At 74.2% G+C, this 115343-nt stretch carries 70 protein-coding genes and 1 pseudogene; 24 read left to right on the top strand and 47 right to left on the bottom strand.

What is annotated here, in order from left to right:
* Positions 1-6 precede the first annotated feature (6 nt).
* Both HNR12_RS24615 and HNR12_RS24610 read left to right on the top strand, forming a co-directional pair.
* Complete coding sequence (locus HNR12_RS24615; RefSeq protein ID WP_179769776.1) at positions 7-438, top strand: DUF2203 domain-containing protein; 432 nt, start codon at positions 7-9, stop codon at positions 436-438.
* Positions 439-549: 111 nt separating this feature from the next.
* Positions 550-984 (top strand): DUF5709 domain-containing protein, encoded by a 435-nt coding sequence (locus HNR12_RS24610; protein ID WP_179769775.1) that lies wholly within the window; start codon positions 550-552, stop codon positions 982-984.
* A 115-nt stretch (positions 985-1099) separates the two neighbouring features.
* Here HNR12_RS24610 and HNR12_RS24605 read toward each other — a convergent pair whose 3' ends face one another.
* From HNR12_RS24605 to HNR12_RS24580, 6 genes are all read right to left on the bottom strand, one after another.
* Entirely contained in the window at positions 1100-1750 is a 651-nt protein-coding gene (locus tag HNR12_RS24605; RefSeq protein WP_179769774.1) for an MBL fold metallo-hydrolase, read from the bottom strand.
* 8 nt (positions 1751-1758) lie between these two features.
* Positions 1759-2619: an enoyl-CoA hydratase-related protein gene (locus HNR12_RS24600; RefSeq protein WP_179769773.1), complete on the bottom strand. Its 861-nt coding sequence runs from the start codon at positions 2617-2619 to the stop codon at positions 1759-1761.
* A 100-nt stretch (positions 2620-2719) separates the two neighbouring features.
* A complete protein-coding gene (locus HNR12_RS24595) occupies positions 2720-3199 on the bottom strand; it encodes a peroxiredoxin (protein ID WP_179769772.1) in 480 nt (159 codons plus the stop codon).
* A 9-nt stretch (positions 3200-3208) separates the two neighbouring features.
* Positions 3209-4357, bottom strand: a complete 1149-nt coding sequence (locus HNR12_RS24590) for an alkaline phosphatase family protein (RefSeq protein WP_372451074.1) — start codon at positions 4355-4357, stop codon at positions 3209-3211.
* 151 nt (positions 4358-4508) lie between these two features.
* Positions 4509-5102, bottom strand: a complete 594-nt coding sequence (locus HNR12_RS24585; RefSeq protein WP_218902042.1) for a DUF5998 family protein — start codon at positions 5100-5102, stop codon at positions 4509-4511.
* 413 nt (positions 5103-5515) lie between these two features.
* A complete protein-coding gene (locus tag HNR12_RS24580) occupies positions 5516-8251 on the bottom strand; it encodes a bifunctional acetate--CoA ligase family protein/GNAT family N-acetyltransferase (protein WP_179769771.1) in 2736 nt (911 codons plus the stop codon).
* A gap of 225 nt (positions 8252-8476) precedes the next feature.
* Between HNR12_RS24580 and HNR12_RS24575 the strand changes: the two genes are divergently transcribed.
* On the top strand, positions 8477-9367 hold the full coding sequence (locus tag HNR12_RS24575) for a sugar kinase (protein ID WP_179770885.1): 891 nt from the start codon (positions 8477-8479) through the stop codon (positions 9365-9367).
* A 113-nt stretch (positions 9368-9480) separates the two neighbouring features.
* Here the strand turns inward: HNR12_RS24575 and HNR12_RS24570 are convergent, their stop codons facing one another.
* A complete protein-coding gene (locus HNR12_RS24570) occupies positions 9481-11658 on the bottom strand; it encodes a RecQ family ATP-dependent DNA helicase (RefSeq protein WP_179769770.1) in 2178 nt (725 codons plus the stop codon).
* A gap of 165 nt (positions 11659-11823) precedes the next feature.
* Between HNR12_RS24570 and HNR12_RS24565 the strand changes: the two genes are divergently transcribed.
* Positions 11824-12288 (top strand): hypothetical protein, encoded by a 465-nt coding sequence (locus HNR12_RS24565; RefSeq protein WP_179769769.1) that lies wholly within the window; start codon positions 11824-11826, stop codon positions 12286-12288.
* Positions 12289-12301: 13 nt separating this feature from the next.
* Here the strand turns inward: HNR12_RS24565 and mnhG are convergent, their stop codons facing one another.
* Genes mnhG through mbhE form a run of 7 tightly spaced genes read right to left on the bottom strand, consistent with a single transcriptional unit; the run spans position 12302 to position 18740 of the window.
* Positions 12302-12682: a monovalent cation/H(+) antiporter subunit G gene (gene mnhG, locus HNR12_RS24560; protein ID WP_179769768.1), complete on the bottom strand. Its 381-nt coding sequence runs from the start codon at positions 12680-12682 to the stop codon at positions 12302-12304.
* The gene (locus tag HNR12_RS24555) at positions 12669-12947 is read right to left on the bottom strand and encodes a monovalent cation/H+ antiporter complex subunit F (protein ID WP_179769767.1); all 279 of its coding nucleotides are present in this window, start codon (positions 12945-12947) and stop codon (positions 12669-12671) included. Before HNR12_RS24555 ends, mnhG begins: the two co-directional genes overlap by 14 nt.
* On the bottom strand, positions 12944-13627 hold the full coding sequence (locus HNR12_RS24550; RefSeq protein ID WP_308118649.1) for a Na+/H+ antiporter subunit E: 684 nt from the start codon (positions 13625-13627) through the stop codon (positions 12944-12946). Before HNR12_RS24550 ends, HNR12_RS24555 begins: the two co-directional genes overlap by 4 nt.
* Entirely contained in the window at positions 13624-15150 is a 1527-nt protein-coding gene (locus HNR12_RS24545) for a Na+/H+ antiporter subunit D (RefSeq protein ID WP_179769766.1), read from the bottom strand. Before HNR12_RS24545 ends, HNR12_RS24550 begins: the two co-directional genes overlap by 4 nt.
* Positions 15147-15521, bottom strand: coding sequence for a sodium:proton antiporter (locus HNR12_RS24540; protein WP_179769765.1), 375 nt, complete (start codon positions 15519-15521; stop codon positions 15147-15149). Before HNR12_RS24540 ends, HNR12_RS24545 begins: the two co-directional genes overlap by 4 nt.
* Positions 15518-16129, bottom strand: coding sequence for an MnhB domain-containing protein (locus HNR12_RS24535; RefSeq protein ID WP_179769764.1), 612 nt, complete (start codon positions 16127-16129; stop codon positions 15518-15520). Before HNR12_RS24535 ends, HNR12_RS24540 begins: the two co-directional genes overlap by 4 nt.
* The gene (gene mbhE, locus HNR12_RS24530) at positions 16116-18740 is read right to left on the bottom strand and encodes a hydrogen gas-evolving membrane-bound hydrogenase subunit E (protein ID WP_246425168.1); all 2625 of its coding nucleotides are present in this window, start codon (positions 18738-18740) and stop codon (positions 16116-16118) included. Before mbhE ends, HNR12_RS24535 begins: the two co-directional genes overlap by 14 nt.
* Before the next feature lie 485 nt (positions 18741-19225).
* Here mbhE and HNR12_RS24525 point away from each other — a divergent pair, with 485 nt between their 5' ends.
* The 4 genes and pseudogenes from HNR12_RS24525 (at position 19226) to HNR12_RS24510 (ending at position 24057) form a co-directional block, all read left to right on the top strand.
* Positions 19226-21715 carry a DNA gyrase/topoisomerase IV subunit A gene (locus tag HNR12_RS24525; protein WP_179769763.1) on the top strand — a complete coding sequence of 830 codons (2490 nt, stop codon included), beginning with the start codon at positions 19226-19228 and terminating at the stop codon, positions 21713-21715.
* A 144-nt stretch (positions 21716-21859) separates the two neighbouring features.
* A pseudogene (locus HNR12_RS24520) lies at positions 21860-22360 on the top strand (beta-class carbonic anhydrase); the annotation flags it as partial.
* Positions 22361-22443: 83 nt separating this feature from the next.
* The gene (locus HNR12_RS24515) at positions 22444-22770 is read left to right on the top strand and encodes a tetratricopeptide repeat protein (RefSeq protein ID WP_179769762.1); all 327 of its coding nucleotides are present in this window, start codon (positions 22444-22446) and stop codon (positions 22768-22770) included.
* Between the two features lie 147 nt (positions 22771-22917).
* Positions 22918-24057: a PLP-dependent cysteine synthase family protein gene (locus HNR12_RS24510; protein ID WP_179769761.1), complete on the top strand. Its 1140-nt coding sequence runs from the start codon at positions 22918-22920 to the stop codon at positions 24055-24057.
* Positions 24058-24212: 155 nt separating this feature from the next.
* Here the strand turns inward: HNR12_RS24510 and HNR12_RS24505 are convergent, their stop codons facing one another.
* A complete protein-coding gene (locus tag HNR12_RS24505) occupies positions 24213-26318 on the bottom strand; it encodes a DNA gyrase/topoisomerase IV subunit B (RefSeq protein ID WP_179769760.1) in 2106 nt (701 codons plus the stop codon).
* A 754-nt stretch (positions 26319-27072) separates the two neighbouring features.
* Here HNR12_RS24505 and HNR12_RS24500 point away from each other — a divergent pair.
* Positions 27073-27303: a DUF7455 domain-containing protein gene (locus HNR12_RS24500; protein ID WP_179769759.1), complete on the top strand. Its 231-nt coding sequence runs from the start codon at positions 27073-27075 to the stop codon at positions 27301-27303.
* A 1029-nt stretch (positions 27304-28332) separates the two neighbouring features.
* On the opposite strand, the gene HNR12_RS24495 is transcribed toward HNR12_RS24500, so the two are convergent.
* Positions 28333-29154, bottom strand: coding sequence for a GNAT family N-acetyltransferase, cg3035/Rv0428c family (locus HNR12_RS24495; protein WP_246425167.1), 822 nt, complete (start codon positions 29152-29154; stop codon positions 28333-28335).
* A 374-nt stretch (positions 29155-29528) separates the two neighbouring features.
* Between HNR12_RS24495 and yaaA the strand changes: the two genes are divergently transcribed.
* Positions 29529-30359, top strand: a complete 831-nt coding sequence (gene yaaA / locus HNR12_RS24490; protein WP_179769758.1) for a peroxide stress protein YaaA — start codon at positions 29529-29531, stop codon at positions 30357-30359.
* A 734-nt stretch (positions 30360-31093) separates the two neighbouring features.
* Here yaaA and HNR12_RS24485 read toward each other — a convergent pair.
* Complete coding sequence (locus HNR12_RS24485; RefSeq protein ID WP_179769757.1) at positions 31094-32863, bottom strand: RNA polymerase sigma factor; 1770 nt, start codon at positions 32861-32863, stop codon at positions 31094-31096.
* A gap of 304 nt (positions 32864-33167) precedes the next feature.
* The gene (locus tag HNR12_RS24480) at positions 33168-35225 is read right to left on the bottom strand and encodes a SpoIIE family protein phosphatase (protein WP_179770881.1); all 2058 of its coding nucleotides are present in this window, start codon (positions 35223-35225) and stop codon (positions 33168-33170) included.
* Positions 35226-35932: 707 nt separating this feature from the next.
* Between HNR12_RS24480 and HNR12_RS24475 the strand changes: the two genes are divergently transcribed.
* Together HNR12_RS24475 and HNR12_RS24470 are read left to right on the top strand one after the other, a co-directional pair.
* Entirely contained in the window at positions 35933-36163 is a 231-nt protein-coding gene (locus HNR12_RS24475) for a hypothetical protein (protein WP_179769756.1), read from the top strand.
* A 293-nt stretch (positions 36164-36456) separates the two neighbouring features.
* Entirely contained in the window at positions 36457-38022 is a 1566-nt protein-coding gene (locus HNR12_RS24470; protein ID WP_179770880.1) for a hypothetical protein, read from the top strand.
* A gap of 13 nt (positions 38023-38035) precedes the next feature.
* Here HNR12_RS24470 and HNR12_RS24465 read toward each other — a convergent pair whose 3' ends face one another.
* The 4 genes from HNR12_RS24465 to HNR12_RS24450 all read right to left on the bottom strand — a co-directional run bounded on the left by HNR12_RS24465 (position 38036) and on the right by HNR12_RS24450 (position 43011).
* Positions 38036-38818 carry a tyrosine-protein phosphatase gene (locus HNR12_RS24465; RefSeq protein WP_179769755.1) on the bottom strand — a complete coding sequence of 261 codons (783 nt, stop codon included), beginning with the start codon at positions 38816-38818 and terminating at the stop codon, positions 38036-38038.
* 119 nt (positions 38819-38937) lie between these two features.
* Positions 38938-39666: a nucleotidyltransferase family protein gene (locus tag HNR12_RS24460; RefSeq protein ID WP_179769754.1), complete on the bottom strand. Its 729-nt coding sequence runs from the start codon at positions 39664-39666 to the stop codon at positions 38938-38940.
* Between the two features lie 87 nt (positions 39667-39753).
* Positions 39754-42195 (bottom strand): AAA family ATPase, encoded by a 2442-nt coding sequence (locus HNR12_RS24455; RefSeq protein WP_179769753.1) that lies wholly within the window; start codon positions 42193-42195, stop codon positions 39754-39756.
* Positions 42196-42300: 105 nt separating this feature from the next.
* Entirely contained in the window at positions 42301-43011 is a 711-nt protein-coding gene (locus HNR12_RS24450) for a ribonuclease HII (protein ID WP_179769752.1), read from the bottom strand.
* A gap of 156 nt (positions 43012-43167) precedes the next feature.
* Here HNR12_RS24450 and HNR12_RS24445 point away from each other — a divergent pair, with 156 nt between their 5' ends.
* The 3 genes from HNR12_RS24445 (at position 43168) to HNR12_RS24435 (ending at position 44756) form a co-directional block, all read left to right on the top strand.
* Positions 43168-43674, top strand: a complete 507-nt coding sequence (locus tag HNR12_RS24445; protein WP_179769751.1) for a histidine kinase — start codon at positions 43168-43170, stop codon at positions 43672-43674.
* Between the two features lie 65 nt (positions 43675-43739).
* A complete protein-coding gene (locus HNR12_RS24440; protein WP_179769750.1) occupies positions 43740-44381 on the top strand; it encodes a hypothetical protein in 642 nt (213 codons plus the stop codon).
* 183 nt (positions 44382-44564) lie between these two features.
* Positions 44565-44756, top strand: coding sequence for a hypothetical protein (locus tag HNR12_RS24435; protein ID WP_179769749.1), 192 nt, complete (start codon positions 44565-44567; stop codon positions 44754-44756).
* A gap of 91 nt (positions 44757-44847) precedes the next feature.
* On the opposite strand, the gene HNR12_RS24430 is transcribed toward HNR12_RS24435, so the two are convergent.
* The 3 genes from HNR12_RS24430 to HNR12_RS24420 all read right to left on the bottom strand — a co-directional run bounded on the left by HNR12_RS24430 (position 44848) and on the right by HNR12_RS24420 (position 49138).
* The gene (locus tag HNR12_RS24430) at positions 44848-46311 is read right to left on the bottom strand and encodes an SPFH domain-containing protein (protein WP_179769748.1); all 1464 of its coding nucleotides are present in this window, start codon (positions 46309-46311) and stop codon (positions 44848-44850) included.
* Positions 46308-48050 (bottom strand): SPFH domain-containing protein, encoded by a 1743-nt coding sequence (locus HNR12_RS24425; RefSeq protein ID WP_179769747.1) that lies wholly within the window; start codon positions 48048-48050, stop codon positions 46308-46310. Before HNR12_RS24425 ends, HNR12_RS24430 begins: the two co-directional genes overlap by 4 nt.
* Before the next feature lie 200 nt (positions 48051-48250).
* Positions 48251-49138 carry a LysR family transcriptional regulator gene (locus HNR12_RS24420; RefSeq protein ID WP_179769746.1) on the bottom strand — a complete coding sequence of 296 codons (888 nt, stop codon included), beginning with the start codon at positions 49136-49138 and terminating at the stop codon, positions 48251-48253.
* A gap of 79 nt (positions 49139-49217) precedes the next feature.
* Between HNR12_RS24420 and HNR12_RS24415 the strand changes: the two genes are divergently transcribed.
* The 3 genes from HNR12_RS24415 (at position 49218) to HNR12_RS24405 (ending at position 51964) form a co-directional block, all read left to right on the top strand.
* Positions 49218-50453, top strand: coding sequence for an MFS transporter (locus tag HNR12_RS24415; RefSeq protein ID WP_217781765.1), 1236 nt, complete (start codon positions 49218-49220; stop codon positions 50451-50453).
* Between the two features lie 277 nt (positions 50454-50730).
* Positions 50731-51366, top strand: coding sequence for an NAD(P)-dependent oxidoreductase (locus tag HNR12_RS24410; RefSeq protein WP_179769745.1), 636 nt, complete (start codon positions 50731-50733; stop codon positions 51364-51366).
* A gap of 286 nt (positions 51367-51652) precedes the next feature.
* On the top strand, positions 51653-51964 hold the full coding sequence (locus tag HNR12_RS24405) for a hypothetical protein (protein ID WP_179769744.1): 312 nt from the start codon (positions 51653-51655) through the stop codon (positions 51962-51964).
* 96 nt (positions 51965-52060) lie between these two features.
* Here HNR12_RS24405 and HNR12_RS24400 read toward each other — a convergent pair whose 3' ends face one another.
* From HNR12_RS24400 to HNR12_RS24300, 21 genes are all read right to left on the bottom strand, one after another.
* Positions 52061-52489, bottom strand: a complete 429-nt coding sequence (locus HNR12_RS24400) for a CBS domain-containing protein (RefSeq protein WP_179769743.1) — start codon at positions 52487-52489, stop codon at positions 52061-52063.
* A gap of 315 nt (positions 52490-52804) precedes the next feature.
* Positions 52805-53983, bottom strand: a complete 1179-nt coding sequence (locus tag HNR12_RS24395) for a glycoside hydrolase family 64 protein (RefSeq protein ID WP_179769742.1) — start codon at positions 53981-53983, stop codon at positions 52805-52807.
* Positions 53984-54872: 889 nt separating this feature from the next.
* Complete coding sequence (locus tag HNR12_RS24390) at positions 54873-57719, bottom strand: vitamin B12-dependent ribonucleotide reductase (protein ID WP_179769741.1); 2847 nt, start codon at positions 57717-57719, stop codon at positions 54873-54875.
* Positions 57720-57815: 96 nt separating this feature from the next.
* The gene (nrdR, locus tag HNR12_RS24385; protein WP_179769740.1) at positions 57816-58283 is read right to left on the bottom strand and encodes a transcriptional regulator NrdR; all 468 of its coding nucleotides are present in this window, start codon (positions 58281-58283) and stop codon (positions 57816-57818) included.
* Positions 58284-59224: 941 nt separating this feature from the next.
* Positions 59225-62350, bottom strand: coding sequence for an OmpA family protein (locus HNR12_RS24380; RefSeq protein WP_179769739.1), 3126 nt, complete (start codon positions 62348-62350; stop codon positions 59225-59227).
* 23 nt (positions 62351-62373) lie between these two features.
* A complete protein-coding gene (locus tag HNR12_RS24375; protein WP_308118700.1) occupies positions 62374-62835 on the bottom strand; it encodes a hypothetical protein in 462 nt (153 codons plus the stop codon).
* On the bottom strand, positions 62832-63284 hold the full coding sequence (locus tag HNR12_RS24370) for a TadE/TadG family type IV pilus assembly protein (RefSeq protein ID WP_308118699.1): 453 nt from the start codon (positions 63282-63284) through the stop codon (positions 62832-62834). Before HNR12_RS24370 ends, HNR12_RS24375 begins: the two co-directional genes overlap by 4 nt.
* Positions 63281-63721 carry a TadE/TadG family type IV pilus assembly protein gene (locus HNR12_RS24365; protein ID WP_179769738.1) on the bottom strand — a complete coding sequence of 147 codons (441 nt, stop codon included), beginning with the start codon at positions 63719-63721 and terminating at the stop codon, positions 63281-63283. The genes HNR12_RS24370 and HNR12_RS24365 overlap by 4 nt, the downstream gene beginning before the upstream one ends.
* Complete coding sequence (locus tag HNR12_RS24360) at positions 63721-63894, bottom strand: hypothetical protein (protein WP_179769737.1); 174 nt, start codon at positions 63892-63894, stop codon at positions 63721-63723. Before HNR12_RS24360 ends, HNR12_RS24365 begins: the two co-directional genes overlap by 1 nt.
* 61 nt (positions 63895-63955) lie before the next feature.
* Positions 63956-64855, bottom strand: coding sequence for a type II secretion system F family protein (locus tag HNR12_RS24355; RefSeq protein ID WP_218902037.1), 900 nt, complete (start codon positions 64853-64855; stop codon positions 63956-63958).
* Positions 64852-65754, bottom strand: coding sequence for a type II secretion system F family protein (locus HNR12_RS24350; protein WP_179769736.1), 903 nt, complete (start codon positions 65752-65754; stop codon positions 64852-64854). Before HNR12_RS24350 ends, HNR12_RS24355 begins: the two co-directional genes overlap by 4 nt.
* Entirely contained in the window at positions 65751-67112 is a 1362-nt protein-coding gene (locus HNR12_RS24345; RefSeq protein WP_179769735.1) for a CpaF family protein, read from the bottom strand. The genes HNR12_RS24350 and HNR12_RS24345 overlap by 4 nt, the downstream gene beginning before the upstream one ends.
* Positions 67113-67128: 16 nt before the next feature.
* Positions 67129-67974: a hypothetical protein gene (locus HNR12_RS24340; RefSeq protein WP_179769734.1), complete on the bottom strand. Its 846-nt coding sequence runs from the start codon at positions 67972-67974 to the stop codon at positions 67129-67131.
* Positions 67974-68693 (bottom strand): SAF domain-containing protein, encoded by a 720-nt coding sequence (locus HNR12_RS24335; protein ID WP_179770875.1) that lies wholly within the window; start codon positions 68691-68693, stop codon positions 67974-67976. Before HNR12_RS24335 ends, HNR12_RS24340 begins: the two co-directional genes overlap by 1 nt.
* Positions 68694-68772: 79 nt before the next feature.
* Positions 68773-69654 (bottom strand): hypothetical protein, encoded by an 882-nt coding sequence (locus HNR12_RS24330; protein WP_179769733.1) that lies wholly within the window; start codon positions 69652-69654, stop codon positions 68773-68775.
* The gene (locus HNR12_RS24325; RefSeq protein WP_179769732.1) at positions 69648-70202 is read right to left on the bottom strand and encodes a hypothetical protein; all 555 of its coding nucleotides are present in this window, start codon (positions 70200-70202) and stop codon (positions 69648-69650) included. Before HNR12_RS24325 ends, HNR12_RS24330 begins: the two co-directional genes overlap by 7 nt.
* Positions 70203-70591: 389 nt before the next feature.
* Positions 70592-71632: a zinc-dependent dehydrogenase gene (locus HNR12_RS24320; protein WP_179769731.1), complete on the bottom strand. Its 1041-nt coding sequence runs from the start codon at positions 71630-71632 to the stop codon at positions 70592-70594.
* Between the two features lie 70 nt (positions 71633-71702).
* Positions 71703-72155, bottom strand: a complete 453-nt coding sequence (locus HNR12_RS24315) for a PTS sugar transporter subunit IIA (RefSeq protein ID WP_179769730.1) — start codon at positions 72153-72155, stop codon at positions 71703-71705.
* A complete protein-coding gene (locus tag HNR12_RS24310) occupies positions 72145-72453 on the bottom strand; it encodes a PTS lactose transporter subunit IIB (protein ID WP_179769729.1) in 309 nt (102 codons plus the stop codon). The genes HNR12_RS24315 and HNR12_RS24310 overlap by 11 nt, the downstream gene beginning before the upstream one ends.
* Positions 72454-73554 carry a PTS mannitol transporter subunit IICB gene (mtlA, locus tag HNR12_RS24305; RefSeq protein WP_179769728.1) on the bottom strand — a complete coding sequence of 367 codons (1101 nt, stop codon included), beginning with the start codon at positions 73552-73554 and terminating at the stop codon, positions 72454-72456. It abuts the gene before it with no gap.
* 272 nt (positions 73555-73826) lie between these two features.
* Positions 73827-74582 carry a DeoR/GlpR family DNA-binding transcription regulator gene (locus tag HNR12_RS24300; protein WP_179769727.1) on the bottom strand — a complete coding sequence of 252 codons (756 nt, stop codon included), beginning with the start codon at positions 74580-74582 and terminating at the stop codon, positions 73827-73829.
* Between the two features lie 743 nt (positions 74583-75325).
* Between HNR12_RS24300 and HNR12_RS24295 the strand changes: the two genes are divergently transcribed.
* The 3 genes from HNR12_RS24295 to HNR12_RS24285 are packed head-to-tail and all read left to right on the top strand — an operon-like array spanning position 75326 to position 86573.
* Entirely contained in the window at positions 75326-85633 is a 10308-nt protein-coding gene (locus HNR12_RS24295; RefSeq protein ID WP_179769726.1) for a hypothetical protein, read from the top strand.
* A 26-nt stretch (positions 85634-85659) separates the two neighbouring features.
* A complete protein-coding gene (locus HNR12_RS24290; RefSeq protein ID WP_179769725.1) occupies positions 85660-86214 on the top strand; it encodes a YwqJ-related putative deaminase in 555 nt (184 codons plus the stop codon).
* Positions 86214-86573, top strand: a complete 360-nt coding sequence (locus HNR12_RS24285; protein WP_179769724.1) for a toxin-antitoxin system YwqK family antitoxin — start codon at positions 86214-86216, stop codon at positions 86571-86573. Before HNR12_RS24290 ends, HNR12_RS24285 begins: the two co-directional genes overlap by 1 nt.
* Before the next feature lie 68 nt (positions 86574-86641).
* Here HNR12_RS24285 and HNR12_RS24280 read toward each other — a convergent pair whose 3' ends face one another.
* Positions 86642-87301 (bottom strand): DeoR family transcriptional regulator, encoded by a 660-nt coding sequence (locus HNR12_RS24280; RefSeq protein ID WP_179769723.1) that lies wholly within the window; start codon positions 87299-87301, stop codon positions 86642-86644.
* Positions 87302-87812: 511 nt separating this feature from the next.
* On the opposite strand from HNR12_RS24280, the gene HNR12_RS24275 reads away from it, so the two are divergent.
* From HNR12_RS24275 to HNR12_RS24265, 3 genes are all read left to right on the top strand, one after another.
* Positions 87813-89507, top strand: coding sequence for an AMP-binding protein (locus HNR12_RS24275; RefSeq protein ID WP_179769722.1), 1695 nt, complete (start codon positions 87813-87815; stop codon positions 89505-89507).
* 319 nt (positions 89508-89826) lie between these two features.
* On the top strand, positions 89827-114930 hold the full coding sequence (locus HNR12_RS24270) for an ADP-ribosyltransferase (protein WP_179769721.1): 25104 nt from the start codon (positions 89827-89829) through the stop codon (positions 114928-114930).
* Positions 114927-115289, top strand: a complete 363-nt coding sequence (locus HNR12_RS24265) for a toxin-antitoxin system YwqK family antitoxin (protein ID WP_179769720.1) — start codon at positions 114927-114929, stop codon at positions 115287-115289. The genes HNR12_RS24270 and HNR12_RS24265 overlap by 4 nt, the downstream gene beginning before the upstream one ends.
* Positions 115290-115343: the final 54 nt, after the last annotated feature.

The following is a 115343-nucleotide window of genomic DNA, read 5'->3' as shown; positions in this document are numbered from 1 at the left end:
GCCGGTATGGACGACGCCGCACCCCCGCCCGCCGACCCGTTCGCCGACGGCTACCCCGAGCCCCGCGTGTTCACGCCGGCCCAGGCGCGCGACCTGATGCCCGAGGTGCACCGGCACGCCGCCGAACTGGTGACGCTGCGGGCCGACCTCGCCGAGATGGCCGCCGACCTCGGCTCCGCCGGAGGCTCGGCCCTGGGCGGCCGCGCGGAGCTGAAGGCCGCCGAGGCCCGCATCGGCGAACTGCGGAACTGGTTCCTGGACCAGGGCATCGAACTGAAGGGGGTCGCGCCCCTGCTGATCGACTTCCCCGCGCTGCTGGACGGGGTGTCGGTGCGGCTGTGCTGGCTGGAGGGCGAGTCCGAACTCGCCTGGTACCACCGCACCGACCTGGGGTTCGTGGGCCGCCGCCCGCTGCCGCGGGACACCTTCCCCTTCTAGGCCCCCTCCCACCCCGCGCCCGTCGCTCCCGCGCGCCGCAAACCCCACCCGGCGCGGGCCGCCCGCCCCGCGCCCGTGATTATCCGCTGCCTCAGCGGATAGTGACGGGGCATGACTGAGAACCACCCGGAGGAGCACCCGGCCGACCCCATCAACGAGGACGCCGCTGACTGGGAGGAGGCCGGGCTGCCCGCGCAGGAGGACAGCACCGAGGACCTGATCCTGCCCGCCGAGGAGCCCGTGGCGATGGACGAGGTGGGATCGACCGGGACGGAGAAGGAGGCCGGGGAACCCCTGGACGAGGCGCTGGCCCGCGACGAGCCCGACGTTCCGGGCGCACTGGGCAGCACGGCGCAGCCGGCCGACCAGCTGCCCAACCGCGGCCCCGAGGAGGACCCCGAGGGCGTGCGCCTCGTGGAGTCCGACGAGGGCGTGCGCGAGGACAGCGAGGACACCATGGTGGCGCGCGAGGCCGGGGTGGACCGGGCGGCCTACAGCGCCGAGGAGGCCGCCGTGCGCGAGGAGGAGGAGTCCGACCTCCCCTGACGCCCCCGATCCGGCCCGGCACCCGGCCACGGACCCCGCGCGGCCGCGCCGGCGGGCGCCGCCCCCTTCGGCGCGGCCGCGCCCGGGGCGCCCCCGCGGGGCCCGAGGGCCCGCGCTACCAGCCCCGGGCGCGCCACTCCCCCAGGTGCGGGCGCTCGGCGCCCAGCGTGGTGTCGCGGCCGTGGCCGGGGTAGACCCAGGTGTCGTCGTCCATCGCCGCGAACACCCGCTGCTCGACGTCGTCGATCAGCGAGGCGAAGTCGGCGGGGCTGTGGGTCTTGCCGACCCCGCCCGGGAACAGGCTGTCGCCGGTGAACAGGTGGGTGTGCCCGGCGGGGTCGTCGTAGCGCAGCGCGATGGAGCCGGGCGTGTGCCCGCGCAGGTGGACGACCTCCAGCCGGGACTCCCCCACGGCGATGTGCGCGCCGTGCTCGACCGGCTCGTCCACCGACACGGGCAGGTCCGCGCTGTCGGCGGGGTGGGCCACCGTGCGCGCGCCCGTGGTGCCCACGACCTCGGCCAGGGCGCCCCAGTGGTCGGGGTGGCGGTGGGTCGTGACGACGCGGGCCAGGCCCTGGTCGCCGATCAGCTCCAGGATGCGGTAGGCGTCGGCGGCGTCGATGAGCACGCCCTCGCCGGTGCGGCGGCACCGCAGCAGGTAGGCGTTGTTGTCCATCGGCCCGACCGCCAGCTTGCTGATGCGCAGGCCGGGCAGTTCGCGTACGTCGGCGGGTCCGCCGACCCGCGTATCGCCTGAGTAAGTCACGTCGTCCATTACAGCACCCACTTCGGTGTGCGCTTCCGCAGGAAGGCGGCCCTGCCTTCGGCCGCGTCGGCGCTCGCGAAGTACTCCGCCGACACCCCGGCCAGCCGCGCGAGCTCGGCCGCGCGCTCATCGGGGGGCACCGCGCCGATCCCGGCGAGAAGCTCCTTGGTGGCGCGCAGCGCCCGGGGCGCGGCGGCGCGCAGGCCGTCCAGGACGGACTCCGTGGCGGTGTCGAGGTCGGCACGCGGCACGGCGGCGGTGACCAGCCCCGCCGCGGCGGCGGTGGCGGCGTCGAAGGTCTCGCCGGTGAGGAAGTAGCGGGCGAGCTGGCGGTTGTGCATGCGCAGCGCCACGGGCAGCGAGATGATCGCGGGCACCACGCCGATGCGGACCTCGGTGAAGGCGAAGGTGACGTCGTCGGGCGCGACCGCGATGTCGGCGGCCGCCACGAGCCCGATCCCGCCGGCCCGCGCGGGGCCGTTGAGGCGGGCCACCACGGGCTTGGGCGCCTCCAGCAGGGCGCCGAACAGCTCGTGCATGCCGGGCGCCGCGACGGCGGGCGGGTGCCCGGCGCGTTCGGCCTCGATCTCCTTGAGGTCGGCTCCGGCGCAGAACGCGGGTCCGGCGCCGGTCAGCAGCACGGCGCGCACGGAGTCGTCGGCCATGGCCGCGGCCAGGCCGGCGGCGAGGTCGGCGCGCAGCCGCGCCGACAGGGCGTTGCGGTTGGCCGGGGAGTCGAGGGTGAGGACGGCGATCCCGCGGCGGGTGTCGCGGCGCACCAGGGGCGCGCCGCCGCCGGGGCCGGCGGTGGGTGCGGTGCTGGCGGCCCGGTCGGCCTGGGCCGGGGGGTGGTCGGCTTCCTCCGCCATGGGTGCGGCGGCCCCTTTCCTGGGTCGTGGTCGTGGTCGGTGGCGGTTGCCCGCCGGCGCGGGCGGCCGTGTGGTGCGGTGCGGCGGACCCGGCGGGGTGCTACCCGGTGCCGCCGGTGCCGCGCAGGGCGCGCAGCGCCGTGAGGGCGCCGTCGGCGTGGGCCTGCATGCGCAGCTCGCTCCTGACGATGTGGACTACCCGCTGATCGGTGCCGATCACGAAGGTGGTGCGGCGGGTGGGCGAGAGCGCGCCCAGCGGCCCGGAGCGGCGCACGCCGAAGGCGGAGGCCACGGCGCCGTCGGGGTCGGACAACAGCGGGTAGTCAAACCCGTGGGTGTCGGCGAAGGTGCGCTGCCGGTCGACGGTGTCGGCGCTGATGCCCACCCGCTGGGCGCCGAGTTCGGCGAACTCGGCGGCGAGGTCGCGGAAGTGGCAGCTCTCGGCGGTGCAGCCGGGGGTCATGGCGGCGGGGTAGAAGAACAGCACGACGGGCCCCTCGGCCAGCAGCGCGCTGAGGCGGCGCGGCGTACCGTTCTGGTCGGGCTGCTCGAAGTCGGGGGCGGGGTCTCCGATGTCCACTCGGCCACCCTAGGCCACGGTGGTGACACGCAACAGGGGCACGTTCAGCTCGGCGGTGGTCAGCGAGCCGTGGTGGCCGACGAACCGGCTGGGTCCGGGCTCCAGCTCGGGTGCCAGCAGCACGGTGGTGCCGCGCGCCACCGCCAGGACGTCGCCGATGCGCGGGCCGACCCGATCCTCCACGCCCCCGAACAGCCCCTCGGCCACGGCCTCCTCGCGCAGCAGGACCCGGGCGCGGTCGCCCAGCAGCTCGCCCCAGGCGGCGGCGGTGTCCTCGGCGGCGCCCTCGCGGGTGTAGACCTGGCGCACGCGGGCCTCGCCGGCCAGCACCCGCACCCCGGCGCGGAACCCGGCCGGGGTCTCGACGTCGACGCGGTCGGCCTCGCCGACGTCGACCATGCCGTGGTCGGCGGTGATGTAGAGCGCGGAGTCGGGCGGCAGCGCGGCGGCGACCTGCTCGGCGAGCCGGTCGACCTGGCCGAGTTCGGCGCGCCAGTAGGCCGAGCCGATCCCGTACCGGTGCCCGTAGCCGTCGAGGAGGGGGTGGTACACCAGCACCAGCGCGCGGTCGTGGGCGGCGAGGGACGCGCCGGCGCGCACGGCCAGCTCGGTGATGGTGGCGGCGGGGACGTAGGTGCTGCCGCGCGCGAGCGCCACGCTCAGGCCGCTGCCCTCGTAGGAGCCGTCGGCGACGTAGGCGGTGCGCACCCCGGCGCGCTCGGCCCGCTCGTAGACGGTGGCGTGCGGCTGCCACACGAGGGGGTCGACCTCGTCGCGCCAGAGCAGGTGGTTGAACAGGCGGTCGGTGCCGGGCAGCGCCACCTGGTAGCCGACGACGCCGTGGTGCCCCGGCGCCAGCCCGGTGCCCAGCGAGGTGAGGCTGGTGGCCGTGGTGGTGGGGAACCCGGCGGTGATGGGCGCGGCGGAGTCGAGCAGGTCGGACAGGAAGGGCGCGTGGGCGCGGTGGGCCAGCAGCGGCTCCCAGCCCATGCCGTCGACGACCAGCACGCAGGCGCGGCGCACCGGCGGCAGGTCCAGCGGGTTGGGCTCGCCGGGCACCCCGAGCGACGCCAGGACCGAGGGCATGAGCGCCGACAGGGAGCCGGCGGTGTAGTCGGGGCCGGCCAGGTCGGGGGCGGGCGCGCTGCGGTCGTTCACGGGTGCTCCTCGCGGGTGGACGGCACCGGAGGTCCGGCGGCTCGGGCGCGGCCGCCCGGCCCCTGGTGTCTCCCCCGTGGGCGGAGGGCCGACACCCGCGGGCCGCGGCGGCCGCGCCGTGCGCCGGAGGACGCGCGGCGGCCGGCCGGGGTCAGCGGCCGGTGGCGGCGCTGAGGGCGCTGGTGAAGTGCAGCAGGTTGGCCACCGACTCCGCGCCGTCGGCGGCCTGGCTGACGCGCACGGTCAGGGGTTCGGCGGTGATGGCGCCGGTGTAGCCGTGGTCCAGCTCGCAGGAGTCGTCGGAGCACGAGGCGGGTTCGAGGTCGATGTTGGCCATGGAGCCCCAGTTGACGCTGAGGCCGATGGTCAGGACCGCCTCGCTGGGCAGCGTGCCGGGCGCGTAGTTGGCGGGGTCGGACACCACGCGGGTGAGCGCCACCGACTGGATGTTGCCGAGCTGGTTGGCGTCGGTGGTGGTGGAGGCGTGCGGCCGGCCGCCGGGCTCGTCGGCGGGGTGGTCGTCGGTATGGCAGACGATGAGCCGTGTCGCGGTCAGCAGCAGCACGGTGATGTGCCGCCGCATCTCCATGGCGGGGTCGAAGGTGGCCTCGTGGTGGACGACGAACGCCTCGGCGGACTCGTCGCCCAGAGCCGACGCCACGGCGTCGATCACCAGTCCCGGGTAGTAGCCGCTGCGCTCGATCTCCTGGCGCCAGTCGGTGGACACGGCACGCGTTTTCCTCATGCCCCCATCCTGCCCTCTCCGCGCGACAGATCGCACCCGCTCTTGCGAGCCGGTCCGCTCGGCGGGCGGGTAACGGCCGCGTCGCGGGGTAGAGCCGATGGCATGTACGCAACCGTGCCTCCAGTACCGGCGCCACCGGAGCCCGGTGGCCCGCCGTTGCCCGACCCCGGACCGCTGCCGCCCGATCCGCTGCCCACCCCGCCCGAGCCGGGGCCCGAACCCGGTCCCGGACCCGGGCCGGGACCGCTGCCGCCCGATCCGGAGCCGCAGCCCGACCCCGTCTGACCCGGACGGGTCGCGACGGGCGCCGACCGGCTTCAGCCGGCATCGAGCGGCACCGCGGCCGCGCCGCCCCGAGGGGGAGGCGCGGCCGCGTCGCGCGGGCGGCGGCGGGCGCGGGCGGGCGGGCGGGGCTAGAAGACCACCCCGCGCAGCCGCCGGGGGCCGGCGTCGGGGCGGCGGTCCGGCGGCTCGCGCAGCCAGACGTGGGCGCCCAGCACGTGGGCGCCCTCGGCGTTGACGATCACCGGGTCCAACTCCACGTGCGCGACCTCGGGGAACGCGTCGACCAGCCGCGACACCCGCACCAGGACCCGCTGGAGGTCCTCGACGTCGGGCTGCTCGGCGAGCGTGGTGGCCCCGGCGGGCAGCCCGAACAGCAGCGGGGCGGCGCGCACGGCGTGCACCAGGTCGGCGGCGTCGGAGTCGGTGAGGGGGGCCAGCCGGAACGCGCGGTCGTCGAGGAGTTCGGCGGTGGCGTCGGCCAGGCCGAAGCCCACCACCGACCCGAACGACGGGTTCTCCCCCGCCCGGATGACCACGGGCACCCCCGGCACCACCATGGTCTGCACCACCAGCTGGGCCTCGGCGCCCAGGCGGTCGTCCAGCGCGGTGAACGCGCCGCGCACGTCGTTGGCCGAGCGCAGGTCGGCGCGGATTCCGCTGCCGCCGGCGCGCAGCCGCAGGTCGGGGGCGTTGGCCTTGACGACCACGGGATAGCCCAGCTTCTCGGCGGCGGCCACCGCCTCCTCGGCGGTGGCCACGGGGATGTAGGGGTGGGCGGTGATCCCGTAGCAGGCCAGCAGGTCGTGGGTGGTCTGCTGGTCGGCGGCGGACTCCTCGCGGCGCACCGGCTCGCTGGTGAACCACACCGTGCCCTGCTCGGCGGACCGCTCGTCGGCCTCGGCGGCCGAGGCCAGGGCGGCGTCGATGATGGCGCGGGCGCGGGCGCCGTCGATGTCGGCGAGTTCGGGGTGGCGCCCGGCGGGCCGCTCGCGCCACAGCGCGTAGCGGGTGGCGTGGGCCAGGGCGCGCACCGCGTCCTCGGGGGCGGGGTAGGAGGGGATGGAGCCGAAGGCGGTCTCGCCGTTCTCGCCGATGCGGCGCAGCTCTGCGGGCAGGCCCTGGTAGCCCAGGTAGGTCGTGACGATCGGCTTGGCGGCGGTGGCGGCCTTGGCGCGCATGACCTCGGCGACGTCGTCGGAGATGGGGGTCAGGGCGGGGATGAACACCACGACCACGGCGTGCACGTCGTCGTCGGCCAGCGCGGCGGTGAGGGCGGCGTCGAAGTCGGCGGCCGTGGCGTTGGGGCCCAGCGCGACCGGCTCGTGCGGCTTGAGGCCCGAGCGCACGCAGGCGTCCTTGACCAGCAGGCCCAGGGAGTCGGAGTTGCCGACGATGGCCACGCGGGGGCCGGCGGGCAGCGGCTGGTAGGCGAAGAGCTGGGCGGCGTCGAACATCTGGGTGATGTCGTCGACCCGCACCACCCCGGCCTGCTCGAACAGCGAGGTCACCGCGTAGTCGGGCAGGGACAGCGCGCCGACGGCGTGGCCGCTGGGCACGCCCTGGGAGGAGCCGCCGCTGCGCACGGCCACGACGGGCTTGTGCTGGGCCAGGCGGCGGGCCAGCCGGGTGAACTTGCGCGGGTTGCCCAGCGACTCCAGGTACTGGAGCACGACCTTGGTGGCGGGGTCCTCCTGCCAGTACTGGATGAGGTCGTTGCCCGAGACGTCGGCGCGGTTGCCGGCCGAGACGAACGTCGACAGGCCCATGCCGCGCTCGGCGACGCGCTGGAGGATGGCCCGGCCCAGGGCGCCGGACTGGGAGAAGAACCCGATGGGGCCGCGCGGCGGCACGTAGGGGGCCAGGGTGGCGTTGAGCGAGACGGCGGGGTCGGTGTTGGCGATGCCCAGGCAGTTGGGCCCGATGACCCGCATGCCGGCGGCCCGCGCGGTGGCGACCAGGCGCTCCTGGCGGGCCAGGCCCTCGGGGCCGGTCTCGGCGAACCCGGAGCTGACCACGACCAGGCCGTGGACGCCCTTCTGCGCGCACTCGTCCACCACGTCGAGCACCATGTCGGCGCGCACCGCGACCACCGCGAGGTCGACGGGCCCGGGAACGTCGAGCACGCTGGGGTAGGCGCGCACCCCGGCCACGGCGGTGGCGGTGGGGTGCACGGGGTAGACGGGCCCCTGGAAGTCGCCGGCGAGCAGGTTGCGCAGCGCGGTCTGGCCGATGGTGTGGGCGGTGCGGCTGGCGCCGATGACGGCCACCGACGTGGGGAAGAGCAGCCGGGCGATGGAGCGCGACTCCGCGCGCTGCTCGCGGGCGCGCATGACCTCCTGGGCGCTGGCGGTGGGCTGGAGGTCCAGGGTCAGCCGGATGACGCCCTCGTCGAAGGACTGCTGCGCGGTGTACCCGGCCTCGCGGAAGACGTTGATCATCCGCCGGTTCTCGGGGAGCACGTCGGCGATGAAGCGGCGCACGCCGCGTTCGAGCGCGGCGGCGGCGATGTGCTCCAGCAGCACCGAGGCGATCCCGCGGCCCTGGTGGGCGTCCTCGACCACGAAGGCGACCTCGGCCTCGTCCGGGGCGACCTTGTCGTAGCGCACCACGGCGACCATGGAGTCGGCGATGGTGGCGATCAGCGCGACGCGGCTGTCGTAGTCGACGGTGGTGAAGCGCCGCACGTCGCGGTCGGAGAGCCGGGGGTAGGGCGCGAAGAAGCGGTAGTAGATCGTCTCGGGGGACAACCGCTCGTGGAAGGCGCGCAGCAGGTCGGCGTCGTCGGGCGTGATGGGCCGCAGGTGCGCGGTGCCGCCGTCGGTCAGGACGACGTCGGCTTCCCAGTGGTTCGGGTATGACTGCACGGTTTGAGCCTATTCGAGTCGCGGACGGACGTGGCGGACCTCACCTCGGCGCGCGGTTGCTGGCAACGCCGTGGAACGGCCGGGTATCACTCAGCTCTGCCACTTCGTTACCCGACGTCCCCCTCTAACCTGTTAACGTCTTTCAGCACACAGGCTCTTCGGGCACGATCGCACACAGGCCCTGAGAGACAGGGCCGCGAGGTGGTGGGTGACGGTATGGCACGAGTGGTCGTGATCGGCGATCTCATGACCGACAGCGTGGCGCGGGCGTTCTACCCGCTTGCCCGCGGCAGCGACACCCCGGCCTCCGTCATGACCTACGGCGGCGGCTCCGGCGCCAACGTGGCGGCGTGGCTGGCGATGGAGGGCACCGACACCACGTTCGTGGGCCGCCGGGGCTCCGACATCACCGGGCGCACCCGCGAGATGGAGCTGATGGGCTACGGGGTGGACTCCCGGCTGGTCATGGACCCCGAGCGCCCCACCGGCACCTGCGTCGTGATGATCACCCACCGGGGCGACCGCACGATGCTCAGCGACCCCGGCGCCAACGCCCGCCTGCAGCCCGAGGACCTCCCCCGCGACGTGTTCGGGCCCGACGGCCACCTGCACGTGTCGGGCTACACCCTGATCAACGCCGACTCCCGCCGCGCGGCCCGGATGGCGCTGCGCATGGCCCGCGAGACCGGCATGTCGATCTCGGTGGACGGCGGCTCCCACGCCCCGCTGGAGCGCGCGGGCGCCGAGAACTTCCTCGACTGGACCACCGGCACCCGGCTGCTGTTCGCCAACACCGACCAGGCCCAGGTGCTCACCGGCCGCGAGGAGCCCGAGGCCGCCGCCAAGGTCCTCACGGCGTGGTACCCCAACGTCGTCATCAAACTCGGCGACGCCGGCGCCCTGTGGGCGTCCAAGACCCGCGACGACCTGGTCACGGTGCCCGCCGAGCCGGTGGAGCCCTCGCCGGGCTCGATCGGCGCCGGCGACGCGTTCATCGCGGGCTTCCTGCCGCCGTGGCTGGCGGGCAAGCACCCCAAGGACGCGCTGGCCCGGGCCCAGGCGCTGGCCGCCCGCGCCCTGCACCAGCCCGGTGCCCGCCCCGACCTGGGCGACTGACCCCCCCACCCTCCTACGGTGCACCGCCGGCCCCTGCGGGGCCGGCGGTTCCGCCGTGCCACGGCCGGCCGCGCCGTCAGACCCCGGACGCCGCCGAGCGGGCCGGGTGAGCGCTAGTTGCGCACCGCCAGGACCAGGGGCAGGACGGCCCGGGCGCCTGCGGCTCTGAGGTGGTGGGCGGCGGCGGCGAGGGTCCAGCCGGTGTCGGTGTGGTCGTCGACCAGCAGCACGGGGCCGGCGAGCCCGGCCAGGGCCTCGCGCACGGGGTCGGGCACGGTGAGGGCGTCGGCGACCTGGGCCAGGCGCTGGGCGCTGTTGTGGCGGCGCGGGCCGATTCCCTGGGGGGTGGTGTAGGCGAGGCCGCCCACCGGCGCGAGGCGGCCCACCTGGCACAGGCGGCGGGCGAGGTCGGTGATGAGGGCCGGCCGGGTGGCCGAGGGCATGGCCACCACGCCGACCGGGCGCTCCGCCCACGGCCAGGCCGCCAGGACCTCGACCACGCCGTTGAAGACGCGGTCGCTCACGGGTTGGTCGGGGGCGTCGGGGGCCAGCACGCGGCGGAGTTCGGTGCCCCAGCCGATGTCGGTGAGGCGGGCCAGGGCGCGGCCTTCGTCGGCCTGGCGGTCGGGCGGGATCTTGCCGGAGAGGTCGACGCCGAGGGCGGCCATGCCGGTGGGCCACTGCCGGCGCGGCGCCACGGCCACGCCGGGGCGGTCCAGCCGGCGCGCGGCCCGGGCCTGGTGCTCGGGGTCGACCTCAGCGCTGAAGGGCGCCCCCGCGCAGTTGTCGCACCGCCCGCAGGGCGCGGCGTCGGGGTCGTCCAGTTGGCGCTGGAGGAACTCCATGCGGCAGGAGTCGGTGGCGATGTAGTCGAGCATGGCGCGCTGCTCGCGCTCGCGCGCCGCCGTGACGGCGGCGTAGCGCTTGGAGTCGTAGGACCAGGGCTCGCCGGTGGCGGTCCAGCCGCCGCGCACGCGGCGGACCGCGCCGTCGACGTCGAGGACCTTGAGCATCTGCTCCAGGCGGGTGCGGCCGAGGTCGACGCGGGTCTCCAGGCGCGGCAGCGACACCGGCCCCTCGGACTCGGCCAGCGCGGCCAGGGCCGCCCGGACGGTGTCCTCGGGCGGGAAGGCCAGCGAGGCGAAGTAGGACCATATCTCGCGGTCCTCGCGGCCGGGCAGCAGCACCGCCTCGGCGCGGTCCAGGCCGCGCCCGGCGCGGCCGACCTGCTGGTAGTAGGAGATGGGCGACTGCGGCGCGCCCAGGTGCACCACGAACCCGAGGTCGGACTTGTCGAAGCCCATGCCCAGCGCGCTGGTGGCCACCAGCGCCTTGGTGCGGTTGGCGAGGAGGTCGTCCTCGGCCCGGCGGCGGTCGTCGGGGTCGGTCTGGCCGGTGTAGGCGCGGACGTCGTAGCCTAGGTCGGCGAGGTAGGCGGCGGTGTCGACGGCGGCGGCGACGGTGAGCGTGTAGACGATGCCCGACCCGGGGAGGTCGGCCAGGTGGCGGCCCAGCCAGCCCCAGCGGGCGGGGGTGTCGGGGAGGTCGACCACCGACAGCCGCAGGCTGGCGCGGTCGAGCGGGCCGCGCAGCACCAGGGTGGCGGCGCCGTCGCCGATCTCCAGCTGTTCGGCGACGTCGCGGGTGACCCGGCCGTTGGCCGTGGCGGTGGTGGCCAGCACCGGGGTGCGCTCGGGGAGTTCGGCCAGCAGGGTGCGGATGCGGCGGTAGTCGGGCCGGAAGTCGTGGCCCCAGTCGGAGATGCAGTGGGCCTCGTCGACGACGACCAGGCCGGCGCCCGCCGCCAGGCGCGGCAGGGCGCGGTCGCGGAAGTCGGGGTTGTTCAGGCGCTCGGGGCTGATGAGCAGGAGGTCGACCCGGCCCTGGGAGATGTCGTCGTAGACGGTGTCCCAGTCGGCGGGGTTGGCGCTGTTGACGGTGTGGGCGCGCAGCCCGGCGCGCTCGGCGGCGGCGATCTGGTTGCGCATGAGCGCCAGCAGCGGCGACACGATCACCGTGGGCCCGGCGCCGCGGGCGCGCAGCAGGGCCGTGGCGACGAAGTAGACCGCGGACTTGCCCCAGCCGGTGCGCTGCACCACCAGCGCCCGGCGGCGCTCGGCCACCAGCGCGTGGATGGCGCGCCACTGGTCCTCGCGCAGTCGCGCGGACTCCCCCGCGAGCGCGCGCAGGTGGCGCTCGGCGTCCGCGCGCAGGGCGGGGTCGTGCGGGGAGGGCGGGCCGGCCGGGGCGCCGGCGGGATCGGCGGGACCGGTGGTCGCGGGAGTCACCATGCCCCCTTGCTACCAGACGGCCGCCGGGCGCCGCGCACGTCGTCCACAGCCCCGCGGGCCCCGCACCGCCGCGGTGTCCGATATGGGTACTTCGGCGCACGCGTCCCCGCGGCCCGGTACGCTCACCGCTGAGTTGCCCAACGCGACGAGGAGTGGCAGAGCGCGATGTCCCAGCCCGCACGGGTCGACACCCAGACGCTGGACCGGTGGAAGTGGATCGCCACGAGGGCGGTCGAGGAGCTGGCCATGGCCGGGCTGCCGGTGACCACCGGCCTGCCGCCGTCGCTGGGCGGCGGGGTGGAGGTCGAGGTCGACCCCCTCTCCGACCCCACGGGCGGCGTCTACCTGCGCTGGCAGGCCCACGGGCAGCTGATCCGGCCCGCCCTGGAGGAGTTCGCCGCGCGCTCGGGCGGCGCGGCCGGCGAGCCGGGAGCCGCGGCGGGCGGCGACTCCGCCGTGCGCCACCACGACACCGTGTGCGAGGCGATGGTCACCGCCATGGCGACCATCCTCACCTCCGCCGGGTTCACGGTGCGCCGCGCCGGCGAGGTCAACGACTTCGCCGACGGCCTCTACATCGACGCCGCGCCCGACCCCCGCCGCCTGGAGAACCGCGCCTGGCGCCCCTGAGCCCGCCCTCGACCTAGGTGGGCTCGTCCAGCCGGCCCGGCCGGTGCTCGGGGCGGTCGTCGCGCTCCAGCGCCTCGGCGAGCTCGTCGCCGACCATGTGCTCCTCGCTGGTCTCGCCGCGGCTGTAGGCCACGCGCCCGATCGTCTGCGCCAGCACGGGCACCGTGAGCATCTGGAACAGCGCCGCCAGCGCCAGAAGCGCCGCCACGCGGACGTCGGGCAGCTGGCAGGCCGCGCCGATGAGGATGAGCACCAGGGCCACCGTGTCGGGCTTGGTGGCCGCGTGCACCCGGCCCAGCAGGGTCGGGAAGCGCACCAGGCCCACCGTGCCCACGAACGCGAACAGCGCGCCCAGCGGCAGGGTGACGGCGGTGACGACGTCAGCCGCGGTCATGGGCCCTCCTCTCGGCGAAGCGCGCGGCCGTGAGCGAGCCCACGAACCCCAGCAGGGCGAAGGTGATCACCAGCCCGATGTAGGCGGAGTCGCCGCGCACCGCCACCTCGACCGCCACGAAGCTGATCAGCAGCACCGAGGTGGCGTTCAGGCAGAGGATCCGGTCCATCACCGATGGCCCCCGCACCAGCCGGTACAGCGTCAGCAGCACGGACATGCCCAACAGCGCGAATGTCACCGTGTACACGTGGTCCAGGACGTTCACCGCCGCTCCTCCCCCTCGTCGGCGCCGCGGCTCGCCGCGGCCGCGCCGAGCGCCTCGCGCTCGGCCTCCAGCCGGTCCTCGCGCTCGAACTCCTCGATGTCGGCGGCCGTGCCGAACGCCCACACGAAGAGCTTCTCGGTGCGCCGCACCTGGCGGCGCAGCTGCCGCACCGACCGCTCCGACTCGATCGGGGTGCCGTGCACGTACAGCACGCCCTCCTCGCGGTTCAGCTCGATCACCAGGCTGCCGGTGATCAGCGACAGCCCGCCGGTGACCAGGGCCAGCAGCAGGTCGGAGTCGGTGCGCATGGGCACCTCGACGATCACGCCGCGCATCCGCTCGGGCCGCCACAGCGCGTGCACCGACACCCGCACGCTGGAGGCGAACATGTCCCAGACGATGTGGCCGACCAGCAGCAGCACGTGCAGCGGCCGGAACCGCAGCCGCACCGGCAGGTGCGGCAGCTTGGCGGCGGCGTAGCACGCCGTGGCCACGCCCGCCCCGGCCACGACCGTGCCCGGGCTGGGGTCGCCCCACAGGATGACCCACATCAGGGTCAGCCACACGACGGTCGGCAGCCGCCCCACCACCCGCTGGACCGGCGTGCGCCGCTCGGGCGCCTCGGCCGCGCCCGTCGCCGCCTCGCCCACGGCGCGCTCACCCCTCTCGTCCGCGCTCACCGGGCATCACTCCCCAGGACCGCCTCGATGTAGGCCGAGCCGTTCATCAGGCCGTGGGCGGCGGTGAACGCGACCTCCGACAGCGGTCCGGCGCAGACCGCGATCAGCACGCCGAAGGCCACCATCACCCCGGTCATGACCGCCATGAACTTCAGCCCGCCCAGGTGCGCGCCCCGCTTGAGCCGTTCGCGCGCCTCGACCATGTCGGGCATCGGCGTGCCCCAGAACCCGCGCGCCCAGACCCGGAAGATGGCCATCAGCGTGAGCAGGCTGGTCAGCACGCCCGCGCCCAGCGCGGTGTACACCAGCCACCCGCCGGTCCCCACGCCCGCCTGGAACAGCGCCACCTTGGCGACGAACCCCGACAGCGGCGGCAGACCGGCCAGGCTCATCGCGGGCAGGAAGAAGTACAGCGCCAGCACCGGCGACACCGTGGTCAGCCCGCGCATCGAGCGCAGCGAGCTGTGTCCCACGTACTGCCGGATCAGCCCGTTGACCAGGAACAGGTTGGCCTGCACCACGATGTGGTGCACCAGGTAGATCACCACCCCCGCCAGCGCGGCCACGGAGTTCACGCCCAGCCCGAAGATCATGAACCCGATGTGGCTGACCAGCGCGAAGGACATCAGCCGGTTGATGTCGTCCTGCACCAGCGCGCCGAAGATGCCCACGAGCATGGTCGCGATCGCCACGCACAGCAGCACCGCGGAGATGTCGTCGCGGCCGAACAGCAGGGTCTGGCTGCGGATGATGGCGTAGACCGCGACCTTGGTCAGCAGCGCCGCGAAGATCGCCGAGATGCGGGTGATGGCCACCGGGTAGCTGTCGGGCAGCCAGAAGTGCATCGGCACGATCGCCGCCTTGATCCCGAACACCACCAGGAACAGCAGCGCCAGCACCATGCGCAGCTCGGCCGGCGCCGACCCCAGCTTCACCGCGATGTCGGCGAGGTTGACCGTTCCGGTCAGCCCGTAGACCAGCGCGATGCCGGTCAGGAACAGGATCGAGGAGGTCAGGCTGACCACGGTGTAGATCATGCTGGCGCGCACCCGGGCGCGCGTGGGCGCCTGGGTGATCAGCGCGTAGCTGGCGGTCAGCATGATCTCGAAGCCGACGAACAGGTTGAACAGGTCGCCCGCCAGGAAGCTCAGGCACACCCCGGCGGTCAGCACCAGGTAGATGGGGTGGAACACCTGCGGCATGGCGCGGCTGAGCCCGCCGATGTCCTGGCCGATGGCGTAGAGCTGCACCACCAGCAGCACCACCGAGGACACCGCCAGCAGCAGCGCGGCCAGCGGGTCGGCGACGATGGTGATTCCCAGCGGCGCCTCCCAGGCGCCGGCCTGGCTGGTCAGCACGGTGCCGTCGGCGGTGGCGACCAGCAGCAGCGCGGTGTCGACGACCACCACGGCCAGGGTGGCCACCGCCACGCCCGCCTGGAGGCGCCGGCGCCCGCGCAGCAGCAGGGCCAGCGCCGCGCCCATCAGCGGCACCACGAACGGGACGGCCAGCAGCGCGTTCACGCGGAGTCCTCCGGCTCCGCCAGCCGCCCGATCCGGCGGTCCTCCAGGTCGGCGGGCACCTCGTCGTTCTCATCGCCCAGCCACACCCGGTAGGCCAGAGCCAGCAGGAACGTGGTCACGCCGAAGGTGATGACGATGGCGGTCAGCGCCATGGCCTGGGGCAGCGGATCCGACAGCGGGCCCTCGTGCTCGGTCAGCAGCGGCGGCAGGGTGATGGCGCGGTCGGTCAGCATCAGCGAGACGTTGGCGGCGTGCCCCAGCACCAGGATGCCGAACACGACACGCATCAGCGACCGCTGGAGCAGCAGGTAGAAGCCGCTGGAGTAGAGCACGGCCGTGACCACGACCAGGGTGAACCCGGGGGCGCTCACGCGGCACCGCCCTCCTCCGGTCCCCAGGCGCCGCCGCGTTCGCGGGCCTCGTACTCCTCGGCTTCCATCCGCGCGCCCAAGGCGGCCACCACGGACAGCACCAGACCGACGACGATGAGGAACACCCCCGATTCGAAGAGCAGGTAGCTGGCGAACTTGACCTTGCCGAACAGCGGCAGCACCACGGTGTGGCTGACGACCTCCAGCACCGGGCGGCCGAACAGCAGCGGCGCGCAGGCGGTGCCCCCGGCCAGCAGCAGGCCCAGCGCCAGCAGCCGGTTGGGCTGCATGGGGATGCCGGCGGCCAGCTCGTGGCGCCCCCCGGCGATGTAGCGCAGCACGTAGGCCATGCTGGCCACCAGCCCGCCGGCGAACCCGCCACCGGGCCGGTCGTGCCCCGAGACCAGCAGGAACACCGCGAAGGTGAGGATGGCCGGGGTGAGCAGCCGGGTGGCGACCTCCAGGAGCACCGAGCGGGGGCCGAACGCCGGGCGCACGGCCGTGCTCAGCCACCGGTCGCGCGGGGCCTCCCAGTCCTCGGGCGGGCCGCCGCGGCGCTCGGCCCGCCCGGCGGCGGGCGCGGGGCGGCCGGACTCAGCGTCGGTCATCGTCGCTCCCTTCGTGGTCGTCGTCGGCCGGCCGCGCGCCGCCGCTCCGGTCGGGGCCGCGCTCGCCCCCGGAGTCGCGCGTCTCGGGGGGCGCGGTGGTCATCTCGGCGTCGCGCGCCTCGGCGCCGGCCGCCCGCGCCGGCTCCGCGCCCTGGCCCAGCGCGGGTTCGGCCTGGGCGTGGGCGGCGTCGGCGTGCTCCTGTTCGGCGGCCGCCAACTGGGCCTGCTCCTCGGCCTCGACGGAGACCTCGGCGGCGGGCTCGTCCACCACCCGGCTGCGCCGGTTGAGCAGCACCAGGGAGGCCACGGCCACGGCCGCCGTGGCCAGCACGACGATCTCGCCGAGGGTGTCCAGCGCCCGGAAGTCGGCCAGGATGATGTTGACGAGGTTGTCGCCGCCGGCCTCGTCGGCCCGGTCGGTGTAGCCCTGGGAGATGGGCGCGTCGGTGCGCGCGGCGGTCATCACCCACAGGGCCAGGGAGATGAAGGTTCCGGCCGCGGCGCACAGCAGCACGGTGAGCCGCTTGGCCCAGCCGTTGGGCCGGACGCTGAAGGTGGTGGGCAGCCGGCGCAGGACGAACACCAGGATGATCGTGGTCAGGGTCTCGACCAGCACCAGGGTGAGCGCGAGGTCGGGCGCGCCGTGCAGCACGAACATCCCGGCGATGCCGAACCCGAGCACGCTGAGCAGGATGAGGGCGGGGAACCGCCGGTGCTCGCGCACGGTGGCGACCGCGGTCACCACGACCACCGCGGCCACCAGCAGCTCCAGCGGGCTGTCCCACAGCCGGAACGCGCCCTCGACCCCGGGCACGGCGATCTCGCCGGTGATCAGCCCGGCCGCCAGGCGCGCGCCGGGCAGCACGAGCATGGTGGCCAGGATGATCCCCAGGTAGACGGGCAGCGACCCGCTCTGGGTGCGCCGGGTGACGCTCAGCGCCACGGTGTAGACGCCGTGCACGAACAGGTGGTAGCCGTACTCGGCATCGGGCCAGCGCGGCATGCGGTTCTGCAGCCGGCTCACCGCCCGCCGCCGCAGGAACATCAGCGCGCCCGCCGCGATCACCAGGCCGGTCAGCAGCAGCGGCAGGGTGATCCCGTGCCACAGCGACAGGTGGTAGGCGTGGTGGCCGGCGGGGAGATCGTGGGCGTAGGCCTGGGCCAGGGGGTCGGCCAGGGCGGGGGCCAGGCCCAGCCCCAGGCTGACCGCCGTCAGCACCACCGGCGCGGCCGCGAACGCCGCCGAGGGCGGGCGGAAGCCGCGTTCGGAGACGGTGGTCTTGTCGGCGAAGGCGCCCCAGACGAACCGGGCGCTGTAGGCGAAGGTGAGGATCGAGCCCAGCACCAGGCCGGTCAGCATGACCGCCGCGCCCTGGGGACCGGGCGCGGGCGCGGCGCCGGGCACGAACGCCTCCAGCGCGGCCTCCTTGCCGGCGAACCCGATCAGCGGCGGCAGCCCGGCCATGGACGCCGCCGCCAGGGTCGCGGCCACGGCCAGGACGGGCATGCGCCGGCCCAGCCCGGTCAGCCGGCTGATGCTGCGGGTGCCGGTCTGGTGGTCGATGATCCCCACCGTCAAAAACAGCGCGGACTTGAAGAACCCGTGGGCCAGCAGCATGGCGATCATGGCCACGCCGGCGACCTGGGTGCCGGTGCCGCCCAGCAGGACCAGGAACCCCAGTTGGCTGACGGTGCCGTAGGCCAGCAGCAGTTTGAGGTCGTCCTGGCGCAGCGCCCGCCAGCCGCCCACGAGCATGGTGGCCAGGCCGAAGCCCAGCACCAGCCACCGCCACAGCTCGGCGTCGGCGAACCCGGGCGCCAGCCGGGCCACCAGGTAGACCCCGCCCTTGACCATGGCCGCGGCGTGCAGGTAGGCGCTCACGGGGGTGGGCGCCACCATGGCGCCGGGCAGCCAGTAGTGCAGCGGAACCTGCGCGGACTTGCCGAAGGCCCCGGCCAGCACCAGCACCAGGGCCACGGTCAGCCAGGGGCCGCCGTCGGGCGGGTCGGCCACCAGCCCGGAGACGCTGTAGTCGCCGGCGGCGTGGCCGAGCATCACGAACCCGATCAGCATCAGCAGGCCGGTGCCGGCGGTGGTGACCAGCGCCTGGGTGGCGGCGCGGCGCGCGTGCTCCTTGCGGTCGTCGTGGCCGACCAGCAGGAAGGAGGTGACCGAGGTCAGCTCCCAGAACACATACAGCGCGAAGAGGTTGTCGGTGGTGACCACGCCCAGCATGGCGCCGGAGAACAGCACCAGCACGGCGGCCAGCCGGCCCAGCCCGCGCTCGCCCTGGTGGAAGTAGGCGGCGCAGTAGCAGAAGATGACCGCGCCGATACCGCTGACCAGCACGATCATGGCCAGCGACAGCGCGTCGACGCGGAAGTTCAGCCCGATCCCCAGCGCGGGCGCCCAGGCGAGTTCGGCGGTGGCGGGGTGCCCGGCCACGATCGCCGGCGCCTGGGACAGCGCCCACACCGCCGACACCGCCGGGGGTACTCCGGCGGCCAGGAAGGCGCGGGGGCCGAGGCGGCGTACAAGCGGCGGCAGCAGCACGGCGACCACGGCGTGCAGCGCGAGGATGGCGGGCAGCAGCATAGGCACGTCGATCATCGTCGGGAGCACGGACGCGCACCCGCCGCCGGGCGGCGGCGCGGTGCCGGTGCGGCGGGCAGGGCGGGAGGGGTCGACGGGGCGGGCGGGGCGGCTGGGGGCACCTCACAGGGTAGCGGGGCGAGCGGGCCCAGCCTTGACTCCGCCGCGATCGGGTGTACCATTCGCCGCCTTTCGTTGGCCTGATCCGCCCCGTACGCTCCGTAACACCCCGCCGCTACCTGGACGGACACCCGGGCCGGCCGCGCGGCACCCGACGGCATTCCCGGTATCAGCGTGTTTGTTCTCACGCGGAGCGCGGTGGCGGCGCCGGACGCTCCCGCGGCGCTGTCACGGAACGTGAGCATCGTCGCGGCCCATCCAGCACCCCGGTATCCGGGTCCACTCAAATTACCGGCATTTTGACGAAATCCTAACGCCCCGCGACGTGCCGACCTCGACCGCCTGGTTCGCGATGGTCACCCGGTGGGGACAGAATTACCGGCATGGCCCGTACAACCTCTCCACCACCTCCCGAGGACCTCGCCGAGAAGATCATCGACATCGACGTCTCCGAGGAAATGCGCGGCAGCTTCCTGGAGTACGCCTACTCGGTGATCTACCAGCGCGCGCTCCCCGACGCGCGCGACGGCCTCAAGCCGGTCCAGCGGCGCATCCTCTACCAGATGAACGAGATGGGCCTGCGGCCCGACCGCGCCCACGTCAAGTGCGCCCGCGTGGTGGGCGAGGTCATGGGCAAGCTGCACCCCCACGGCGACACCCCCATCTACGACGCCATGGTCCGGCTGAGCCAGCCCTTCGCCATGCGCGTGCCGCTGGTCGACGGCCACGGCAACTTCGGCTCGCTGGGCGGCGACGACGCGCCGGCGGCCATGCGCTACACCGAGGCCCGCATGGCCCGCGCGGCCCAGCTGATGGTGGCCTCGATCGACGAGGACGTCGTGGACTTCCAGTCCAACTACGACGGCCAGGAGACCGAGCCCGAGGTCCTGCCGGCGGCGTTCCCCAACCTGCTGGTCAACGGCGCCTCGGGCATCGCGGTGGGCATGGCCACGAACATGGCCCCGCACAACCTGGGCGAGGTCATCGCCGCGGCGCGGCACCTCATCGCCCACCCCGACGCCACGCTCGCCGACCTGATGGAGTTCATCCCCGGGCCCGACCTGCCCACCGGCGGCACCATCGTGGGCCTCGACGGCGTGCGCGACGCCTACGTCAAGGGCCGCGGCACCTTCCGCACCCGCGCCACCGTCTCCATCGAGAAGGTCTCGCCGCGCCGCACCGGGCTGGTCGTCACCGAACTCCCCTACAACATCGGGCCCGAGCGCGTCGTCAGCCGCATCAAGGAGCTGGTGCAGGCCAAGCGGCTGCAGGGGATCTCCGACCTCAAGGACCTCACCGACCGCAACCAGGGCCTGCGGCTGGTCATCGAGCTGAAGAACGGCTTCAACCCCGAGGCCGTCCTTGAGGAGCTGTACCGGCTCACCCCCATGGAGGAGAGCTTCGGCATCAACAACGTCGCGCTGGTCGACGGCCAGCCGCGCACGCTGGGCCTGCGCGAACTCCTCCAGGTGTTCGTCGACCACCGCCTGGAGGTCGTGCGGCGCCGCAGCGAGCACCGCCGGGCCAAGCGCCGCGAGCGGCTGCACCTGGTGGCCGGCCTGCTGGTGGCGCTGCTCAACATCGACGCCGTCATCGCGCTGATCCGGGAGTCCGAGGACTCCGCCCAGGCCCGCGAGCGGCTGATGTCGGCCTACGAGCTGTCCGACACCCAGGCCCGCTACATCCTCGACACCCCCCTGCGCCGGCTCACCAAGTACGACCGGCTGGAGCTGGAGACCGAGCGCGACCAGCTCAACAAGGAGATCGAGGAGCTGACCGCGATCCTGGAGTCCGACACCAAGCTGCGCCGGCTGGTCTCCAAGGAGCTGGGCGAGGTCGCCAAGGAGTACGCCACGCCGCGGCGCACCGTGCTCCAGGAGAGCACCGGCGAGACCCGCAGCGCCGCCATCCCGCTGGAGCTGGGCGACGACCCCTGCCACGTGCTGCTCAGCGCCACGGGGCTGCTGGGCCGCACCGCCGGCGACCGCCTGCCGCCCGTCTACGAGGGCCTGCGCACCCGCCACGACTCCGTCGCGGCGTCGGTGCCCACCAGTTCGCGGGCCGACATCGGCGTGATCACCGACCTCGGCCGGGTCATCCGGGTGCCGGTGCTGGAGCTGCCCGAGCTTCCCGCCGACTCCGCCGACGCCCCGCCCACCGCCTCGGGCCTGCCCGTGTCGGACTTCGTGGAGCTGGCCGAGGACGAGCGGGTGGTGTCGGTCGCCGCGCTCGACAACGACGGTCCCGGCATCGCGCTGGGCACCGCCCAGGGCGTGGTCAAGCGGGTGGCCTCCGACTCCCCGCCCAACAAGGACGACTTCGAGGTCATCAACCTGCGCGAGGGCGACCGCGTCATCGGCGCCACCCAGCTGGTCACCGGCGAGGAGGACCTCGTCTTCATCACCTCCGAGGCCCAGCTGCTGCGGTTCTCCGCCGACACCGTGCGCCCGCAGGGCCGGCCCGCCGGGGGCGTGGCCGGGGTGCGGCTGCCCGAGGGCGCCCGGGCCATCTGGTTCGGCGCGGTGTCGGTGCCCGAGGACTCCGTGGTGCTCACCGTCGCCGCCGGGTCCACCGAACTGCCCGGCACCGGGGCCGGATCGGCCAAGGTCACCCCGTTCGAGGTCTACCCCGCCAAGGGACGCGGCACCGGCGGCGTCCGCTGCCAGCGGTTCCTCAAGGGCGAGGACTCCCTCGTCCTGGCCTGGGTCGGGCGGGCGCCCGCCCGCGCCGCCAGGGCCGACGGCGGCCCGATCCGGCTGCCCGACCTCGACCAGCGGCGCGACGGCTCCGGCGAACCCCTGCCGCGGGCCATCGCCACCATCGGCACCGGCCGCCACGACACCCACGTCGCCGCGGGCACACCCGCCGGCTGACCCCGGGCGCCGCCGGTCCGCGCAGCGGACCGGCGGCGCCCGCCGGGCCCGCCCCGCCGCTCGCCCTCCTCCCTCCCCCCCCGCGGGCCCCCAGCGCCCCCCGACAACCGACACGTTTCGCCGAGTTCCCAGGAGCAGACTGCGACCAGCGCATTCGACGACGTATTCACGGCCAACGCCGACTACGCCGCCCGCTTCCGGTACGCCGACCTCGCCCCGCGCGCCGCGCGCGGCCTGGCCGTGGTGACGTGCATGGACTCCCGCATCGACCCGCTGGCGGCGCTGGGGCTGTCCCTGGGCGACGCCAAGATCCTGCGCAACGCCGGCGGGCGGGTCACCGACAACGTCCTGGCCAACCTCGTGGTGGGCGCCTACCTGCTCGACATCACGCGGGTCCTGGTCATGCCGCACACCCGGTGCAAGATGGCCTCGGTGTCGGGCGACGCCGAGGTCCACGACCTGATCGAGCGCGAGCACGGCGTCGACACCCGCAGCCTCGACTTCGGCACCGACAGCGACCAGCTCGGGGCGCTGCGCCGCGACCTGGAGCGGATCCGCCACCACCCGCTGCTGCCCGAGGGCCTGGAGGTCGCCGGAGCGGTCTACGACGTCGCCACCGGCCGGGTGTCGCCCGCCGACCTGTAGGGCACCGCCTCCCGCGTGCCCGCCCTTACCAGGGAATAGGGCCTCGCGCATCGCCGTTGTGATGCGGGACGAAGGGAGTGCCCGTGAAGGAGACGACCTACGAGACGTTCAACCGCGGCAAGATGTACTTCGACCTGGGCGACCCCATAGAGGCCGCGCGCGTCCTGGAGCCCATCGCCGAGGACGAGCCCGGCAGCCGGTCCATCCTCGAACTCCTGGGCCGCGCCTACTTCCACTCGGCGCAGCTCGGCAAGGCCGAGGACACCTTCCGCAGGATCATCGAACTCGACCCCTGCGACAGCTGGGCGCACATCGCCCTCGCCCGGTCGCTGGAGCGCCAGAACCGCGACGACGAGGCCGCCACCTACCGCCGGATGCACGCCGCGATGTCGGGCGGCTCGCTGGACTAGGCCCCCTTGCGGGCCGCGTCCGCTCCCCGGCCGGCCCCCGGCCCCCGGCCGCCGGAGCACCGCCGCACCCCTCACGGAGACCACGCGGGCCCTCCCTCGGGAGGGCCCGTCCTGTGTGCGGGGGCGGCGGCCGGTAGGGTCGCGACCATGACCGCACCGGCCGACGACTCCCACCAGCCCTGGGTGGAGCGCTGCGACCCCCGCGCCCGCGCGTGGGCGGACGACGCCGTGCGCAAGGTGGTGGCCGACGCCAACCGCTCGGCCGACACCCACCTGCACGCGTTCCCGCTGCCCGCCGAATGGGGCATCGACCTCTACCTCAAGGACGAGTCGGTGCACCCCACCGGCAGCCTCAAGCACCGCCTGGCGCGCTCCCTGTTCCTCTACGCGCTGGCCAACGGGTGGATCGACGAGCACACCACGGTCGTCGAGGCCAGCTCCGGCTCCACCGCCGTCTCCGAGGCGTACTTCGCGCGGCTGCTCGGGCTGGACTTCGTCGCCGTGATGCCGCGCAAGACCAGCCCCGAGAAGATCGCGCTCATCGAGCGCTACGGCGGCACCTGCCGGTTCGTGGACATCCCCGTCGAGATGTACGCCGAGGCCGAGCGCCTGGCCGCCCAGCCCGGCTACCACTACATGGACCAGTTCACCTACGCCGAGCGGGCCACCGACTGGCGCGGCAACAACAACATCGCCGAGTCGGTGTTCGAGCAGATGGCCATGGAGCGCCACCCCGTTCCCGAGTGGATCGTGGTGGGCGCGGGAACCGGCGGCACCTCGGCCACCATCGGCCGCTACCTGCGCTACAGGCGGCACCACACACGCCTGGCCGTGGTCGACCCGGAGAACTCCGCGTTCTTTCCCGGCTGGGCCACCGGCGCCGCCGACTACGCCACCGGCATGCCCTCGCGCATCGAGGGCATCGGCCGGCCGCGCATGGAGCCCAGCTTCGTGCCCTCGGTGATCGACCTGATGATCCCGGTGCCCGACGCCGCCAGCATCGCGGCCATGCGCCACCTGAACGCCGTCACCGGCCTGTGCGCGGGCGGCTCCACCGGCACCAACCTGTGGGGCGTGTGGCACCTGGTCGCGCGGATGCTGCGCGAGGGGCGGCGCGGCAGCGTGGTCACGCTGATCTGCGACGGCGGCGAGCGCTACCGGCACAGCTACTACGACGACGCCTGGGTGGCCGCCAAGGGCCTGGACCCCGCGCCCTACACCGCCGCGATCGAGCGGTTCCTGGCCACGGGCGAGTGGGCGCCGCCGCCGGTGGAGCCCCGGGGCTGACCGTATCCGGCGGGTGCCGTCCCGGTCGCCACGGCACGGCGGCCGCCCCGCCGACCCGGCACGACGGCGGCCCCGGCCGCGCCGCCCGAGGGCGGAGGGACCGGGGCCGAAAGCCGTCTTCCCGGGGCTGCGGGGGCAGCGGCCGCCGCCCCGGATCAGGTGTCGATGCGGGCGAGGTCGAGTTCGCGGGCGCCCTGGGCGATGAACTCCCGGCGCGGCGCGACCTCGTTGCCCATGAGCAGGTCGAAGACCTTGGCGGCCTCCTCGGCGTGCTCCACCCGGATGCGCCGCAGGGTGCGGTGGCGGGGGTCCATGGTGGTCTCGGCGAGCTGGTCGGCGTCCATCTCGCCCAGGCCCTTGTACCGCTGCACCGGCTCCTTCCAGCTCATGCCCTTCTTCTCCAGCTCCAGCAGCTTGCGGTGGAGTTCGGCGTCGGAGTAGGTGTAGACGTAGCGGTCCTCGGGCTTGGCCCCGCGCTTGCGGCGGATGTTGGTCAGCTCGATGCGGTGCAGCGGCGGCACCGCGGCGAACACCCGGCCGGCCTCCAGCATCGGGCGCATGTAGCGGTAGAAGAGGGTCAGCAGCAGGCAGCGGATGTGCGCGCCGTCGACGTCGGCGTCGGCCATCAGGATGACCCGGCCGTAGCGGGCGGCGTCGAGGTCGAAGGACCGCCCCGAGCCCGCGCCGATGACCTGGAGGATCGCCGCGCACTCGGCGTTCTTCAGCATGTCCGACAGCGAGGACTTCTGCACGTTGAGGATCTTGCCGCGGATGGGCAGCAGCGCCTGGAACTCGGAGTCGCGGGCGAGCTTGGCGGTGCCCAGGGCGGAGTCGCCCTCGACGATGAACAGCTCGCTGCGCTCCAGTCCCTCGCTGCGGCAGTCGACCAGCTTGGCCGGCAGCGCCGAGCTCTCCAGCGCGTTCTTGCGGCGCTGGGTCTCGCGCTGCTGGCGGGCGGCGATGCGCGCCTTGGCGGCGTTGACGATCTTCTCCAGCACCGCGCGGGCCTGCTGCTTCTCGGTGCGCTTGGTGGAGGTCAGGAACGTGCGCAGCTCCTTGCCCACCACCTGGGAGACGATGCGGGAGGCCGCCGAGGTCCCCAGGATCTCCTTGGTCTGGCCCTCGAACTGCGGCTCGGGCAGCCGCACGGTGACCACGGCGGTGAGCCCTTCGAGGACGTCCTCCTTGGTCACGGGGTCGTCGTTGGTCTTGAGCAGCTTGGTTGCGCGCAGCTGGTCGTTGACCACGCGCACCAGGGCCCGCTCGAAGCCGGCCATGTGGGTGCCGCCCTTGGGGGTGGCGATGACGTTGACGAAGGAGCGGGCGGTGGTCTCGTAGCCGGTGCCCCAGCGCAGGGCGATGTCGACGTCGAGCCGGCGGTCGACGTCGGTGGGGGTCATGTGGCCCTGGTCGTCCAGCACCGGGACGGTCTCGGTGAAGTGGCCGGTGCCCTGGATGCGCAGCACGTCGTTGACGGCCTCGTCGGGCGCCAGGTAGGCGCAGAACTCCCCGATGCCGCCGTCGAAGCGGAACTCCTCCTCGAAGGCGGGGGCCTCGGGGTCGCGCTCGTCGCGCACGGCGATGGTCAGGCCGGGGATGAGGAACGCGGTCTGGCGCGCGCGGTCGAGCAGGGACTCGCGCGTGATGTCGGCGTCCTTGAGGAAGATCTGGCGGTCCGCCCAGAAGCGGATGCGGGTGCCGGTGACCTTCTTGGCGACGCGGCGGGTCTTCTCCAGGCCGCTGGCCGGGGTGAAGTCGGCGTCGGGGCCGGGCTCGGCGAAGCGGCCGGGGATGCCCCGGCGGAAGCTCATGGCGTGGGTGTGGCCCTGGAGGTCGACCTCGACGTCCAGGCGCGCCGAGAGCGCGTTGACCACCGAGGCGCCCACGCCGTGCAGACCGCCGGAGGCGGTGTAGGCGCCGGTGCCGAACTTGCCGCCGGCGTGCAGCTTGGTCATGACCAGCTCCACGCCCGACAGGCCGGACCGGGGCTCGATGTCGACGGGGATGCCGCGCCCGTTGTCGCGGACCTCGACGGAGCCGTCGCGGTGCAGCACCACGTCGATGCGCGTGCAGTAGCCGCCGAGGGCCTCGTCGACGGAGTTGTCGATGATCTCCCACATGCAGTGGGTCAGTCCGCGGCTGTCCGTGGACCCGATGTACATACCGGGACGCTTGCGGACCGCCTCAAGTCCTTCCAGGACCGAAAGATGCCGCGCGGAGTATTCCTCGGGCTCATCGACGGCTGCGGTAAGGGCGGTCACGTGTGAATCTCCTGCAGGACAGGTCGGCGCGCCCGGGTGCGGGCGGACGCTGGACGCGGGCGGACAGCGGACGGGGGCGGCGGCGGTTCGCGTCGGGCAGACGCGTGCCGCCAGCATGACGCATCGGTGTGACAGGAGCGCGGCACCGCCCGGCACGCGGGGTGCGTGCCTGGTGGCCTGCGCCGAATGGCCCGGGACCGCCCCGGGCGGCGCGCGCAACACGAGCGCGTTTCCGCCGCCGGAGAGTGGTCGCAGGCCCGTGGGCTGCGGTTCACCCGACCGCGGCGGGACGGTCGCCTGATCATCACGTCCACACCACGCGCGAGGTTACCACCTTAAATTACGGCCGCCCCGCTCCCGCGCCGCTTCACAACCCCGTTCCCACCGGCGAATCCGGCCCGCCGGGGGCGGCCGCAGGCGCCCCGGAGGGGCGCGGGAGGGGGTGGGCCGGGCCGCCGGGAGGGCACCGGGAGGGTGGGGGTGGGGGCTTGGGAGGGGGGAGGCGGCCGGGGGCACCACCGGAGGACCACGGGAGCACCACAAAGGGTCCGCCGAAAGTCCACCCAGGCCCGACCGAGGGGTGACAGTAGGTGAACATGGGTGGGATCCGTCACGCGATTGGCCCGAAATGCCCCAGAAAACCCCCTGGAGAAGGGCGATTCCGCTGACGGCGTACAGAAGGGCTGGTTGGGAAGCTCTCCGTCCGGTTAGATGTTGTGCTGAGTGACTAGCGCCGAGTATTGAGGAAGGCGAAGTGACTGGAACCCTTGCCCCCACCCAGCCGCTGACGGCTGCTGACCGTTGCGACCGTTGTGGTGCGCAGGCGTACGTCCGAGTGGTTCTCAACTCCGGTGGCGAACTGCTGTTCTGCGCGCATCACATGCGTAAGCATGACGACTCCATCCGCAAGATCGCCTCGGAGATCCAGGACGAAACCAGCCGGCTGCAGAAGGAACCGGCCACGTCCGCCGACGAGGAGCGTTAGTTCATCCCGCCACAGGCGTTACGGCGGCGGCCCCCGACCGGGGGCCGCCGCCGTTTTCGTATGCCCGCCAGCCATACCGTGCGGTTCCGTCTGCTCCGTCCCGCCGTGACGGCAACGCCTCCCCCTCCAGGCCCGCCGGCCCCAACGAGGCGGCGACGGCGTGGGCGGGGGCACCGGCCGCCGGTCGTCGGCCGCTGGCCACGACCGCCGACCGCCAGCCGCTGACCGCTGGCCACCAGACGCCGGAAATCGCTTCCCCAAGCCGATGACCAGCCCCGCGCCACCCCCGAGGGCGCACGAGGAAGCCCGAGCCAGCCCGCCCCCACCCGCCAGCCAGCCAGCCAGCCACCAAAGTCCAGCAGCGAGCGGGCCGGGCGCCCGCCCCAGGGCCCGGACCGGACAGGCACCATGGCAGGACGAGCGAGCACCGCGCCGCCTGAAGAACGGGGCACCGGAGAGTCGGAGCGGACGGACACCGCGAAGCCCTCCAGCCACACGCAGAGCCGGACGGGGGGTCAAAAAGCCCAAGATCGTCGCCCCCCAAGGCGCCGATTCACCCCCTATGCCCGCTTTACCCCCTCACTCCAAGCCCTCAGAGGGCCCAAGCCCCCACTCCAAGCCCCTCGGTGACCACATTGTGAGACAACACACCGCATCCCACGCCCGGTATGACCGTTTCACCCGAATTCAAGGCCGACGAGTCCGCGCTTTCGGCCACCCCGCCCGGTCGAGAACGCTAACTCGTCGCCCAGCCCGCCTTTCGTCTCACATTCCGAGACAAGCAACGGGCAAACCACCACGAAACCACCCGGCACGAGGAAGGCCTCCTCAAGCACCGCGATACGGCGAGCGGAATCGTCCCATCCCCGCGTGCGCGGGTGGCGGTAGAGGGGTGGGCGCCGAGGGAGGGCTGTCCTTGGGCCCACGTCGTGCGGCCAGCCATCGCTCGACCGGCCGATGGGCGCGGGCCCGGCCGTCCGCTGTCCTCGGCGCCCCGTCGCTGCCTTCACCGGTTGGGGCGGAACCGGTTCAGGCGGGCGGACGCCGGTCAGCGCCGACTCCCGTCAGCCCTGGCGGCGGACTCTGTAGTGGTAGGCGTAGACCTCCGCGAAACCGGCTCGCGTGTAGGTGCGCAGCGCCGGGGCGTTGTCCTCCTCCACGAGGAGGTAGGCGTGCCGGGCACCCTTGTCGTAGGCCCAGTGGGGCGTCCAGGACGGCCCCCGCCAGGCCCTTCCCGCGCTCCGCCTCCCGCGTGGCCATGCCGTAGACGCCGGTCCACTCCCCCGCGAGCGTCGCGCAACCGCGCGCGGCGCCCGATGACTCGATGGCGTAGCCCATCACCGGAACACGGCCCATGATCCGCAGAATGGCGGGCACCTTGGACGCGGCCACCTCGGCATCGGGCCACAGGGCGTTCCACGCGTCATCGGGCCGGGGCAGCACCGCGACCTCGGCGACCTCTGCGGCCTCGGCGCCGCCCTCCCCCTGCCCCGACCGCTGCGGACGCTCGGACAGATCGCGGGCCATCACCAGCGTGGCGCCCTCTGCCGTGTACCCCCGGCGGGCGAGCGACGCGTCGAGGTCGGTCTGGTCGGCCCAGACGTGGACGCAGGCGGGCCGGCCGCGCTCGGCGTAGAACGCCTCCACCTCCTCCAGCCCGACCGCTTCCCCACCTCCGTCGCCTCCGTCTTTCTGGCGCGCCTCCTCCCGCGAACCGAGCAGAGTGGCGGAGTTCGCGCGCCTGGTCACGCCCTCGCTGAACGCCAGGCGCCAGCCGCCGCGCGTGACCGACTCCTCCGCCGGCCAGTCCTCGGCAAGCCTCCTCGCCCACCGTTCGGTCCGCGCCTCCATGGCCCCCCCTCCGTTTCCCGCCCCGTCCCCGGGCACCGCGCTGAACATGCGCCACGCGCGAGCCGCCTGGCCGCGTGCACCGCACACCGCCGAACCCGGCAAACAGCTCAAAACGCCAATCCTCCCAGAGACACCGCCCGTCCCCGCACGGCGCCCATGCCGACCGCCCTATCCTGGGCGACGGGCGGCTTCAGGCCCGGACGCTGGGAGGACTCCGCCGTGTGTCCGCGCCGCCACCCGGCCACCCCGGCCGCCCTCGCCCGTCCCCGCGAACACCGTGCGCGCACTCACGCCGGACCGACTGAACGACCGCCCCAACGACCGCCCCTGACCGACCGAACCCCCGACGACTCCGAGGCTGGGAGACGACCCGCATGCTCATCCTGCTGCCGCCCTCCGAAGGCAAGGCCGCCGAAGGCGACGGCGCGCCCGTGGACGTGGCCGCGCTGGCGCTTCCGGAGGTCGCGGAGGCCCGGGAGGCGGTGATGGCGGAACTGGTGGAGCTGTGCCGGGGCCCCGAGGAGCACGCGCGCGCGGTGCTGGGGCTGTCGGCCGCACAGGCGGGTGAAGCCCTCCGGCGCAACGCGGCGCTCCCCACCGCACCCACCCTGCGGGCCGCCGACCTCTACACCGGCGTCCTCTACGACCGCCTGCGGCTGCCCGAACTGCTCGCCGCCGACCCGGCCACCGCGCGCCGGATTGCCGACTCCGTGCTGGTCTTCTCGGGCCTGTGGGGCGCGGTGGGACCGCAGGACCGCGTCCCGCCCTACCGCCTGTCGATGGGCGTGCGCCTGCCGGGCATCGGCGCCCTGGCCGCCTTCTGGCGGGCACGGCTGAGCGACCTGCTGACCAAGCGCGCCGAGGGCCGGCTGCTGCTGGACTGCCGCTCGTCCACCTACGCCGCCGCGTGGCGCCCGACCGGCGAGACCGCCGAGCGGACCGTGGCGGTGCGGGTGCTGCGCGAGACCGTGTCCGGCGGCCAGGTGCGGCGCAGCGTGGTGAGCCACATGGCCAAGGCGACCCGCGGGGCCGTCGCGCACGACCTCCTCGCCGCGTCCGCAGCCGCCTCCACGGGTACGGGTACGGTCGCCGACACCCCCGAGGAGGTAGCCGCCGTCCTCTCCGACCTCGGGTATCGGACCGAACTGGTCGAGCCGGAGCGGCGGGGGCGCCCTTGGACGCTGGACGTGGTCGAGCGGGACTGAACAGCACCGGCAGGGCTCCGAGCCGGGCTCGCCCGAACCCGAACCGATACCTCTCCTGCCCCGCGACCGTCCCCCAGCACCGATCATCTCGCACACGCCCCCGGCCCCCAGCCCCGGTCTGGGCCCCGGCCCCGGCCCCGGCACGATCCGACACGCCTTCGGCCCCCGGGTACGCTCGACACGCCTTACACGCTTCGCGGAGTCCTCACGCCCGCCGCCGCCCGCGGCCCCCTGAAAGCCCCCCGAAACCGGACACGGATCGCCGTTCGGCCCGCCCGGTGAAGCGGTTCGATTATCCGCTCTGCGGCCCCGAACCCCCTCCTGACCCGGGGAAACGCGCGTGCTGATAACGAACGGGTCTCAGTCCTTTATCTCCGCCATACACCGCACTCGGCAGTATTGTCCGCGTCGGATGAGGAAGACGTACGGAGCGTCCTCGTCCGCCGCGGCACTTCGCGGGCGTCGCCACACCCGCCGTCGCCGCGGCGGGCACAGGTCGCAGACGCGCGACCGGGCCGGTCCCCTTTGGTCAGGAAGGGCCGGCCCGGGCAACTCAGCGGTTGGATGACTCAGTGGTTAGGGCCGCCGCCCGGCATGGCAGACGGGCGGCGGGCCGCACGAACGAACGGCGCGCACCGCACCGACCGGATGCGGTGCGGACCGGGCGGCGAGTCCCCGCCCAGTCAGCACAGCGGTCGGTCAGCACAACGGTGTCGGTGGTGTGGGCAGAGGGATCAGTCGAGGTAGTCGCGGAGCACCTGCGACCGCGACGGATGGCGCAGCTTCGACATGGTCTTGCTCTCGATCTGCCGGATGCGCTCGCGCGTCACCCCGTAGACCTTGCCGATCTCGTCCAGGGTCTTGGGCTGGCCGTCGGTCAGCCCGAACCGCATCGAGACCACGCCGGCCTCGCGCTCCGAGAGGGTGTCGAGCACCGAGTGCAACTGCTCCTGCAGCAGCGTGAAGCTGACCGCCTCGCCGGGCTGGATCGCCTCGGAGTCCTCGATGAGGTCGCCGAACTCGCTGTCGCCGTCCTCGCCCAGCGGGGTGTGCAGGGAGATCGGCTCGCGGCCGTACTTCTGCACCTCGACGACCTTCTCGGGGGTCATGTCGAGTTCGCGGGCCAGCTCCTCGGGAGTGGGCTCGCGGCCGAGGTCCTGCAGCATCTGCCGCTGCACCCGGGCCAGCTTGTTGATGACCTCGACCATGTGCACCGGGATGCGGATGGTGCGCGCCTGGTCGGCCATGGCGCGGGTGATGGCCTGGCGGATCCACCACGTGGCATACGTGGAGAACTTGAAGCCCTTGGTGTAGTCGAACTTCTCGACGGCGCGGATGAGGCCGAGGTTGCCCTCCTGGATGAGGTCCAGGAACAGCATGCCGCGGCCGGTGTAGCGCTTGGCGAGCGAGACGACCAGCCGGAGGTTGGCCTCCAGCAGGTGCTTCTTGGCGCGGGCGCCGTCCTCGGCGATCCACTCCAGCTCGTCGCGGAACTCCTGGGTGAGGGAGTCGCCCTCGTCGGCGAGCTTCTCCTCGGCGAACAGGCCGGCCTCGATGCGCTTGGCGAGTTCGACCTCCTGCTCGGCGTTGAGGAGGGCGACGTTGCCGATCTGCTTCAGGTAGTCCTTGACCGGGTCGGCGGTGGCGCCGGCCGCGACCACCTGCGGGGTCGGGGCGTCGTCGTCATCGTCGTAGAGGACGAACGCCTCGTCCTCGGAGGTGTTGGCGGCGGCCTTCTCGGGGATGCCCACCGACTCGGGTTTGACCCCGGAGCCGGCCACGGGGCCCTCGGGCGCCGCGGACTTGTCGTCGGGGTCCTCGACCAGCTCCAGCTCGACGCCGGTGTCCTCGAAGTCGTCGGCGGCCTCAAGGTCGAGGTCGTCGTCGCTGACGTCCAGGACGACGTCGTCGACCTCGTCGTCGACCTTGTCGGGGTCGCCCGGCCCGGCCGGGGCCACGGCGGTGGGACCGGCGGCCGCGTCCTTGGCCTTGGTGGCGGCCTTGGTCTTCTTGGCCGCGCCGGCCTTGGCCGTGGTGCTCTTGGCCGCGGACCTGCGGGCGGGCTTCTTGGCGGGTTCGGTACCGGCCGTGTCGTCGCCCGGGGCCTCCGGCGCCGACGCCGCGGCGCCGCGCTTCTTGGCCGCGGGGGCGGTGGCGGCGGAGTCGACGACCGCGGTGACGGTGTCGGTCTGCTCCTGGGCCGCCGCCGCGCGCTTGGCCTTGGCGACGGCCGGCTTCTTGGCGGGGGCCGGCTTGCGCCGCGCGGACTTGCGCCGCGACGGCGCGGAGTCCTCGGCGCCCACGACCAGGGTCACGCCCTCTTTGGTCAGGCTGCGCAGCACGGCCTGTGCCTGCGACATCGGGATGTCAGCCTCTTCAAAGGCACGGCGAACGTCCTCGGGCTCAAGGTACCCCTGGGACCGCCCACGCTCGATCAACTGCTGGATGACGGGCTCGTGCAGCGAGTCCGGCTGCTTAGAGCGGGTCGAACTGGCAGGTGACACAAACACCTCTCGAACGGACGTGTGGCGAGATTGCTGGACCCGGCGGCCCGTTGAGCCGTGCGGGGAGAGTGGCGCTCTCTCCTGGCTCGTGCCCGGGACATCCCCGCCTGGACGACGGGGAACCTCCGACTTCTTTTCAGCGTATGCGCCCTCTCTAGCGTTTGGGCACATCCGCCCAGTAGGATTTTTTCCGCGGTGCGCGGATCCAACCCCACCGTCGGGTCCTCGAACCCACCCCCCGCCGGAGCGGGGCTGATGGCTCCTCCACCTTATTAGGCAAAGTGTCGGACTTTCGTACGGTCTCCTACTCCGGTGCCGTATCGAGCACCGGGAGGTGGACGGCGAGCAGAGTGACGTCGTCGTCCTGCTCATACCCTGCGAGCATGCCCTCAACAAGGTACTGGAGCATGTGCTGTGGGTCGCCCACCACCTCCGGCCGCGCCTGGGACGCTACGGTGACAAGTTCCTCAAGACCGGTGGCGACGGCGCGCTTCCGGTTCTCAACAAGTCCATCGCTGTAGAGCACCACGGTGTTACCGGGCTGGACGAAAAACTTGTGGTGGCCTCTCTCGGAGCTGACGCCCAGCGGCGTGTCGGGCTCGGCGGCAAGCAGCCAGGGCTCGGTGTTCTCGCCCACGACCAGGGGCGGCGGGTGCCCGGCGTTGCTCAGGTCGATCTGGCCGGTCTCGGGGTCGAGCACGAAGTAGACGAGCGTGGTGACCTGGTCGAGCCCCTCGGTGGCGTCGAACATGCGGTCCAGGCCAGTGAGCACGTCGGCGGGTTCGGGCATGCTGAAGGCCAGTGCCCGCAGCGCGTTGCGCACCCGGCTCATGCCGGTGGCGGCCTTGATGCCCTTGCCCATGACGTCGCCGAGCACGCCGGCGATCCGGCCGTCGGGCAGCGGGAACGCGTCGTACCAGTCGCCGCCCACCTGCACGTGCTGGGTGCCCGAGCGGTAGAACGCCTGCATCGAGATGCCCTGGTCCTCGGGCAGCAGGCTGGCCTGCAGCGCCTCGGCGGTGCGGTGCTCGCGCTCGAACAGCTTGGCGCGCTCCAGGGCGAGCGCGCACTGGCCGGCCAGCGCCTCAAGGAAGACCTTCTCCTCGTCGGAGATGTCGCGGGCGGCCGAAAAGGTGAACCGCAGCGCGCCGATGGGCTGGCCGGCGCTCAGCAGGGGCAGCGCCACCCAGGCGCGTTCGTCGGTCTCGCGCAGGAACGCCAGGACCTCGGGGTCGTCCTCGACCAGCTCGCGCAGCTCAGCGGGGTTGCCGGCGATGAAGGGGCGGCGCTCGCGCACCGCGGTCTCCATGGCCACGCGCAGGTCGGCCTGGGCGGAGGCCGCGGCCACGCGCCCGCCCGGGACGCGCACCGCGGAGTCGTCGCGCAGCACGTGCAGCCGGAGGTTGTCGCGGTCCAGCTCGCCCACGGTGGTGGTGTCGGCGCCCACCGCGGACTGCCCGATCTCGGTCATGGCCTGCACGACCTCGCTGACGGTCAGCGCCTCGGCGAGGTCGGAGGTGGCCTTCTGCAGGCGCACGGTGCGCAGCGCGGCCTCGCCCAGCTGCTGGGTGAGGCGCTGGCGCATGTCGTCGGCGTCGTGCTGGGTGGTGATGTCGCTGTGGGCGCCCACCCACTCCATCAGGGTGTCGCCGCGCATGATCGGCACCGCCCGCGAGCGGTAGTAGCGGAAGTCGCCGGACTGGGTGCGCACCCGGAAGATCTCGTCGAAGGTGGTGCGGTCGGCGACGGCGTCGGTCCAGGCGCGGGCGACCTGCTCGTGGTCGTCGGGGTGGGCGGCGTCGAGCCAGCCGCGCCCGAGGTACTGCTCGGCGGTCTGGCCGGTGATGACGCGCCAGTCGGGGCAGTCCTCCTGGACGTCGCCGTTGGCGTCGGCGGTCCACACGACCTGGTTGGTGGCCGTGAGCAGGGAGCGGTAGCGCTCCTCGCTCCGGCGCAGGGCGACCTCGGCGCTGAAGCGGTCCGAGCAGTCCACGGCGATCAGCACCACGCCTTCGACGGTTCCGTCGGCCCCGGTGGCCGGGTGCCAGGACAGCGCCCACTGGCGCGGGCGGCCGGAGGCGTCGGGCGGGCCGCCCTCCAGGCGGTGCTCGCTGTGCACGGTGCCGGAGCCGCTGAGGACGGCGGCGACCGCGGACTCGTGCGCGATGCGGTCGGGATCGCGGTCGAGCAGTTCGGCGGGGGTGCGGTCGCGGCACTGGGCGGTGTCGCACCCGTAGACCTCGGCCAGGGTGCGGTTGACGCGCTGGAAGCGGCCGGTGGAGTCGAGGAGGGCGAACCCGATCGGGGCCTCACTCAGGAGGACGTCCATCAGCGCGGAGTCGACGGCGCCGAGCTTGGACATGCGAGGGGGCGGGACGGACGTCTCGGTGCTCAACAATGACACCTCCGGGGTCCTTTCCCCCGTTCGAGGGGGCTCGCCGGTGCGAGCGCCGAAAGCTTAACGAATGTGGTCCGGGCCGCTGCGGGGACGGGAGCGGCACGTCGGGGGCGTCGCGGGCACGGCACCCGGTCACTCACCTGCCGTCCACGTCGCGGCGATCCCGGCCGCCCCCGCGGCAACCGGCCGGAGGTCGCCACCGCATCAGCATAGGCCACAACCGTCTCGGCCGGTCGGTCGCGGGCACAGCGGAAAGTCAGGGCTCATAGCGGAAGGTAAATAATACGCCGCCGCGCCCATCCTACGGTCGGGCGCCGGATTTGGGGGGCCGTTTTCCGAAACGTGCTTGGTATGTCCTGCGGAAATGCGGTCCGGCGGCGCCGCCGCGCGCCCTCCGCACCGCCGTCCGAAACCGCGGAGGGCGGCCGTCCGCGCGCCCTTCGGCGCGCGTGCGGGCCTTGTGGGCGCGGCCCGGCCGGGCGTGCGGGCCGCACGCGGGACTGCCCATTCGCGCTGACCGCAAACCCTTAAGAAGGCGGACCACTATGGCGCAAGCACGCCGCAAAGGCTCGTTAAGGCGGCGCCTTGCGGGGGTTGACACCCCGGCATAACGAAGTGAAATGGATGGAGGTCGCCGTCCAGTCGCTGCCAGTGAGAGGGCGTGAGCGAGGATGCTCCAGACTTATCCCGTTAGCGATCTCCACCGCGTCGCCGTCCAACTTCACCACGAGTTCGCGGCGCTGTCGCGCCGCTGCGTCGAACGCTGCGTCGACGACACCTGGAAATGCGCCGAGCACCTCGGCCTGAGTGTCACCCCCGGCCTCGTCGAGCGCGTGGCCCGGGAGCACCTGCAGGCGATGGTGAAGTCCGCTCCGCAGTCCGGACTCACCGCCGCGCACTGACGCGCGCCCGCCCGACCACCACCACCGCGCCGCGCGCGGCCCGCGCCCGCCGCCCCGGCGTGCCCGGACACCCGCGGGGTGCGGCCCACGCGCGCCCGCCCCGACCAGGCCCGCGCGAAGGTCCGGCCCTCTCCGGCCCAGGCACGCGGACGCGCGCGGCCCCGCCCGGCGGCGCCGCGGCCCTCCGGATCCACCCTGGCCATCTGCGCGGTGCCCTAGGCTCTGGAATGTCCGTACCGCCCCTCCCAGAACAGCCGGACCCCGATTCCATGCCAGACGATGTCTTCAGCGAGATGCTGCGCGCGGCACGCTCGTTCCTCGCCATGCGCGATCCCCTCGACGCCGAGGTCGGCGTCAGCAAGATGCTCGGCTCCTGGTGGGGGCGGCGCATGCCCGGCGTCGACGTCGACCGGCTGTTCGGCGAGGGCCTGGTCGCCCACGCCGCCGAGTCCGGCACCCCGGCCGGGCTGGCGCTGCTGACGGGCATCGCGGTTCTGGGCACCTCGGTGCACCAGCGCGAACTCGCCGAGAAGGGCGCGGCGGCCCTGGCCGAGCGGGGGACCAACCGCCCCGTGTGGGCCGACGCGCTGGGCCGCGCCCGCCCGGTGGCCGCCTACACCTCCGGCAACCGGTTCGGCGACACCGACGACGTCATCTGCGTGTTCCGCTACGGCGCCGAGGACGGCCGCGACGACCCGGCCGCCGGCGACGGCGCCGACCACGCGCTCATCGCGGTCATCGACCACAACAGCGGCGGGGTGCTGCGCGACTGCTGGGTCAGCACCAAGGTCGACCGGCTGCTCGCGCACTGCCGCGCCCAGGCCGACGGCGCCGACCCCATGGCGACGTTCTCCACCATCCGGCTGGAGCGGGCGCGGGCGCTGCTGGACTCCGCGCTGGACTCCACCGACCGCGCCCTGGCCAACGGCACCGGGCTCAGCGTGGCCGACAGCTCGCTGGCCGCGCACAACGCCCTGCTCCGGTCGCGCCTGCGCAGCCTGCCGCGCGACCCGCGCGAACAGCTGAGACCCCCGCGCAGCCGGGACCGGCGGGCGATGCTGGCGGCGCGGTTCCTGGCCTCCGACGCCGCCGCCGACCTCTCCGACTCCTACGCCGCCAGCCGCTGCGTCGACCACATCATCGCCTACGGCTGCGACGTCGACGGCGACCGCCCGCTGCGGGTCAGCCCGCGCAAGGTCGAGGCGTTCCTGCTGCGCTGGCTGCCGCGCCGGGTGATCCTGCTGCCCGAGGAGCACGAGGCGATGCCGCACGTGCTGGCCGCGTGGATCCGCTGGGCCGGGCCGCGCCACGGCCTGCCCGAGGTGGCGGTCAACGCCACCCTCGACGCGCTGTGGGAGGCCACCTCGGCGTTCACCACCTCCTACCCCGACATGGCGTCGTCCTTCGGGTTGCGCCAGGAGGTGGTGCGCCGGCTGATCCCCGACGGCGACCTGTCCGCGCTGCCCCGCCGCATGTTCGCGTTCCCGCTGCTGGCCGGCGACCTGCTGGAGGAGTCCGCCGAGGAGTTCGACCCGGCCACCCGCGAGGGCCGGCGGGCGCTGCTGCGGCTGGACCACTTCGGCGAGTACCACGCGCCGGTCAAGCACAAGGGCAAGCACTCCACCCACCACGCCGACGCGCTGGCCGCCGCCGACCCCGCCGCCACCGAGGAGGCGCTGGACGCCCACGAGCGGCTGGCCGAGCGGCTGTGGAAGGGCGATCCGCCGGAGCTGTGGAGCGCGGCCGAGCGGCTGCTGGACCGGGGCCAGACCCGGCCGGCGGTGCTGCGCACCCTGATGGGGGTGGTCGAGGACGCCGACGGCGAGGACGACGTGGCGGCCCGCCTGGCCGACCTGTAGCCGGCGGCGCCGGCTACTCCAGCATCCGCTCGCGCAGCGCCGCCAGGTCCCCGGGCGCCAGGCCCAGCCCCTCGGCGGCGTAGGCGCCGAACGACCCGTACACCTTCTCGACCTCGGTGAACGCGGTCTCCAGGTAGGAGGTGCGGCACTCCACCATGGGCCACACGAGTTCGAGGTCGACCCCGGCGCCCTCGACGGCGGCGCGGAAGGACTCCTGGAGGTGGGCCAGCCGCCCGTTGCTGGCCAGGTAGTCGGCGAAGACCGTCTCGCGCGGCACGCCCAGCAGGGTCAGCAGCAGCGCCGCGCCCCAGCCCGTGCGGTCCTTGCCGGCGCTGCAGTGGAAGACGGTGGCGCCGGGGCCCGCGGCGACGCGGCGCAGGAGTTCGGCGTAGCCGGCGCGGGCGTCGGCGCCCGAGACCAGGATCCGGTTGACGTCGTGCATGAACCGCTCGGCGCCGCCGTCGGCGAAGACGGTCCGGGCGCGGGCGGGGTCGGAGAGCACCGCGACCAGGTCGGCGCCGGTGGAGTGGTCCCCCTGGACGTCCAGGGAGGTGTACTCGGCGCCGTCGGGGACGCGGTCGGGGTTGCTCTGCCGCTCGAACTCGGTGCGCAGGTCGACGACCTGGCGCACGCCCAGGCCGCCCAGGGCGCGCAGGTCGTCGTCGCTGAGGCGGTGGAGGGCATCGGAGCGGTAGGCCACTCCCGGGCGCACGCGGGCGCCGTCGTGCGTGGTGTAGCCGCCGAGGTCGCGGAAGTTGGGCGCGGTGGGGAGCACAACCCTGGCTTGGTTCGTCACGAATGCGACGATACCGACCAACCGTCCGGTCCCCCGCGCCGCCCTCCGCGCCGCGGCCCCCGCCCGTGTCAGCCCTCCGCCCGCCCGCGTCCGCCCGGTCGCCCAGGCGCCCGCCGGCCTCAGACGGCCGGGGCCGTCCCGCGCAGCGCGGGGATCTGCTCGCCGGCCTCCTTGACGTCCTTGACGGTGTCGACGCCGCGCCAGAAGCCGTCGATGCGGTAGCCGAACAGGCGGCCCTGCCGGGCGAGGTCGGGGAAGGTGCTGGACTCGTGGTCGCCCTTCTCGGGCAGCAGGCCGGTGGCGGCGCGCTCGAAGACGTAGACGCCGGCGTTGATCCAGAACGGCAGGAGCGGGCTCTGCGTGAAGCCCTCGATGGCGCCGTCGTCGGTGACGTCGACGATGCCCCAGCTCGTGCGGTACTGGGCGAGGGCGAGGGTGACGAGCCCGCCCTTGGCGCGGTGGTAGGCGGTGAACTCGTCCAGCGGGAACCAGGTCAGCACGTCGCCGTTGAGGGCGAAGTAGGGGTCGGCCGACTCGCGCAGCCCCGAGGCGGCGTAGCGCAGCGCGCCGCCGCGCCCCAGGGGCTCGTCCTCGACCAGCAGGGTGATCTCGGGGCCGCCCGCCCGCCCTTCCAGGTGCTCGCGCAGCACCTCGGCCTTGTAGCCGCAGGACACCACCACGTGCTCCACGCCGTGGCCGGCGAGCCATTCCAGCTGGTAGTCGATGATGGGGCGGTCGGCGACCTCGACCATGGCCTTGGGGCGGGTGTCGGTGTAGGGGCGAAGGCGGGTGGCCTGGCCGCCGGCGAGGATGACGGCCTGGCGGACGGGGGCGTTGGCTCCACTCATGAGCCGGACACTAGCAGGGGCGCCCCGGCGGGCGCGGGGCCGTCCCCGGACCCGGCGCGCGCGGGGCGGGCGGGCCGGCCGCGGCCGTCAGCGCTGGGTGACCTCGGCGTAGGCCTGGCGGACGTCGGCGCTGGTGACGCGGGTGAGGTCGGCGGCCGTGGCGGCGTCGCCCAGCTCCTCGGCGACGCGGACGTCGCGGTGGGAGCACGCCTTCTCGAACAGGGAGCGGGCGAACCGGCCGTTGCCCAGCTCGTCGATCCAGCCGGAGTCGCACACGTAGCCGAAGATCTTGCGCAGGTCCTCGCGGGCGGAGGGGTCGAAGGTGTCGCCGGTGCGGGCGGCCACCACCTCGGCGATCTCGGTCAGCTCCTCGGGGGTGTAGCTGGGGAAGGCCACCCGGACGTTGAACCGCGAGGACAGGCCGGCGTTGCTGGCCAGGAAGCGGTCCATCTCGGCGGGGTAGCCCGCCAGCACGACCACCAGCCGGTCGCGGTCGTCCTCGGCCCGCTTGAGCAGGGTCTGGATCGCCTCGGCGCCGAAGGCGTCGCCGCCGCTGTAGCCGGGGTTGGCCAGGGAGTAGGCCTCGTCCACGAACAGCACCCCGCCCAGCGCGCGGTCGACCAGCTTGCCGGTCTTGATGGCGGTGGCGCCCAGGTGCTCGCCGACCAGGTCGGCGCGCTGGGCCTCGACCACGTCGGCGCGGCTGAGCAGGCCCAGCGCGGCGAAGACCCGGCCCAGGATGCGGGCGACGGAGGTCTTGCCGGTGCCGGGCGGCCCGGAGAAGACGAAGTGCCGCATCGGCGGGTGGTTGCGCAGCCCCTGCTCCTCGCGCAGCTTGGCCATCTGCAGCTGGGCCACGATCGAGCGCACCTGCCGCTTGACGGGCTCCAGCCCGATCATGGAGTCCAGCTCGGCCAGCGCCTGCTCGATGTCGGGGGTCTCGCCGAACCCGGGCAGCCGCCGGGTCAGGGAGTCGAAGGCGGTGGCGATGTCGGGGGCGCGCACGGTGACCAGCTCGCGGGCCTCGGGGCGGCCCTGGTCGGCCTCGGCGGTGACCACCCGGACGTCGCGCGCCTCGGCGGCCTTCTCGACCAGGGAGCGCACGAACCGGCCGTTGCCGAGGTCGTCGATGGCGCCGCCGCGCACGGTCTGGTCGAACCGGCGGCGCAGCGCCGGGCGGGCCTCGTCGTCGAGCAGGTCGCCGCGCTGCTCGAAGAGGGACTCGGCGATCCGCTGCAGTTCGTCGGCGGTGTAGCTGGGGAAGGTGATGCGGGTGGCGAACCGCGAGGCCAGGCCGGGGTTGGAGGCCAGGAAGCGGTCCATCTCGCCCTCGTAGCCGGCCAGGATCATGACGAGCCGGTCGCGGTCGTCCTCGGCGCGCTTGAGCAGGGTCTGCACGGCCTCGTTGCCGAACCGGTCGGGCTGGCCGTCGCCGTCGTTGACCAGGGAGTACGCCTCGTCGATGAACAGCACGCCGCCCAGCGCGCGGTCGACCAGCTCGTTGGTCTTGATGGCGGTGGCGCCGAGGTACTCGCCGACCAGGTCGGCGCGCTGGGCCTCGACCACGCGCGGGGTGGGCAGCAGCCCGAAGGAGTGGAAGATCGTGGCCAGCGTGCGGGCCACGCTGGTCTTGCCGGTGCCGGGCGGCCCGGAGAACACCAGGTGGCGCAGCGGCTTGTCGACGGCGTAGCCGGCGTCGGCGCGCAGCCGGGCGGCCTCGATGGAGGCGGCGATCGCGCGCACCTGCTGCTTGACCGGGTCCAGCCCGATCATGTTCTCCAGTTCGGCCAGCGCCTCGTCGACCGGGATGGGGGCGGCGTCGTCGCCGGGGTCGCGGGCGGCGCGGGCGCGCCGCCCCTCGGTGGCGCGCTCGCGGGAGTCGGGGCGGGCTCCGGCGGCGGGCGGCACCGCCCCTCGCGTGGTGGTGTGGCGGGTGGGGGGCGGCGCGCCGAGTTCGCGCATGGTGCGGCGCAGCCGGTAGGCGGCCACCGCGCGCCAGCCCAGCGCCAGGGCCGCCGCGGCGGTGGCGCAGACCAGGCCCAGGGCGGGCGGGGCGGACCCGGCGAGCATCCCGGCCAGCGACACGCTCATGCCGACGATGAGGGCGATGAGCAGCGCCAGCAGGGTGGTGTGCCAGACCGGGAACTCCTGGATGCGGGTGGCGGCCAGCGACACCCCCAGCGGCAGCAGGGGCAGCAGGAGCAGGAACGACGCCTCGGCGACGGGGATGGGGATGAGGAAGAGCGTGTAGGCCAGGGCGGTCCAGCCGATGGCGATGAGGGTGGTGGCCACGGCGTCGGTGGAGCGCATCAGCGCGGCGAACACCAGCAGCACGGCCACGGTGACGCCGACGGTGGTGATCACCGGCAGGCCGGTGAGCAGCGCCGCGACGGCCAGGACGGTGACGGCCACCAGGGCCGCGACCGCGCGGGTGCGCAGCGGGACCCCGTAGTAGGCCGCCCGCATCCGCCCCAGGGCGGAGGGGCCCTCGGGCCGCTCCGTGGTCTGGGAGCGTTCGTCGCGCGGCATCCGGCGTCCCTTCGCTTGCCTTAACGGGTCCATATTGCCGCGAAACGCGGAACTTTCATAAGGAGCCGGGCCCGGCGGGGGTCCGTGTCGGGTGCGGGGCGGCCCCTACAGCAGGGCCGTCTGGCCGTCGGGCTGCGGCCGGGGGCGCCGCAGGTGCCGCCACTTGGGCAGGTCGTCGAGGTAGGCCCAGCTCATGCGGTGGTGGGGGGTGGGGCCGAGTTCGGCCAGCGCGGCGCGGTGGGCCGGCGAGGGGTAGCCCACGCCGGTGGCGAACCCGTAGTCGGGGAACCGGGTGTCCAGGGCGGCCATGTACGTGTCGCGGTGCACCTTGGCCAGCACCGAGGCGGCCGCGACGCTGACGCAGGTGAGGTCGGCCTGGATCTGCGTGCGCACCCGCCAGGGGCCGCCCAGGAAGTCGTGCTTGCCGTCGAGGATGACGGCGTCGGGGCGTTGGCGCAGCCCGGCCAGCGCGCGGGTGGCCGCCAGGCGCAGCGCGCGGGTCATGCCGAGGTCGTCGATCTCGGCGGGGTCGGCCTGGCCGAAGGCGTGGTCGCGCACCCAGGGCCGCAGGAGTTCGGCCATGGCGGTGCGGCGCTGGGGGGTGAGCCGCTTGGAGTCGGTGAGGCCGTCGGGCGGCGGGGTGCCGTCGGTGACGGCGGCGCACACCACCACGGGGCCGGCCCAGGCGCCGCGGCCGACCTCGTCGACTCCCGCGACCAGGACCGCGCCCTCGGCCGCGAGTTCGCGTTCGAGGTCGTAGCACGGCACCGGCGGGGCGCCGGCCGGCGCCGGGGTGCTCGGGGATGTCTGGACCACGGGACAAGCCTAGGGGTTCGCGCGGCGCCGCCACACCCTTTACGGCGGGATCGGCGGGCGGTTTTCGCCGGACCACCGCGTGTGACGCACGGCGAGGGCGGTCACGTTCGGTAGTTTCCGCTTGGCTCCACGTGGCCGAGGAGAGGGGCGGTAGGCGTGAGGCGGAGCGCGGACGGCGCCGTGGCGCTGTACGACGGCGCGGCCCTGGCGGGCCGGATCGCGGCGGGCTGGATCGTGGCGGAGCACGCCTGGGGCGCGCTGCCCGGCTGGTGGGGCGCTGACGCCGGCCCCTCGCCGCTGGGCTGGGCGGTGGCGGCCTGCGCGGCGGCGTTCGCCGCGGGGGTGGCGCCGCGGGTGAGCGGCGCGGTGCTGGCGGCCGTCGCGGTGAGCGCGCTGGGCCCGCCGGTGGCGGCGGCGCAGGCGGGCGGCGCGGACGGGCCGTGGTGGGTGGCCGCGGCGGCGCTGTGCGTGCTGGGGGCGGTGCGGCCGGGCCGGCTGGCCCTGGGGCGGCACCTGCGGCGGCGCGGACCGGCGGCGCGGGGGTTCGGCCCGGCGCGCCGGGCCGAAACCGGTGGCCAAAGGTCCGGGCGTCGGCCTGATGAAGCGCCGCCGCTCCCGTATCCTGGGGGCCGGGCCGCGTTCAGGCGGCCCTCCCGTACCTGACCCGTCCGCCCAGGCACCCCCGCGCCCTCGGGCGGACCCGCTCACCCCCGAGGGGAAACCCGCTCATGTCCGCCACCGAAGAGGGCTCGGTCGCGAAGCTCATCGAGATCGCCCATCCCCCGACTCCGCGGCAGCGGCTGACGGAATGGGCGTCGCGGCCGCCCGGCCGCCTCTACATCCCCGCGTGCACCCTCGTCGGGCTGATCCTGCTCTACGAGGACAGCGTGCCCGGCGGCCACCTGCCCAGCTTCCTGCTCGGCATGGGCGGCGGCGCGCTGCTGGCCGCCATGGGGGCGCTGCGGCTGGGGATCGCCATGAGCATCGCGCGGCCGATGATCCTGCGGTACTGGCTGCGCTGGATCTCCGCGCCGCTGATCGCGCTGGCCGCCATCGTGCTGTCAGTGACCGACATCCCGCTGCAGGCGCGCGTGGAGTCGTCGGTGGCCGCGCTTGAGGAGGTCCGCAAGACCGCCGACCCCGCCTCCACCATGCCGCTGGACCAGTGGGCGGGCATGTACCCGCTGGAGGCGCTCACGGTCACCCCCGACGGCGTCACCCGCTACACCGTGCGCGGCGCCGGGCTGCTGGACGCCTCGGGGCTGGCCTACAGCCGCAAGGAGCTGCCCACCGACGTGTTCGTCGAGGGCCACGGCGGCGTGGTCTACGAGCACATCTCCGGCGACTGGTACTCCTGGAGCGAGTACTGACCCGAGTACCGGCGCGGCCCGCGCGCCGCGCCGACACGCCCGGGTTCCCCGGCCCCGCGTGGGCCTTCTCACCGGCTCTTGGCGCGCCCGCGGGCGCGCCGTCTCACCTTCCTCTTATCAACGCCCGGTAGACATGGAGCCGCGACAAAGGCTCGCACTGACGTCTGCAGGGACGGGGACGAGATGACCGAGTTCATGACAACACTGCACCTGCGCATCCACGACGCGGTCGCCGCGCTGAAGTCGGCGCGTGCGCGCGGCGACGAGGACCTGTGCCTGGTCCAGGCCGGCGAGATCGAGGACCTCGTGGAGATCGCCGCCCGGCACGGGGTGGACATCGACTGCGGCTACGGCGCGCTGGCCCACGCGGCCTGAGCGCGCGCCGCCGCGCACGCGAAAGGGGGAGGCCGGACGGCCTCCCCCTTCCCTGTGCCCGCCGCGCTGTCCGCCGCGCGGCGGCGCGGCCTCAGCGGCGGCGCTGCTTGCGGCCGCCGCCCGAGCCCTGGCGGTCCTGCTGCTCCTGCCGCAGGTCCTCGGCGGCCTGCTGGGAGTGCTCGGCCGCCGCGGCCACGGCGCCCTGGGCGTGCCGGAACACGTCCTGGGCGGAGTCGGCGAGGTCGTCGCCGCCGCGGTTGCCGGCGCCCAGCCGGGTGCGGCCGCCCTTGCCGCCGCCCCGGCGCCCGGCCAGTTCGGGCAGGAACTGGGCCAGCAGCAGGGTGGACAGCGCGGAGGAGTCGCCCCCGTTGCCGTCGGTGCGCACGACCACCGGCTGGGGCGCGCGCTCGGCCAGCGTGGCGCCCACGTCCAGGCGGCGCCGGGCCAGCTCGTAGCGCAGCACGGCGCGGTTGTCGCGGTAGGAGGTCGCCAGGCGGCGCTGGGCCTTGGCCTCGTTCTGCGCGGCGACGAGGTCGGCCCGCCCGCGGGTCTCGATCTCGTAGCGGACGCGCTGGGCCTCGGTCTCCTGCTCCTCCAGCATCTGCGCGACGTCCTTGCGGGCCTTGTTCAGCGCCGCGTTGACCTCGACGATCTTGGCGTCGCGGGTCTTCTTGGACCGCTCGATGTCCATGAGCAGGGTGTCGATGCGCCGCTTGCGGGTCAGCTCCCACTCCTGCTCGTAGGCCACCAGCTCCTTGGCGACCCGCTCGCGGGTGGCCAGGTGCTGCTGGTACTGGTTGGGCAGCTGGACGTCGGGGATGTTGCAGCCCATGATGCGCACGCCGTAGCGGCTGAGCTGCCGGTTGAGCAGCTCCTGCATGTCGGCGACGTCGGAGCCGCGCAGGTCGTAGGCGCTCTCGGTGCGCACCTGGCGGCTGCGCTGGCGGATGGCGTCCTGCACGGCGTTGGACAGCACCAGGTCGAAGTTGCTGGCGCCGATGCCGCGCACGAAGGCGACCGCGTCGGTGATGCGGAACTTCAGGAAGAACTCGATCGACTTCAGCGGCACGTTCTCGTGCGTGGGGCAGGCCAGGACCGGTGCGGTGTAGGGGATTTCGGTGGAGATGTCGACCACGAAGTCCACCCGCGCCCACGGGTTCCACAGGTAGTGCCGACCGGGGTCGAGCTGGCCGACGACGGCGCCGTAGCGGGTGAGGACCCCGACGGTGCCCTGCTCGATCTCCACGATGGAGGAGCGCCACCACCACAGCAGGCCCAGCAGCAGCGCGGCCATGGCCAGGACGAGCGCGGGCACGGCGATCCAGGCGAGCAGCGGGCCGCCCACGATCGCCAGCAGCAGGGCGGTGGTGACCAGGTAGAACGCCGCCCAGACCAGGACCGTCCAGCGCAGGCCGCGGCCGTCGCGCGGGATGACCACGGGCACCAGGGCGCCCTGGTCGCCGCCCCGCAGCAGGCGCGCGATGTCGTTCCAGGAGGCCAGGGCCTCCTTGATGCTGGAGCCGCCCTTGCCGGGCTCGGCCGACTGCTGGCTCATCGCGGACCTCCCTCGTTCGGGCCGGGGGCGCCGTTCTGCGGCCACGGCGCGGGCGGGCCGTCAGGGGCGGGGAACTCGCCCTCGGCCGGGGACTGCTGGGGCGCCTGCGGTGCGGCGGCGCCGCCGGAGGCGCCGAGCCGCTGCTCGACGGTGTTGTCGGCGACCGACTGGCGGATCTCCTCGATCCGGTCGGCGTTGGGGTCCTGCTCGGGCACGGGCGCGGCCTCGACGGTGTCCTCGTCGGCCTGGAGCACCCGGGCGATCTCGGCCTCGCGGTCGGCGATGCGCTGGGAGATCTCCGAGAGGCGGCTGCGGATGGCGGCCATGTCCTCGTCGGAGAAGAGCTGGGCCTCGGCCTCGCCGATGATGTTCTGGGCCACGCGCAGGAAGTCCACGCTGGTGTCGTCGGCGCCCCCGATGTGCAGTACCTGCGGCAGGCTGTCGGCGACCGACTCCAGCTTGTCCAGCAGGTCCTGCTGGTAGCGGTAGTTGAGGATCTCGGGCGCCTCGGCCGCGCTGACGGCGCGGATGTCCAGGGCCTGGGCCTCCAGCAGGGCGGCGTTGGCGTTGGCGGTGGACTCCGCCTCGACGAACCGCTCGCGGGCCTGGGCGCGCGCCCGGTTGGTCTCGCGCTCCAGGGCGGTGTCCATCTGCGCCTGGTACTGGGCGATGTCGGCCTGGATGGCGGAGAGGGTCTCGTTCAGCGAGGCGAGCTCCTTGTTGAGGTCGCCCTCGTTCTGCTCCTTGCGGAGCTGCAGCTCGTACTCGTAGGTGTACGCCTCCTTGGCCACGCGCACCATCTCCGGAGCCGCGAGGTCCATGCGGTACTCCTGGCTGGAGGGCTCGGCGTGGGTGATGTTGGCGTTGGTCAGCCGCACCGCGGGCAGGAACTGCTGGTTGAGCTGCTCCAGCAGGCGGGCGGTGTTCTCGCCGACCATGTCGTAGATCTCCGACGCCTGCTGGTCGTAGATCAGGCTGCGCGTGACCTCGCTGATGGCGTTGTTGAGCTTCTCCTGGAAGCCCTGCACCGCGCCCAGCACGAAGATGAACTGCTCGGGGTCCTCGATCTTGAACTGCACGAACAGGTCGATGGACGCCTTGACGCCGCTCTTGGTGGGCGCCTCGCGGATGGGGGCGTTGAAGGGGTACTCGCGGGTGGTGTTGACGATGTAGGAGACCCGCTTCCAGGGGTTGAACAGGGTGACGCGGCCCGGGCCGACGATCTGCTCCAGCTTGCCGAAGCGGGTGATCAGCGCGGCGCAGCCGTCGGGCACCATCACCAGGCCCTGGCGCCACCACAGGAACGCGGCGATGGCGACGAGCAGCACCCAGTAGTGCACGCCGAAGAACGGGTTGAGGAAGGGGCCGGTGGCCATGGACACCGGGAAGGTCACGACCTGTCCCACGACACCCACGATGAGCAGCAGGATCACCGGCAGCATGGCGGTGAAGGTGCGGCCCCGGGGGATGACCATGGGGCAGATCACGTGCACGGGGCCGCCGGAGCCGCGCTCGAAGGAGCTGCGGTTGAGCGCCTCGCCGGCGTTGTTGAGGGAGGTGGTCTGCTGCTCGATGCGCGTTCCCACGGAGGCGCCCTGTTCGCGGGCGGCCAGGAAGTCGCGCGGATCGGGCCCGAACCCCTCGGCCGCCTCGCCGAGCGCGTCGGAGACCGCCTGCCGGGGATCGCCCCCTTGTGCGATCGAGGAGGCGGCCCCGCGCACCGTCTGCGCGAAGGACATAGGTATCGACTCCTTGCTGGGTTGCGGAACTGCGGATATGACGCCGGCGGCGGGTGGGCGGTTCCGCGGCTCCTGCTGAGAGTCCCCGCATCGTCCCATATCAGGGGCGGGTTGTTAGTGGCCGTCCGATAACTATCGCCTATCCATGTCCGCAAGCGGCCATAACGGAGGACGCCGTCGGGCGGCTCCGGGGGGCGAGGCTAGGCGGCGCCGTCCTCGGGGCCCACGCCGAGGGCGGCCAGCAGGGCGGCGGCCGGCGGCGCGGGGCGGAAGCGGCTCCACACCAGGTACTCCACCCGGGCGGGGGCGTCGCGGATGGGGACGGCGACCACGCCGGGGACCTCGGGGACGAACGCGGCGGGCAGCAGGCTGATCCCCAGGCCCATGCGCACCAGGCGGGTGATGAAGTCGGGCGCGGTGACCTCGAAGGCGACCTCGCGGGTCAGGCCGGCGGCGGCGAACGCCTGGTCGGACTGGGCGCGCCCGGCGGTGCCCGCGGAGAAGTCGACGAAGGTCTCGTCGGCGATCTCGCGCAGCTCCACCTCGGCGCGGCCGGAAAGCCAGTGGTCGGGGGAGGCGACGGCCGCGAGATCGCCGCGCGCGAGTTCGCGGACGCGCACGCCCTTGGGGCGGCTGCCGAGCGGCAGGCCGAGGAACGCGACGTCCATGCCGCCCTGCCGAACCTGCTCGACCAGCTCCTCGCTGCCGCCCACGCGCAGCCGGACCCGCACTCCGGGGTGGCGCGGCCGGTAGTCGCGCAGCAGGGCGGGCAAATCCACGGCCGCCACCGTGGGGATGGCGCCGATGACCAGCGGGCCCCGGACCTCGCCGACCGCCGCGGCGGCCTCGGCGCGCGCCCGCTCGGCGGCCTCCAGGGCCTGGCGGGCGGCGGGCAGGAACGCCTCGCCGGCGGGGGTCAGGCGGACCCGGCGGCTGGTGCGGTCGAACAGGCGGGCGCCGAGTTCGCGTTCGAGGCGGGCGATCTGGTGGCTGAGCGCCGACTGGACGACCAGGCAGCGCTCGGCGGCGCGGGTGAAGTTGGCGGTCTCGGCGACGGCCACGACGTAGCGCATCTGCTGCAGCTCCATGGGATCGATCGTGCCGCACGATCGATCCGATGACAAACATGTGTTGGACTCATGAATGCTTTCGCAGCAGGCTGAGGGCATGGCAATCACACAGACGCGCGGCGAGCGCGCGGGGGTGGCCGGGCCACCCGGAACACGGGCGGGCGACGCGCTGGGCGGCGGCCTGCTGCTGCTGATGTCGGCGGCCACGGGGCTGGCGGTGGCGGGCAACTACTTCGCGCAGCCGCTGCTGGACGTCATCGGCCGCGACCTGCACCTCGGCCCCACCGGCGCCGGATTGGTCGTGACGGCGGCCCAGGTCGGCTACGCGCTGGGCCTCATCCTGCTGGTGCCGCTGGGCGACCTGGTCGAACGGCGCGGGCTGGCGGTGGGGCTGCTCGGCGCCACGGCCGCGTTCCTGCTGGTGAGCGCGGCGGCGCCGAACGGGCCGGTGCTGCTGGCGGGCACCCTGCTGACGGCGCTGGCCTCGGTGGCCGCGCAGGTCGTGGTGCCCTTCGCGGTGGCGCTGGCCGACCCCGCGCGGCGGGGCCGGGTGGTGGGCACGGTGATGACCGGGCTGCTGCTGGGCAGCCTGCTGGCCCGCACGTTCGCCGGGGGCCTGTCGGAACTGGGCGGCTGGCGCACCGTCTTCTGGGTGCACGCCGTGCTCGTGGCGGCGGTGGCGGTGCTGCTGTGGCGGCGGCTGCCCCGGCTGCACACGCCGGCCGGGCTGTCCTACCCGCGGCTGCTGGGCTCGACGCTGTCGCTGTTCCGCGACGAGCCGGTGCTGCGGTGGCGGGCGGCGATCGGGGCGCTGTCGATGGCGTCGTTCACCCTGTTCTGGACGGCGGTGACGTTCCTGCTGGCCGGTCCCGGCTACGGCTGGACCGAGGCCGCGATCGGCCTGTTCGGCCTGGTGGGCGTGGCGGGCACGCTGGCCACCCCGGTGGCCGGGCGGCTGGCCGACCGGGGGCTGACGCAGTGGGTGACCGGCGGCGGCGCGCTGCTGCTGGCGCTGGCCTGGCCGATGATCGGCGCGGGCGGGCAGTCCCTGCCGTGGCTGCTGGGCGGGGTGCTGGTGCTCAACGCGGCGCAGCAGGCGGTGCTCAACTCCAACCAGAACGTCGTCTACGGGCTGGGCGAGAAGATCCGCAACCGGGTCAACTCGGCGTTCATGACGGCGTTCTTCGCCGGAGGCGCGGCGGGCTCGGCCCTGGCCCCCGTGGTGTGGGTCGCCGCCGGCTGGCCGGGCGCGAGCGCGCTGGGCGGCGCGCTGGCCGCCGCGACGTTCGCGACCTGGGCGGCCGAACGCCGCTGGGCGGCCCGGCGCGGTTAGGCGCGCTCCACGCGGTACCCGCGCCCGCGGTGCCGCCCTCGCGGGACCGCGCCGGGTCCCGGACGCCGGCGGTCCCCGCCGGAGCGCCGGGGACGGCCGGGCGCGCCCGCCGGGCGAAGCGCGGAACGCGGCGGCGCGGGAACCGCCGCCAGGGCCGCCGCGCGGCAGAGCGGGTACCCGCGGAACACGCCCGAGGCCCGCATCGGCCGCGGCCCGCCGCCCGTTCCCCCTCCCCCTCTCCCCCAACCCGTTCCACCCTCGTTGGAAGGAAACAGCCATGCGTATCACCGTCTTCGGAGCCGCCGGAAGCGTCGGCCGGCACGTCGTCGCCGAGGCACTCGCCCGGGGCCACGCGGTCACCGCCGTCGTCCGAAACCCGGAGCGGTTCGCCGAGGTCCCGGCGGGGGCCGAACTCCGCACCGGCGACGCCGGGAAGGCCGCCGACGTGGCGGAGCTGAGCCGAGACAGCGACGTGGTGGTGGGCGCGACCCGGCCGGCGCCCGGCCGCGAGTCCGACCTGGTGGACACGGCGCGGTCGCTGCTGGCAGGGGTCGGCCGCACGGGTGCCCGGCTGCTGCTGGTGGGCGGCGCGGCCACGCTGACCGTGCCCGGTACCGGCACCACGGTGATGGAGGCGCCGGACTTCCCCGCCGACCTGGCGGCCATCGCGCGGGCGTGCGCCGAGCAGTTGGCCGTGTGCCGGGCCGCGACCGGTGCGGCCTGGACCTACCTCAGCCCGCCCGCGCTGCTGGAGCCGGGCGGGCGCACCGGGCGCTACCGGCTGGGCGGCGACGAACTGGTGGTGGACGCCCGCGGCGTCTCGCGGATCTCCATGGGCGACCTCGCCTCGGTCCTGCTGGACGAGGCCGAGCGGCCCCGGCACCTCCGGGCGCGGTTCACCGCCGCCTACTGAGTCCGCGTGCGCGCACGGCGCGGCCCGGGGCGGCCGGCGGCGCGCGCGGGCGCGTCCGCGGAGCACCTGCCGGGAGCGGCCGCGCGGGATGGACGGGCGGGAGCGCGGAGGCGTCCGCAGGGGCGCGGCCGCTTGGAGGGGTCCCGCGCCGGATGACCCGGCGGGAGCGCGTCCGCTCCGGGGCGTCCGGCCGAGCGGGCGGGCGGCGAGGGGGTAGCGTCGGCGGTGGAGCGCGGCCGGGGTCGCCCGGTTCCGGCCGTGCCGCCCGGATGCGACAGGAGTGCAGATGAGGGTTCCCAGCAGCGTCTACACCACGGCCGGCCTGATCGGCGGGTACGCCGCGGCCCGGACCACCAAGAACCGCCGGCTCGGCGGCGCGGTGCTGGCCGCCTGCGGCGCGGCGGCGTTCCGCAGCTGGCGGCGCAGCGCGGGCCTGCCCACGGCCGCCGCGCTGTCGGCGGTCTACAGCGGGGCGTTCGGTCTGGCCCACCCGCTGGCCAAGCGGATGGGCGCCTGGCCCGCCGTGCTGGCGGTCACGGCCGCCACGGGGGCCGCGGCCCACGTCCTGGCCGACCGCCGGGGCGGCGGGCGCGACTGACCCCGGCGGGAGGCCGGGGCCGGCGGCGCGGGGCGGCCCCGCGCCGCCGCCGGGCCCGGTGGGACGGCGCCGTCCGCCGGGTCCCGGGCGCGGGCCTCAGCCCTGGGTGATGTAGGACTCCAGCTGCCGGCGGTCCTGCTCCAACTGCTGGATGCGGCTCTTGACGACGTCGCCGATGCTGACGATCCCGACCAGGCGGCCGGCGGACAGCACGGGGACGTGGCGGACGCGGTTCTCGGTCATCACGACGGTGAGCGTGTCGACGGTGTCGTCGGGCGCGCAGGTGATGACGGCGGCGGTCATGATCTCGGAGACAAGGTCGGCCAGGAGGCCGGAGCCGCGCTGCTCCAGCCGGCGCACGACGTCGCGCTCGGACGCGATGCCCGCCACGGTGCCGTCGCGGACGACCACGGCGGCGCCGATGTTGCGCCGGGCGAGGCGGGTGAGGAGGTCGGCCACTGTCGCGTCGGGTGTGATGGTCTCGACCCGCGTGCCCTTGGCACGCAGGATCTCAGCGATCAGCATGTCGATCACCTTCCGATCGGTGACGACGGGTTACCCATCGCGCGAGCGGAGTAATCAGCCGATGACCCGGTGGCCCGTCCTCGTGTCGGTGCCCGCCTCCGGCCACGCCGCCTCCGCTAGCAGCGCTCGGAAGTGGGATCTCGCCTCTGTGTAGCCGTCGAAGTGCACGGCGGCGGCCATGGCGGTACCTCCTCGGTGTCGCCCTCACCACCCCAGCCACCGCCACGTACGTCGAGTACGTCAGGTACGCGCCGTACGCCGCCCGAGAGCGGACCGGGCCGGGGGGCCGGGTCCGCCCTCGGGCTCGGTGCCGGGTCAGAACGGGGTGAGGGTGACCTCGAAGGACGTGGGGGCGTGGTCCTGGATGTAGGACGCGAACTCCGACACGTCGTCGAAGGCGAAGCCGTAGGCGCGGCCGTCCTCGCTGGCCTCGTGCATGACGCGGGCGTAGTGGTTGGTGGTCGGGGCGGTGTAGAAGGCGGCGGGGTCGGTGACGGGGTGCTCGGCCGTGGTGAGCAGGGTCGAGCGGTTGAAGGCGGCGCCCAGGATCGCGGCGACCGGGCCGGTCACGCCGTCGTTGGGTGCCGCCAGGGCGCCGTCGCAGAAGAGGACGTCGCGGGTGGAGGGGCGGGCGAAGGGCGCGACACCGCCGCCGAAGGCCAGGCGCCCGGAGCCGTCGACCCGGCCGGTGAAGGTGCCCGTGTTGGTGGTGACGCGCAGGTCGGTGCCGCCGTAGCGGGCCCAGACCTCGTCGATGTAGGCGGCGTAGTAGTCGGCGGGGAAGCGGCCGCTGTCGATGCCGTGGCCGGGGGCGATAACGCGGAGCCGGTCGCCGACCACGAGCGGGGAGAAGTCGGGGTGGGCCGCGATCTCGTCGAACACCAGGGCGCGGCCGCCGGGCTTGAGGGCCCCGGTGGTCTGCTCGCGCTCGCCGCTCAGCCGGATGGCCAGGGGCACGCTGAACTGGTCGACCATGGTGGTGTTGCAGTACATGCCGGTGTCGTTGTGCGTGAACTCGACCGTGTCGTGCAGGACGGTGTAGTTGGGGTCGCTCTCGACCCAGCCGGCCGGGTACTGGAGGGCGGGGCGGCCGTTGCCGTCGGCCACGACCTTGAAGCGGAGCTTGTCCTCCAGGGCGAGGTAGATCCGGCCGGACATGAAGGGCAGGGTCAGCCCGGCCGTTTCGGTGAGCGGGATGGCGTAGTCGGTGAAGCCGTTGTCGGCGTTGTCGGACTCCTGGACCGGCGCGGCGGCGCCGTCGCGGGTGACGCGGCACTGCTGCCCGGTCGCCAGGTCGGTGCCGACGATGTAGACCCGCACGGCGCTGTCGGGGTAGCCGCTGTTGTTGACGAAGGACACCGGCAGCGCGCCGGCCTGGGCGCCGTCGGTGAGCCGGGCGGCGCCGGGCCGCGCGCCGCAGGCCGCGGCGCCGAGGAGCGGGGCGGCCACGGCCGCGGCGCCCACTCCGCGCAGGAAGGACCGTCGGTCGATCATGGGGGGGGATCCCTTCTGATGGGGGCAGGGCGGGCGCGCCGCGCACCGGTCGCCGGTGCGCGGCGCGCCCGCTTTCAGGGGATGCGCCGCCGGCGCCCGGCGCGGGGAGGCGCGGCCGGGCACCGGCGGCGTGGTGGGGCGGAGCGCGAGGCGTCCGCGTGCGAGGCGGCGGTGCCGGCCTCGCCTCTCCCCCGCGCGGCGCGGGGGGAGCGGGTGCCGCCGCGGGCGGCGGGCGGGACGGCGGCGGGGGCGCGGCCCGGGCCGGGGCGGCCCGCGCGGCCGGGGGGCGGGGCGGCGGCGCGGCGGGCGGTGGGCCGTGGGCGGGGCTGCATCTCGTCGTCCTCGGAGCAGGGAGTCGGGGAGATGGGAGGCGGGGCCGGCCCGCGCCGGCCCGGAGCAGCATCCGTGTGGGGACGGATGCGGTGGGAGTAGTGTTCGTGTGGCAGTGGTTGGCTTTCCCCTGCGCTGCCCCGATGCTAAAAGCGTGCCTTCTGGGGCGCAAGAGGCGTTCTCGCACCGCGTGAGGCCCCGGGCGCGCTCGGCGACGACGCCCGTACGCGGCCGCGCCCGTACCACTCCCCCATCGCGGGCCCCGTGATCTCGACCGCCGCACCCGGCCCCGACCAGACCGGTCCGACCGGCCCCGCTCCCCAGGTCGGACGGTTTTTCCACCACCGCCCGGCACCCGCGCCCCACCGGGCGGCCCGGTCGGGGCCCGCCCCGGCCGCGGGCGGCCGAGGGGGCCGTGTCCGCAGGAGCCCGCCGGGCGCGTCCCCGGCGGGCTCCTGCGGACACGACGAGGGGGAAGCCGGCGGGGCCGGCTTCCCCCTCACAGGCCGTCAGCGCTCACCGCGGCGGGTAGTCCTCCCCGCCGCGGTGCCGTGCGGCGTCAGCTGCAGCCGCTGGTGGAGCCGCAGCCCTCGCAGACGTAGCAGCTGCCCGACGGGCGCATCTTGGTGCCGCAGGTGACGCACAGCGGGGCGTCGGCGACGAAGCCCTGCTGGCGCTCCACCAGTTCGGTGGTGGTGTGCACCTCGGTGCTGGGGGCCGGGCGCGCGCCCTGCTCGCCGGTCGACTCCGCCGCGCTCTCGGCCGGGGCCACCGGGGCCGACTGGGCGTAGGACTCCACCTGGGCCGCGACCTGGGCCGGGTCCTCGCCGTTGGCCTGGGCGCGGCGCTCCTCCGCCGAGAGGACGCCCAGCGCGGCGCGCTCCTCGTAGGGCAGGTAGTCCAGCGCCAGGCGGCGGAAGATGTAGTCCACCACCGACTGGGCCATGCGGATGTCGGGGTCGTCGGTCATGCCCGCCGGGTCGAACCGCATGTTGGTGAACTTCTCGACGTAGGTCTCCAGCGGGACCCCGTACTGCAGCGCGATGGAGATCGCGATGGAGAAGGCGTCCATCACCCCGGCCAGGGTCGAGCCCTGCTTGCCGAGCTTCATGAAGACCTCGCCCAGCCCGTCGTCGGGGTAGGAGCCGGCCGTGATGTAGCCCTCGGCGCCGCCGACCGAGAAGGACACGGTCTGGCTGGGCCGCTTCTTGGGCAGGCGCCGGCGCACCGGCCGGTTGACCTCCACGACCTGCGGCGCGGGCGCCTCCTGCGGGGTGTCCGCGGTCTTCTTCTCGCCGGAGCCGGTGGACAGCGGCTGGCCGACCTTGCAGTTGTCGCGGTAGACCGCCAGTGCCTTGAGCCCCAGCTTCCAGCCCTGGAAGTAGATGTGCTCGAAGTCCTCGACGGTGGCCTCCTCGGGCACGTTCACCGTCTTGGAGATCGCGCCGGAGAGGAACGGCTGGACCGCCGCCATCATCTCCACGTGGCCCATGGGCTTGATGTAGCGCTTGCCCATGGCGCAGTCGAACACCTCGTAGTGCTCCGGGCGCAGGCCCGGGGCGTCGACCACGTGGCCGTTCTCGGAGATGTACTCCACGATCGCCTCGACCTGCTCCTGCTGGTAGCCGAGGTTCTTCAGCGCCCGCGGGATGGCCTGGTTGACGATCTGCATGGAGCCGCCGCCGACCAGCTTCTTGTACTTGACCAGCGAGAAGTCGGGCTCGATGCCGGTGGTGTCGCAGTCCATCATGAAGCCGATGGTGCCGGTGGGCGCCAGCAGGCTGGCCTGGGCGTTGCGCCAGCCGTTCTTCTCGCCCGTCTTGAGGCACTTCTCCCACGCCGCGGTGGCCGCCGTGTGGATGGCGCGGTCCATGTCGCCGATGGTGCGCACGTCGTCGTTGGCGGCGGCGTGCTTGCGCATGACCCGCTTGTGGGCGTCGGCGTTCTTGGCGTAGCCCTCGTAGGGGCCGACGACCCCGGCCAGCTCGGCGCTGCGCTTGTAGGCGGTGCCGGTCATCAGGGAGGTGATGGCGGCGGCCACGGCGCGCCCGCCGTCGGAGTCGTAGGCGTGGCCGGTGGCCATCAGCAGCGCGCCGAGGTTGGCGTAGCCGATGCCCAGCTGGCGGAAGGCGCGGGTGGTCTCGCCGATCTTCTCGGTGGGGAAGTCGGCGAAGGTGATGGAGATGTCCATCGCCGTGATGATCAGCTCGGTGAGCTTGACGAACGTGTCGATCTGGAAGGTGTCGTCGTCGCCGAGGAACTTCAGCAGGTTGATCGAGGCGAGGTTGCAGGAGGAGTTGTCCAGGTGGACGTACTCCGAGCAGGGGTTGCTGGCGGTGATGCGCCCGCTCTCGGGGGTGGTGTGCCAGTCGTTGATGGTGTCGTCGTACTGGAGCCCGGGGTCGGCGCACTCCCACGCCGCCCGCGCCATCTTGCGGAACAGCTCCTTGGCGTCGACGGTGGCCAGCACCTCGCCGGTGGTGCGCGAGGTCAGGCCGAAGTCCGAGCCGGTCTCGACGGCGCGCATGAAGGCGTCGGAGACCCGCACCGAGTTGTTGGCGTTCTGGTACTGCACGCTGACGATGTCGGCGCCGCCCAGGTCGACGTCGAAGCCGGCGTCGCGCAGCGCGCGGATCTTGTCCTCCTCGCGCGCCTTGGACTCCACGAAGTCCTCGATGTCGGGGTGGTCGACGTCGAGGACCACCATCTTGGCGGCGCGGCGGGTGGCGCCCCCGGACTTGATGGTGCCCGCCGAGGCGTCGGCGCCGCGCATGAACGACACCGGGCCCGAGGCGGTGCCGCCCGAGGACAGCAGCTCCTTGCTGGAGCGGATGCGGGAGAGGTTCACCCCGGCCCCCGAGCCGCCCTTGAAGATGATCCCCTCCTCCTTGTACCAGTCGAGGATCGACTCCATGGTGTCGTCCACGGAGAGGATGAAGCAGGCCGAGACCTGCTGCTGGGAGGCCGTGCCCACGTTGAACCAGACCGGCGAGTTGAAGCTGAACAGCTGGTGGATCAGCGCGTGCTTCAGCTCGTGGTCGAAGATCTCGGCGTCCTCGTCGGTGGCGAAGTAGCCGTGCGCGCGGCCGGTGGCGGTGTAGGTGCCCACCACCCGGTCCACGAGCTGCTTGAGGCTCCACTCGCGCTGCGGGGTGCCCAGGGCCCCCCGGAAGTACTTGCTGGAGACGATCTGGGTGGCGTTCATCGACCAGAAGGCGGGGAACTCGACGCCGCGCTGCTCGAAGTTGACCGACCCGTCGCGCCAGTTGGTCATGACGACGTCCCGGCGCTCCCACTCGACCGCGTCATATGGGTGCACGCCCGGCGTGGTGAAGACCCGCTCGATCTTCAGGCCCTTGCGCCGGTCCTTGCCCTTGCGGGCCGCCCCGCTGGCGGTCTCCGTCATCTCGCTCCCCCTGCTCCTCATCTGAACCCATACCAGGCACCGCCCCACTGCCGTGGGGACCGGTGCGTGCCGTGCTCGCCCGGCCGCCGCCGCGCGCTAGTCCTCGTGCCGCGCCTTCTCCCGGTCGGCCCGCAGCATGGCGATCTCGTGCTCGAAGTCCGCCAGGGACTCGAACCCGCGGTAGACCGAGGCGAAGTGCAGGTAGGCGACCTCGTCCAGTTCGCGCAGCGGACCCAGGATGGCCAGGCCGATCTCGTGTGCCGGGACCTCGGCGACTCCGCGCGAGCGGATCTCCTCCTCGACCCGCTGGCCGAGCTTGGCGAGGGCGTCCTCGGTGACCGGGCGCCCCTGGCAGGCGCGCCGCACCCCGGCGACGATCTTGCTCCGCGAGAAGGGCTCGGTGACCCCCGAGCGCTTGGCGACCATCAGCAGCACGGTCTCCTGCGTGGTGAAGCGGCGTTCGCAGCTCGGGCACGAGCGGCGGCGCCGGATGGCCGCGCCGTCGTCGGTGGAGCGGCTGTCGATCACCCGGGTGTCGGGATGGCGGCAGAACGGACAGTGCACGCCGATGCGCCTCCCCAAGATCGTCGTCGTCTCTCGCGGCGCCCCCGCACCGGCCGGGCCGGCGTGCCGCGCGCATGCGCGTCAGCGCCGGTGTCCCGGCGGCGAAGGGCGCTTGGTCCGCCTCGCGGAACACCCGCCGCACGGGCGCCCCCGAAGGAACGGGTACCTACTAAAGCACAATTTCTAGGCCGCGTGTTCCACGACGAGCACTAGATGTTGTGGTCAACCTACGACCGCCACACCAGCCACGCAAGTCCCCCGCGCAACCGCCGCGGGTCTTCCCGCTGGTCATCCCGGGGAAAACCACGAGGGGTGGCCGGGCGTGTCCGCAACGTCCTCACCTGCGCGGAAGCGGCGGTGTGCCGACAACCACACCGCACGAAAGCACCGCCGGGGCACCCTGGACGGGGGAGCGGGCGCGGCGCGGGCGCCGAAGGCGCGCGGCGGCCGGAGAGGGCTCCGGGGCGCCCCCGCCGGGAGTCGCGGGCGGGGGCCACCTTACCCCCTCGGGGAACACCGCCGTCCGGCACACGCCGATCACCCGCCGGGGCGCCGCGGGCGCACGGACGCCCAGGTCAGGTGTTACGCACTCCATTCCCCGACCGGGTGGCCGACTCCGGCCGCGCGGCACGCCGAAGGGCCCGGCACGGCGGCTCCCGGGCACGCCGAGAGACCGGCCCACGCGCGTCCCGATCCCGGGCACGCCGAGGGGCGTGCCCGCGCGACCGGACCGCTCAGGCCGCGGGCGGCGGGCGAACGCGGGGGCCGACCGGGACAGCGCCCGTCCCTTCCGCAAGCCCGCGGCACACCCATGTGGGCGGCCGACCCGCTCCAGGCGCGGGCGGCGGGCGAGCGCCAGGGCTCCCGCCGGCCGCTCCTTGGGCGGCGGAGCCGCCCGGGGCCGTCCCGGGCCGCGTCGGGGCGGCCGGGGGGCGCGGGTCTCAGGTGGTCTCGCGTGGGCGCCAGGCGCGGCCTCGGCCGGCCTTCTTGGGCTTGCGCGGCAGGCGGGGCGAGCCGCCGTCGTGGTCGGTGTCGCCGTCGGCGCCCGCGGGGTCGGCGGCGCCCTGGGGATCGCGGTCGGCGGCGTCGCCGGTCGGCCGGGCCTCCTCGCGGTCGGCGTCGGCCTGCACCTCCCGCATCCGCCGCACCCGGGCCGCGCGGGGGGTGAGGTCGCTCCGGCGCGGCGCGGCACCCGAGCCTGGGCCCGAGGTCGCCGCGTTGTCGGCTCCCTCGTCGGGCGCCGGCGCGGCGGCGGGCGGCTGCCCGGCCGTGTCCGCCGCGCGGCTCGTCCTCTCGGCGCGGTCGCCCAGCCGGGCGAACCGGCCGCGCCGGCGCGACGGCACGGCCGTCCCGGCGGGAGCGGGCGGTTTCTCCGCTTCGGTGTCCGCGGGCGCGGGCCCGGTGCCGGCGGAGACCTCGGCGGCGGTGCCGCCGGCCGCGCCGGCGCCGGGGCGGCGCGGCGGTGCGGTCCGCTCCGTCCGCGCCGGGTCCTCGGCCGCCTCGGGCGGGGCCGCCGCGCCGGCGGACGCGTCGGCGGGCGCCGTCTCGGGGGCGGGCCGACCGGGTCGGCCGGCGCCGCCATCGCGCCGCAGCGGCGAGACCGGGCCGACAGGGGCGTATCGCCCCACGCCCGGCACCGCGCCGGGCAGTTCGGTCGGCGGGGCGGGCACGGCGAGGGCCGCCGGCACGGCCGCGTCGGGCGCATCAGGCGACCGAGCAGGCGCGGACGCCTCTGCCGGTTCGGCCGGCGTGGGCCGCGCGCCTGGGACCGGCGGGGCGGCGGAGCCGGTCGGCTGGGGGCCGCCCGCGCCGTTGGCGCGCTGGGAGCGGGAGTCGCGGGTCGGCTCCTCGGCGGCCGTGCCCGGTGCCGACGGCGTGACTTCGGCGCCCGCCTCGGCATCGTCGGCGGCGCCCGTGTCGGGGAGCAGGGCCGCGGAGAACCCGTCGGCGTCGGTCACCCGCTCGCCGCGGTCGCCGGGCGACTCGGCCGCCAGGCGGCGGAACCGCGCCCGGCCGCGCCGGCCGGCCTTGCGGGGCATCGGCCGCACCGGCTCCTCCGCACCGGCGGGGGCGGCGATCGGCTCGGCCGCCGGCTCGGTGTCGGCACGGTCGGCCGCCGGCCCGGCCGACTCCGCTGTCGGCCGCTCCGGCAGCGCCTCCCAGTCGACCGCGCCGGCCGGCGCCGCCGGAGCGGGCTCCGCGTCCGTCGCGGCGTCCCCGGCCTCCCCGGCGCCCGCGTGGGCGCGCACCGCCGCCGCCACGTCCTCCTGGCTCGCCCCCGGCCACGACGCGTGGAACAGCGGGTTCAGCGGAGGGCTGGTCTCGGTGATCAGCCCGTCCGCCGCCACCGCGCAGCTGCCGCCCAGCGGCCAGCGGCCCAGCACGACGGCGGTGATCCCGCGCCGCTGGCCGTGCAGCAGCAGCCCCGACAGCGCCGTCTCGTGGCGCGCGTCGGGCTCGGTGACCAGCACCAGCGGGTCGCCCTCGGCCGAGGTCAGCGGGTCGGCCGCGCGCTCGTGCAGCTCGCGCTGCAGCTCGGCGAGCGCGTCCTCCATGGTGTCCACGATCCGCACCTCCTCGCGGGGGTGCGCGCGCAGCGCGCCGTACGCCTCGCCGCCGAGGAACCGCTGGGCCAGCGCGTCGGTCAGCAGGATGCGCGCGGGCCGCTGCTCGGGGTCGCCCAGCGCGTTGACCACGAGGCGGCGGGCCGCCGCGTAGGACCCGGCACCGGTGAGCCCGAGGCCGGGCACGTGGTCCAGTTCCACGGTGACCCGCTCGTCGATGTCGTCGGCCACCGTGGGCCGCGGGGGCGCCGGGGGCAGGGCGCGCGGCTTGGGCGGTCTGCCGCCGACCTTGGGGCGCGGCAGCGTCAGGCGCAGGCCCGCCAGGCGCACCCCGCCGCGGCCCGCCGCGTAGCCGCCGACGATGCCCGCCACCGCGATGGCGCCGACGACGGCCGGGTTCTCGACGTCCACGGAGAAGTCGGGGGTGTCGCCCCCGGCCGAGGTCGGCAGGACGGGCGGCGCGACGACCGGCGCGCCCTCCTCGGCCCCTTCGCCCGCCTCGCCGGCGGCGGATTCGGTGGTGGAGTCGGTGGCCGCGTCGGCGCCCTCCCCCGCCCCGGCGGTATCGGCCCCGCCGCCGTCCGCGCCGCCTCCGGCGTCGGCCTCGGCCGGCGCGTCCTGGGCGGGCGCGGCCTCGGGCGTCTCGGCGGCCGGCCGGTCCTGGGCGGTGGTGGGCGCCGCGTCGGGCTGCTGGCCGCTGACCACCGTGTAGTCGACCTCGATCCGGCGCTGGGCCGCCAGGTCGCCCTCGCGGGGGTCGGTGGAGCCCGCGCCCTCGGTCTCGATGCGCGGCGCGTCGTCGCCCAGCTTCTCGCGCAGGAAGTCGGCCGCCGCGCGCGCCCGCTGCTCCGACAGCTGCCGGTTGAAGTCCTCGGGCCCCGTCTTGTCGGCGTGTCCGGTGATGTGGACCGTGTGGTCGGCGGAGCCGAAGTCGCGGATCATGTCGGCGACCTTGGTGAGGTCCTCGCGCATGGGGTCGGTCAGCCGGTCGGAGTTGAGCGCGAACCCCGCGACGGTGCGCGACCGCTCGACGGTGGAGCCGGGGGCGGCGGGCCCGTCGTCGAGGTCGGCCGGCGGCGACTCCTCCACCTGGGGGCGCGGCGTCTCCGGGGCGTCCAGGTTCAGCTCCCCGGGGTCCACCGACTCCACCTGGACGGTGTCGGCCAGCGCGTGCGTGGGCGCCGCAACGGTGGCGCCCAGCGCGGTGGCGGCCACCACCTGCAGCGGGCCCAGCGGCCGGAACGGCAGCCGCCCCCCGCGCCCGCGCGCGATGACCTCGGCGGCGATTCCGGCGGCGTAGAGCCCCCAGACGGCCCACAGGGCGACGATGAGCGCCGCCATGGCCACCCCCGGCGGGGCGGAGAGGCTGCGCACGTGCACCAGCGCCGTCTCCCACGACAGGTCCAGCGACGGCCAGGGCAGGTGCCACAGCAGCACGTAGGGCAGCCCGGCCAGGACGGCCAGGGCCAGCAGCAGGGCGCTCAGCCGGCGGATGGTGCTCATATCGCCTCCACGGATCACGGTCGCTATGGAGCGGACGCGGCGGGGGAAGTGTAGGGGCGGGCGCTGGCGGTCGCCTCGACCGTGGTGGAGCCGATGGGCAGCAGCACGAAACCGTAGTCGACACTGCACGTCACGGTGACCGTGTCGCCGTCGACGGTGACGGTTCCGGTGGCTCCGGCGTCGGCGAGGAACGCCTGGGCGGCCCGGCTCGCCTCGACGGGGTCGAGCCCGACCTCCTCGGCTCCGGAGCGGTAGGCGGCCCAGTCGATCTGCTGGACCCCGACCCGCGCGGCCTCCTGCGCCATCAGGTGGGCGCCGCTGTGGGCCCGCAGCAGGCCGCCGCCGTCGAAGACCAGGCCCAGGCACAGCACGAACGACGTCGCCAGCACCACGACGAACGCCGTGGCCTGGCCGGAGTCGCCGCGCCCGCGCCCGGCGGGTGCGGCGGCCGGCGCGGTGCGGGGTGCGGGGCCCGGCGCCGTCACGGCTGCCCCCGGAAGGTGTCGACCACGACCGTGGACTCCCCCTCGATGGTGTGGGTGCCCGGCACGTCCAGCCCGACGAGGTCACCCAGCCCGACATGGCACTCCAGGACGGCGTGCACCGCCGCCCCGGGCAGCAGGCCGCCGTGGTCCACGGTGAGCGCGTAGTCGGCGCACACCAGCCCGTGGGTGCTCAGCGCGGCCTCGGCGGTGGCCGCGGCCGCCGCGTCGGCCTGGGCGGGGGTGCGCTCCAGGGACGCCGCGCGCGCCGCGGCGTGGGCGACCTCGTCGGCGGTGGCCGCGGCGCCGGTGACGCGGCCGGCCAGCAGCATCAGCATGGCGAACAGCAGCAGCATCGGGGTGAGGACGGTGAGTTCGGTGGCCATGGAGCCCCGGTCGCCGCCGGGCCCGCCGGCGGCCACCGGCGCGGCGCGCAGGGTCGCGGAGGTCACGGCGCGGCCCCTCCCGCCTCTCCCGGCTCGACGAAGCGCTCCACCGGCGCCGTGAGCTCGTGGCGCACCGGCCAGGTCAGGCCGGGGATCAGGCTGGGGACCTCGGCCTCGACGACGACGCGCACGCTGACCTCGCCGCGTTCGACGACGATGACGCGGTTGCCCAGGACACTGCCGCCGATCTCGTCGGCGAACGCCTCGGCCTGCGCCTGGGCGCCGGCGGAGTCGGCGGCCCGCGCCGTCTCCACGGCGTGGCGGGCCACGCTCGCCGCGGTGTGGTCGCCGTGCATCCACACGGCGACCTGGACGACGAGCAGCACCAGCAGCAGGAGCAGCGGGGTGGCGACGGCCACCTCGGCGCTGCCCCGGTCGTCGTCGGCCCGGGGGCGCGTCCGGTGCGCGACCGGGCGCCCCGAACGAGGCGTGGAGCGCGCCATTATTCGAGCGTGATGCTCTGGGCGCGCTCCAGGACGGTCGCGGAGATGAACCCGACCGCCGTGATGGCCATCGCCACCAGCAGCGCGATGACCACGACCGTCTCGGTGGAGTATCCCCCGTCTCCGCGGGCGCGCCGGCCGCGGTCGTCAAGCAGGTGGATCAGGAGTTTCATCGCGGGCTCCAGGTGGTCTCGTCGGGGACGGCGGGCTGCGGACGCACAGCCCGCGACAGGGTCACAGACTGGTCAGGATGTGGGTCATGGCGGGGTAGCCGAGCATGCCGAGGAACCCGGCGAACAGCAGTACCACGGGCAGGCTCATCCGCTCGGTGGCCGACTGCGCCTCGGCGTCGAGCTCGGACAGGAACTGGGTGCGCAGGGTCTTGGCCTTGGCGGCGAGCGAACCCCGCACGCGCGCGCCGTCGGCGCCGGCCAGCTGGAGACTGGCGGCGAGCTCGTTGAACTCCGGGGTGTCGAACTGCTCGCCCAGCTCCCGCAGCGCCGACCAGGCCGGCAGCCGCCGCAGCGCCGCGGCGCGCAGGGCGTCGCGGATGCGGCCGATGGCCCAGCCGCCGCCCACGGCCGTGGCGTCGGACAGCGCGCCGTTCACCCCGGCGCCGCCGGCCAGCGACACCACGACGAGGTCGGCGAACCCGGCCAGGGCGTGCCGCATCTGCTCGCGGCGCTTGGCGGCCTCGTCGCGCAGCGCCATGTCGGGGGCGAACCACAGCACCCCGGCCAGTACCGCCCAGGCCGCCACGCCCCACAGCGAGGCGAGGTCCAGTCCGACCAGCGCCAGCGGCGCGGCCAGCAGCGGCGGCGCGGCCAGGCCCAGCACCAGGCCGGTGGCCTTCTCGGCGAGGTAGCCGGCGGCGTCGCGCTCGCACACCGCCAGGTCGCGGCGGGCGCGGGCGCCGGGCAGGCCCAGGGCCGCCATCAGCGGCGCGCCGACCGCGCCCAGGCGCGACAGCGGCCCGCCGGCGTCGGCGCGCACCGGGCGGTGGATGGGCGCCGCGGGCTCGGCCAGGCGCTCGCTCAGGCTCGGCCGGGAGTAGCGCACGGCCAGCAGCAGCCACAGCCCCGCGCCCACGGCCAGGCCGGCCAGCGCGGACAGCAGCAGGATGGGTCCGCTCATGCCGGTGCCTCCGCCTTCTCGGCGGCCGGGGCCGCGGGGCTCGCCGGTGCCAGGACGCGCGGGCCCTGCTTGGGCCGCGCCATCCGCACCATCCACACCAGGGCCGTGCCCCAGACCGCGCCGATCCCGGCCAGAACGACCTGGCCGAGCAGGCTGTCGAACGGCGCCAGGTAGTCGGGGCTGAACAGCAGCAGCAGGGCGGCCATGCCCAGGGTCACCCCGATGATGATGCGGGTGGAGGTGCGCACCCGCGCCCGGCTGGCCGCGACGCGCACCAGCATCGCCGCCTGGTCGCGCGCCGCCTCGGCCAGGCTGCCCAGCAGCACGCCCAGGTCGGTGGCGTGTCGGGAGGCGGCCGTGCTCAGCGCCGCCGACACCAGGTCGGCGGTGGGGTTGTCGACCTCGTCGGCGAAGTCGCGCAGCGCCGCCTGGGGCGAGCGGCCGCGCCGCAGGTCGTCGGCCAGCCGGGAGACCTCGGCGCGCACCGGCTCGGGGGCGATGGGCACGGTGGCGGAGATCGCCTGGTGCAGGCCCGAGGCGCCGGCCATGAGGTCGCGCAGCATCTCCGCCCAAGCCGCCACCGCCTCCACCCCGGCCACGTGCCGCTCGTAGTGGCGGTCGGGGCCGAGCACGGTGGGCAGCCACCAGCAGGCCAGCGCGGCCAGCACCCCGGCCACCGGCCACTGGGTCACCGCCCACACCAGGGCGCCGCCGCCCAGGGCACCGGCCAGGCGCAGCGGGCGGTGCTCGCCCAGCAGCGCGGAGCGCAGCGAGACCTGCCGGCCGCCGCGGGTGGCGGGCGGGACCGAGGCCAGGGCGGCGAGCGCCACCCACAGGCCGGCGCCCGCCACGGCGCCGCACACGGCGACCAGGACGGACCCGGTGACTCCGGGGTTCACGCCGACCACCCCCCCATGCCCATCGTCGCGCTGAGCTGGGAGACGTCGAACCCGGCCTCGGCCAGCGCGTCGACCGTGGCGGGGCTGGGCGGGGCCGCCGGCAGGAGCTCACCGGTGCGGTCGCGCCGGTAGATCTCGTTGGAGACCACGTTCTGGCCCTCGGCGCCGACCACCTCGCGGATGCTGGTGACCACGCGGCTGCCGGTGGGCAGCGCCGACACGTGCACCACCAGGTGCACGGCGGCGGCGACCAGCGCGGCGGTGGCCTCCAGCGGCAGGCGCTCGGCCGACTGGGCGGCGTAGGCGCCGAGCTTGGTGAACGCGCCCGCGGAGTTGGCGGCGTGCAGCGTGGTGAGGCTGCCGTCGTTGCCTTGGCTCATGGCGTTGAGCAGCGGCACGGTCTCGTGGCCGCGGGTCTCGCCGACGATCACGCGGTCCGGGGACATCCGCAGCGCGGCGCGCACCAGGTCGGCGATGGTGATCTCGCCGGCGCCCTCGACGTTGGCGGGGCGCGCCTGCAGGGCCACGCAGTCGGGGTGGGCCTCGACGTCGCGGTCCAGGCTCAGCTCGAAGACGTCCTCGATGGTGACGATGCGCTCGGTGGGCGGGATCTCCGAGGCCAGCGCCCGCACCAGCGTGGTCTTGCCCGCGCCGGTGCCGCCGGTGACCACCATGTTGCGGCGCGACAGCACGGCCGCGCGCAGCAGCCGCTCGGCGAGGCCGTCGAGGGTGCCCAGCTCGCGCAGCTGGGCGAGGGTGGTGGTGCTGTAGCGGTGGCGGCGGATGGACACGGCGGGGACGCGCGCGACGTCCATGATGGCGTTCATGCGCTCGCCGCCGGGCAGCGGCATGTCCAGGATCGGCGCGCCGGGGTCGAACCTGCGCTCGCCGGTGGCCGACTCGGCGGCGATGCGGCGGACCAGGGCGATCAGCTGCTCGGAGGTCTCGAACAGCTGGGGGCGGCGCTCGCGGGTGCCGTCGGCGTAGCGCACCCACACCTGGGTGCCGTTGCAGTTGATGTTCTCGATGTCGGGGTCGTCCAGCAGCGGCTGCAGCGGGCCCATGCCGCACACCTGGGCCAGTGCGCGGGCGGCGATGGTCTCCTCGGTGCGCGCGTCGAGCACGGCCCGGCCCTGGGCCAGCGCGGTGCGCGCCGCCTCGTCGAGGATCTGGGCGATCACCCGCTCGGCCTGGCGCCGGTACTCGTCGGCGTCGGTGTCCTCGGCGCCGCGCAGCAGTTCGCTGAGCCGGCGCCCGGCCTCGGTGGCGACCCAAGTGGTCCAGGCGTCCTCGCGTTCGGCCCGCTGAGGGTCGAGGAAGCGGTCGGCGCCGCCGACGGAGACCTCGATCTCGCTCACAGTGCCCTCCCTTGCCTCACTGGTGCCCGCCCGGTGCCGTACCGGAGGTGCCGGGTTCGCCCGCGCCGGGCGGCGGCTTGGCGGCCGTCGAGTAGCGCTGGGCCACGGGCTGCGGGCGCGCCGGCGGCGCGTCGGCGGGAGCCTCGACGAGGGTTGTGATCAGCGCCAGGGCCGCCCGGAACAGGGGGCGGCGCTGCGGCCGGCGCAGGTTGGCCTCGCCGCGCAGGAACGCGGCGCTGCGGGTGTCGAGGGGGATGCGGCCGCTCCACACGGGCAGGTCCACGGCCGCGGCGATCTCGGAGGTGGACCCCGAGCCGCCCACGACCACCACGCGCAGGGCGCCGATGGAGTCGGTGAGCGCGGCCGCGGACTGCTTGACCCGGCGCAGCTGCGCGAGGTCGTCGCTGACCAGCAGCAGGGCGTCGTCGGCGTTGGCGGCCAGGTGCGCGGTGGGCGTGCGCGGGGCGAGCCGGCCCAGGTCGACGACCGTGGCCGGGCCGCCGGGGGCCGCGCCGCCGGCGGCGAGCCGGGGGCTGTTGGTGGCCAGCAGCTGCACCGCGCCCTGGGCGGGGTCGGCAGAGGCGGGCCCGGCGCAGACCGGCAGCCCGCCGGGCAGGGTCTGGCAGAACGCCAGGGGGTCGGCGGGCGGGTCGGCGGCGGTGCGGCGGCGGGTGGCCGCGGCGAGGTCGGTGACCCCGGGCGATGCGGGCAGCCGGTACCAGGCGCCGATGTCGCCGCCGGAGGCGTCGGCCTCGACCAGCGCCGCGCCCCTCTGCTCGGGCCACACCGCGGCCATGGCCATGGCGGTGAGGGTCACCCCGGGGGCGCCGCCCAGCGAGAACAGCGCGGTGGTGCGGCCCATCAGCTGCCTCCCGAGGGCGACACCTGCACCACGGTGGCCTGCTCGGCGGCGGCCGCGGCCGCGACCTGGCCGGCGACCTGGGCGTCGACGAGCAGTTCGACGTTGGCCGAGCCGTCGGCCGTGGACAGCTCGACCGACTGCACGCGGGCCGGGTAGGCGGTGACCCCGGAGTCGCCGGCGGCGGCCGCGCCGCCCGCCGCCGCGCCGGACTGGGCGCCGCCTCCGCCGGAGCCGGCCGGGGCGCCCTCAACGAGCACGACGGAGACCGCCGCGCCGCGCTGCAGCGAGGCGGGGAAGCGGCCGGGCGCCAGGACCGCGCCGACGACCGCCTCGCCGGCGGCCGGGTACCTGGCGTCGGCGCCCAGGGCGGTCTCGGGCAGCACGCCGCCCTCGGGCACCGGGACGGCCAGGGTGCTGCCGACCGCCTCCTGCAGCCGGTCCTCGGTCAGCGCCGAGACGCCGTCGGAGACGGAGATGCGGGCCACCTCCAGGTCGGCCGCCGTGAGGACCTGGCCGGCGGCGAGGTCGGAGCCGGCCACCAGCACCCCCTGGCGGGTGTCGAGCTGCTCGACGGCGACCACGCCGGCCAGCGCGCCGGCGGTCATGATCGCCACCCCGAGACCGAGCCAGCGCCATCGGCGCGGGCCGGTGCCCAGCAGGCGCACGGTCGGCGGGGCGGCGGGGCGCGCCTCGGCGGCACTCCCACGGGTGCCGGTCATCGTGGTCACCAGGTCCTCCTTGTCATGGGTGCGGTCGCGCCGCCCGGACCGACGCGCGTCCGGGTCCCGCTCGCGGGGCTCACGCGCCGTCCTCCGTCACCAGGCCCTGGGACTCCCGCACCGTGAGGTCGACCGTGGAGGTCGTGGTGACGGGGTCGAGCGTGCCGGTGTCTCCCCCGGAGATCTCCCAGGTGATGTCCCAGCTGATGCGCGCACGCACGGTGAACACGTCGTCGGGCTCGGCCAGGGAGGAGCGGGTGTAGACGTGTCCGCAGTCGGGCGACTCCGCGTCGGGCGCGTGAGTCGCGGGGTCGTAGGGGGTGCCGGGGCCCTCGCAGACCACCTCGGTGCCGTCGCCCATCTCCCAGCGGGTGGCGCGGGGCACGGCGGTGAGGCTCAGCGACATGCCGGGGACCTCGGCCTCGGCCGTGGCGGGCTGCCATTCGGCCTCGTCGATCCACAGCCACACCGGGGTGGTGACCAGGATCAGGGAGTCCGGAGCCGGCGAGGAGGAGATCTCGGGCTCGGGAAGGTCGAAGGAGTCCATGGACTCCACGATCAGCGCCACCGGGTCGGCGCCCTCGGTGGCGGGGGTGGCGGCGCCGCCGCTGTAGTCGATGGACTCCCAGTCGATGGCGTCCCAGTCGACGGCGCTCCAGTCGACCGCGCTCCAGTCGATGGCGTCCCAGTCGACGTTGGCGTAGGGGTCGTTGGGGTCGGGCGCCGGCAGGGCTGGGGCGCCGGCCGCTCCGCCGGCGGTTCCGGCGGAGCCCGCGGCGCTCTGGATGGAGCGCACCAGGATGTCGCAGCCGCCTCCGCCGTCGTCGCCGCACTCGATCGAGCTGAGGAACGAGCCCGCGCCGGCCCCGGTGGGGGCGGTGGGGTCGGCCTGCGCGTGCCCTGGCACGACGAGGACGAGGATCGCGGCCGCCGCGGCGGCGGTTCCGGTGCGTCTCAGCATGTTCCGGGCTCCCAGATCCGTAGTTCGCTGACCCGCCAGGCGAGCCCGTCGTGGGTGAGGCCGGCCTCGACCCGGCGGGGACCCGCGCCGCTCTCGCTGGGTGCGGCGCCGAGGTTCCAGGCGGAGTCGTCGAGGCAGTCGGTGACCCGCGCGTGGTCGCCGCCCTCGACGGTGACCTCCGGGGCCAGGACGGGTTCGCCGGTGACCTCGGACTCGCCCGCGCTGCGCAGGGCCTCGCGCAGCAGCGAGTAGGCGGCGCCGGTGGCGTAGCGGTCGAGTTCGCCGGTGGTGCCGCCGCCCTCGTGCGAGGCGGCGACGGCGGCGTCCCACATGCCGGTGTAGGTGTCCAGGGCGGCCTGCTCGGCGCCGGAGGGGGTGGCGCCGGGCAGCACGACCTCGGCCGAGGGGGTGGGATCGGCGGATCCGCCTCCGCCCGCCGAGCAGCCGGCCAGCGCGGCCAGCACCAGCGCGGCTCCGGCCGCCGCGGCGCCGTGGCGCCCGCGATCAGCCGACCGGGGCGGGCGCCGGACGCCGGTCCTTGGCTGCATTGGTTTCCATCCCAGCGGTTCCGTTTCGACGGCCGCCGCCCTGGGCCGGCGGCCGGGCCCGGCGGTCGTGGGGAGTGCCCCGCACACGAGGTCCGGCGGGTGGGCGTACGCAGACGCCGACCGGTCAGGACTCCGATCGTGCTCCACGGCTCGGGCCGGACAAGGGGGTGTTGCTTCGCCTGTGTTCTACCTTGGCTTTGCGTAACTTTATATAAGGGATGCGTGGCAAACAACCCTGGGGCAACTGAACAACACACCAAAGCCACAGAAACCACATGCGCGGGCACCGCGGTGGGTGAAAGCCCCACAAACCCACCAGGGCGGCGACGGCCAACGGCCCCCGCCCGGGGCGGGCGGGGGCCGTGTGCTCCGCACGGCTCGGGCGGAGCCTAGGGCTCGATCGTCACCTTGATGGCGCTGCCCGAGGCCACCGTCTCGATCGCCTTGGGGACGTCGGCCAGCGGCAGCCGCTCGGTGATGAGGTCGGCCACCGGCACCGCGCCCGAGGCCACCAGCTCCAGCGCGCGCCGGTTGTGCGCCGGGCTCGACCCGTTGGCGCCCACGATCGTCACCTCGCGGTAGTGGACCACGTTGGAGTCCAGCGAGATGATCGGGTTGTCCTTGGGCAGCCCGCCGAAGAAGCTGATGCGGCCCCGCCGCGACACCATCTGCAACGCGTCCTTCTGGGCCTTGCCCGAGGCGGCGGCGGTGATCACCACGTCGGCGCCGCGGCCCTCGGTCAGCCGCAGGACCTCCTCCACCGCGTCGACCTCGGAGCCGGCGATGGCGGCGTCAGGGTGCACCACGTTGGCGGACATGTCCAGCCGGCCCCGGTTCAGCTCGACCAGGAACACCTGCCGGGCGCCCCGCGCGCGGGCCATGCGCACGTGCATGCAGCCGATCGGGCCCGCGCCGACGACCACCACGGTGTCGCCCTCGCCCACGCCCGCGATCTCCTGGCCGTTGAGCACGCACGCCAGCGGCTCGGCCACCGACGCCTCGGCGAACGAGACTCCCTCGGGGATCCGGTTCACCCCGTCGACGGCCAGGACCTTCTCCGGGATGACCATGTACTCGGCGAACCCGCCGTCGTAGTGGTAGCCCATCGACTCCTGGTTGGGGCAGATCGTCTGCCAGCCCCGCCCGCAGTAGTCGCACCGGCCGCACGGGATCGCGGCGATCACCTGCACCCGGTCGCCCTCGGCCCACCCGGTGACGCCCGCGCCCGCGGCCACGACCTCGCCCGCGATCTCGTGGCCGATGACGCGCGGGGGCACGATGTGGTGGTGGCCGTGCCGGTGGATCTTGACGTCCGTGCCGCAGGTGGAGCAGTTGCGGACCCGGATCTTCAGCTCGCCGGGGCCGGCCTGGGGCTCGGGCGCGTCTTCCAGACGGATGTCGCCGGGCGCGTAGAAGCGGGCGACCAACATGTGCTGCCTTCTCTCTGCTTGGGTGTGGTCGGATGCGTGCCCGGCCGGCGCCGCCGGCCGGGCACGGCGGTCAGGCCGCGGGCTCGGCGCCCATCGGGCTCAGCAGCTCCACCACGGTCTGCACGTCGCGGGCCCCCCGCAGCTCCGCCGCCTTCTCGGGGTCGGACAGAATCCGGGCCAGCGCCGCGAGGACACCGGTGTGCTCGTCGCCGTTGGCGGCGATCCCGATCGCCAGGAACGCCTGGTTGCCGTCCCAGTCCACGCCCTCGGGGAACTGCACGACGGCCAGGGCCGTGCGCTTGACCAGCGCCCGCGCGGCGTCGGTGCCGTGCGGGATGGCCACGCCCTCGCCGATGTAGGTCGGCATGGAGCGCTCGCGCTCGTGCATGGTGGGCAGGTAGGCCGCCTCCACGGCGCCCAGCTGCAGCAGCAGCCGGCCGCACTGGTCGACGGCGTCGGACTTGTCGGCGGCGGTGCGGCCCAGCCGCACCGCCTCGGGGCCGATGCGCAGGTCAGTCGGCAAGGGTCTCGCCCGCCTTGATGGCCTGCTCGACACGCGCGAACGCCGGGTCGCCCATGAACATCTGGAAGGGCACCACGACCGTGCCGGGCTTGTTGGCGCGGGCGCGCGCCGCCAGGCCCGCGTGGCACAGCACCAGGTCGGCGTCGGCGGGGATGCGGTCGACCGAGGAGTGCTCCACGGCGACGCTGTAGGGCTTGAGCGTCTTGGACAGCTGGGAGGTCAGCAGCACGCTGCTGCCCATGCCGGCGTCGCAGGCCACGACGACCTTCTTGATGTCCGAGCCGTTGATGCTGCTCACTTACTTCGCCTCCTGAGTGTGCTGCGCCTTCTCCTTGGAGCGCTCGAAGCGGCCGAAACCGAGCAGGAAGGAGGCGACGATGAACGAGACGGCGGTCGCCGCGAGCACGCCGGCGAGGACCGGCAGGTGGCCGCCGCGGGGAGAGACCGCCATCAGGGCGATGATGCTGCCGGGCGACGGCGGACCGACGAGCCCGGCGTCCAGGACCATGAACGTGGTGACACCGGCGATACCGCCCGCGATCGCGGCCAGGATCAGCTTGGGCTGGGCCAGGATGTAGGGGAAGTAGATCTCGTGGATGCCGCCCAGGAACTGGATGACGATCGCGCCGGGCGCGGTGGCGCGGCTGATCTTGGGGCCGAAGAACATGACGGCCAGCAGGATGCCCAGGCCGGGGCCGGGGTTGGTCTCGATCAGGAACTCGATCGCCTGGCCGGTCTCGTCCACCCGGGCCGTGCCCAGCGGCGTGAACACGCCGTGGTTGATGGCGTTGTTCAGGAACAGCACCTTGGCGGGCTCGACGATGATCGACACCAGCGGCAGCAGCGAGAGGTCGATCAGCGCCTGCACGCCGGAGCCCAGCACCTCGGTGATCGTCTGCACGACCGGGCCGATGCCCAGCAGGCCCACGATCGCCATCGCGCCGCCGAGGATGCCCGAACTGAAGTTGTTGTACAGCATCTCGAAGCCGGCGTGCACCCGCGGCAGCAGGACCTTGTCCAGCAGCTTCAGCAGGAACGCGGCGAGCGGGCCGATGATCATCGCGCCCAGGAACATCGGCACCTCGGCACCGACGACGACGCCCATGGTGGCGATGGCGCCCACGACCGCGCCGCGCTGGTCGTAGACGAGGCGGCCGCCGGTGTAGCCGATGAGCAGCGGCAGCAGGTAGCCGATCATCGGGTCGACGAGCGCGGCCAGGGTCTCGTTGGGGAACCAGCCGTCGGGGATGAACAGGGCGGTGATGAGGCCCCAGGCGATGAACGCGCCGATGTTGGGCATCACCATGCCGGACAGGTAGCCGCCGAACTTCTGCACGGCGGCGCGGCTCGCCTGGAGCCTGCCCGGCTTCTCGGAGTCAGTGGGAGTCGGTGTGGTCATGGGGGGAGATCACCTGGAGTCATGGTTCGGCACGACCGCGGGCCGGACGTCGGATGAGGCCGCGGAGGGCGGGCGGGGATGGGGCGGGCTGTGGGGAGGGTCGGGGGCGGAACGGGAAGGGGACGCCCGGGGAGGGCGGCCGGATGTGCGTCGGGGCACCGGGGGTGCGCCGGCCGGGTTCGGCAGGACGCGCCCCCGCTGTGGGGCGTGCCCGGGCACGCGGCGCCGACCGAAGACCTCCGGATGCGGCGGGCGCCCGCCCGGGCGGCGGATCACACCACGACCACCCGGGGCCCGAAGGCGGCGAGTTCGTCGGCCAGGCCGTCGGCCAGGCCGGAGTCGGTGATGATGCAGTCCACCTCGTCGAGCGTCGAGAAGCGGGCGAAGTGGTCGTTGCCGACCTTGGTGTGGTCGGCGAGCAGGACGACCCGCCGCGCCGAACGGATCATCGCCCGCTTGACCTGCGCCTCGGCGGGGTCGGGGGTGGTGAGTCCGTGTTCGGCCGACACGCCGTTGGTCGCCATGAAGGCGACGTCGACGTAGGTCTCCTCAAGCGCCTGGAGCGCCCAGCTCTCCACGGTGGCGTGCGTCCGCGGACGCAGCCGGCCCCCCAGCAGCATGAGGTTGGTGTTGGGCCGGGGCATCAGGGTCAACGCGATGGACACCGAGTTGGTGACGACCGTGAGATCGGGCGGGAGCTGTTCGGCCAGGCGGCCGGTGGTGGAGCCCGCGTCGAGGAGGATCGCTCCCTCGGCGGGCACCTCCTCCAGGGCCCGCTTGGCGATGCGCTCCTTCTCGGGGGTCATGACGGTGTCGCGCTGGGCGAGGGTGGGTTCGAAGCCGAGCCGCTCGACCGGGATCGCGCCGCCGTGGACCCGCCGCAGTACCCCGTGGCGTTCGAGGGCGGTCAGGTCGCGCCGCACTGTCTCGTAGGTGACGTCAAAGGCCGCGGCGAGGCCGGCGACGTCCACCCTGCCGTCGCGACGGGCGCGTTCCAGGATGTGGCGTTGCCGCTCTTCGGCGTACATGTGGCATCACCTGCGTTTCAATGTGGCTTTGAGTGATGTTAGTAAGATGACGCGCCGCATTCAAGGGTGACCAGCGGATAGACCAGCAGATACGGGCAGATCGCCCCGTATTGGGCGGTACGGATCCCGCCTGGCGGCCCGACCGGAGCACCGTGCGGCACGGCGCCCCTCCGGCACGGGCCGGGCGGTCGCCACCCACCGCCACCGGACGTGGCATGGCGTGCGCGAACGGCGCGGACCGCGCACCGGCACCCTCCGCCACACCCGCCCCTCTCGACACCTTGCACCGGACGGCGCGCCCCGCCGCCGCGGTCCCCGATGTGTGTTTCCGGTCCGCGTCCTTCGTGTGCGTGCGGTTTCGTGTGTGCTTCCGGCCGCCCGGGGGCGTGCGGCGCGTGCCCCCAGTCTGCCCGGCCCGCGCCCGCCCCACGCCGTCCGCGCCGGTCCGACGCGGCGCGGGACCGGCGGGCCGCGCGTCGTGTCCGCGGCGCGTGCGGGCCCGCGAATACCAGCGGGGAGAGACAGCGGTCGGAATCCGCATAAAACGCCGCGTTAATTGCGCCGAGGACAGATTTCACCAGTGGCTTTCATCACAGATAACGCACCGTGACCCTTTCCGCTCCGTTAACTTCGCATTCCCTTTCCAGCGTCTTCCCCGTTTCCACCTCCCTGTTTGTTTTGTTGGGATTCCGCGGTGTTCGCCACCGGCCCCGCTCGACGGCGAGGAGTGAGGACGTTCGGTCATGCCCCCCTTCGGCCCCAACACGCCCGAATGGGCCCGCCAGACCATCAAATACCTCCTCGGCATCGAAATCCCCTCCGCCGACCCCGCCGCCATGCGCGCCCTGGCCCAACTCCAGGAAACCGTCGACCGCATCCTCACCGTCGACCTCACCGACCTCCTCTCCCAGATCCGCCGCAAAGTCCGCACCGACTTCAGCGGCATGGCCGCCGACTACTACGACAACTCCATCAAGCAGTTCACCACCGGAGACAACGACTACCTCGGCGCCGGCGGCCAAACCGCCCGCACCAGCGCCGCCGAACTCCGCAAAGGCGCCGCCAACGCCGAATACATGGCCTGGATGGCCCTGGCCGAACTCGTCCAGCTCCTCATCGAGATCGCCTGGTGCATCGCCATGGCCTACTGGACCATGGGCGCATCCCTCTCCTGGATCCCCGGATTCAAATACATCCGCAGTATGGCCATCCGCCGCCTGCTGGGCTGGCTCCTGCTCACCGCACCCGGCCACCAGATCATGGAGCAGCTCTTCGCCTCAGCCGACTCCATCATCCAACGCGCCCAGATCAACTCCGGAGTCCGCAAGAACTGGGACAACAAGATGACGTACATGGCCCACGCCGGCGCGGGCCTGTCCGGCCTGATATCGGCGGGGCTGTCCTTCGGAGTCGACCATCTGACGAGCGCGCAGATCCGCAACCTGTTCCGCAACAACATCGACAACCTGCTCAACACCCCGTCCCCACCCCGGATCGACACCGCCCCGCCCCCCAAGGCCGACGACATCCCCGCGCCCGCGCCCAAGGGCGACGACGTCCCGAACCCGCGACCGGAGTCTGGGGCCACGCCCGGTCCGCGCCCCGATCCCGAGGACGTGCCCGCCCCGCGCCTGGACCCCGACTCGGTGCCCAACATCAACAAGGACCTGGCCGAGGTCTTCTCCAAATACCAGGACGACCTCGCCTCCGCCTTCGCCGGAATCGAAGGAAAACGCCCCTTCGACAACCCCGCCACCGTCAACGCGTTCAAAAACGACCTCGCCGACGTCTTCGCCAAGAACTTCGGCAACGACATCGGCGACCAGACCGCACGCGACCTCGGCACCACCTACGCCGACGCCTTCGCCCGCAACTGGGGCCGCAACGACAACCTCACCGACACCCTCGACAACGCCCTGGGCACCACCCTTCCCCCCCACCTGCGCAACCACCTCGCCAACGACATCCCCCAAACCCTCACCGGCAACGTCCACACCTTCCTGCGCAGCAAGCCCTACTACTTCCAGAACCTCGGCCTGGGAGCCGGATCCGGCGCCACCGAGGGCTACCTCGGCGAAGGCGTCACCAACGCCGCCCTCACCGACCAAGGCTGGAAAGCCGGCCTGCACTCCGCCACCGCCGGCGCCTCCCAGGCCACCATCCAGACCTTCGCCGTCGACGGCGCCGTCAACACCATCAACACCCTCAAAGGACCACCGGAGCTTCCGGCACCTGTCACCGCGCCGCCCTCGGCAGCACCCGACACGGCCACGGGCGGCGGCTCCCCCGCCGCCACCCCCTCGCCCAACGAGGACCACGCCCCCGGCGGGGGCAGCGACGGGTCGCGCCGCGACGACCGCTCTCCCGGCTCCGGCTTCGACGGCGCGCCCGGCCCCGACCGGCCCGAGGCGCCCGACAGCGCCGCCACCCCCGACACCGACGAGACCGACCTCCCCGACCTCAGCGTCAAACCGCCCCAGGCACCCGACGCCGACCTCGCGCCACCCGGCGCCCGCCCCGCCGTCCCCCTCCCCGACACCGGCCCGCCCGCCCCGGACAGCGCGTCGGACACCGCTTCGTCGACCGCCACCGAAACGGCGGAGGACGACTTCAGCCTCTACGACGACGATTACAGACAGGCCCCCGCCACCCACACGGCCAGCGACGCCGGCGCGGCGGGCGGCTTCGCGGACACCCCTTCGTTCACCGGAAAGCCGTGGGAGCAGCCGACCCTCCAGGCCTTCGACCCCAAGCCGTTCCACCCCGTCGACGTCACCCCGCTCAGCGGCAAACCCGACCCCGCCGACTTCACCAACCTCAGCGGCAAGGGCGCCGACGCGCCTCTTTCCCTCACCACCGGATCGCTGGAGGAACGCCTGCGGGCCCTGGACGCCTACCTCGCCGACTTCACCGGGCGCATGGGCTTCTCCCCGGACGACGTTGCGGTGTCCACCGAACCGGTCCAGGTCTTCGCGGTTCCCCACGTCCCCCTGCCGACCGGGCTCCTCGCCCCCGAGACCGGGGCGGAGGAGGGCGGCGCCTCCCCGGCGCCGGTCGTGGCCGGCGGCCCGGCGCTCCCGCAGGGCGGCACCCCGCCCGCGCAGTCACCGCCGCCGCCGTCGCCACCGCAGTCGCCGGTGTCCCCGTCCTCTCCCGCCTCGTCGCCCAACACCAAGCCGGGCGGTGGCGACCAGAACACGGTCACCGGGAAGGCGGAGGAAGCGCCGCTCGACCCCGACACCCTGGCGTCGCAGTTCAACGTCGAACTCAACGGGCGGCCCAACACCGAGTCCCCGGCCTCCGACCTTCCGTCCTCCACCCGGCACGGGCCAGAGGAGGAAGGGCGGGTGGACGGCGAGCGGTCCGGCGGCCCCCAGCGCGAGGAGGCGCCCAACCCGAAGGCGGAGACCGCCACGGACACGCGGGAGGACGCCCCGCAGGCCGAGGAGTCCGCCGCGCCGCCCCCGCCTGCGGTAGAGGAGACGGCAACCGACCCCAACGCTCAACAGGAGGACACCCGGCAGAAAGGCGAGACCACCGCACCACCGCCTCCGCCGATGGAAGGGGAAACCCCCACCGGCCACACCGACCAGCAAGGAGGCGCCCCGCACGACCAGGAGTCGGCATCACCGCCCCCGCCGCCTCCCCCGCCCCCGCCCCCGCCTGCGGAAGAGGACACGGGGACCGACAACACCCCCAAGGAGGACACCCGGCAGGCGGACGAGACCCCCGCACCGCCCCCGCCTCCCCCGCCCCCGCCTGCGGACGAGGACGAGGCGCCCCCGCCGCGTACGTTCGACCTGGACTACCTGCTGCCCTCCAGCCTGCTCGGCTCGCACGCCCTGTACGCCGACGGGCTCGGCCACCATGTCGGCAGCGCCGTCACCGGCCACGGCTTCGGCCGCCCCGCTCCCGTCGCCGCCATCCAGCAGGCGATCGACAAGCAGGCCCGGCGCGACATGCGCCGGGTGTTCGCCCCCCGGGCGTTCACCGCGACGGTCCCCGGCGACGGCGGCGACTGGTCCGTCAGCGTGTCGCTCGTCCCCAACGGCGTCTACACCGCCACCAACTCCCCCGACCCCGGCGGCGTGCGGGACAGCCGGGCCAGGAACCGCATCGCCGAGTCCTCCGGCGCCGGCTACAACAACAACGCCACCGGCTACAACGGCGGCACCAAGTCGGTCTCGCTCGCCGTCCACGTCAGCCCGTTCACGATCACCCCGGTGAACTTCGGCTCCCTCGGCGCGCGGCTGACCGGGCGGCTGTCCGCCGGCCTGCGCACCCGCCTCAACACCTTCTCGGCCAACAGCTCCCACGCCACCACGACGACCGTCGAACTGAAGGGCCCGATCCACACCTACGCCTCGCGGATGCGGCTCGACGTGCGGGTCACACCGCCCGGTCAGCCGGAGGTCGCGCTGCCGCAGCGCGACCTCGACGTGGAGGTGCACATCCCCGGCGGGCTCCGGGACAACCCCCCGACCGCCCCGGACCGGATCCGGTTCGCCGACCCCAACGCCGCCGGCTTCGACGCCACCCGGCACCGGCTGCCCGGCAGCGGCTTCCGCCGGGCCACCGAACTCCACCCCATCCAGGTCGGCGACATCCGCTTCTCCCCCGAGACGGCCGAAGGCGAGGCCCCGCCCGACGCGGGCACCAAACTGCCGGACTGGGTGAACGACCACCTGGGGCACGACCGGCCCAAACGCGACCGCTTCCGCTTCCCCAAGACCCGGCGCACCCTCGCCGAGCAGAGTGACGCGGACAACCGGAACACGCTGTCCAACGACATGTTCCGCGACAACCTCGCGGAGACGACCAGCGGCGTGCTGCCGCTGCGGATCACCGACCGCTACGGCCGTCCGCGCACCGCGTTCGTCCGGTCCTTCCCCACCGACCTCGAACTCCAGCCCAACCCGCCCAACATCAACGACCTGCGCTCGCACACCACGCAGGCGAAGGGCGTGACCACCAACAAGTCGCAGAGCACCTTCCTGCGGCTGCTGCTGGGCGGCGGCCTGGACGTCGCGATCGCGGCGGTCGACTGGATCGTGGGCCGGGTCGCCGCATCGATCGACTTCACCGGGCAGATCTCCCACACCCACGGCGACAGCCGCAACCAGACCGGCTCGCTGACGTCCCTGCTGTGGGGCTCGCCCGACACGGTCGTCTACAAGGTCACGCGCAACTACTACGTGCAGTTCGACGGCGAGGACACCGTCCACCGGTTCACCGGGACGACCCTGGAGATGTCCACGGTCGAGAACGCCAACCTGCTGAAGTCCGCCGAGAACATCGGCCCGGCCGCCTCTTCGCCGGAGACCTCCACGTCAGGCGAGGACACCGCGGTCCCGGCCCCCGACCGCACCCGCACCACCACGGTGCGGCCGACGGACACCGGCGCGGCCGGGCCCGAGACGGCCACGGCCGCCGCCGAGCAGCCGGAGGGGGAGCCGTCGCGGCAGGTGGACGAGAGCGCGCCGGCCCGCACCCCGCCCAAGTACCGCAACATCCGCTCCTACCTGTGGTCGAACGGCGACTTCTACCGGCGGCCGCAGGACGGAGGGCGCCCGGTGACGGTGCCGGAGGGATTGGCCCGGCACGTGCTGAACGAGGTGGCCGCCAAGTACCCGGGCCTCGTCATCCCCGACTACAGCCGCGGCAAGGACGACTACGCCGTCCGGCCCGGCAACGAGGACAGGAACTACTTCCAGAAGTCGCCGCGCGAGAAGAAGCCGCTGCGCCGCTCCTTCGACACCGCGCACGAGAACACCCAGAAGATCATCAACGCGCTGTCGGAGGCCAACCTCAAGAGCCACGACACCGACCTCGACGGCAACGAGGGCATCCTCATCTCGCTGAACGAGTCGGCCACCTTCAAGGACAACATCAAGGCGATCCGGGTCTTCGCCGACCGGGGCGCCGTCCGGCACACCGGCGAGAGCGACCGGGGCGTCGGCGTGGAGGCCCGCGGCGGGTCCAGCCTCACGTCGTTCCGCGGCCGGGGGTTCTCCGGCAACGTGGGTCCCAACGTCACCGGCAACTTCATGCAGGGCGACCCCGACGCCCACGGCCGCCGCGAGGCCGGGCTGTACCCGCGGCTGCGGGCCACGTTCGGCTACCTGAAGAACAAGGCGTTCGGGCAGTCCGCGTCGGACTCCAGCACCAGCACGCTGATGTTCAGCGGGGGCTCCGATCTGTGGCAGCAGCCGACGACCTTCCGCGTGCGGGTCTACAGCGGCGACGACATGGGCCAGGACTCCAGCGCCACGACCATGCGGGGCGAGGGCGACGGCGTCCGCGGCAAGCCGCTCGGCGCGCCGGTCACGGTCGTCACCGAGTTCAGCACGCCCAAACTGCCCGAAGGCACCACCATCGCCTACCCCGACCGCGGCCGGCCCGCGCCGATCCAGCGGATGAGCGAGGCCGACGCCAAGGCCATGATCGAGGGCTGGGGCAACCCGGCCACGCGGCCCGCCCCGGACCCCGCCGGCGCCCGGCAGTCCGACCCGCCGAACCAGGGCACCACGCCGACCGAGAGCACCACCGCCCCAGCCGAGACCACCGCCGGCACCTCCACCGCCCCGACGGAGACGGCAACCGCCCCGACCGAGACCACCACCGACGCCTCCGCTGAGACCACCGAGTCCACCGGCACGCGGCGGCAGCCGCAGGCCGAGGCCACGCCGCTGATCACGGACCGGCTGCGGCAGTTCGGCGCCACCGTGACCGACGTCAACCAGCGGTACTCCGTGGACGGCCGCGAGATCAGCGCCACCGAGGCGACCTACCGCAGCTTCACCAAGGACGGCATCGGCCGGCGCTTCCTCCGGCTCAAGGACGGCTACGTCCACAAGGTCAACCACCTGCTACGCGACAGCGAGGGCGGCCGCCACTTCTTCCCGCACTACGCCTCGCCCGCCAACCTCGCCGCGCACCTGCTCGACGGCGTCCGCACCAGCATCGACCTGAGCACCCGGCTGCGCTCCCCGCACAACCTGCGCACGACCACCGACACCCGGGCGGAGGCGACCGGCGTCACGCTGGAGCCGGTCGACGCCGAGATGATCACCGAGGACGGCTCCTCCCCGCTCGACCAGAACACCACGAACGCGCGCACGGTCAGCGTGTCGGTCGGCGCCCAGGCGCAGACGCGCCTCAACCTGCTCAACGCCACGGTGCCGGCCGGGCAGGCCGCCGGCGGCACCCAGCCCGGCCAGCCGGGATACACCGGCCAGCCCGGGCAGACGGGCGAGGCCACACCGCCGCCCGGCCAGGGGCCGGTGGGGCAGAGCATGGCGCCCACCTTCTCCGACGGCGTGTTCGCCGACCGCACGTGGAACCTGAGCATGAGGTCCACGACGGCGTCGACCTCCTACACCGACACCACGACCCTGCTTCCCGGCAGCAAGCGCGCCTACCTCTTCCAGGTGGCCGGGCGCATCAAGCAGGCCACCGAGTTCGCGCGCAACTGGAGCATCGGCCCGACCATCGCGCGGGCGCGCAGGTACACCGGCTGGCAGGCCGACTCCGACAACCTGTTCTCCGGCTTCATGCACGCCTGGGACGCCATCACCAGCGGGCTGCTCAAGGACGGCCTCTCCCGCGACGGCGACACGCTCACCACCCGGCCGCTGCCACCGCCGCCGGGCCCCGAGGGCGAGGTCCGGGTGCGCCCCGGGTTCGAGGAGCTGGGCACGGTGCAGGCGCAGCCGGACACCGCCCGCGCGATGGACGCGCTCGTGCGGCAGCTGCGCGCCAACCACCTCGAACTCACCCGCAACAGCCGGGACAAGCTGCACCAGGCGCTGGAGTCGGAGCTGGGGCGGCACGCGAACTCCCAGACGCCGATCCCGATCAAGGTGCGCCGCACCGACATCGCGCGCATCCGGCCGCACGGGCTGGCGCCCGCCGTCAACGCCGTCCTCGACGTCAGCGTGGCGCGCAGCGGCGCCAAGGCCGAGTACGTCGGCGGCGAGACCGAGCTGCGCAGGAAGCACGGCTGGAAGAGCGGCGACGGCCGCGGGTCGGGAAGCGGCGTCCAGAACTCCGTGGGCGTGGGCGGCAACTCCCTCATGCAGCCCACGCAGAACCCGGATTCCGGCGCGACCGGTGATCCGCCGCCGACCCAGGCGGCGCCGACGCCGTACAGCACCGTGCACGAGAACTCCATCTCGTCCACGGAGAACTTCGGCCGCAACGTCGTGGACCAGAACGGGCGCTCCACCAACCTGACCCTGCCCACGCCCTACGCGAAGGTCAGCCACGACTCCACCGTCACGTTGGAGCTGAGGATCACCTCGCGGGGGCCGGCCACCACCGCCCAGGTGCCCTCGGCGATCCGGCGGGACGGCCTGACGGTGACCGAGGACGGCGGGCGGACCTACGCGACCTATCCGGCGCACTATCTGGAGTTCCTGCCGCCGAGGGGCGACGACGGCGGCGGGGACACCGGCGCGCACGACGCGTCGCGGTCGGCGCAGCCGCAGGACCATCCGCGGGCGCGGACGCGGGAGACCGCGCCGGACACCGCGCGGCCCCGGGACGACACCCGCAGGCGGTCCGGAACGCAGGCTCCCGGCACCGGCGCCGACGCCTCCGAGGCCCGGGCGCCGGCGCGGCCCGCCCCCGCGGTCGCCAAGGTGACTCCGCGGGAGAACCGGTCTCCCTTGCAGGAGTGGCGGGAGTGGAGCCCGCGGGGCGGCGTCCGGGCGGACCGCGCGTACATCTTCCCCGAGTCCTTCGGCGACAAGGGAAAGGCGGTCCGCGACCTCGCCCACGTCGGCCTCGCCACCGAACTGGGGTGGCGGCCGGGGCGCGGCCACGTCGACGCCGACGGGAGCACCTACACTCAGGCGGGCGTCGACGCGGCACAGGCGTACCTGGACGACACGATCGGCCGGGACGCCTACTTCGACGGCGTCGACAACAGCCTCACCGAGGTCGCGCTGAAGTCGTCCTGGAACGACGTCAGCGACCCCAACGGCTACCGGCCTCCGGGTGTCGGGCCGGCGGTGTGGGGCCTGAAGTCCCAGCCGATCCCCTCCACGGCCGTCGTCCTCGACGTCGCCCCCACGGGATCGATGTACGACTCCGCGTCCAGCGACTTCGTCAACGCCAACACCCACACGCACTCCTCCGCCCTCAACAACAGCGGCGGGCCGTCCGTCGCCGCGACCATCTCGGCCGACCGGGGGGACGGATTCCGCCGCGAGGTGGTGGACTACAACTCCCTGGAGGCGGGCTCCACCGCCGCCTTCGGCGGGCAGAACGCGCCGTCCTTCACCGCGAAGGGGCCGTCGACCGACAAGCGGAACCGGGACGACACCTATTACCTGGTGGAGTTCGACGTGGAGTGGGCGCTCGCCACCGGACGCGCGCCGCGCTCCGGCGGCACGGACGGCGATCGGCCCGGCGCCTTCATGGGGACCACCCGGAACCGGGTGACGGGGTGGGTGTCGCAGCAGGACGCGATCGCCATGGGGTTCCTCCCCCGGGAACTCGCCGATCGCACCCGCGACGCCCGGGAGGCCCTGCTGGAATACCAGAACGCCCTTGCCGCCGCCGAGGACGCGATGCTGGAGCGGCGCCAACCGCTGGCCAAGGCGGCGAAGGACGCGGTGCGCGACGGCGCCGACAGCGACGCGCACTTCGAGCACCGGCTCTTGCAGTCCTACTACGACCGCGCCGTCGGCAGGTACCAGAACGCGCTGCACGACTGGATCGACGCGACCAACGCGCTCCGCGCCGCCCTGCGCGGGGAGCCGAGCGGCACCGCGCCGGACGGCTCGGACCCGAAGCCCAAGCGGCCCTACCGCGGCCCCTACCCACGGCGCCCCGGCGGGCCGCGCACCCCGCGGTTCTGGCCGGTGAGCCGCGGCAGGCTGCCGCGGATCCCGGAGGACGAGCAGTACGAAATGGACGTCTTCAACGACTCCGACTCCGACCTCTTCGGTCCCGGGCCGTCCAGGACGAGGTTCCGCGTGCCCGTCACGAGCAGCGCGCCGCCCGTGGAGGCCCCGACGATGAGCGGGGCCCTCCCCGTCCTGGACCGGCCACACCCGCACGGGGCTTTCCCGTCGTCCGAGCAGTCCGAGTTCGATCGGGACTTCGATTTCGACTTCAACGTAGACCTGGACACCCCGGTGCGGCAGCCCGCTCCGCAGTGGCAGGCCCCGTCGCCGGTGGAGCAGCCGCAGGGGCCGCAGCCCCAGGCGCCGGGAGTTCAGGAGGTTCAGGCGCAACCCGAGGACCACGAGCAGCCCCAGGACCAGGAGCAGCCCCGGCAACAACCCCAAGACCTAGAGCAGCCCCAAGACCAGGAGCAGCCCCAAGACCAGGAGCAGCCCCGGGAACAACCCCAAGACCAAGAGCAGCCCCAGCAGCCGACGCAGACTCAGCAGACCCAGAAGCCCGGGGAACAGCAGCAGGAGCAGCCCCGGCAGCCCAAGCCGGCCGAGGAGGAGTCGGAGGACGCACAGGACGACACCGACACCCAGAAGACGGAAACGGTTCCGGCGCCCGCCGCCGGGGACGGTGCCGATACGGGTGGTCCCGTGGTCGCGGCCCCCGTCCAGCAGACGACCACCGAAAGCCCGCCCGCGTCCGAGCCCCCGGCCGCGCCCCCGCCCGCGCCCCCGGCCATCACCATTACCGTTCCCGTAGGCACCGCGACGGGGCCCTCCGCCGCCGGTGATCCCCGCACCCCCGTCTCTCCGCCGGTCTCCCCCGCCTCCCCCTCGGGCGTCGACTTCGCGGCTCTGTTCGACAGCGCGTTGAACCCGGACCGCTCCTCGGGGGTAAGCACTCCGCAGGTCCCGCAGGTCATCCCGAGCACGGTGGGGCAGGCCCCCGAGGGCGGCGACGGCACGCGGGCGGTCGGCCACGACGGCACCGGCGACGAACCGGGCGGCGACTCCGGCGGCGAGGCGGCGACCAGCCCTGCGCAGACCGCTTCGGGGCCGCGGCGCTCCCGTCCGACTACGCCGAGGGCCACCTCGTCGAGCACATCACCGACCCGGAGCGGCTCGGTTTCGGGCCGGACGGACTGATATCGCACATCGACGGCCGCCCGGCCATGGACTACCTGCGCGACCTGGTGCGGCAGCGGGCGCAGGGCATGCGCGGTGAGGTCTCCGGCGGCCGTGCCACCCAGGCGGGGCTCGGCGGTCTGCGCGCCTCCGTCAACGCCGTCGTGCTGGACCGGCGCACGGGGGCCGTTTCGGAGGCCGTCAACGGCCGCCCCTACCACGTCATCGCCGACGAGGACCTGCACCCGGTCCTGGCGCGGCGCCTCCAGGAGATGCTGGACGCCGGCCCCTACCAGCAGTGGGACCGCCACACCGGCGAGCGGCTGCCGGACACGCCGTTCCCGCACGGCGACACGCCGCTCCGGCACGCCGAGATCAAGGCGCTGAACCTGCTGCTGAACCTGCGGGGCCACGGCGTCGGCCCCGACCAGATGCCGGAGTTCCTGATCGACGTGATGTTCACGCTGGTGCGCGGGGGCCCGCTCCCGGCGCCGTGCTGCGCCAACTGCACCCGGCTGGTGGCGGGCGTGCTGTCCAACAACAACCGCAACCTCTTCCCGCCGGGGCATCCTGAGTACACAGTCATCAGCGGGGAGCGGTAATGCGTGTGACCGACGCCGAGGTCGAGCCGGGCGAGGACGGCACCGTGCTGTACCGGGGCGCGCCCTACACCGGCGAGGTGGTGGAGCTGGCCCCCGGCGGCGCGGTCGTCGCCCTGGTGACCTACCGCCGGGGGCGCGAGCACGGGCCGTGGCGCGAGTGGTACCCCGACGGCACGCTCAAGGTCGAGGGCCGGGTGGAGTTCGGCCGGGGCGCCGTCGGCACGTGGCGGACCTGGCACGCCAACGGCCGGCTCGCCGAGGAGCACGAGTTCGACGGCCTCGGCCGCCGGCGCGCCGAGCGCCGCTGGGACGCCGAGGGCGTGCCGACGGTGGAGCGGGTGTTCGCCGACCCGGCCTGACCGCGCCCCGCGCCGGGACGGGGCCGAGCGCGGCGGCTGGGCGCGGGGGGCCGGGTGTCAGCCGGCGCTCAGACGCGGGTGAGCCGGGGGACGGCGACCGCCACCCGGCGGCCGGCCGGGGTGTCGCAGGCGGAGTCGGTGATCAGGCAGTTGACGTCGTGCATCGTGCCGTAGCGCGCGAGGGCGACGTGGCCGACGTGGTCGTCGGTGGCCAGGACGACCACCCGGTCGGACACGCGCATCATCATGCGCTTGGCCGCGGCCTCGACCGGGTCGGCGGCGGTGAGTCCGCGCCGGCCGTCGACTCCGCCGGCGGTCATGAAGGCGACGTCGACGCGCAGCCCTTCCAGGCCGGGCATGCTCGACCCGCCGCAGACCGTGGCGGTGGCCCCGGCGCGGATGCGCCCGCCGATCAGCAGCACGGTGACGTCCTCGCGGCCCATGAGGGCGACCGCCACGGCCATGGAGTTGGTGACCACGGTGAGGTCGCAGCCGGGGGGCAGCGCCCGGGCGAGGTCCTCGGCGAGGGGGCCGGCGTCGAGCAGGATGACGCCGTGGTCGGGGAGTTCGGCGACCGCCGCCGCCGCGATGCGCTCGCCCGCGGTGCCCGCGGGCGCGGCCTGCGCGCCCCGCGTGCTGCGGGGGGCGGCGGAGGCGGGTGCGGCAGCGGTGTGGCCGTTCGCGGTTGCGGCCGGTTTCCGCCCGGCCACCTTCGTTCGTCCAGGCACCACGGCCTCCTATCGTCCGACACGGTCAACGGTCACCGGGCATTCGGGGGTCCCGCCGCAATCCATCGCACGGACGCCAATACCGGCCGGCGGGACGGTGACGAACAATCACTACCACGAGTGACAATTGGCCCACAATAGGCACAAATGCAAACTCGGCGCGAAAAGCCGGAGCAGGATCATTGTGCTCCTAACCCGGCCGGAGCACCACCCCTACCGAGCGTCGCCGCACCTGCGCGGACCGCCGCACCGGCCGTCCGAACCTGGGACCATCCGCTCTCCGGTGCCGCCGCCGAGCGCATCGGCCGCGACCGAATCGCGCGCGGCGCGCAGGATTCGACGCTCGGCTCTGTATTGGGCAATTCCGCACATCTGTTTTGGCGAGTCTGAGATCTAGGCAGAACGGGTCTTCCCGTCATAGGCTCATCAACCTCACCATCCTCGCAGGCCGCCCGGGGCGGCCGCGCTCGACCAGTACCCCAAACCGGTCATTTCAGGAAACAGGACACATATGCGGCACCGACGTAGAGATCCGCTGTACGCGGACCCCCCACTCGCCGGACTTGCCGAGCTTCCGCTCCAGGACACCGTCGCGGGCTTCGCCCGCCCGGCCGGCGGGGGGTGGCAGCGCGTCAGTGCCGCCGACTTCCGGCGCGACGTCGCCGCGGCGGCGAAGGGTCTGGCGGCCACGGGCCTGGACCGGGGCGACCGCCTCGTCCTCGCCTGCGGCACCCGCTACGAGTGGGCGGTGATCGCCTTCGCGACCTGGGCCATGGGCGCGGTGGTGGTGCCGCTGCACCCGGCGCTGTCGCAGGCCCGCCTGCGCCACGTGCTGGCCGACGTGCGCGCCGACGCGATCGTGGTCGAGAACCCCGCCCACGCGCCCGTCGTCGCCGAGGCCCGCCGGATGCTGCCCGGCCTCGTCCGCACCTGGTGGGTCGACGGCCAGCCCGGCCGCGTCGAGGCCGGCCCGGCCGGGGCCCCCGCCACCGCCCTGCAGGAGATCACCGCCGCCGGCGTGTACATGGACCACAGCGTGGTGGCCAACCGGTCCAGCACCGTGGGTCCGCAGGACATCGCCGTGCTGAGCTACCCCCTGCTCGGCCACCGGGTCCACGGCGCGGCGATCACCCACGGCAACCTGATCTACTCCGCCGCGGCGCAGGTCGACCTGGTGCGCCCCCTCCTCGACGAGATCCCCGAGGGAGAGGCCGACACCCTGCTGCACCTGCCGCTGGCCGGCGTGGCCGCGCAGAACCTGCTCGTCGCCTGCATGATGGCCGGGGTGCGGGTGGCCTTCCCCGCCCCCGGCGGCACCCGCACGCCGCTGCGCCAGACCCGGGCCTACGGGCCCACGGTCGTGATCGCCCGCGCCGGGCACCTGGAGAGCGCCTACACCCGGGAGCGCGCCGCCGAGCACGCCCGGCCCGACAAGCCCGGGTGGGACCGCAAGCGGGCGTTCGACGCGGCCGTCGAGCACGCGATCAAGGTCGGCAAGGGCACCAAGCGCGGGCGCCCCGGCGTGTTCGGCCGGGTCTCCCACGCCATGCACGAGTGGCTCTACACGCAGTTCCGCGACCGCTTCGGCAGCCGGGCGCGGATCATCCTCTGCTCGGGGCAGCCCTCCGACCGCATGCGGCAGTTCTTCACCGGGGCGGGGATGCACGTCGTCCAGGGCTTCGGGATCGCGGAGACCTCCGGCCCCCTCGCGGTGCGGCTGCCCGGCCCCGACCCCGAGGGCGCGGCGGGCCGCCCGCTGGCCGGCATGGAGCTGCGCGACGGCCCGGGCGGCGAGGTGGAGGCGCGCGGCACCACCGTGTTCCGCGGGTACTGGAACACGCCGGACTCCGCGGTGACCCCCACCCACTTCGCGGACGGCTGGCTGCGGACCGGGCTGCTGGGGCGGCTGGAGCGCGACGGCTCGGTGACCATCACCGGTCGGGTGGCACGGGCCCCGCAGGGGCCGCCGCCGCTGCCGCAGGCCCCGATCGCCCCGCCGGTGGCGCCGCCGCCGGTGACGGCTCCGCCGGTCGCGCCGCACACCCCTTACGCGCCGCCGCACGCCCCCCAGAGCGCGTCACCGTACCACCCGTACGGGGCACCGCCGCCGCCCCCGGGGCCCCCGATGCCTCCGGCGCCCTCCGCGTCCCCGGCCGCGCCTCCCGGCGCCGCACCGTGGCCCGACCCGCTGCGGGTCGAGCCCTAGAGCCGCGCCCGCGTCCGAACGCCCTAGGGGCGTCCACGACCGCGGACGCGCCCCGGGCGTTCTCGATGCCACACCGGGGCGGCGCGGGTGCGCCGACCGGGGCGGACGCCGGCGAAGTGCCTCGTCAGGCGGTGCCACGCGACCGGATACCGCCTACACAGGACAGGCGACACAAAGCCACACAGCCGGTGAACAATAACCAACCACTTCCACATCGGCGGGGTCCGGTGTTACTGTCTCCCTCTCTCTGAGGCACTGTTCGCGCGCTCGGTGACGGCCTGCCCGGCGGTGCGACGGCGAGGAGTGAGGACGTTCGGTCATGCCCCCCTTCGGCCCCAACACGCCCGAATGGGCCCGCCAGACCATCAAATACCTCCTCGGCATCGAAATCCCCTCCGCCGACCCCGCCGCCATGCGCGCCCTGGCCCAACTCCAGGAAACCGTCGACCGCATCCTCACCGTCGACCTCACCGACCTCCTCTCCCAGATCCGCCGCAAAGTCCGCACCGACTTCAGCGGCATGGCCGCCGACTACTACGACAACTCCATCAAGCAGTTCACCACCGGAGACAACGACTACCTCGGCGCCGGCGGCCAAACCGCCCGCACCAGCGCCGCCGAACTCCGCAAAGGCGCCGCCAACGCCGAATACATGGCCTGGATGGCCCTGGCCGAACTCGTCCAGCTCCTCATCGAGATCGCCTGGTGCATCGCCATGGCCTACTGGACCATGGGCGCATCCCTCTCCTGGATCCCCGGATTCAAATACATCCGCAGCATGGCCATCCGCCGCCTGCTGGGCTGGCTCCTGCTCACCGCACCCGGCCACCAGATCATGGAGCAGCTCTTCGCCTCAGCCGACTCCATCATCCAACGCGCACAGATCAACTCCGGAGTCCGCAAGAACTGGGACAACAAGATGACCCACCTCGCCCACGGCGGGGCCGGGCTCTCCGGACTCATCTCCGCCGGACTGGCGTTCGGCGTGGACCACATCACCAGCTCCCAGATCCGCAACCTGTTCCGCAACAACATCGACAACCTGCTCAACACCCCGCCCCCGCCCAGGATCGACACCGCCCCGCCCCCCAAGATCGACGACACCCCCACACCCACCCCCAAGGCCGACGACGTCCCCCCTCCCAGGCCCAACGACGTTCCCGACCCGAAGCCGGAACCCACACCGGACACGGTGCCGAACCCGGACGTGGGCCCGGACGTGCCCAACATCAACAAGGACCTGGCCGAGGTCTTCTCCAAATACCAGGACGACCTCGCCTCCGCCTTCGCCGGAATCGAAGGAAAACGCCCCTTCGACAACCCCAACATCGTCAACGACTTCAAAAACGACCTCGCCGACGTCTTCGCCAAGAACTTCGGCAACGACATCGGCGACCAGACCGCCCGCGACCTCGGCACCACCTACGCCGACGCCTTCGCCCGCAACTGGGGCCGCAACGACAACCTCACCGACACCCTCGACAACGCCCTGGGCACCACCCTTCCCCCCCACCTGCGCAACCACCTCGCCAACGACATCCCCCAAACCCTCACCGGCAACGTCCACACCTTCCTGCGCAGCAAGCCCTTCTACTTCCAGAACCTCGGCCTGGGAGCCGGATCCGGCGCCACCGAGGGCTACCTCGGCGAAGGCGTCACCAACGCCGCCCTCACCGACCAAGGCTGGAAAGCCGGCCTGCACTCCGCCACCGCCGGCGCCTCCCAGGCCACCATCCAGACCTTCGCCGTCGACGGCGCCGTCAACACCATCAACACCCTCAAGGGGCCGTCCGAGATCGCCCCTCCAGTGCCCACCCCGGTCCCCACCGGCGGCGACGGCGAGGCGGTCAGCGGCAGGGACGACTCCACCGTCCCGGGCGGGACGTCCGGCTCCGACAACGGCGGCGCGCCCGGCGGCGGCCGCGACGGCTCGCGGCGCGGCGACGACACCCCCGGCTTCGACGGCGCGCCCGGCCCCGACCGGCCCGAGGCGCCCGACAGCGCCGCCACCCCCGACACCGACGAGACCGACCTCCCCGACCTCAGCGTCAAACCGCCCCAGGCACCCGACGCCGACCTGGCACCCCCCAACGCCCAGCCCGGCAGCCCGGCACCCGCGGGCGGGCCGTCGCCCACGGCGGACACCGGGACGGACACGCGCGGCGGCCGCGACACCACCGGTGAGACCGGCGACGTGCCCGCGCTCAGCGATGTGCCGGACCTGATGGCCGACGACGCCTCGGTGACCGACGACGACGCGAGCCTGTACGACCCCTACGACGGCGCGCCGGTCCCGGACAACGGGCAGGGCATGACCGGCAAGCCGCCGGTCGCGCCCGACTTCAGCGTCCTGAACGGCAAGGGCGCCGACGGACTCGGTCCGATGAACGGAGCGCCCGAGGACGGGATCCTCGACATCACCGCCGAGGTGTCGGACACCTCCGGCCTGCCCGGCCCGAACGGCATGCCGCCCGTCGCCCCGGTCGCCTTCGGGCCCGAGGCCACGGCGCAGGGCGGCCCGTCCGGCCCGTCGTCCGGGCAGCCGCAGGGCAACTCCGCGAACAACCCGTCGAACAGCAACAGCAACAGCAACAGCAACAGCAACAAGCCGAGCACACCGCAGGCCCCGGCCTCCGGCCCCCTCCCCGGCGACAGCCCCGCGGCCGGGCGCGACCTCGGCGACGCGCTCAACGGCTCCCCGCAGCCGGTGGACACCCAGTCGGAGAACGGTCAGGAGGACCGCGCCGCCGAGCCCGCCGCTCCCGAGCCCGGCGACGAGTTCGCCCCCGCTCCCCCGCAGCCCACGGCCGCCGACGCGCCGCCCACCCAAAGCGAGCACACCGCCGACGCCGGTGCCCCCGGGCGCGGCGACGGGTTCACCCCCGCGGAGCAGCCCCCGCGGGACACGGCCGCCGACTCCCCCGCCACCCAAAGCGACGAGACCGCCGACGACTACGACCTGTCGCTCTACGACTACGACGACAGTGCGTTCACCGGCCCCGACACGCGCGGCCCGATCCCGGAGCCGCCGTTCGCCGGCAAGCCGGAGGGCCTCGACCTCTCCTCGCTGTACCCCAAGGCCCCCGACCATCCCGACTTCTCCGCACTGAACCTCAAGGACTTCGGCAGCACCCAGGACCCCATCGCCCGGTTCCTCGCCGACCTCGGCGCGCCCCGCTCCTGGGAGACCACCCCGCTGCCCGTCAGCCTCGACTCCCCCCTCACCGTCTTCAGCGCATGGGGCAACTTCACCAACCCCGACGACTTCGACTTCAACCAGATAGGCGGCGTGCCGGGGTTCTACGGCACAAGCCAGGCGGCCACCGCACCCCAGGAGAACCCGCCCGCCACCGCGCCCGAAACCCAGCCGGCGCCTCCCGCGCTCACCCCCCAGGAACGGGTCACCACCGGCGCCCGGACGTTCACCAGCGGCAACGACGTCCGAGAGTTCACGCAGTACTGGGACGGCATGGGCCAGTCCCTCACCTCGGACCAGAGGAACGCGCTCACGCACTACACGTCCTCGCGCTACTTCCCCACCTACCGCGACATCAACAACTACCTGCGGACCGGGCAGGGCGCCCACCCGCAGATCGACCACGACATCGCCCAACTCGACGCGCTGCTGGAGACCCGGCCCGTCCCCGAGGACATCGTCGTGGTGCGCGGCATGGACCTCGACCACATCGGCATGGACCCCTCCCAGATGCCGTACCACGCCGAGGGGTTCACCGACCACGCCTACATGTCCACCTCGCTCCACCGCCTCCCGGGCATGGCGCGCGAGAAGCAGGCGATCATGCACCTGCGCGTCCCCGCCGGCACACCCGCCCTGTGGATGGACGGACTCGGCGAACCCCGCAACCCCGAACGCGAACTCCTCCTCGGCCGCGGCCTCACCTACCACGTCTTCGACGCCGTCTACGACAGCAACCGCGGCCAATGGCGCATCTACGCCGAGATCCGCCCGGCTCCCGCGCAGCCCGCGGCCGCGGACTACAGCCAGCAGTACTGGGGATACGGGAACAGCGGCCCCACCCCGCCGGGATACGGCGGCGGGAGTGACGCCGCCGGGTACGGCTCCGGATACCCCACCGGCAACGCCCCCTACTACGGGACGGGCGGCTACTACTCCGGGTCCGGCGGCACCCAGAGCAACCCCGGCTACGGCTACCCACCGTCCGGCGGCTCCTACTACACGAACGCCCCCGAAAGCGTGCCCACGGCCTCCGAGCAGCAGGACCCGGTGCAGGACGCGCCTCGGAACGGGGAGGCCCGCACCGGCGGCCGGCAGGTGTCCGCCCAGTCCCCCGCACCGGACGCGACCACGGCGGACGACAACGAGGACATCCCGTCGCTCTACGACTACGACGACACCGCGTCCACCGAGTCCGCCGACTCCGGTCCCGCGCCGCGTACGCCGCTCACGCCCACAGGCAAGCCGGAGGGCCTCGACCTCTCCTCGCTGTACCCCAAGGCCCCCGCACACCCCGACTTCTCGGCGCTCGGGCTCAAGGGCTTCGGCACCTCAACGGACCCGGTCGCCCGGTTCCTCGCCGACCTCGGCGCGCCCCGCTCCTGGGAGACCACCCCGCTGCCCGTCAGCCTCGACTCCCCCCTCACCGTCTTCAGCGCATGGGGCAACTTCACCAACCCCGACGACTTCGACTTCAACCAGATAGGCGGCGTGCCGGGGTTCTACGGCACAAGCCAGGCGGCCACCGCACCCCAGGAGAACCCGCCCGCCACCGCGCCCGAAACCCAGCCGGCGCCTCCCGCGCTCACCCCCCAGGAACGGGTCACCACCGGCGCCCGGACGTTCACCAGCGACCGCGAGGTACGGGACTTCGTGGGGTACTGGGACGGCTACTCCGAGTTCTTCGACAGCGGCCACAACCGGGCGCTCACCCACTACACGTCCTCACGCGGCTTTCCCACGTACCGCCACATCAACGACTACCTGCGGACGGGGGACGGCGCCCACCCCGACGTCACCCAGGACATCACCCAGCTCGACGCGCTGCTCGCCGGCCGCCCGGTGCCCGAGGACATCGTCGTCATGCGCGGCATGGACCTCGACCACATCGGCATGGACCCCTCGCAGATGCCCCACCACGCCGAGGGGTTCACCGACCACGCCTACATGTCCACCTCGCTCTACCGCCTGCCGGGCATGGCGCGCGAGAAGCAGGCGATCATGCACCTGCGCGTCCCCGCCGGCACACCCGCCCTGTGGATGGACGGACTCGGCGAACCCCGCAACCCCGAACGCGAACTCCTCCTCGGCCGCGGCCTCACCTACCACGTCCTCGACGCCGTCTACGACAGCAACCGCGGCCAATGGCGCATCTACGCCGAAATCAGACTCACTACCCCCCAAACGGCCGCTCCCGCCACCACCCAGGGCGACTACAGCTACGACCAGGGATACGGCGGCGGAAACACCTATCCGGGCAGCGACGGCTACGGCAGCGGAAGCGGCGGGTGGCCGCAGTACCCGGGCTACAACGGCGGTTCCACCAGCCACTCCGCTTACGGCGGCGCCACCTACAACCAGGGCTACGGCTACCCTCCCGCCGGCGGCTCCTACTACAGCCGCGACCCCCAGGGCGCGCCCATCACGGCCTCCGACCAGCGGGCGCCGAACCCGGCCCCGACTCCGCCGCCCGCGCAGGACCGCGCGGCCGAAGACACCGACGACTTCGGCGGCCTCTACGACGACGACTACGGCCAGGCGCCCGCCACGTCCACGAGCGAGGTTCCCTCCCCGCCCTTCGGCACGCTGGGCCTCGACGGCAAGCCCCTGCCGGACTTCAGCGGGCTCGGCGAGAAGCCGCCCGCGCTGCCGGACTCCGGCACGCTCAGCGGCAAGGGCGGCGACGGCCTGCCGAGGCCGGGCGACATCGTCGAGGACTTCCTCAGAGGGCTGGGGCTGCGCTCCCACTTCCCACCGCTGCCCGACGCGCTGGACCAGTCGCAGTTGGTCCTGGCCACGTTCGTGCCCGACTCCGTCGAGCTGCGCGAGTTCCCGGCGACGACCTCCACGACGACCACGGCCACCAGCGGGGAGACCACCGGTAACACCGGGGACACCGGCGGGCAGCAGGACGGCTCCCAGCAGAGCACCCAGCAGTCCACCCAGACGACCGTCCAGCCCGACCCGCAGGCCCCGGCCGGCGACAGCGGCGGCACCACCGGCTCCTTCGGCTCCGCCCCGCCGCCTCCCCCGCCACCGCAGCCGACCGGCACCGCCGCCGACGACGACGCCATCCTGCCGGTCGAGAACTCCGGCCAGCAGCCGGAGACCAACGCGGACGACAGCCCCATCACGCGGGCGACCGAGGCCCGCGCCAGGGCCGACGAACTGCGCACCGCCGCGACGCAGAGCCGCGACGCCGCCGCCGACGCCCGCGAGGCGGCGACCGAGCAGCGGACGAACGCCGACGACCTGGCCGACAGGGCCGACAAGGCGGCGACGGCTGCCGACCACGCGCGCACCGCCGCCGACAACGCACGGGACACGGCCAGGACGCGGGCCGAGGAGTACCGGCGGGCCGAGGAGGCCGCCCGGGAGACCGCCGCCGAGGCCGGCCGGCTGCGCACCGCCGCCGACAACGCCGCCACCGAGGCCACGCGCCTTGAGGCTGCGGCCGACGCCGCCCGCACCCACGCCGGCAACCTGCGCACCGAGGCCAACAACGCCCACACCCAGGCCACCGGGCACGCCGCCGCCCTGGAGGCCGCCGCGGCGGCCCAGCGGCACGAGGCGCGGGCGCGGCAGGCCCGCGCGGACGCGGCCGACCTGCGGTCCCAGGCCGACCGGATCGGCGAGGACGTGCGGCGGCTCCAGCAGCAGCTCTCCGACCTGCGGCCGACGCCCCCGGAGTCGCCGGAGTCCCCGGAGTCGTCGTCGGCGCCGGAAATCCAGGGTGCCCCGCCCGCGACCGAGGCGGCCCCCGCCCAGGACACCGCCGACTCCCCCGAGGCTCCGCGGGCTCCCGAGGCGCCGGCCCCCGACACCCGCGACGTCGCCACCCCCGACGCCGACCCCCGCATCGCCGACCTCGAACGCGACATCGCCGAACGCACCGCCCAGGAGTCCGGGCTGCGCGACCAGGCGGGCCGGCATGACGGCGACGCCGCCGAGGCCGACCGGCAGGCCGCCGAGGAGTGGGCGCGGTCGGGCATCGGCCCCGACGACATCGCCCGCGTCCAAGGTGAACTCGACACCGCCTTCAACCACGCCCAGGAGCTGTCCGGGCGGGCCGACACCGCCGAGGAGCAGGCCAGGCAGGCCCGGGATACCGCGAAAACCGCCCGGAACAGCGCCAACGAGGCGAACACCCGAGCCGAGACGGCCGAGCGGACCGCCGCGAACGACCGGAAGCAGGCGAACACCGCCAAGGAGCGGGCGGGCAAGGCCGATGAGGCGGCGCAGAAGGCCGAGGAGGCAGCCAACACGGCGCAGGAGACCGCGAGGGACCTCGCGCGCGAGGCCTCGGACGCCGACTACTTCGCCACGTCGGCCGAGTTCGACGCGCAGCGAGCCGAGGAAGCCGCCCAGCGCGCCCAGCAGGAGGCGGAGGACGCGGCGCGGACGGCCGACGAGCTCGCCCGGGACGCGTTCCCCGACACGGCCCGGCTCGGCCCGCTGCTCCTGTCCAACTGGTACGGCACGCACCCCGTGGACAGCGACGGCCTGCTGGACCAGGTCCAGAACCAGCTCACCGGCATCACCGACCCGCGCGTCACCCCGCAGATGCGCACGGACATCATGGACCAGGTCCGCCGGCAGGCGTCGCGCGACCTGCGGCCGTTCTTCGCCCCGCAGGGGTTCACCGCCACCGTGCGGGGGCCGGACGGGGAGTGGACGCTGGACCTGCACGTCGACCCCGACGCCGAGTACCGCCGCGTCACCTCGATGTCGCAGACGCTGCCGCCGCCCACCCGCCGCCCCAAGGTGCTGCGCTCCCAGACCGAGGGCAACCCGAGCACCGCCTACAGCTACGAAGGCGGGCACGGCGGCTCCAAGTCGTTCGGTATCGGCATCCTGCTCACGCCGTTCTACATCGGCCCGGTCGGCACCGGGCTGCCCGAGGACCTGATGACGCTGGGCGTGCGCGCCGTCGGCCGGTTCGCGATCGGCTACCGGAGCCGCGCCACCGGCTTCACCTCCAGCGGGGCCAGCACCGAGGTGTCCTCCGTCGAACTGAAGGGGCCGCCGGAGCCCTACGAGGCCGACCTGACCGTCGATCTCAAGCTCACCCCCAAGGCGCCCCCGCAGGCCGCGGCCGTCGCGCCGCCGCCCGGGAACCCGTCGGGCGGCACCACCGCGGACACCACCGGCGGTCAGACGACCACCCAGACCGGTGACACCTCCGGCGACCAGGCCGGGCCGTCGCGCCAGGCGGGCACGTCGGCCCCGGCCGACACCTCGACGCAGGCCGGCACCGGGCCGATCACCCGGACGTGGGAGACTGCGGTCCAACTGCTGGTCCCCGGCGGGCCGGGCACGACCCCTGATGGCGCACCGGAGCAGATCACGCTCGCCGACCCGCGCGATCCCGCCACCACGGAGGTCCCCGGACCCGGCATCCGCGCGATCGACCGCGCCTACCCGGTGTACGTCGGCGAGATCACCTCGGCGCCGCCGACCGATCAGGCCACGCAGACCGACCGGTCCGGGCAGACCGAACAGGGCGACCGGTCCGACCAGGCCGGGCCGAGCGACCGGACCGGCGAGAGCGCCCAGGACGGACAACCCGCCCGCGACGCGGGCGTCGGCCTCGCCGACTGGGTCCGCGACCGCCTCCTGGGGCTGTCCTCGGCCGACGTCCAGGCCCGCGCCAACCCCGCCCCCGCCCGGTCCACGCCGCCCGTGAGGAACGGGAAGCTCACGAAGCGCCCCAAGCCCCCTCAGCCGGCCAAGCCGTCCAAGAACTTCACCCGGCACAACACCGCGGCCCTGGACGGGCTGCGCAGCGGCAGCCTGATCCAGGGCAACCTGAACACGATGTCGACCGGGTACTACGACCAGGACTTCGTCGACGCCAAGGGCAAGCCGACGACGCTGCGCATCACCTCGTCGCCGACGTCCTACCGGCAACTGCCCACTCCGCCCAAGGTGGACGAGTTCAGCACCATCATCAGCCGGGACAGCGCGACCTCGGAGTCCAAGGCGAAGACGTCGTTCTGGACGCTGACGCTGGGCGGCGGCGCCGACTTCCGGCTGCCCAACCGCATCTTCCGCTTCGCCCCGGCCGTCATCGAGTACCTCTTCCGCCACAACGCGCGCCGGACCAGCGACAGCCACGCCGACAGCGCCTCCCAGGTCTCGATGCTGTGGGGCTCGCCGGACTCCGTGCTCTACGAGGTGACCCGGACCTACTACGCCCAGTTCACCGGCGACAGCGAGCCCACGCGGTTCACCGGCACCACGTACGAACTCCTCACCGCCGACGACGCCCGACTGCTCCAGACGGCCGGCAGCACCGCTCCGCGCACCGAGACCGACGCGGCGGGCGCCGATCCCAACGCCGACTCCGCCAACAACGGCACCAACACCGGCACCGAGACCGAGACCGGCACCGACACCGACACCGAGACGCCGACGGAGCCGCCCTTCCCGCACCTGCGGGGCGACCACCCCAGGCGGTTCCACTTCGCCGCGCCGCAGTCGATCACCTTCCCCGACGGCAACCCGTTCTTCAGCGGCGCCCCCGCCGCCACCGAGGCCACCGGCACCGACGACGCGGCGGTCGACCCCACCGCCCAGTCCCCGGCGGACGCGTCCCCCTCTCCCGCCAAGGGCACCCCGTTCACCGAGTGGATCAGCCAGCAACTGCTCCAGGCGATCGCCCAGCGCTACCCCGGCCTGGTCGTTCCGGACCGCTCCCGCACCAAGGACAACTTCGCCCACCGCCCCGGCGGCCGGACCTCCCGCTGGGGGCGGGAGAGCCGCCCCTTCCGGCGCGACTACGCCACCGCGCTGGAGAACAGCAACCGGGTCTACAGCGCGGTCGAGCAGGCCCACCTCAAGGGCGGCCTGAGCAAGCTCACCCACGACGGCCTCCCCGTCCACCTCCAGGAGTCGGCCGGCTTCGACATCCGCGACCTGTTCCGCTCCGGGAAGAAGTTCAAGCGGCCCGAACTGGTCACCGTGCGGCTCTTCGCCGACGTCGGCCCGCTCCAGCACACCGGCACCACCGAGCGGTTCGTCGGTTCCGGCATCTCCGGCTCCGCCCAGCGCGGGTCGCGCAAGGGTTCCGGCCACTCCAACTCGCTGGCCTACCGCTTCGTCGGATCGGTGTCGCGGGGCGACCTCGACGCCGCCGGCGCCCGCACCCCCGGCGGCTTCCTCCAGCACCTGCGGGGCGCGATCGGCCGGCGCTCCTCCACCGGCAAGGGGCTGAGCACCTCCTACGGCAGCGACGCGTTCCTGCTGTTCACCGGCACGACCGACGTGTGGTCCAGCGACATCGCGTTCACCGCGCGGATCGACGACGCCAAGCGTTACCGCGGCCCCAACCTGCTGCGCCAGCGCGGCGACCGGCTGGGCGAGGGCATCCAGGCCCGCATGGAGATCGCCACGCCCCGGCTGAAGCGCCCCGTGCCCGACGACATCACCCCGATCACGGCCGACGGCACCACGGCCCCGAACCCGGCCTCCGGGACCGACACGGCCGGGCGGCCCTCCGGCTCCTACGAGCGGCTCACCTCCGACCAGGCGCGCGACATCGTCAACGGCCGCGGCCGCCGGCACAGCCCCGCGCTGCCGCCGATCCCGGAGAACGCGGCGGTCGACGGCGCCGCCACGGCGGCCTCGTCCGCCCCGGACACCTCGTCCACCACAAACCGCGCCAACCCGCCCTCGCTCAACAGCCGGCTGGACGACGCCGGAATCTTCCTGCTCTCCGTCAACACCGGCGGGCAGACCCCGGTGCGGGCTCCCGGCTCCGACGACTCCGCGGCGGCCACCCCGCAGCCGTCCCTGCTCGACCTCAACCGGCGCATGTTCTCCGCGGAGTTCGGCGGCTCCCGCTACTTCGGCCGGCGCGACTTCTACATGCGCAAGTACGACCACTTCACCGGCGAGGACGACGCCGGGCGCCAGTTCTTCGAGAACCTGCTGTCCGAGGAGAACCTGGCCGCCAACCTGTTCAACGGGATCGTCAGCCGTCCGGAGATGGACGGCGGGCCGCTGTCGCACAACACCATCCGCCCCACGATCGTCACCGACGCGGTGGTGGAGTCGGCCACCGCCGTCCCGGCCGAGGCCACGCTGCTCATCAACGGCGCCGCCAGAAGCGGGCTGAGCCGGGGCCGGGTGCGGTCCTGGTTGGCGACGGTGGGCGCCAGCCACCTGCCGTCGCTCAACACCAACCGCGCCGACAACGATCCCGGCTCCACCCGGGGCGACGCCAGGAACCCCACCCTCTTCACCGGCCCCAGCGCCGCCAAGACCTGGACCTTCAGCACCCGCGGCGACACCACGGCGCGCGCCTACACCGTCAAGAGCACGTTCGTCCACAAGACGGACTCCGCCTACCTGGTCCAGGGATCCGGCCTGATCCGCCAGGCGGCGCAGTTCGCCCGCGAACTCGACCTGGCCGGCACGTTCTACCGCTCGCCCGTCTACACCGGGTGGCAGACGCGGTTCGACGACCTGTTCGCCGGCTTCGCGCACGCCTGGGACGCCCTGTCGAGCCGCCTGGTGCCGGACCGGTTCACCGGCCCCGACGGCAACAGCCCCCTGGACACCCGCGACGTCCCGCCGCCGCCCGAGTCCGTGGACGTGCGGCCCGGACTCTCCGACACCGGGATCACGTTCCGGCCCGCCGACGCGGAGGCGGCGCTCAACGACCTTGAGGCCAAGCTCGCGGCCCACGACCTGGAGCTGACCGGGAACAGCCGCGCCCGGCTCACCCAGGCCCTCGCCTCCCACCTGTCCGACAACCCCAACTCCGGGGTGCCGATCCCGGTCGACATCCGCCGCATCGTCCACCGCACCGACTTCCCCAAGACGCCGATGGAGCTGCCGTCGGTCCCGGCCGTCATCCACGTGCGGGCGAACCGAAGCCCGAATGCGCCCGAGGTCGGCTACCTCGGCGGCGAGTCGGAGTTCCGCGAGACGCGGTCCTTCACCTTCTCCACCACCACGACCCACACCCACGGGACGATGGGCACCAAGGGCGTCGGCGGGTTCGGCACGATGGTGCCCAACACCACCGACACCAACCCCGACCACGACAACCACCGCTCCCAGACCGGCTCGCCCGCGGCGCTGTCCTCGATCAGCCCGCCCCACGACACCACCGTCGCGTCCTCCCACAGCGACACCGCCGCCAACACCGCCGCCGACACGCGCACGGTGGTCGTCGCCGTGCCCGCGCCCTTCGCCAAGCTCGGCGCCGAGAACGACCTGACGCTGACGCTGGAGGTCGTGGGCGACGGCATCAGCCCCAAGGCGGAACTGCCCAGGGACGTGCGCACCAACGGGATCACCGCCACCGGCTCGGCCGGGCGGGTGCAGACCGTCTACCCCGCGCCCTACCTCCAGTTCGGCGACGACACCACCGGCCCCGCCGGCGACGGCACCGCCCCGGCCGGCGTCAACCCGACCCGCACCACGCAGGACGCCAACTCCGACAGCGCCGAGAACGCGCTCCAGCGGTGGAAGACGCCCCCGCAGCAGGACGGGACCGGCGCGGCGGCGCAGCGGCAGGCGCCGCCCTCCTCGGCCGACATCCTGCTCCCCGTGGCGATCGAGAACGACGGCAAGGCCGTGCTCGACCTGGGGTACACCGTGCTCGCCTCGGCCAACGGCTGGAAGCCCGACACCGACGCGGCCCAGGACGGCGGCGCGGACAGCCGCTACACCGACGCGGAGATCACCGAGGCGCGCGACCACGCCAAGAGCCGGCTGAACCTCCACCCCCGCTCCGACGCGGTCGGCCAGGAACTGAGCCGGACGGCGCTGCCCTCCCACTTCATCAGCGCCAACACCAGCGGCGGCATCAGCTTCGAGGACCAGGGCAAGACGTCGTGGGGCATGGCGATCCGCCCCGACTACGGCTCCAGCCGGGTGCTGTACGTGGCGCCGACCGGCTCCGTCACCGACTCCCACGCCCCGAGCCGGTCCGGCGGCACGACGATCGACCACGGGGGCGGCGTGATCGCCACGGGCGGCGCGGCGCTCGGCGACGCCACCACGGGCGGCTTCAACGACCACCACTCGGGCACCCAGTACTCCTCGGGCGACGCCACCCGCATCTCGCACTCCGGCGGCGCGCACGACATCTCCACGGCGCCCAAGCCGCCCGAGGAGCTGCTCAAGATCTACAGCGGCCCGCTGTACCTGGTGGAGTTCGACACCGCCTGGGCGATCGCGGCGCAGCGCCAGTCGGCCCTCCCCTCCACCCTGGGCGAGATGATCGGCGCCACCCCCCACCCCCACATCGGCGAGACCACCACCAAGGTCACCGCGTGGGTCTCCCAGGACACCGCGGTGCGGCTGGGCATCCTCGGCGGACCGCCCGACGCCGCCACGGCGCAGGCCATCGACACGATCGCCGTGAAGCAGCAGGCCCTGACCAACGCGGAGAAGGACTACCTGACGGCTCGCCGCGACCTGTGGTGGGCGGTGCAGGACGCCAAGGGGAAGCCCGCCGAGAGCCCCGAGTTCCGCGAGTACCAGCGGCTGGAGAAGCTCGCGGACCGGCGCGGAAAGGAGTACACCCAGGCGGCCGCCGACTGGCTGGCGGCCGAGCGCGCGGCGACGTCGCTCCTCAACGGCGGCACGGTCGACACCTCCTCCGGAGGACCCGACAACGGCGCGGGCGGCTCCTCCCGGAGGCCCGACGACGGCTCCGACCGGGGCGGCCGGGGCGGCCGCGGCTTCGACCGGTTCGACGGCCATGGCGGCTTCGGCGACGACAACGCCGGAAGCAGCCGGGACGGCGGAAACCAGAACGGCCGGAGCGGCGGCGGGCGCGGCAAGCGCGTCCGGTTCGCCGACGCGCCCGAGTACTTCGGCGGCGCGTCGCGCGGCGCCCAGGACTTCGACGCGGCTCCCCCGCCGCTGCGGACGCAGAGCGAGACGGCGCCGGTGGGCACCGCCGAGGCCGCGTCCCCGGCCGAGGCGGCCGGCCAGGCCCCTGCCGCCGCGCCGGACGGCGGCAGGGGCGCCGGCTCGGCGTCCACCACCGGCACCGATACCGACACCGGTGCCGCCACGTCGCCCAACCGGGCCGGCCGGCCCGAGCAGGGTGAGCAGACCGACCAGGCCGACCAGAGCGACGGCGACAGCCTCTACGACGGCCTGTACGACGACAGCCTCTACAGCGACGAGCCCGCGGCCGGGGGCCGCGGCGCCGCCGAGCGGCCCGGCACCGAGCGCTCCGGCGTCGCGACGCCCCCGCGGGAGCCGGTCGCGCCCAAGGCCCCCGACCTGTCCTTCCTCGTCAAGCCCCCGCTCCTGGCGGACCCGCCGCCCCAGACGGTGGAGGAGCTGATCGCCTCCTTCACGCGGGGCCCCGAGGCGATGAAGGACATCTCGCTGCCGACCATGGCCGACCGCACAGTGACGGTCGCCATGGCGCACGTCCCACCGATCGCCCCGCCCCCGGGGTTGAACGGGAGCGCCCCGGCGGGCGCGCCGCAGAGCACCGGCGCGCAGGACGGCGGCGCGCGGGACACGGGGCAGCAGGACACCGGACAGCGTGCCCCCGGGCAGGCGGACTCCGGGCGGCGGGACACTCAGCAGCGGGAGCAGCCCGCGCCGCAGCCGCGGGCGTCGCAGGACGGCACCGCTCCGGCACCGCCCCCGTCCTCGTCGTCGTCGGACATGGGCGACGCGCTGGCCGACCTGTTCCGCGCCGAACTCGGGCAGCAGGGCGGCACGCCGCCCCAGCAGCCCGGTCAGGACCCCAGCGGGTCGGAGCCGGAGTCGTCGGACTCCTCGGACTCGCCGTCCGACCCGGAGTCCGCGTCGCAGTCGCAGTCGGAGTCGGAATCGGAGTCGGAGGGCGAAGCCGACGGCGCGGCCACCCAGCCCCAGGCCGCGCCCGCCGCCGAGCAGCGCACGGACAGCGGCACCGGGCAGGACACCCGGCCGCAGGAGCGGCCCGCGCCCGTCGACCAGACCGAGGAGGACCCCGGGTACGAATCCGACTCCGAGGAGACCGACGCCGAGGACGAGTCCGACCACGAGGCCGAGGAAGCCGACCACGAGGACGAGGCCGTCGCGGCACCTCCGCTCACGGGGTCGCTGTCGCGCTGGCTCGACGACCTGGACGCACAGGACGCCGCCGCCGGCGCCCGGCCCCGGCCGGGCGCCCGCTCCGCCACGCCGCCCTCGGGCCGCGCCGCCGCGCCCGACGACGCGCGGTCCGCCCGCTCCGTGGAGTCCGCGCCCGCCGCGTTCGACTACACCGACGCGCCCGCGCCGCTGATCACCGTCTCCGCGCCGCAGGACACCGCCCCCGAAGATCCGTCCGCCCCCGAGCCCGCTGAGGACTCCACCACCGCCGTGCGCCGCCCCGCGCCCGAGTCCGGGCCCGAGGATTCGGCCGCCGAGGAGCGGGCCGCGACGCCCCAGGACCGGCCGCACGTCGTGCAGCCGGAGTCCGAGGACACCGAGGGCACCGAGGAGTCCGCGACCGACGAGGAGACCGGGCACCGCGAGGACCCCGGCAAGCAGCCCCAGACCCGGCCCGAGCAGCAGCCCGAAACCGAGGTCGCGCCCGCCGAGGAAACCGACCAGGACGACACCGGCACCCAACCCGCCGACAAGGGCAAGCAGCCGGTGCGCGAGGAGGCCCCCGCCCCGGCCGGCCCACCCCCGGTCGAATCCATGGACCTGGGCTTCCTGCTGACCTCCAACCTGTTCCGGCCCAACCTCATCGACACCGGCGACCTGCCCAACCACATCGTCCGGCGCATGGAGGCGCTGCGGTTCGGCGCCGGCCGGACGCGCGCGGCCATCGTGGACGCCGTGGGCGCGCAGGCGCGCAAGGACCCCCGCCCGTTCTTCAAGCCGAAGGGCTTCAGTACGAAGGTCCCCGGTCCCGGCGGCGAGTGGGAGGTCACCTTCCGGGTCGACCCCAGCGCCGACTACCGGCTCCAGCCCAAGCCCCCCGCTCCTCAGTCGCGGCGCCCGCACCCGACCGACCCGGCGGCCGCGGAGGGCTCCTCGCCCGCCGCGCCGCGCACCGACCGCGCGCCGCGCCCCCGGGTGACCTCGTCGGTCGGCGCGGCGGCCTCGCAGGCGTCCTCCGGCTCCCACGGCGGGCACAAGAGCGCGGCCCTGGGCATCCTGATCACGCCGTTCTTCATCGCTCCCGAGGGCACCACGGGCAACCTCGGCTGGCGCGGCACGTTCCGGGTGAGCGGCACCTACCACGCGCGCGCGACCGGCCACAGCACCGGCCGCGCATCGGGGCTGAGCCGCAGCGTCGAACTCCGGGGAGAGCCGGACACCTACGCCGCCGACCTCGCCCTGACCATGACCATCACCCCGCCGGGACGCCCCGCCGTGGTGGACACCAGCCGGTTCACCCTGCACCTCAGCGTGCCCGGCGGCGTCCGCACCAGCCCGTCCGACGCCCCCCGGCGGATCACGCTGCCCGACCCCAACCTGCGCGGGGCCGGCGGCAGGCGCGGCAGCGGTCCCTACCCCGGCCCGGGCGCGCGGCGCATCACCCAGAGCCACCCCATCAAGGCGGGCCCGATCTCGCGGGCGCCCGGCACCGGCACGCCCCCCGCAGCTCCCGCCACGACCAACACGGCCGGCACCGACGACCAGAACGCGCTCGCCGACTTCATCTTCGACCGCCTGATGGCCGACGACTACCCGCGGCGGGTGACCCGCAACGTCCAAGGGCTGCGCGACCGGCTCAACCAGCGGCGGGAGGAGTACCGCGCGACGATCCGCGACGCCTTCTCCGACGAGAACATCGAGCACACGGTCATGCAGATGACCGCGGGCCCGTTCCACCTGACGTTCCTCGACGCCAAGGACCGGCCGCAGGTCGTGGAGTTCCGGTCCTTCCCGACCCGCTACGACCTGCTGCCCGGGGTGCCCAACCTCAACGACTTCACCTTGATGGCGGGGACCTCCAAGAACACCGGCACGACGAAGTCGCAGACCTCATCGCTCTCCGTGCACCTCGGCTCGGGCCTGGACATCACCCCGCCCCTGACCACCACCTCGATCGCCACCCGCACCGCGCCGCTCTACGGCGACGTCACCGGCGGCCGGGGCCTCACCAAGGGCGGCAGCAAGGGCAGCACGGGCTCGGTCACGCCGATGCTGTGGGGCGCCCCGGACGTCGCGCCCTACGACGTCCAGCGCAACTTCCACGTGCGCTTCTACGGCGAGAGCGACTCCCACCTCTTCACCGGGACCGTCACCGAGATCCTCACCAGCGAGGACGCCCAGATGATCAAGACCGCCGAGGTGCCGCCGACGGGCGCCCCGGCGCAGCGGTCGACGACCGGCGAATCCTCGCGCGGCACCCAGGACACGGCCGACCCGAACCGCCGGCCGCCGTTCGCCAACCTGGCGGAGCACAACCCGACCAACCTGAGCTGGTCCATGCCGGTGTCCTTCACCTGGTCCGACGGCCAGATGTTCCTCCCGGCCGCGACCCCGTCGGCGGGCACGGCGCGCAGCACACCGGAGGAGCTGGAGCAGTTCGGCCGCACGGTGGCGGAGTGGATCACCCAGAACCTCCTCAACGAGATCGCGGAGCACCGGCCCGGCCTGGTGGTCACCTCGCCCGGCCGCACCTCCTCCGACTTCGCCCAGCGACCCAGCCACCACGGCCGTCCGTTCCTCCAGCTGTCCCCGCGCGAGCGGCCCCCGCTGCGCCGCAACCACCGGGTGGCGCTGGAGAACACCCTCAAGGTCTCCCAGGAGATCTCCGACGCCACCCTGAAGGGCGGGCACCTCGAACTGCCGCACGACGGCCTGCCCGTGGTCCTCACCGACACCGCCCTGGGGCACCCCGAGACCGTGTCGGTCCGCCTCTTCGCCGACCTGGGGGCGTTCCGGCACGCGGGGACCACCGAGCGCAGCACCGGCATCGAGGTGGCGTCGGGCTCCCAGCGCGGATCCAACAAGGGGGCGACCTGGTCGTGGACCGGCGGCGCCCGGATCTTCAGCAACCTGCGGGCGGGCGGACTGGACGCGCGCGGCGGCCGCGCGCCCGGCGGGGTGTTCGGCCAGCTGCGCGCCTCCCTCAACTGGCGCCGGGAGCGCAGCCAGGGCCAGGGCACCGAGTACACGTTCACCGCGACCCTGCTGTTCGACGGCAAGTCCGACCTGTGGGAGGCGCCGGCGGTCTTCACCGCGCACTTCTACGAGAGCGACGACATCGGCCAGAGCCGGCAGTCAACACCGGTGCGGTCGCGTGGCCACCAGTTGAACACCGCCGTCCCCGCCCGGCTGGAGCTCTCCACGCCCCGGCTGCCCGAGGGCATCACGCTGGGCGCGCCGCGCGTCACCGGCGACTCCGGCCGCATCCGCGACCTGGACGCCGCCGACGCCCAGCGCGCCATCACCGGCCGCGCGCCGACCCCCCGCAACCGCCCCGCGCTCACCGCCCCGCCCGACGGCGGGCAGGGCGGTCGGCAGACCGGCACCACCGACCCGGCGACCGATCCCGCGGCGATCGACCTGCCCGTGCGCACGCAGGGCGGCTCCACCTCACAGACCACGGGCGCCGGCACCACGGCCCTCCAGAACACCGGCGGGTCCCGCACCACCCCGCAGCGGCCGGACACCGCGCCGCCCTCCATCAACCAGCGCCTGGTCAACGCCGGCGCGTTCGTGGTGGACGTCAACGTGAACTACCGGCTCGGTGACGACAGGATCCACCTCATCGACGCCACCGTCCGGATGTTCTCCAAGGACGGAGTCGGCTCCCGCGTGTTCGGGCTGCGCGACGGCTACAGCCGCAAGCTCGACCACCACACCGGCGAGAGCGAGGGCGGCCGGCGGTTCTACCCCGACTCGCTGTCCCAGCAGAACCTCGCCGCCAACGTGCTGTCGGGCATCCGCACCAACCTGGACATGAGCGGCGGCCTGCGCTCGCCGCACCACATCCGGGTCGCCATGGACACCACCGCCGACATCACCGCGGTGACGTTCGTCCCGGTGCAGGCGATGGTGATCGTCGAGGGCGAGGCCCCGCTCAGCCTCAGCACCGGCGTGTCCCGGACGTGGCGGTTCGCGGTCGGCGCGTCGGCGGTGCCCTCCCTGTCGACGGCGCCCGCGGTCCCCCCGGACCAGGCGAGCCGGACCGCGGTGGACTCCACCTTCAACCCGACGTTCTTCTCCGGCCCCACCCTCGACAGGGCGTGGACCCTAAGCACGCGGTCCGACAGCGCGGCGGGCGGCTTCTCGGTGAAGCGGTCCTACCTCATCAAGCCGATGTACTCCTACCTGTTCAACGGCTCGGGCCGCATCCAGCAGGCGCTGGAGGTCCGCCCCGACTGGAGCATCGGCCCCACCCGGCCCCGCTCGCCGCGCTACACCGGGTGGTACGCCGACACCGACAACCTGGTCTCGGGCTTCATGCACGCCTGGGACGCCCTCACCAGCGGGCTGCTGCCGGAGCTGGCGGTCGGGCTCGCGGGAGCGGCGGGACCCGCCCAGGTCGTCGCCCCCCAGCAGGCGGCCCTCACCGACAGCTCGGGCGGGGAGCGGAGCGACCGGCCGGAAGACGGATTCGCCGAGACCCTCCAGGTGCGCCCCGGGTTCGAGGACGCCGGAACGCCCTTCCGGGCGCCCGACCCCACCCCGGCGCTGGACGCGCTGGCGACGCGCCTGGCCGCCCACGGGCTGGAGCTGACCGCCGACAGCCGCGACGACCTCGGCAACGCGCTGGGCTCCAACCTCGGCCGCAACCCCAACTCCCAGGTGCCGGTGCCGGTCAAGATCCGCCGGATCGACCACAACCTGGGCATCACCGACACCCCGGCGCTGGACGCCACCGTGCACATCAGCCGCACCTGGACCGACACGGGCCGGACCGCCTACATCGGCGGCGAGGCGGAGTACCGCGAGAAGTACACCTGGTCGCTGACCCACGCGCAGTCCCAGGGCCACGGAGCGAGCACCACCGCCGGGTTCAGCGGCTTCTCCTTCATGACGCCGCTCCCATACCGGGGCGACGAGCACACGGCCGCCGACACGCCCACGGGGGTCATGCCCTCCAGCCTCAGCCCCTCGCACGCCCACTCCTTCAACAGCGGGTCCAGCCACGCCCGGGACGCCGCCACGACCGAGACGCTGACGGTCCTGCTCGCCATCCCCACGCCCTACGCCAAGCAGACGCACGAGACCGAGGTGCACCTGGACCTCCGGCTGGAGTCGACCGGCGCCGCAACGCGGCTCCAGGTCCCCGAGGTCGTGCGCGCCAACGGGATCCAGGTCACCGCCCCGGGCGGCACCGTGCAGTCGCTGTTCCCCTCGCCCTACCTGGTCCTGCACGACGTGGACCACACCGCCTCCCCCGAGACGGTGCCCCCCGCCAACGTCGACTCCTCCGACGGCGACCCGATGACCGCCCTGAGCGGCTGGAAGGGCGGCGCCGCGAACCGCTCGGCGGACGCGCCGGCCCTGCCCGCGGCGATCGAGAACAAGGGGCAGGCCGTCCGCGACCTGGCGCACGTGGTCGTCGCCCGGTCGCAGGGCTGGACACCGCGCCCGGGCGTCGACGTCGACGCCGACGGCGAGTACACCGACCGCGGCATCGCCGCCGCGCGCGACTACACCGGCGACAAGCTCGGCACCACCTCCCGCTACGAGGCGATCGACCAGCACCTGAAGTCGGAGGCGCTGACCGGGCTCTACCTGAGTGCCGAGGGCGGGGGCGGCGTGCCGCTGCTCGGCTTCGGGCCGACCTCGTGGGGCCTCAAGGCCAACCCGGTGGCCGGCACCGGCATGATCCTGGACATGGCGCCGGTCGGGACGCTCGACGCGTTCCACACCGACAGCACGGCGCAGACGACCACCGACACGCACAGCGCGGGTGCCGCCCACGGCGGCGGCCCGGCCAACGGGCACACCACCAACGCCACCTTCGACCCGGTGCACTCGGGCACGCAGTACACCTCCCTTGAGGCGGCCCAGAGCACCCACAGCGGCGGACCCGCCTCGGCGTCGCTGTCGACCTCCGCGCCGTCGCACACCAGCCGCCTCCGCCACGAGCCGTTCTACCTGGTGGAGTACGACAGCGACTGGGCGATCGCCGCCGACTCGGGGAACGGGACCTTCATCGGCGACACCACCGCACGCGTGGCGTCGTGGGTCGCCCAGTCCGACGCGCTGGCCCGGGGCCTCATCACCCAGGCCGACATCGACGCCTTCGCGGCGCAGCGCAGCGAACTGTCGGCCGTCCAGGAGGACCTCGCCGCCGCCGACGACGCGCTGCTGAAGGCGGCGCACGAACTGTCGCACGCCGCGAGCACGGCCGGCGACGGCGCCACCGTCGACGCCAAGCGCGACGCCTTCAACGAGCGGCTGCGGACCTACAACGAGCGGCTGCGGGAGTGGCAGTCGACCCTGAACGACACCCGCGCCGCCCTGTCCCGGCTGGGCGCGCAGTCCGCGCCGTCGACCGAGAGCGGTGACACCGAGAGCGACGGCAGCGACCGCGGGGACGACGGCCGCGACTCGGCCCCCGGCGACGACCTCCGGGCGCCCGACGGCACGCGGGCCGCCCCGCCCCCGCCGCCCGGCAGCCAGGAGACGGACGCCGCCGAGGACGGCGGGACCCACAGCGGCGCGGACCGGTCCGGCCCCACCGCCACCCGGGCACCGCAGCCGCCCGCGTCCCACGCCCAGGAGGGCGTCCGGGGCACCGTCCCCGACGAGCACGGCACCGCCGGGGAGTCCGACGCCGAGTCCACCGACTCCGAGTTCGACAGCCTCTACGACGCGACCCCCCAGCGCGGCCGGAGCCCCGAACGCGGGGCGGCGCCGCCCCAGGACGAGGCGGGACCCGCCGGGGCGGCGTCCACCGAGACGGCACAGCCCGCGCCCGGCCAGGACTTCGCCGAACTGTTCCGCAACGCGCTCAACCCGACCGCCCAGACACCGCCGCCCGCGCCGCTCCAGCCGCGGGGCCCGGCCGGTGAGTCCGCAGCGGAGAGCGGGTCCGACGACGAAGGCGACGGCAGCAGCGGCGAGGAGCCCGCGGCTCCCCCGCGGTCCGCCTCCGTCCAGGCGCCCCAGGCCGCACCCCAGGCGCAGGCCCCGTCCCCGCCCCGCGCCCAGTCCCCCGCCGGACCGCCGCCCGCCCCGGCCACAGGACCGGTGGCCGACTCCGACGACGACGGCGGCCGCGGCGGCGAGGTGTCCTACCGCACGTTCGACACCAACGAGGAGGCGTCGGCCTACCTCGACGGACCGATGCGGACCCCGGACCTGCCGGACCGGGAGCGGGCCTACGTGCGCTACTACGCCGCGGAGGGCTCGACGGTCATCAACCGCGAACTGGAGCGCAACCCCGGTCTCGCCAACACCACCCCGTCCATGCGGGAGGCCGTGGACCACCTGGACCGGGCGATCGGCCGCGGCAGCGCCCCCGAGCCGCTGATCCTGTTCCGGGGCTCCGACTCGGCTCCCCCGGGCGCCTCGTCCTACGACGACGCCGCCATGCACGCCCTGGTGGGGACCGCCTACACCGAGCCGCGATACACCTCGACCGCGCTGGCGGCCGGCCCGGTCCGCCCGCACCTGCGGGTGCAGTACAGCATCCGCGTCCCCCAGGGCCACCCCGCGCTGAACGTGCGGAACACCCTGCCCCGGGACTCACACGACGAGTACGAGGTGCTGCTCCCGCGCGACACGAGGTTCGTCGTGCACGCCGTGCACCGGGTGCCCGACGTCACGCCGGGCATCCCGAGCTGGTGGGTGGAACTGGAGGCGGTCCCGGCCGACTGGGAGCCGTCCGAGGGCTGGACCCCCACGCCCCGGGGCGTGGAGACCGACCGCCACCGACCGCGGGAGGGTGGCCCCGTCGACCTCCAGGCCGAGATCCCCGCTCCGCCGACCGTGGCCACCGAGCAGTCCGGTCCCGGCGAGACCGGCACCGGGCAGCCCGCGACGGCGCGGCCCGCGACCGCGCGGCCTGCCCCTGGGGACGGCCGCGGATACGAATCGGACACCGAAGACCTCTCCGACTCCGACTCCGCCGACGAATCCGAATCCGAATCCGGCGCCGAGGCGACCGTCCCCGCACCGCCGGGCGGCCGCCCCACCGTGTCCGGTGGGACCGCGGCGCCCGAGCAGCGCGGCGGCCCGGCCGGTGACCGGGCCGGTGAGTCCGAGACCGACTCCGAAAGCGACAGCGACGACAGCGACGGCGAGCGTGCGCCCGTGTCCGCGCCGGCGGACCCCCGCCAGGCTCCGGCGGCCCCGCAGCCGCAGCAGGCCCCGCAGCCGGGCGGCGGCACGGAGCAGGAGGGCGCGACCGACGGCGAAAGCGGTTCCGAGAGCGATTCCGAAAGCGACTCCGAGGGCGAGGAGACGCCCGTCCCCGCTCCCACGCAGCCGAACCCGCAGGCGCAGGCCGCCTCCACCTCCCCCGCGCCCGCTCAGCAGGGCGACGGCGACAGCGAGAGCGACGGCGCCGAGGACGGGCGCGGCGGCCAGGAGTCCGACCGCTCGTCCTCCGACGAGGAGGAGGGGGACGACGCCTCCTCCACCGACGAGGACGGCGACCAGGACGACTCCTCCGAGGCCGAGGACTCCGACTCCGAGGCCGACGACTCCGATGCGGACTCCGACTCCGACTCCGATGACGACGACGCCCCCGCCCCCGCGCCCTCGGCGGGCGGCCGGAGCGGTGATTCCTCGCCCGCGTCCCGCGGCGGCGGAACGGGTGAGCGCGGCGGGCGCCCCGGGGGGTCGGGCTCGCCCGGTGGCCGGGGCGGCACATCGACCCGTGACCAGGGCACGGACACGCGTCCCGCCTCCGCCGCCGAGAGCGGCGGCACCCAGGCCACCGAGCGCGCCGCCGACACCGACGACGACGGTATTCCCGACCTCTACGACTACGACGACACCCCGGCGCAGCAGACGGCCGACGACGCCGACCCCGACGACTTCTGGCGCGGGAACCACCCGAGGACGCCCGACTTCAGCGCGCTCATCAGCCCCAAGAAGAACGAGGAGCGTCCCCGGACGATCGAGGAACTCATCGCCGACATGGCCTACCGGTACGGCCTGGACGACATTCGGCCGCACTCCGCCGAGGACGCGGACGTCCAGGTCTACATGGCGAGCAGGGACGACGAACGCTCCCACCGCCACCGCTCGCACCGGCACCGCTCCGACCGCCACGGCGGGCACCGCAACGGGGGGCCGTCGCGGTCCCACGACGCCAGCGACGATCAGGGCTACTTCGGCGACCTCTATTCCCAGCAGCCCTCGACGAGCGGCAACCCGGCTTCGACCTATCCCGCCACGAGCGGCTACACAACCACGACCTACCCCACCACCAGCGGATACCCGACCACGACCTACCCGACCACCAGCGGGTACCCGACCACGACCTACCCGACCACCAGCGGCTACACAACCACCTCCTATCCCGCCACGAGCGGCTACCCGACCACCTCGTACCCCACCACCAGCGGGTATCCCACCTCGACCTACCCGACCACCAGCGGGTACCCGACGACGAGCGCCGGTGCGTCGTCCGGTCCCCCTCCGGCCCCCGCTCAGCCGCAGCAGCCGACCGGCCCGGCTCCGCTCCCGCCGGACTTCACGGCGGGCCACATCATCGAGACGATCGACGAAAGCCGCGTGGTCCGCCACAACGGCCTGATCGCCTTCGTCGACGGCCGACCGGTGTCCGACTACGTCCGCGCCGTCCTGAACCGGCGCACGCAGCAGATGCGCGACCTGGTCGCGGCAGGACTCGCGTCGCAGAACAGCCTCGGCGGCAGGCGCAGCGCCGTCAACGCGGTCATCCTCGACCGCCGCACGGGACGGATCTCGGAGGGTGTTAACGGGCGCCCGTACCACGTCATCCCCGGGGACGAACTGCACCCCCTCCTCCTCGACCGCCTGGCGGAGATGCGCCGGAACGGCCCCTACTCCCACTGGGACCGCCACACGGGGAACCGCGAGCCCGACACGCCCTACCCGCACCCCGACCACCCGCTGCGGCACGCCGAGATCAAGGCGCTCAACGAGCTGCTGAACCTGCGCGGGCTGCACGCCGACGCCCAGGCGGTCGCGGAGTTCCTCGTCGACACCGCGTTCACCATGCAGCGGCCCGAGGCCTTCCCGGCCCCGTGCTGCGCGAACTGCACGCGGCTGCTCGCCGGCATCCGCTCCAACGTGATCCGGAACCTGTTCACGCCGGGCCACCCCGAATACGCGACCATCGAGGGGGAGCAGTGACCCGCGTCACCGAGGACGACCTGGAGTCTCAGGACGACGGACGCGTCCTGTACCAGGGCCTGCCCTACACCGGGGAGGTGGCCGAACTCGCCGGGGACGGCACCGTCGTCGCCGTGGTCTCCTACGAGCGCGGCCGCGAGCACGGGCCGTGGCGCGAGTGGTATCCCGACGGCCGGCTCAAGGTCGCCGGGCGGGTCGAGTACGGCAAGGGCGCGGTCGGCACCTGGCGGACGTGGCACCCCAACGGACGGCTCGCCGAGCGGCACGACTTCGACGGCGACGGCCGACTGCGCGGTGTGCGCCGCTGGGACGCCGAGGGCAACCTGGTCGAGTCGCGCGACTACCTCGACCCGCCCTGAGAAGCCCAAGGCCCGCCGCCCGCCGCCGGCGTCCCCGCCGCCTCGCGACCCGGT

It is taken from the genome of Streptomonospora nanhaiensis, assembly GCF_013410565.1.
In the GTDB taxonomy this organism is placed as follows: Bacteria; Actinomycetota; Actinomycetes; order Streptosporangiales; family Streptosporangiaceae; genus Streptomonospora; species Streptomonospora nanhaiensis.
The sequence above is the reverse complement of the archived record's forward strand: the minus strand, read 5'-3'. Positions and strand labels throughout refer to the sequence as shown.

Bases quoted from the DNA above. Each gene is read 5' to 3' on its own strand.
- HNR12_RS24615 (WP_179769776.1), top strand. From the start codon at position 7: ATGGACGACGCCGCACCCCCGCCCGCCGACCCGTTCGCCGACGGCTAC.
- HNR12_RS24610 (WP_179769775.1), top strand. From the start codon at position 550: ATGACTGAGAACCACCCGGAGGAGCACCCGGCCGACCCCATCAACGAG.
- HNR12_RS24600 (WP_179769773.1), bottom strand. From the start codon at position 2,619: ATGGCGGAGGAAGCCGACCACCCCCCGGCCCAGGCCGACCGGGCCGCC.
- HNR12_RS24585 (WP_218902042.1), bottom strand. From the start codon at position 5,102: ATGAGGAAAACGCGTGCCGTGTCCACCGACTGGCGCCAGGAGATCGAG.
- HNR12_RS24570 (WP_179769770.1), bottom strand. From the start codon at position 11,658: ATGGTGACTCCCGCGACCACCGGTCCCGCCGATCCCGCCGGCGCCCCG.
- HNR12_RS24565 (WP_179769769.1), top strand. From the start codon at position 11,824: ATGTCCCAGCCCGCACGGGTCGACACCCAGACGCTGGACCGGTGGAAG.
- mnhG (WP_179769768.1), bottom strand. From the start codon at position 12,682: ATGACCGCGGCTGACGTCGTCACCGCCGTCACCCTGCCGCTGGGCGCG.
- HNR12_RS24535 (WP_179769764.1), bottom strand. From the start codon at position 16,129: ATGACCGACGCTGAGTCCGGCCGCCCCGCGCCCGCCGCCGGGCGGGCC.
- mbhE (WP_246425168.1), bottom strand. From the start codon at position 18,740: ATGATCGACGTGCCTATGCTGCTGCCCGCCATCCTCGCGCTGCACGCC.
- HNR12_RS24525 (WP_179769763.1), top strand. From the start codon at position 19,226: ATGGCCCGTACAACCTCTCCACCACCTCCCGAGGACCTCGCCGAGAAG.
- HNR12_RS24510 (WP_179769761.1), top strand. From the start codon at position 22,918: ATGACCGCACCGGCCGACGACTCCCACCAGCCCTGGGTGGAGCGCTGC.
- HNR12_RS24495 (WP_246425167.1), bottom strand. From the start codon at position 29,154: ATGGAGGCGCGGACCGAACGGTGGGCGAGGAGGCTTGCCGAGGACTGG.
- yaaA (WP_179769758.1), top strand. From the start codon at position 29,529: ATGCTCATCCTGCTGCCGCCCTCCGAAGGCAAGGCCGCCGAAGGCGAC.
- HNR12_RS24480 (WP_179770881.1), bottom strand. From the start codon at position 35,225: ATGTCCAAGCTCGGCGCCGTCGACTCCGCGCTGATGGACGTCCTCCTG.
- HNR12_RS24475 (WP_179769756.1), top strand. From the start codon at position 35,933: ATGCTCCAGACTTATCCCGTTAGCGATCTCCACCGCGTCGCCGTCCAA.
- HNR12_RS24470 (WP_179770880.1), top strand. From the start codon at position 36,457: ATGCTGCGCGCGGCACGCTCGTTCCTCGCCATGCGCGATCCCCTCGAC.
- HNR12_RS24460 (WP_179769754.1), bottom strand. From the start codon at position 39,666: ATGAGTGGAGCCAACGCCCCCGTCCGCCAGGCCGTCATCCTCGCCGGC.
- HNR12_RS24455 (WP_179769753.1), bottom strand. From the start codon at position 42,195: ATGCCGCGCGACGAACGCTCCCAGACCACGGAGCGGCCCGAGGGCCCC.
- HNR12_RS24440 (WP_179769750.1), top strand. From the start codon at position 43,740: ATGTCCGCCACCGAAGAGGGCTCGGTCGCGAAGCTCATCGAGATCGCC.
- HNR12_RS24435 (WP_179769749.1), top strand. From the start codon at position 44,565: ATGACCGAGTTCATGACAACACTGCACCTGCGCATCCACGACGCGGTC.
- HNR12_RS24430 (WP_179769748.1), bottom strand. From the start codon at position 46,311: ATGAGCCAGCAGTCGGCCGAGCCCGGCAAGGGCGGCTCCAGCATCAAG.
- HNR12_RS24425 (WP_179769747.1), bottom strand. From the start codon at position 48,050: ATGTCCTTCGCGCAGACGGTGCGCGGGGCCGCCTCCTCGATCGCACAA.
- HNR12_RS24420 (WP_179769746.1), bottom strand. From the start codon at position 49,138: ATGGAGCTGCAGCAGATGCGCTACGTCGTGGCCGTCGCCGAGACCGCC.
- HNR12_RS24415 (WP_217781765.1), top strand. From the start codon at position 49,218: ATGGCAATCACACAGACGCGCGGCGAGCGCGCGGGGGTGGCCGGGCCA.
- HNR12_RS24410 (WP_179769745.1), top strand. From the start codon at position 50,731: ATGCGTATCACCGTCTTCGGAGCCGCCGGAAGCGTCGGCCGGCACGTC.
- HNR12_RS24405 (WP_179769744.1), top strand. From the start codon at position 51,653: ATGAGGGTTCCCAGCAGCGTCTACACCACGGCCGGCCTGATCGGCGGG.
- HNR12_RS24400 (WP_179769743.1), bottom strand. From the start codon at position 52,489: ATGCTGATCGCTGAGATCCTGCGTGCCAAGGGCACGCGGGTCGAGACC.
- HNR12_RS24395 (WP_179769742.1), bottom strand. From the start codon at position 53,983: ATGATCGACCGACGGTCCTTCCTGCGCGGAGTGGGCGCCGCGGCCGTG.
- HNR12_RS24390 (WP_179769741.1), bottom strand. From the start codon at position 57,719: ATGACGGAGACCGCCAGCGGGGCGGCCCGCAAGGGCAAGGACCGGCGC.
- HNR12_RS24380 (WP_179769739.1), bottom strand. From the start codon at position 62,350: ATGAGCACCATCCGCCGGCTGAGCGCCCTGCTGCTGGCCCTGGCCGTC.
- HNR12_RS24365 (WP_179769738.1), bottom strand. From the start codon at position 63,721: ATGGCGCGCTCCACGCCTCGTTCGGGGCGCCCGGTCGCGCACCGGACG.
- HNR12_RS24360 (WP_179769737.1), bottom strand. From the start codon at position 63,894: ATGAAACTCCTGATCCACCTGCTTGACGACCGCGGCCGGCGCGCCCGC.
- HNR12_RS24355 (WP_218902037.1), bottom strand. From the start codon at position 64,855: ATGAGCGGACCCATCCTGCTGCTGTCCGCGCTGGCCGGCCTGGCCGTG.
- HNR12_RS24340 (WP_179769734.1), bottom strand. From the start codon at position 67,974: ATGGGCCGCACCACCGCGCTGTTCTCGCTGGGCGGCGCCCCCGGGGTG.
- HNR12_RS24335 (WP_179770875.1), bottom strand. From the start codon at position 68,693: ATGACCGGCACCCGTGGGAGTGCCGCCGAGGCGCGCCCCGCCGCCCCG.
- HNR12_RS24330 (WP_179769733.1), bottom strand. From the start codon at position 69,654: ATGCTGAGACGCACCGGAACCGCCGCCGCGGCGGCCGCGATCCTCGTC.
- HNR12_RS24325 (WP_179769732.1), bottom strand. From the start codon at position 70,202: ATGCAGCCAAGGACCGGCGTCCGGCGCCCGCCCCGGTCGGCTGATCGC.
- HNR12_RS24320 (WP_179769731.1), bottom strand. From the start codon at position 71,632: ATGTTGGTCGCCCGCTTCTACGCGCCCGGCGACATCCGTCTGGAAGAC.
- mtlA (WP_179769728.1), bottom strand. From the start codon at position 73,554: ATGACCACACCGACTCCCACTGACTCCGAGAAGCCGGGCAGGCTCCAG.
- HNR12_RS24300 (WP_179769727.1), bottom strand. From the start codon at position 74,582: ATGTACGCCGAAGAGCGGCAACGCCACATCCTGGAACGCGCCCGTCGC.
- HNR12_RS24295 (WP_179769726.1), top strand. From the start codon at position 75,326: ATGCCCCCCTTCGGCCCCAACACGCCCGAATGGGCCCGCCAGACCATC.
- HNR12_RS24290 (WP_179769725.1), top strand. From the start codon at position 85,660: ATGGACTACCTGCGCGACCTGGTGCGGCAGCGGGCGCAGGGCATGCGC.
- HNR12_RS24285 (WP_179769724.1), top strand. From the start codon at position 86,214: ATGCGTGTGACCGACGCCGAGGTCGAGCCGGGCGAGGACGGCACCGTG.
- HNR12_RS24275 (WP_179769722.1), top strand. From the start codon at position 87,813: ATGCGGCACCGACGTAGAGATCCGCTGTACGCGGACCCCCCACTCGCC.
- HNR12_RS24270 (WP_179769721.1), top strand. From the start codon at position 89,827: ATGCCCCCCTTCGGCCCCAACACGCCCGAATGGGCCCGCCAGACCATC.